At 39.6% G+C, this 115343-nt stretch carries 89 protein-coding genes and 6 pseudogenes (1 of these 95 running past the window's edge); 22 read left to right on the forward strand and 73 right to left on the reverse strand.

The window, feature by feature from the left end; all coding sequences use genetic code 11:
* The first annotated feature begins 189 nt into the window (after window positions 1-189).
* Window positions 190-1281 carry an LLM class flavin-dependent oxidoreductase gene (locus tag ASC84_RS07125; RefSeq protein ID WP_004717504.1) on the forward strand — a complete coding sequence of 364 codons (1092 nt, stop codon included), beginning with the start codon at window positions 190-192 and terminating at the stop codon, window positions 1279-1281.
* Window positions 1282-1408: 127 nt separating this feature from the next.
* On the opposite strand, the gene ASC84_RS07130 is transcribed toward ASC84_RS07125, so the two are convergent.
* The 4 genes from ASC84_RS07130 to ASC84_RS07145 all read right to left on the reverse strand — a co-directional run bounded on the left by ASC84_RS07130 (window position 1409) and on the right by ASC84_RS07145 (window position 9037).
* Window positions 1409-2620 carry a lipase family protein gene (locus ASC84_RS07130; RefSeq protein WP_085942779.1) on the reverse strand — a complete coding sequence of 404 codons (1212 nt, stop codon included), beginning with the start codon at window positions 2618-2620 and terminating at the stop codon, window positions 1409-1411.
* Between the two features lie 105 nt (window positions 2621-2725).
* Complete coding sequence (locus tag ASC84_RS07135) at window positions 2726-5218, reverse strand: TonB-dependent siderophore receptor (protein ID WP_004717507.1); 2493 nt, start codon at window positions 5216-5218, stop codon at window positions 2726-2728.
* Between the two features lie 166 nt (window positions 5219-5384).
* Window positions 5385-7217 carry an ABC transporter ATP-binding protein gene (locus tag ASC84_RS07140; RefSeq protein ID WP_056513020.1) on the reverse strand — a complete coding sequence of 611 codons (1833 nt, stop codon included), beginning with the start codon at window positions 7215-7217 and terminating at the stop codon, window positions 5385-5387.
* Window positions 7214-9037 carry an ABC transporter ATP-binding protein gene (locus ASC84_RS07145; RefSeq protein ID WP_056513023.1) on the reverse strand — a complete coding sequence of 608 codons (1824 nt, stop codon included), beginning with the start codon at window positions 9035-9037 and terminating at the stop codon, window positions 7214-7216. The genes ASC84_RS07140 and ASC84_RS07145 overlap by 4 nt, the downstream gene beginning before the upstream one ends.
* A 286-nt stretch (window positions 9038-9323) precedes the next feature.
* Between ASC84_RS07145 and ASC84_RS07150 the strand changes: the two genes are divergently transcribed.
* Complete coding sequence (locus ASC84_RS07150) at window positions 9324-10379, forward strand: ABC transporter substrate-binding protein (RefSeq protein ID WP_004717513.1); 1056 nt, start codon at window positions 9324-9326, stop codon at window positions 10377-10379.
* Between the two features lie 201 nt (window positions 10380-10580).
* On the opposite strand, the gene ASC84_RS07155 is transcribed toward ASC84_RS07150, so the two are convergent.
* The 15 genes from ASC84_RS07155 to ASC84_RS07225 form a co-directional block, all read right to left on the reverse strand.
* Complete coding sequence (locus tag ASC84_RS07155) at window positions 10581-11849, reverse strand: acyl-CoA dehydrogenase family protein (RefSeq protein ID WP_004823398.1); 1269 nt, start codon at window positions 11847-11849, stop codon at window positions 10581-10583.
* A gap of 26 nt (window positions 11850-11875) precedes the next feature.
* Window positions 11876-13693, reverse strand: a complete 1818-nt coding sequence (locus ASC84_RS07160; protein WP_056513026.1) for an ABC transporter ATP-binding protein — start codon at window positions 13691-13693, stop codon at window positions 11876-11878.
* 2 nt (window positions 13694-13695) lie between these two features.
* The gene (locus ASC84_RS07165; protein WP_004717521.1) at window positions 13696-14544 is read right to left on the reverse strand and encodes an ABC transporter permease; all 849 of its coding nucleotides are present in this window, start codon (window positions 14542-14544) and stop codon (window positions 13696-13698) included.
* Complete coding sequence (locus ASC84_RS07170) at window positions 14541-15692, reverse strand: ABC transporter permease (protein WP_056513030.1); 1152 nt, start codon at window positions 15690-15692, stop codon at window positions 14541-14543. The genes ASC84_RS07165 and ASC84_RS07170 overlap by 4 nt, the downstream gene beginning before the upstream one ends.
* A 2-nt stretch (window positions 15693-15694) precedes the next feature.
* On the reverse strand, window positions 15695-17272 hold the full coding sequence (locus tag ASC84_RS07175) for an ABC transporter substrate-binding protein (RefSeq protein ID WP_056513032.1): 1578 nt from the start codon (window positions 17270-17272) through the stop codon (window positions 15695-15697).
* Between the two features lie 12 nt (window positions 17273-17284).
* Complete coding sequence (locus tag ASC84_RS07180; protein WP_056513035.1) at window positions 17285-18478, reverse strand: LLM class flavin-dependent oxidoreductase; 1194 nt, start codon at window positions 18476-18478, stop codon at window positions 17285-17287.
* 32 nt (window positions 18479-18510) lie between these two features.
* Entirely contained in the window at window positions 18511-19221 is a 711-nt protein-coding gene (locus ASC84_RS07185; RefSeq protein WP_056513038.1) for a class II aldolase/adducin family protein, read from the reverse strand.
* A gap of 15 nt (window positions 19222-19236) precedes the next feature.
* A complete protein-coding gene (locus ASC84_RS07190; protein ID WP_004823403.1) occupies window positions 19237-20295 on the reverse strand; it encodes an ABC transporter substrate-binding protein in 1059 nt (352 codons plus the stop codon).
* Between the two features lie 294 nt (window positions 20296-20589).
* Complete coding sequence (locus ASC84_RS07195; protein ID WP_056513041.1) at window positions 20590-22818, reverse strand: TonB-dependent siderophore receptor; 2229 nt, start codon at window positions 22816-22818, stop codon at window positions 20590-20592.
* A gap of 143 nt (window positions 22819-22961) precedes the next feature.
* Window positions 22962-23936 carry a siderophore ABC transporter substrate-binding protein gene (locus tag ASC84_RS07200; protein ID WP_056513044.1) on the reverse strand — a complete coding sequence of 325 codons (975 nt, stop codon included), beginning with the start codon at window positions 23934-23936 and terminating at the stop codon, window positions 22962-22964.
* 6 nt (window positions 23937-23942) lie between these two features.
* Window positions 23943-24713 carry an ABC transporter ATP-binding protein gene (locus ASC84_RS07205; protein WP_056513049.1) on the reverse strand — a complete coding sequence of 257 codons (771 nt, stop codon included), beginning with the start codon at window positions 24711-24713 and terminating at the stop codon, window positions 23943-23945.
* Complete coding sequence (locus ASC84_RS07210) at window positions 24710-25636, reverse strand: iron chelate uptake ABC transporter family permease subunit (protein WP_056513052.1); 927 nt, start codon at window positions 25634-25636, stop codon at window positions 24710-24712. The genes ASC84_RS07205 and ASC84_RS07210 overlap by 4 nt, the downstream gene beginning before the upstream one ends.
* A 17-nt stretch (window positions 25637-25653) precedes the next feature.
* Window positions 25654-26598, reverse strand: coding sequence for an ABC transporter permease (locus ASC84_RS07215; RefSeq protein ID WP_056513055.1), 945 nt, complete (start codon window positions 26596-26598; stop codon window positions 25654-25656).
* Window positions 26598-28367 carry an ABC transporter ATP-binding protein gene (locus tag ASC84_RS07220; protein WP_056513057.1) on the reverse strand — a complete coding sequence of 590 codons (1770 nt, stop codon included), beginning with the start codon at window positions 28365-28367 and terminating at the stop codon, window positions 26598-26600. Before ASC84_RS07220 ends, ASC84_RS07215 begins: the two co-directional genes overlap by 1 nt.
* Window positions 28361-30166, reverse strand: a complete 1806-nt coding sequence (locus ASC84_RS07225; RefSeq protein ID WP_056513059.1) for an ABC transporter ATP-binding protein — start codon at window positions 30164-30166, stop codon at window positions 28361-28363. Before ASC84_RS07225 ends, ASC84_RS07220 begins: the two co-directional genes overlap by 7 nt.
* A 213-nt stretch (window positions 30167-30379) precedes the next feature.
* Here ASC84_RS07225 and ASC84_RS07230 point away from each other — a divergent pair, with 213 nt between their 5' ends.
* On the forward strand, window positions 30380-31000 hold the full coding sequence (locus ASC84_RS07230) for a TetR/AcrR family transcriptional regulator (RefSeq protein WP_056513063.1): 621 nt from the start codon (window positions 30380-30382) through the stop codon (window positions 30998-31000).
* A gap of 167 nt (window positions 31001-31167) precedes the next feature.
* On the opposite strand, the gene ASC84_RS07235 is transcribed toward ASC84_RS07230, so the two are convergent.
* The 3 genes from ASC84_RS07235 to ASC84_RS07245 form a co-directional block, all read right to left on the reverse strand.
* The gene (locus ASC84_RS07235; protein WP_056513066.1) at window positions 31168-32616 is read right to left on the reverse strand and encodes an NAD-dependent succinate-semialdehyde dehydrogenase; all 1449 of its coding nucleotides are present in this window, start codon (window positions 32614-32616) and stop codon (window positions 31168-31170) included.
* A 16-nt stretch (window positions 32617-32632) separates the two neighbouring features.
* The gene (gabT, locus tag ASC84_RS07240; RefSeq protein ID WP_056513068.1) at window positions 32633-33895 is read right to left on the reverse strand and encodes a 4-aminobutyrate--2-oxoglutarate transaminase; all 1263 of its coding nucleotides are present in this window, start codon (window positions 33893-33895) and stop codon (window positions 32633-32635) included.
* A 278-nt stretch (window positions 33896-34173) separates the two neighbouring features.
* A complete protein-coding gene (locus ASC84_RS07245; RefSeq protein ID WP_227515104.1) occupies window positions 34174-35499 on the reverse strand; it encodes a hypothetical protein in 1326 nt (441 codons plus the stop codon).
* A gap of 304 nt (window positions 35500-35803) precedes the next feature.
* Here ASC84_RS07245 and ASC84_RS07250 point away from each other — a divergent pair, with 304 nt between their 5' ends.
* Both ASC84_RS07250 and ASC84_RS07260 read left to right on the forward strand, forming a co-directional pair.
* Window positions 35804-37309 (forward strand): PLP-dependent aminotransferase family protein, encoded by a 1506-nt coding sequence (locus ASC84_RS07250; protein WP_056513072.1) that lies wholly within the window; start codon window positions 35804-35806, stop codon window positions 37307-37309.
* Between the two features lie 415 nt (window positions 37310-37724).
* Complete coding sequence (locus ASC84_RS07260) at window positions 37725-39182, forward strand: amino acid permease (RefSeq protein ID WP_056513078.1); 1458 nt, start codon at window positions 37725-37727, stop codon at window positions 39180-39182.
* Between the two features lie 118 nt (window positions 39183-39300).
* Here ASC84_RS07260 and ASC84_RS07265 read toward each other — a convergent pair whose 3' ends face one another.
* The 6 genes from ASC84_RS07265 to ASC84_RS07290 are packed head-to-tail and all read right to left on the reverse strand — an operon-like array spanning window position 39301 to window position 46124.
* Window positions 39301-40359 (reverse strand): 2,3-butanediol dehydrogenase, encoded by a 1059-nt coding sequence (locus ASC84_RS07265; protein ID WP_056513081.1) that lies wholly within the window; start codon window positions 40357-40359, stop codon window positions 39301-39303.
* A 22-nt stretch (window positions 40360-40381) separates the two neighbouring features.
* Window positions 40382-41167 (reverse strand): acetoin reductase, encoded by a 786-nt coding sequence (locus tag ASC84_RS07270; protein WP_056513084.1) that lies wholly within the window; start codon window positions 41165-41167, stop codon window positions 40382-40384.
* Between the two features lie 11 nt (window positions 41168-41178).
* Complete coding sequence (gene lpdA, locus ASC84_RS07275) at window positions 41179-42579, reverse strand: dihydrolipoyl dehydrogenase (RefSeq protein WP_056513087.1); 1401 nt, start codon at window positions 42577-42579, stop codon at window positions 41179-41181.
* A 10-nt stretch (window positions 42580-42589) separates the two neighbouring features.
* Entirely contained in the window at window positions 42590-44125 is a 1536-nt protein-coding gene (locus ASC84_RS07280) for a 2-oxo acid dehydrogenase subunit E2 (protein ID WP_056513089.1), read from the reverse strand.
* A 1-nt stretch (window position 44126) separates the two neighbouring features.
* Window positions 44127-45146, reverse strand: a complete 1020-nt coding sequence (locus tag ASC84_RS07285) for an alpha-ketoacid dehydrogenase subunit beta (RefSeq protein WP_004717558.1) — start codon at window positions 45144-45146, stop codon at window positions 44127-44129.
* Between the two features lie 15 nt (window positions 45147-45161).
* Window positions 45162-46124 (reverse strand): thiamine pyrophosphate-dependent dehydrogenase E1 component subunit alpha, encoded by a 963-nt coding sequence (locus ASC84_RS07290; protein WP_034610596.1) that lies wholly within the window; start codon window positions 46122-46124, stop codon window positions 45162-45164.
* Between the two features lie 362 nt (window positions 46125-46486).
* Between ASC84_RS07290 and lipA the strand changes: the two genes are divergently transcribed.
* From lipA to ASC84_RS07310, 4 genes are all read left to right on the forward strand, one after another.
* Entirely contained in the window at window positions 46487-47479 is a 993-nt protein-coding gene (gene lipA, locus ASC84_RS07295) for a lipoyl synthase (protein WP_056513092.1), read from the forward strand.
* A gap of 664 nt (window positions 47480-48143) precedes the next feature.
* Window positions 48144-49241 (forward strand): helix-turn-helix domain-containing protein, encoded by a 1098-nt coding sequence (locus ASC84_RS07300; protein ID WP_004717563.1) that lies wholly within the window; start codon window positions 48144-48146, stop codon window positions 49239-49241.
* Between the two features lie 894 nt (window positions 49242-50135).
* Window positions 50136-51053, forward strand: a complete 918-nt coding sequence (locus tag ASC84_RS07305; protein ID WP_056513095.1) for a siderophore-interacting protein — start codon at window positions 50136-50138, stop codon at window positions 51051-51053.
* Between the two features lie 497 nt (window positions 51054-51550).
* Window positions 51551-53740: a TonB-dependent siderophore receptor gene (locus ASC84_RS07310; RefSeq protein WP_056513097.1), complete on the forward strand. Its 2190-nt coding sequence runs from the start codon at window positions 51551-51553 to the stop codon at window positions 53738-53740.
* 179 nt (window positions 53741-53919) lie between these two features.
* Here ASC84_RS07310 and ASC84_RS07315 read toward each other — a convergent pair whose 3' ends face one another.
* On the reverse strand, window positions 53920-55512 hold the full coding sequence (locus ASC84_RS07315) for a BCCT family transporter (RefSeq protein WP_056513100.1): 1593 nt from the start codon (window positions 55510-55512) through the stop codon (window positions 53920-53922).
* A 263-nt stretch (window positions 55513-55775) separates the two neighbouring features.
* Here ASC84_RS07315 and betI point away from each other — a divergent pair, with 263 nt between their 5' ends.
* From betI to ASC84_RS07345, 6 genes are all read left to right on the forward strand, one after another.
* On the forward strand, window positions 55776-56399 hold the full coding sequence (betI, locus tag ASC84_RS07320) for a transcriptional regulator BetI (protein ID WP_004717575.1): 624 nt from the start codon (window positions 55776-55778) through the stop codon (window positions 56397-56399).
* Window positions 56392-57864: a betaine-aldehyde dehydrogenase gene (betB, locus tag ASC84_RS07325; protein ID WP_056513102.1), complete on the forward strand. Its 1473-nt coding sequence runs from the start codon at window positions 56392-56394 to the stop codon at window positions 57862-57864. Before betI ends, betB begins: the two co-directional genes overlap by 8 nt.
* Before the next feature lie 90 nt (window positions 57865-57954).
* Window positions 57955-59649, forward strand: coding sequence for a choline dehydrogenase (betA, locus tag ASC84_RS07330; protein WP_004717579.1), 1695 nt, complete (start codon window positions 57955-57957; stop codon window positions 59647-59649).
* A 67-nt stretch (window positions 59650-59716) separates the two neighbouring features.
* On the forward strand, window positions 59717-60511 hold the full coding sequence (locus tag ASC84_RS07335; RefSeq protein ID WP_056513105.1) for a TorF family putative porin: 795 nt from the start codon (window positions 59717-59719) through the stop codon (window positions 60509-60511).
* 600 nt (window positions 60512-61111) lie between these two features.
* Window positions 61112-61699 carry a TetR/AcrR family transcriptional regulator gene (locus ASC84_RS07340; RefSeq protein ID WP_056513108.1) on the forward strand — a complete coding sequence of 196 codons (588 nt, stop codon included), beginning with the start codon at window positions 61112-61114 and terminating at the stop codon, window positions 61697-61699.
* A 192-nt stretch (window positions 61700-61891) separates the two neighbouring features.
* Window positions 61892-63100: an MFS transporter gene (locus ASC84_RS07345; RefSeq protein WP_056513111.1), complete on the forward strand. Its 1209-nt coding sequence runs from the start codon at window positions 61892-61894 to the stop codon at window positions 63098-63100.
* A 91-nt stretch (window positions 63101-63191) separates the two neighbouring features.
* Here the strand turns inward: ASC84_RS07345 and ASC84_RS07350 are convergent, their stop codons facing one another.
* The 4 genes from ASC84_RS07350 to ASC84_RS07365 all read right to left on the reverse strand — a co-directional run bounded on the left by ASC84_RS07350 (window position 63192) and on the right by ASC84_RS07365 (window position 67428).
* Entirely contained in the window at window positions 63192-64103 is a 912-nt protein-coding gene (locus tag ASC84_RS07350) for an alpha/beta fold hydrolase (RefSeq protein ID WP_056513114.1), read from the reverse strand.
* Window positions 64100-65035, reverse strand: a complete 936-nt coding sequence (locus ASC84_RS07355) for a metal-dependent hydrolase (RefSeq protein ID WP_056513119.1) — start codon at window positions 65033-65035, stop codon at window positions 64100-64102. Before ASC84_RS07355 ends, ASC84_RS07350 begins: the two co-directional genes overlap by 4 nt.
* A gap of 16 nt (window positions 65036-65051) precedes the next feature.
* A complete protein-coding gene (locus ASC84_RS07360) occupies window positions 65052-65918 on the reverse strand; it encodes a metal-dependent hydrolase (RefSeq protein ID WP_056513122.1) in 867 nt (288 codons plus the stop codon).
* A gap of 361 nt (window positions 65919-66279) precedes the next feature.
* Entirely contained in the window at window positions 66280-67428 is a 1149-nt protein-coding gene (locus ASC84_RS07365; protein WP_056513126.1) for a DUF1624 domain-containing protein, read from the reverse strand.
* Between the two features lie 200 nt (window positions 67429-67628).
* Between ASC84_RS07365 and ASC84_RS07370 the strand changes: the two genes are divergently transcribed.
* Window positions 67629-68003, forward strand: a complete 375-nt coding sequence (locus ASC84_RS07370; RefSeq protein ID WP_167321156.1) for a hypothetical protein — start codon at window positions 67629-67631, stop codon at window positions 68001-68003.
* A gap of 239 nt (window positions 68004-68242) precedes the next feature.
* Here ASC84_RS07370 and ASC84_RS07375 read toward each other — a convergent pair whose 3' ends face one another.
* Both ASC84_RS07375 and ASC84_RS07380 read right to left on the reverse strand, forming a co-directional pair.
* A complete protein-coding gene (locus tag ASC84_RS07375) occupies window positions 68243-70570 on the reverse strand; it encodes a TonB-dependent receptor (protein WP_056513129.1) in 2328 nt (775 codons plus the stop codon).
* A gap of 146 nt (window positions 70571-70716) precedes the next feature.
* Window positions 70717-72195, reverse strand: a complete 1479-nt coding sequence (locus ASC84_RS07380) for a PLP-dependent aminotransferase family protein (RefSeq protein ID WP_056513133.1) — start codon at window positions 72193-72195, stop codon at window positions 70717-70719.
* A 108-nt stretch (window positions 72196-72303) separates the two neighbouring features.
* Here ASC84_RS07380 and ASC84_RS07385 point away from each other — a divergent pair, with 108 nt between their 5' ends.
* On the forward strand, window positions 72304-72759 hold the full coding sequence (locus ASC84_RS07385) for an N-acetyltransferase (protein ID WP_056513136.1): 456 nt from the start codon (window positions 72304-72306) through the stop codon (window positions 72757-72759).
* A gap of 101 nt (window positions 72760-72860) precedes the next feature.
* Here the strand turns inward: ASC84_RS07385 and ASC84_RS07390 are convergent, their stop codons facing one another.
* Window positions 72861-74291, reverse strand: coding sequence for a PLP-dependent aminotransferase family protein (locus ASC84_RS07390; protein WP_056513139.1), 1431 nt, complete (start codon window positions 74289-74291; stop codon window positions 72861-72863).
* 109 nt (window positions 74292-74400) lie between these two features.
* Here ASC84_RS07390 and ASC84_RS07395 point away from each other — a divergent pair, with 109 nt between their 5' ends.
* Together ASC84_RS07395 and ASC84_RS07400 are read left to right on the forward strand one after the other, a co-directional pair.
* A complete protein-coding gene (locus ASC84_RS07395) occupies window positions 74401-75183 on the forward strand; it encodes an aldolase (RefSeq protein WP_056513142.1) in 783 nt (260 codons plus the stop codon).
* Between the two features lie 5 nt (window positions 75184-75188).
* Window positions 75189-76073, forward strand: coding sequence for a dihydrodipicolinate synthase family protein (locus tag ASC84_RS07400; protein WP_056513514.1), 885 nt, complete (start codon window positions 75189-75191; stop codon window positions 76071-76073).
* A gap of 183 nt (window positions 76074-76256) precedes the next feature.
* On the opposite strand, the gene ASC84_RS07405 is transcribed toward ASC84_RS07400, so the two are convergent.
* The 14 genes from ASC84_RS07405 to ASC84_RS07470 all read right to left on the reverse strand — a co-directional run bounded on the left by ASC84_RS07405 (window position 76257) and on the right by ASC84_RS07470 (window position 89690).
* Window positions 76257-77450, reverse strand: coding sequence for a hypothetical protein (locus ASC84_RS07405; protein ID WP_056513145.1), 1194 nt, complete (start codon window positions 77448-77450; stop codon window positions 76257-76259).
* Window positions 77451-77594: 144 nt separating this feature from the next.
* On the reverse strand, window positions 77595-79235 hold the full coding sequence (locus ASC84_RS07410; RefSeq protein ID WP_056513148.1) for a thiamine pyrophosphate-binding protein: 1641 nt from the start codon (window positions 79233-79235) through the stop codon (window positions 77595-77597).
* Window positions 79236-79273: 38 nt separating this feature from the next.
* Window positions 79274-80740: an aldehyde dehydrogenase gene (locus ASC84_RS07415; protein WP_004717613.1), complete on the reverse strand. Its 1467-nt coding sequence runs from the start codon at window positions 80738-80740 to the stop codon at window positions 79274-79276.
* 12 nt (window positions 80741-80752) lie between these two features.
* Window positions 80753-81544 (reverse strand): aspartate dehydrogenase, encoded by a 792-nt coding sequence (locus tag ASC84_RS07420; protein WP_056513150.1) that lies wholly within the window; start codon window positions 81542-81544, stop codon window positions 80753-80755.
* Window positions 81545-81553: 9 nt separating this feature from the next.
* Window positions 81554-82348, reverse strand: a complete 795-nt coding sequence (locus ASC84_RS07425) for an SDR family oxidoreductase (protein WP_056513153.1) — start codon at window positions 82346-82348, stop codon at window positions 81554-81556.
* Between the two features lie 20 nt (window positions 82349-82368).
* Window positions 82369-83181 carry an alpha/beta fold hydrolase gene (locus ASC84_RS07430; protein WP_056513156.1) on the reverse strand — a complete coding sequence of 271 codons (813 nt, stop codon included), beginning with the start codon at window positions 83179-83181 and terminating at the stop codon, window positions 82369-82371.
* Between the two features lie 45 nt (window positions 83182-83226).
* Complete coding sequence (locus ASC84_RS07435) at window positions 83227-83748, reverse strand: cupin domain-containing protein (protein ID WP_004717620.1); 522 nt, start codon at window positions 83746-83748, stop codon at window positions 83227-83229.
* Window positions 83749-83772: 24 nt separating this feature from the next.
* Complete coding sequence (locus ASC84_RS07440) at window positions 83773-84996, reverse strand: MFS transporter (protein ID WP_004717622.1); 1224 nt, start codon at window positions 84994-84996, stop codon at window positions 83773-83775.
* Window positions 84997-85036: 40 nt separating this feature from the next.
* Window positions 85037-86248 (reverse strand): NAD(P)/FAD-dependent oxidoreductase, encoded by a 1212-nt coding sequence (locus ASC84_RS07445; RefSeq protein ID WP_056513159.1) that lies wholly within the window; start codon window positions 86246-86248, stop codon window positions 85037-85039.
* Window positions 86249-86273: 25 nt separating this feature from the next.
* Window positions 86274-87206 carry a VOC family protein gene (locus tag ASC84_RS07450; RefSeq protein WP_004717628.1) on the reverse strand — a complete coding sequence of 311 codons (933 nt, stop codon included), beginning with the start codon at window positions 87204-87206 and terminating at the stop codon, window positions 86274-86276.
* A gap of 11 nt (window positions 87207-87217) precedes the next feature.
* Window positions 87218-87982, reverse strand: coding sequence for an SDR family oxidoreductase (locus ASC84_RS07455; protein WP_056513162.1), 765 nt, complete (start codon window positions 87980-87982; stop codon window positions 87218-87220).
* Window positions 87975-89042 (reverse strand): aromatic ring-hydroxylating dioxygenase subunit alpha, encoded by a 1068-nt coding sequence (locus ASC84_RS07460; protein WP_004717632.1) that lies wholly within the window; start codon window positions 89040-89042, stop codon window positions 87975-87977. Before ASC84_RS07460 ends, ASC84_RS07455 begins: the two co-directional genes overlap by 8 nt.
* Before the next feature lie 17 nt (window positions 89043-89059).
* Complete coding sequence (locus ASC84_RS07465) at window positions 89060-89359, reverse strand: recombinase-like helix-turn-helix domain-containing protein (protein WP_004823462.1); 300 nt, start codon at window positions 89357-89359, stop codon at window positions 89060-89062.
* 25 nt (window positions 89360-89384) lie between these two features.
* Complete coding sequence (locus ASC84_RS07470) at window positions 89385-89690, reverse strand: non-heme iron oxygenase ferredoxin subunit (RefSeq protein ID WP_034615827.1); 306 nt, start codon at window positions 89688-89690, stop codon at window positions 89385-89387.
* A gap of 258 nt (window positions 89691-89948) precedes the next feature.
* Between ASC84_RS07470 and ASC84_RS07475 the strand changes: the two genes are divergently transcribed.
* Window positions 89949-90764, forward strand: a complete 816-nt coding sequence (locus tag ASC84_RS07475) for an IclR family transcriptional regulator (RefSeq protein WP_004717641.1) — start codon at window positions 89949-89951, stop codon at window positions 90762-90764.
* A 240-nt stretch (window positions 90765-91004) separates the two neighbouring features.
* Here the strand turns inward: ASC84_RS07475 and ASC84_RS07480 are convergent, their stop codons facing one another.
* From ASC84_RS07480 to ASC84_RS07495, 4 genes are all read right to left on the reverse strand, one after another.
* Entirely contained in the window at window positions 91005-91742 is a 738-nt protein-coding gene (locus ASC84_RS07480) for a PA1136 family autoinducer-binding transcriptional regulator (protein ID WP_056513164.1), read from the reverse strand.
* A gap of 128 nt (window positions 91743-91870) precedes the next feature.
* Window positions 91871-92740: a glyoxalase III HchA gene (gene hchA, locus ASC84_RS07485; protein WP_056513167.1), complete on the reverse strand. Its 870-nt coding sequence runs from the start codon at window positions 92738-92740 to the stop codon at window positions 91871-91873.
* A gap of 482 nt (window positions 92741-93222) precedes the next feature.
* The gene (locus ASC84_RS07490) at window positions 93223-94083 is read right to left on the reverse strand and encodes a Vmh family MBL fold metallo-hydrolase (protein ID WP_056513169.1); all 861 of its coding nucleotides are present in this window, start codon (window positions 94081-94083) and stop codon (window positions 93223-93225) included.
* 25 nt (window positions 94084-94108) lie between these two features.
* Window positions 94109-94765 carry a DsbA family protein gene (locus tag ASC84_RS07495; protein WP_056513172.1) on the reverse strand — a complete coding sequence of 219 codons (657 nt, stop codon included), beginning with the start codon at window positions 94763-94765 and terminating at the stop codon, window positions 94109-94111.
* A 142-nt stretch (window positions 94766-94907) separates the two neighbouring features.
* On the opposite strand from ASC84_RS07495, the gene ASC84_RS07500 reads away from it, so the two are divergent.
* Window positions 94908-95249: a helix-turn-helix domain-containing protein gene (locus ASC84_RS07500; RefSeq protein WP_004717650.1), complete on the forward strand. Its 342-nt coding sequence runs from the start codon at window positions 94908-94910 to the stop codon at window positions 95247-95249.
* 109 nt (window positions 95250-95358) lie between these two features.
* Here ASC84_RS07500 and ASC84_RS23180 read toward each other — a convergent pair whose 3' ends face one another.
* From ASC84_RS23180 to ASC84_RS07580, 12 genes and pseudogenes are all read right to left on the reverse strand, one after another.
* Window positions 95359-95562: a hypothetical protein gene (locus ASC84_RS23180; protein ID WP_227515105.1), complete on the reverse strand. Its 204-nt coding sequence runs from the start codon at window positions 95560-95562 to the stop codon at window positions 95359-95361.
* A gap of 446 nt (window positions 95563-96008) precedes the next feature.
* Window positions 96009-96353 carry a hypothetical protein gene (locus tag ASC84_RS07510; RefSeq protein ID WP_056513175.1) on the reverse strand — a complete coding sequence of 115 codons (345 nt, stop codon included), beginning with the start codon at window positions 96351-96353 and terminating at the stop codon, window positions 96009-96011.
* A gap of 1644 nt (window positions 96354-97997) precedes the next feature.
* Entirely contained in the window at window positions 97998-98555 is a 558-nt protein-coding gene (locus ASC84_RS07530) for a hypothetical protein (RefSeq protein ID WP_056513188.1), read from the reverse strand.
* Window positions 98552-99744 (reverse strand): annotated as a pseudogene (locus ASC84_RS23185) (RHS repeat domain-containing protein); the annotation flags it as partial. The pseudogene ASC84_RS23185 and the gene ASC84_RS07530, both read right to left, overlap by 4 nt.
* A 145-nt stretch (window positions 99745-99889) precedes the next feature.
* Entirely contained in the window at window positions 99890-100480 is a 591-nt protein-coding gene (locus ASC84_RS07545; protein WP_056513197.1) for a hypothetical protein, read from the reverse strand.
* A gap of 50 nt (window positions 100481-100530) precedes the next feature.
* A complete protein-coding gene (locus ASC84_RS07550; RefSeq protein ID WP_056513199.1) occupies window positions 100531-100848 on the reverse strand; it encodes a hypothetical protein in 318 nt (105 codons plus the stop codon).
* Between the two features lie 449 nt (window positions 100849-101297).
* Window positions 101298-101561 (reverse strand): hypothetical protein, encoded by a 264-nt coding sequence (locus tag ASC84_RS23190; protein WP_227515106.1) that lies wholly within the window; start codon window positions 101559-101561, stop codon window positions 101298-101300.
* 79 nt (window positions 101562-101640) lie between these two features.
* Complete coding sequence (locus ASC84_RS07560) at window positions 101641-102141, reverse strand: hypothetical protein (RefSeq protein WP_056513202.1); 501 nt, start codon at window positions 102139-102141, stop codon at window positions 101641-101643.
* Between the two features lie 393 nt (window positions 102142-102534).
* Window positions 102535-102971 (reverse strand): annotated as a pseudogene (locus ASC84_RS22650) (RHS repeat domain-containing protein); the annotation flags it as partial.
* Between the two features lie 237 nt (window positions 102972-103208).
* Window positions 103209-103553 carry a hypothetical protein gene (locus ASC84_RS07570; protein ID WP_227515107.1) on the reverse strand — a complete coding sequence of 115 codons (345 nt, stop codon included), beginning with the start codon at window positions 103551-103553 and terminating at the stop codon, window positions 103209-103211.
* Window positions 103554-103593: 40 nt separating this feature from the next.
* The gene (locus ASC84_RS07575) at window positions 103594-103830 is read right to left on the reverse strand and encodes a hypothetical protein (protein ID WP_227515108.1); all 237 of its coding nucleotides are present in this window, start codon (window positions 103828-103830) and stop codon (window positions 103594-103596) included.
* A gap of 274 nt (window positions 103831-104104) precedes the next feature.
* Window positions 104105-104503 (reverse strand): hypothetical protein, encoded by a 399-nt coding sequence (locus ASC84_RS07580; protein WP_227515109.1) that lies wholly within the window; start codon window positions 104501-104503, stop codon window positions 104105-104107.
* A gap of 35 nt (window positions 104504-104538) precedes the next feature.
* Between ASC84_RS07580 and ASC84_RS22210 the strand changes: the two are divergent.
* Window positions 104539-104711: pseudogene (locus ASC84_RS22210) on the forward strand (IS5/IS1182 family transposase); the annotation flags it as partial.
* 32 nt (window positions 104712-104743) lie between these two features.
* On the opposite strand, the gene ASC84_RS07585 reads toward ASC84_RS22210, so the two are convergent.
* The 7 genes and pseudogenes from ASC84_RS07585 to ASC84_RS07615 all read right to left on the reverse strand — a co-directional run.
* Window positions 104744-105136 carry a hypothetical protein gene (locus ASC84_RS07585; protein ID WP_056513207.1) on the reverse strand — a complete coding sequence of 131 codons (393 nt, stop codon included), beginning with the start codon at window positions 105134-105136 and terminating at the stop codon, window positions 104744-104746.
* A 404-nt stretch (window positions 105137-105540) separates the two neighbouring features.
* Window positions 105541-106567, reverse strand: a pseudogene (locus tag ASC84_RS07595) (RHS domain-containing protein); the annotation flags it as partial.
* 14 nt (window positions 106568-106581) lie between these two features.
* Window positions 106582-107364, reverse strand: a complete 783-nt coding sequence (locus ASC84_RS07600; RefSeq protein ID WP_056513216.1) for a hypothetical protein — start codon at window positions 107362-107364, stop codon at window positions 106582-106584.
* Complete coding sequence (locus ASC84_RS22220; RefSeq protein ID WP_081409332.1) at window positions 107365-108081, reverse strand: RHS repeat-associated core domain-containing protein; 717 nt, start codon at window positions 108079-108081, stop codon at window positions 107365-107367.
* A gap of 24 nt (window positions 108082-108105) precedes the next feature.
* Window positions 108106-109012, reverse strand: a pseudogene (locus tag ASC84_RS23195) (RHS repeat domain-containing protein); the annotation flags it as partial.
* 1 nt (window position 109013) lies between these two features.
* Window positions 109014-112821, reverse strand: a pseudogene (locus tag ASC84_RS07610) (DUF6531 domain-containing protein); the annotation flags it as partial.
* Window positions 112822-112833: 12 nt separating this feature from the next.
* Window positions 112834-115343 carry the 3' portion of a type VI secretion system Vgr family protein gene (locus tag ASC84_RS07615; protein ID WP_056513220.1) on the reverse strand. 526 nt of this gene lie beyond the right edge of the window, so the window shows 2510 of its 3036 coding nt (coding positions 527-3036); the start codon falls outside the window, past its right edge; it ends in the stop codon at window positions 112834-112836.

Here is a 115343-nt window from a genome sequence, read left to right on the forward strand (position 1 = left end):
TATTTCATACACAGATTATGCTTGAAAATCTTAATTTTTGCAGGATGAATATTGAATAAAAAGATGTATGTTTTTTGATTTATGAAAGAGGTTTAATAATATTTTTGAAAAAATTATATATTTTATCTCCCCTCACTATTTGGCACCTATTTTGCTCTTTTATTTAAAATTTACAGCATAGGTTAAATGATGAGCATAGAGTTTGTGGGTATGGTTTTTCCAAATCAATGGTCTGAAACCAAAGGAACCCGAATTGGTCATAAAATTGATCTCGAATATTTACGTTATCATGCTCGTGCACATGAATATGCAGGTTTTGATAAAGTTTTAATCGCCAATGGACCAAGTAGCCCTGATAGTACCCAAATCGCAGCTTATCTGGCACAACAGACTGAACGACTTGGATTTATGATTGCACATCGCCCTGCGCTGATGACGCCTAATCTGGCTGCACGTTCCTTTGCCACACTGGACCATACCACTGGCGGAGGACGCATTCGTTTACATGCCATTACGGGAATTACCGCTGAACCGCAAGAAGGTGATTATATTGTTGATAAAATTCAACGTTATGAACGCACGGGTGAATATCTAGATATCATCCAAAAGCTTTGGAAAAGTGAGCAACCGATTCACTATGAAGGCAAATACTTTAAACTGGAAAATGCTTTCTGCCCTTTAAAACCGGTCAATGGAACTTCTATTCCGATTTCATTCGGTGGTTCTTCGGATATTGCCTACGATATCGCAGTGCGTCATGCAGATCTTTACTCGCTTTGGGGTGAGCCTTTAGCGGGCGTGAAAGAGCAGATAAATAAACTTAAAAAGGCAGCAGAAGCAGCCAATAAACCCCAGCCGCAGGTCAGTTTATCAGTACGTCTTATTATTGGGCCAACAGAACAACTTGCATGGCAACGAGCACAACAAATTTTAGCTGATATTCAGCAAAATCCAACCTTCCAAAATAATGGCTCACTTTCGGGACATAAAATTAAAGGCGTAGGTTCACAACGGTTACTGGCAGCAGCACAACAAGGTGATCGCCATGACCGAGCCTTATGGATGCCAACTGCAAGCGCAGTTGGGGCCTATGGTGATACCACCGCCCTTGTCGGAACGCCTGATACGATTATTGCCGCATTACTTGATTATGTAGATCTGGGCGTCACCACCTTTTTAAATCGTGGTTATGATCCAATTTACGATACTGTGGACTATGGTCGTTATATTATTCCTGCGGTACGAGCTGAGGCGGCCAAGCGAAACAAACAGATTGCCTAAGTCCTCAAGCTAAATAAAAACCGCTCATTTAATCGGATTGAATGAGCGGTTTTTATTGCTTGCTAATTTAAGGTCTTGTCATAACCATGAGCATCATTATGAGGGATGGTTATTTTCTTCTGATTTTCTATTGTAAATCTGGTTTGCAAATGGACTGAATCTTCTCCCCTGCAATCACCTTTTTGGCAAATGGAACAGAATCTTGTAGGGAAGCATTCACTGTCTCACTATGTCCCAATCCATGATACAAATGCCCTTCAACGACTGTACCTGCCTTACATGCATCCGCCACCAACTTCATTTGATTACGTGCATCTGGTGTACGATCATTTGCCCCAGTGCCAATAAATAATGGATGATTGATTTTTAAGGTCGGGTAATAACCATAATCATTGGATTGTTTTTCCTGTAATTTTTTATAGATCGATGGTGGATTCGCCTTATAGGCTTGCGCAGGTGAAAGTCCTGCTGTTTGAATATCTCCCATAAAACTGGTCAAACAGGCATTTCTTGCTTGTTCCACCAAAGGCACTGCTTCAGCGGTAAAAATATCTTCAGTTTTGATTTCAGGAAATAAGCTTTGCGTCACTAAAAAACTATAAATACCATATGCTAAGGATGGACTGACTTCATAAGGATTTAACTTTAACTGATTCTTTTCAGCTGTTGCCTCTGGGTCCTGATAAATCACCCCTGTGCCAATAGATCCTTTAATATTTAACTCTGGTGCATAGGTTGCTGAATAAGCTGAAGCTGAAACAGCCCCCGCCCCACCTTGAGATTGCCCCACAATAACAAAACGATTTGCTAGAGGTAATTTCGTTTTAAGCGCAGCTCGACCGCTGTCTAAAATACTATAAGCAAGCATTGGATTATTGATCAGCAAGTGCGGGCCAGCCACACCAAGTCCTTCATAGTCAGTTGCTACTACAGCGAATCCTTCTTTTAACCATCGGTTTAAATATTGTACATCTCGATAAGATCGTCCATTCCAAGAAGGTGCGCAGGCATCGGCTAGACCAACCGTACCATGTGCCCATAACACAACAGGCCAACCTTCTTTCGGTGGCGTACCTTTAGGAAGATGTACTGTCCCAGAAACCACAATGGGGGTCTTACTATCCCGTCCACTTGTTGAACTATATAAAATACGAATGGCCGTACTATCATTGTCCAAACGGATATAAGGGTTGCTGATGTCCTCTGTCTTTAAGAGTTTTCCAGCTTGTTCTGGAATCGCAGCTTTCCATGTATAAAATGCTGAAACACGTCCATCCCCATAACGATCTTCAGGCTGAGGGGCTTGCTGGGCATTTGCCATTCCAGCAGACGTTAGTATGCTTGCGACAAAAACGGATTTAACCACATTAGATATAAACGTATTTTGCATTTTCATGATCTTGAAACCTATTTAAAAACTGTTTTAAAAAATTTATTTTTTAATTTAAAAGTCGTAACTTACACGGCCATATAAATACGTTCCAAAGGCACCTTCTGGCGCATTAAAACTGTATTTGACGATGTTCCCTACAGATGAGTCTTTGGCTTTGTCTGGGTAACTGTTAAATAAATTATTTGCGCCCAGATTGAATTTTAGCCCTTTTACCCACGCATCTGCTTTGTAGCCAAAATCCAAATCAGCAATCCATTGCGGATCAAAGGTCTGATCCAATGAAGTATTGGTATTATTTAAAGTAGTCCATTTATCATAACGACGGACTGCGGCATTGATACTCCACGCTTGATTTGACCAAAGTGCCCCCAATGCTAATTTGGTTTTTGGCGCTGTAGATTCAATTAGGCTTTGGGTATTTCGACCAGCAATACTGGAGACTGGAATTCGCTCACCTTTTGCAGTGATTGAGTCTCGGCTGTCAGTGATTTTATTTTTATGATAAGCCAAACCTAAATTCAGCTTTAACTTGCCATATTGTTCAAGATCAAGATCATGTTTTAATGCGAACTCCAAACCACGTGTTTGCGTATCTAATAAATTATTAAAAAACGCCACATTGGCAATATTTGCATACGGCGTATTTGCAAAAGCATTATTAATCACGCTGCCAGTAATATTGTCAGAAAGTAAAATACGATTTCGAATATCGATTTGATAAAGATCTAAAGTTGCAGAGGTATTGATAAATGGTTTGAGTACCAAACCTAAAGAATAATTGGTCGATTTCTCAGGCTTAAGTGAAGTTCCACCAATCAGTAAAGCCGCTTCACTTCCCGCAACTAAAGTCCTTTGCTGTACATCTTGCCAACCTGTCGGAGTTTGCACCGTTTGTACACTATAAGCGGAGTATCCTTGCTGGGCTAATGACGGTGCGCGATAACCTGTATTGACAGATCCACGAAGGGTCAACTGCGGAGATATATCATATTTGGCAAAGAGTTTGCCGTTGGTTGTCGAACCAAAGTCTGAATATTTTTCTGTTCGAATAGCAGCACCAACATTTAAATCTTTTACAATATCGGCTTCGAGATCCAAATAAATGCCGTACACATCTCGACTAATTTTGCGTTGGTCTTGATCTGTAATACCCGCGTATATACCTGGGATACCCGTACCTAAAGCCGTACTTGGATTAAAATAGGGTCCACGGGTATAAGCAATGGGGTCGCCTGCATTTTGTTTATATTGTTCCCAACGGTATAGCGCTCCCGTCGAAACAGTCAATGGACTGGCTAAACCATCAATTGCAAAATCACGACTATAGTCCAGTCCTGTATTGAGTTGGGCAAAAATGTTTTCCCCTAAATCATAATGAGAAGGTGAATCTGCACCATAACTTGGGTTAATGCCATTGCCTTGTTCAGTGCTGACTTTGTTTTGTCCATAAGTGGCATACAGGTCATATTTTCCTGAAGTCTGGTTGCCTTGTTTAACCCCAAACGTGGTCGCAAAATCATCCACACTGACTAAACTCAAAGGTGAGCGTCCATCAGGATAACGTTGCTTAAAATAAATGGATTGATTCAGTACTGTTTTGGTGGTTGGAGGTTCATAAAAATTTTCCCCGATGGTCTTACGATGCCCATAACTACTAAAACCATACAAGGCAATTTCATCAGTTAAAGGTAAATCTAAATTCGCAGTGATATTGATTTGGTCTTTTTGTTCAGGAGAACCAAATTTCCAAGTTCTAAATGGTGTGTTCTGCTCGGTATATTGGGCTTGGGTTGAACCATCATAAAATGTTCGCGTATCTGGTGCAGTATTACTTGCAGCTTCACGCTTTCCTAAATCTACAGCAACAGTTAAAGCACCATCATTGGGTAATTCAAAGCCTTTCCAAAGATTGATTTTATGCTGTTCACCATCCCCTTGTGTATAGCCTCCAGTTTGATAACTCACGCCACCACCATGATCACGTGATTTCAATATAATGTTAACCACGCCCGCGATCGCGTCAGAACCATATTGAGCTGCGGCACCATCTCGTAAAATCTCTATACGTTCAATGGCACTAATCGGGATTAGGCTTAAATCTGTTACCGCAGCACCTCTCCCCCCAGCATACGCTTGTCGAGTGAAGTAAGCCGCTGTATGGCGACGTTTACCATTGATCAAAATTAAGGTTTGATCTGCAGATAAACCTCGCAATGCAATACTCGGCGGCACCGATGCACCGAAACCACCCGCAGGTGATGTTGGTAAACTCACTGACGGCGATAAGCGTGTTAATGCAGCTGCAAGATCACCTGCCCCTGTTTCTTGTAGTTCTTTGGCTGTCACAATGTCTACTGGAGCAGGAGCCTCTAAAGCACTATTGATAGCTCGCCGAGAACCCGTTACAACAACTGATTGCAATGTCACGACATCCTCTTTTTCTGATACAGGCCTTTGTTCATTTGCCAAAGTGATTGAGGCGGTAAGTGTACTGAACGCAAAAACAGAAGAATGAAGAATGAATTGAGAAAAATATGTACGCATATAAGCTTCCTTAACGATCTGCACCGATATAGCAAAGCCAATGCCAAAATTTTTATTATTGAATATCAAAAACTTGTCATTAAAAATAAAAAAATCATTGTTTATATTTAAACAATGATTCGAAAAAATGTTTATAAAACCACAGATTTGCTAGTGGCGCATAAGCTTATACAAGTTGATTGTGTAAATAAGATTGATACAACTGATAGTAAGATTGTTGCTGTTGAATCAGTTGTTCATGAGAACCTTGTTCCACTACAGCCCCATTCTCAATCACCACAATTTTGTCTGCTTCTTGAATGGTACTTAAGCGATGTGCGATCACAATACAGGTTCTATTTTTACATAAGCGTCGAAGGGCATATTGGATTTTCTGTTCCGTATAAATATCAATCGCAGAGGTCGCTTCATCTAAAATTAAAATTTTAGGATCAGCCAAATATGCACGTGCGAGACAAACAAGTTGGCGTTGCCCATGACTTAAATTTTTTCCGAGTGTTCCAACTTCAGTAAAATAACCATGAGGAAGCTGTCCTAGAATATCATCTGCACCAAGTTCTTCAATCGCCTGAATCAGTTGTTGATCTGTAGCTTCGGGTTGAATTAAACGTAAATTGTCTAAAATTGTGCCGCTAAACAAGACATTGTCCTGTAAAACAATACTGACATTTTGTCTTAAACTGTCCAGATGAATATCCTGTATCGGATAACGGTCTAAGAAAATCCCACCCTGCTGAGGCTCATAAAACCGTGTCAGTAACTGAACGATCGTGCTTTTACCATGACCTGTAGGCCCCACGATCGCAACCACCGTTCCAGCGTCGATCTCTAAATCAAAATTTTGTAAAACAGCTTTGGTGGTATAAGCAAAATGTACAGACTGAAAACGAATATGCCCGTTAAGTTGCCCTAATTTCAACGCATGTGGTGCATCTTGAATGCTAGATTGGGTATCTAAAAGTAGAAATATCCGTTGTGCACACGCTGCACCATTGGCATAACGCTCAAATAAATCGGTCAATTCCTGTAAAGGTGCCAAGAATAAAAACACATAAAAAATACTTTCGGCAAACTGTCCAATACTGATGACACCTTCACTATAAGCATAACTTCCAATCACAATAAAAACTGCGGTTGCCACTGTCGAAAGCAATCCAGTAAATGGGGCAAACCAGCTGGTCCGCTTACTTCCATAAATAATAGAATCATTAAAATCTTTTAAGAGCTGCTGATAACGCTGTTGATTGGTTTCACTATAATTCAATTGCTGAATAATTTTGGCGCCATTTACCGTTTCAACCAAATGTGCAGTAAATCGACTGCGTTCTTCGGCAACCCGTCCCCAATGCCGTTGTGATGACTTTTTAAATATTGCAGTCATTGTCAATAAAATCGGCAAAGTTGCAAATAAACACCAGAAAAATGGGGGATAGATATGCCACAAAAGCAAAGATGCTAATCCGCAACGTAAAATCGCAGAAAGTAGTTCAGGTGGTCCTTGTATCAATACTGGTTCTAAAGTATCGACATCACGATCCGCTCGTGAAATAATTCGGCCGGCTTTAGTTCGATCAAAATAACCAATATTTAAAGCTTGAATATGTTGAAATAATGAACGTCTTAGATCATTAATAACGCTTAAGGCCGCTTTTCCAGACAAGTATTTTGATATACCCGCTAATCCAAAACGACACACCCAGCTGAATGCCAGAATAGCAATTGCTATAAAAAGTACTGGCTGATACAACACCAGTTTCCCAGCCACTTGCTGAAATCCAGAATCTAAAATGTACTTGACTGCCCATGGACGTACAAAGATGCTCAGCACTTGTAAGATCTCTACTGAGATCATGGCTAGAATTAAATAACGAATCGGATAAAGCAAAGGAATGAGTTTTTTTAACATTCCGCGATGTAGCGCGGTTTTTGCTAAGTTTTCTTCGATCTGCAGATCAGAGATTTTCGTCAGCGGTCGGAAATTTTTAACCGTGGTATTCATGCTTGAATCTCCTGTTGCGCTTTCTGAAATCCCATCAACTCCCGATAAAATTCGCAATGCTGGAGCAATTCTGTGTGGCTCCCTTGAGCAAGAATTTGTCCCTGATCTAATACGATAATGCGATCTGATAAAGAAATCGTGGTCTGTTTATTTGAATTGATCAGGATGGTTCTTTTGAGCTGATTTTTATTGTCAGCCAAGCCTGATAAACGCTGTAACACCTGTTTTTCTGTAGTGGAATCTAAAGCACTGGTTGAATCATCAAGCGCCAAGATTGGCGAGTTTTTTAAAATTGACCGTGCCAGTGCAATCCGTTGTTTTTGCCCTCCAGATAAGGTGACTCCCTTGTCCCCTATTCGTGTCTCCAGACCAGCATCAAGTCGCTGTAATAGTTCAGATGCTGAAGCCAAATGCAACGCATCTCGCATCTCCTGTTCAGTCGCATCCTGTTTGGCTATTTTTAAGTTATCCGCCAAGGTTCCTGAGAAAAAGAAATTATCTTGCGGAATAATCTGAACCATATGACGTAAGTTAACCAAACTAAGATCTTTAAGATTGAGCCAACCGCGTTGATATGAACCAATCCAGACCTGCCCTGCGGTTGGATCGATAAAACGATTGAGCAAGTTCATCAGTGTGGTTTTACCCGCTCCAGTTTTCCCCACAATGGTGACGATTTCACCTGCTCGGAATTCAACATTACACTGTTTTAAAATATACTTTTCTGTGTTTCGATCCTGAAAACTGACATTTTCCAGTCGAATATTTAAACCTTCATGCCCATCAGCATCCCCTTGTAGTGGCAAAGCATGTGCAGCATCTACAATTGCCGATTTCTCATCTAGCATTTGCCATATTCGAGTTGCCGATGAACGTGCATCTGCAAAAATATGTAAGACCTGTCCAATACTTTCAATACGAAACACCAATAAATTTGCCATAAGTACAGCAGCCACAAATTGCCCAATCTGTAATTGATTTTGTCCAATTAAGTAACCACCAAACCCAATCACCCATAAGTAGGAACAGGCAATAATCATTTGAGGAATCGGTAAGCGTTGTGCACTGGTGCGAATGGTTTGAATGGAATGACGAATAAAGCTATCAACCGCAGCATTAAAACGTTGTAAGAGCTTTTCCTCAAGTTGAAAGGCTTTGACCACTCGAATGCCATTGACGCTTTCAGCCAAAGTATCACTGACTTTTTCATAAGCATAGGCAACTTGATGATCCAGCACCACCAACTGATTGGTCAGTTTAAACAGCACAGCTAGGCCTAGAAAAATAAAAATAAGCGGGACGATCCCCAACCAAGGATGATACCAACACAACAATCCGACTGTTGCGGCGACCACTAGACTGGATTCAAACACTTGTCGCCAAAAATTAATTAAAGCTTCTTTTAATTTATCTGAATCTCGGGTGGTTCTTGATAAAACTTCACCTAATCCGTGTTTCCAGTGCCATGAAACATCTAAATGCTGGACCTGGCTAAAGATTCTTTCTCTTAAAATACTTAACAATTGCTGTCCAATCGTCAAGGCACTTAAACCCGCTAAATATTGAATAATGGCGCGAAGTAAAGCGATACTCGTCAGTAGAATAAACCAAAACCACGGATTTAACGGATCTGTAAAAGCATGCTGAAATAAACTTTCAGGTTGGCTGTGTTTTAGCGTATCAATCGCATGTCCGATTGAATATTGCTGTAGTGCTAAGCCAAAATTGGCAAGGACAAATAATGTTGCCGTCAATACAAAGCGAAATGGCATAAAACGATATAAGGCCAAACTTCGCAGCAGTGGATAATTTTTAAACATAAAAATAAAACAACAACTAAAGATCTATAGCTCACTGCGAGATCTATGCCAAATTTTTCAAAGGCATAAATATTTTAATCCACTGTTTTATATTGTTTTTTTAAAAAACGTGTTTGATGAGATGTTTGATTTAAAACATCCGCACTTGTTATCTGTTGTTATTGCAACAATATTTGATATATCAACATCATAAAAATAGATATTAAAAATATATTTTAAATATCAACAAGTTAAACAATGGCATCAATATTGCTTTAAAGCATTCAAATCACAACAGGATGTCACAATGACAACACTTCAAACGCAACCATTGAATACACTTTGGTATACACGCTGTCCAGTTCCTACAGGGCTCGGAATCTCGATTCAAAAAGGCTGGCTAAAAGAAAAATTTATTGAGCAACAAATTGAAATTAAATCAATTCGTGAATCTAACTCAAAAGAGGTTCGTAACTCACATTTTAACCATACCCTTGCCAATTCAGTTCGGCATGGTGGCAGTATTCCTGCAATTTGGGCATATGCTTCTGGACAAAAAACCAAAGTCATCGGTTTATCTTGGGCAGATGAAGTCCAATTACTGCTGACTCGATATGATTCCCAAATTAAGACGGTTGAGGATCTAAAAGGTAAACGCTTTGGGCTCCCACTGAATCAAGATGCCATCATCGATTTCTCTCGTGCTCAAGCCATTCGCGGTTTAGAAAATGCATTAAAAACAGTAAATCTTAAGGTCAGTGATCTGGAACTGGTGGATTGTCTGCGTGCTGATATATTAGTGGCGCAACAGCAAAATCATACCGAAGAAAATGATGCGAGTTTCTTTAGCAATCGTAATAAACTGAGCGCAAGTGCAGAGATTGTGGCTTTAATCAAAGGGGATGTCGATGCCATCTTTTTAAAAGGCGCACATGCAGCACAAATTGCCCATGATTTTGCCCTGCATACCATTATTGATATTGGTTCACATCCCGACCCTATCCTACGTTCAAATAATGGTACCCCTCGAACACTAACTGTGGATGAAGATTTTCTATCGCAATATCCACAACAAGCTCAATCCATCGTCGATGCGGTTTTACAAGCTGAACAATGGGCGCATGTGCATGCAGATGAAACTCACCGCTATCTGGCTAAAGAATGTAATAGCAGTGAACAATGGGTCCATGCAGCTTATGGCGCAGATGCACATCTCAAGCTGAATACCAATTTTGATGAAACATCGATTATTGCCTTACAAGACCTTAGTGACTTTCTCTATCGCTGGAAGTTTATTCCAGCTCAAATCAATGTTCGTGAATGGCTAGCACAAGACATTGCTATTCATGCACAAGTGGCTTAACAATACGAAAAAATAAAAGGTTGTCGTGATGACAACCTTTTATTTTTCAGCTTCCAAATTTAAGGCATCGCCTATACAAAAGCTTCTGACTATTCTCAACGCACAAAACGCTGCTTCTCACCGAAAAAAATATGCGATTAAGTACTGCCTCAAACAGTTGTGGATGAGGTTTCCGAATAGCATATTTTTGTCGAACTCAAATTATGACTTAAATTTGGTCACATTTTCAGCCTGTTTCTTTAAAAGCACAGAGTTATATTCACCAGGTGGAATATTATTTAAATAATAATTTCCAACATGATATAAACGCCAACGAATCGGATCATGTGTGGTATGTGTACGAGCATTACGCCAGAAACGATCTAAATTCCATTTTGACAAAGTAGAGCTTGCTCCAAGTAAGCCAAAAATTTCACTGGAAATTTTCAAAGATGCATGGTCTGACTGACTCCGTGTGGCAGCCACAGATAAAATCAATTCAGTTTGTAAGGCTTCATCTTCCAGATTAGTTAAATGTTGCTCAAAAATCGCTGCTGAGCGATCTAAAAGTGCTTCTGCTGAACGGACCAAAACTGCAAACTCACCAATTTGCTTAATGATATGCGGTTCCTGTGTCGGGGAGTCGACGCCACTTTCCACCCAAGGACGAGCATTCTGTTGCAAATAATCAATCCCCCCTTCAAGTGCACCTTTGGCAATACCTGTATCCATAGCTGCATGCAAAATCTGAGGCCAAGTTAAACCTGTGCGTAGCACTGTCCCTAAACCACCAGTATTGCGCTTGGCAACATAGCGTTCATCGACAACAACATCTTTAAAATTGACTGTGCCACTGACACTATTGTTTTGCCCCATTGCATCCCAATCATCGAGCAGTTCTACCCCATGCGTATCACGATGAATCAAGATCGAAACAGGTCCATCATCACTGCCTGCAAATAAAGAGATCCACTCGGCCAATAAAGAGCCTGTGGAATAAAATTTACTGCCATTTAAGATTAACTGCCCTTGTGAATTTCTTTCTACACGAGTCTTATGCTGAAATTTATCTTTTCCGCCCACTTCTGCGAGTGCATTGCCTAAACGTTTACCACTCAATACATCACGCAATAATTGATCGCGAATATCATCCTCATAACCCGTTAAAATTCCTCGAAACATGGTGAAATGAATTTGTAGAAGTTGCCCCACACCACCATCTGCAGATGAAATGATCTTTACCACATTGACCAATGTGGTAATACTCGCACCTAAACCACCAAATTGTTGAGGAACAATAATCGCTGTCAGACCTGCTTCTGAAATTAAGCGGGCCTGTTCATAAGGAACACTTTTGTTATATTGAGGATCTTGAGCAAATTCAGTCAGTTGTTTTGCTACTGCCTTGGCAATATCCAATGCTTCTTGTTCACTTTGAATATGTCTTATACTGCCCAATTCTAAAAAATTGTGTTGCTGAATATCGTTCATTTTAACTCCGGAAAATCTCTTGTTTTTTATGCACAGATACGCTGTGCTGTAGTCTTAAATAAGCTGGGTGCATGTGTGAGCAAAGTTTTGGTATACGCATGTTGCGGATGACTCAGTACTTGATCGGTTTCACCGTATTCCACCAGATGGCCATTTTTTAAAACGGCAACTCGATCAGCAATTGCTCTAACTACCCCAAGGTTATGGGTCACAAAAAGTAAAGTTACGCCTTGCTTTTGCAGTTGTTGCAACAGTTTTAAAATAGATGCTTGTACTGACACATCTAAAGCAGAAGTAATTTCGTCGCAAATCAAAACATCAGGCTGACATAACAGCGCTCGTGCAATCGCTACACGTTGCCGTTCTCCGCCAGATAAATCTCTTGGGTAGAGTTCTTGAACCTGTGGAGGAAGCGATACTTGTTGAAGTACTTGAACGACCTTTTGTTGAGTTTCTTGCTGAGATGTAGCAAAAAAGTGCTGAACCACTTTAGTGAGTGTCTGTCCTATGGTATGTGCTGGATTCAAGGCTTTATATGGATTTTGAAAGATATATTGCAGTTTATGTCGTTGTGTTAACTGACGTTTTTGTCCCTGCAAGGACAATACTTCATCTGCTAAAATCACCTGACCTTCTGCATTTTCATTCAGTCCTGCAATCACTCTAGACAGTGTGGTTTTACCTGAACCAGACTCCCCGACTAAGGCCAAACATTCTCCACGCTGTATTTGAAAAGAAACATCGAAAAGTGCTTGTTGCTGGCCATACCAAGCATTGATATGTTCTACTTTAAGCAGTGCCTGTTGATCTGTTTTTAATTCAATCAGATGCGGATCAAGCTCTTGAAAATTGATCACGCCCACTTCATCCCAATGATGACAAGCAACAAAATGTGGATCAAATGCTTGAGATAACAGGGTTAATTTCGGTTGCTGTTGATGACATAATTCGCTAGCGAAAGTACATCTTGCGGCAAAGGCACATCCTGTTGGACGGTCATTCGGTGCGGGTGCATGTCCTTCGATGGGGGATAAATATTTACGAATCGACACATCGGGGATGGCATTGAGTAAACCTTGGGTATAAGGATGTTTTGGCGTTTCAAATAACTGGCTTAATGCAGCATCTTCTGCAATCTGGCCTGAATACAGGACGATTACGCGATCTGCAATATCTTTCACCACAGTCAAATCATGTGATACATAAATTGCTGCGACATTATATTCGCGACATAATTTACGAATAATATTCAGCACTAAAGTTTGGGTTGTAACATCCAATGCTGTTGTCGGTTCATCCAAGACAATTAAGCGAGGCTGTAACAAAAATGCCAATGCTAATAAAATCCGTTGTTGTTGCCCGCCGGAAAGCTGATGAGGATAGCGTTTTAAAAACACATCATCCTGAGGCAATCCCACTTCATCTAAAATTTTAGCAACTCTATGATTTCTTTCACTACTGGATAAGCGTGATTGATGGACTTCTAATAACTCAAGTAGATGCTGTCCAATTGTTAATGCTGGATTTAGTGCCGTTCCCGGATCTTGGGCAACGTGACTGATTTTATAACCTCGAATTTGACGCAAAGCGTGGTCGTCAAGACTGAGGATATCTTGTCCATCCAGCGCAATTGTGCCTTGAATAATTTTGGCACCATGTCGTGCATAGCCCAATAACGCACTCGACAATGTGGTTTTACCTGAACCACTTTCTCCCACCAATCCAAGGACTTCGCCCTCGTTTAAATGAAAAGAAATATTCGAAACCACATGATTGCCTGTGTTGACCAACGCCACCGTTAAGTCTTTTACCTGTAGTACCGTATTCTTTAAAATCTCTGTCATGGTTACTTTTCCTCAATCCGCGCTGCGGCACGCCCTACACCTTCAGCCAACACATTGGTTCCCAGCGCAAACAAAGCAATTAAAATCACTGGTGCAAATACTGCCCACGGTTGAACCAATAACCCAGCACGATTTTCATTAATCATCAGGCCCCAATCGGCTGCAGGAGGTGCGATACCATAACCAAGAAAAGCCAGACCAGATAACATGCCAACAGCCCACGTCAACATCACCCCAAGATGAATTAATAAGGGTGTCAGCATATTAGGTAGGATTTCACGGAATAAAATATAGCTTTTCGAATAACCTAAAATTTTGGCGGCCTCTACATACTCTTGCTCAACCAAATTTAGCGCAACACTTCGTGCAAGACGTACTACCCCAGGAATAAAAGCAATCGAAACAGTGAGCACAATCAGCCATGGCTCACGCCCTAGCATCGAAACGATTAATAACACTAAAATCAGATCAGGAAATGCCATAAAAACATCGGTAAGCCAAGTCACAAACTGGTCAACTTTATCTCGTGCAAAAGCAGCCAATATGCCTAAACTGGAACCAATAATTAAAGCCACCAGACTGGCAGCGAGGGTCATCCAAATAATTGAAGCACCACCCGCTAATACACGAGACCAAACATCATGCCCAATATAGTCATAGCCAAGAAAAGCCTGTGCTTCAGGCGCACCATAGGTCATACCCACTAATGCAGTTGGTTCAAAAGGAACCAGCACTGGGCCAATAAGCGCAAATATCAAAACTAAGCTTGTCACCACAAAACCAAAACGGACTTGTCGCTCAGAAATCAAGGCTTTGAAAAACTTACGTTGATACCAATGAAGTGTACTCATTTCCCCTCTCCTGAATTGATATTCTTCAAGGCATTACGGCGATCGACAGGCTTTACCGTAATCGGTCGACCAGATTTCCATAAACGTAATGCCTGACGTAAACCAGGTGAGCGGGCTTTATGTTTTTTTGCAGTGCGTATTTTCGGTGTGAGTAAAGTGGTCATTAAGTCTGCAATTAAATTGACCACCACCACACAGATGGTCAGCAATAACACAATCGCTTGAATGGTAGGAATATCCCGCATTTCAATTGCTGCATTCAATGCATTGCCAATTCCGGGATAACTAAATACAACCTCGATAATTAAAGCCCCACTGAGTAAAACCCGTATAGTCAATGCCGTGCCTTGTACCACGGGCACTAAAGCATTAGGTAAAACATGCTTCCAGATAATGCGATGCTCTGGAATACCGCGTAATCGTGCTGAAGTGACATAATCAGACTCTAAGGCATCGATCATTGAGCCTCGCACAAGACGCATGAGATAAGGAATAAGCGATAAAGCTAACGTTAAAATGGGTAAAATTAAAAACTCTAACTGGCTAAACGGAGACTGCCCAGGAATCAGCAATGATGCAGCAGGTAATACATGCAAGATCGAAGTTGAAAATAACATCATCAGCCAAATGGCAATGACAAATCCGGGTACTGCTTTAAAAATAATCGAACTAGATACAATGATTCGGTCTAGTTTGCTATCACGACGTAGCGATAACCAAACCCCAAGTAAAACTGAAATCGGTACAGTGATTGCCACCACCAAGCTACTTAAAGCAAGCGTATTACCAAAATAGTTTTGAATAATCTGTAATACAGATACATTAGAATCAATTGAGCGTCCAAAATTACCTTGTAATAATTGAGTCAGCCAATTCCAGTATTGCACCAATATCGGTTGAGTCAGCCCCAATTGTTCACGCAGTATTTGAACCGTAGCTTCTGGTGCTTCTGGTCCTAAAATGACCCGTGCAGGGTCAGATGGAAGCGCTTGAGTCGCGATAAATACAATTAAACTAATCACAAAAATCACTAAAATTCCTGACACGATACGGGTCAAAAACCAAGGTAACCATGCAGGAAATTCAAACGACTTGGCGATAGCTGGATGTTGAATCGAGCTTTCAATTTTGCTGGCTTGAGTCGTCATTATCACTCCCCTTTACGCCAAAACTCATCAGTTCGCCATGCTGCAAAACCGGTTCGATCAGGTGTTACACCACCAATCTGATGAGAATGTGCATCTAAAACATTGTTAAAACCCCAAATCAGTAAGCCACCTTGTTCATGCTGAATTTGCTGTGCCTCATGCACCAGAACTTTGCGTTTTTCCAGATCAGGCTGTTGCAATGCGTGATGCACCAGCTCTGTAAAACGGGCTTGATTAAAACGGGTTTTGTTATTGGCTGCACCGGGTCCATCAATCTGCAATACCGTCAATAAAAATGGACGAGAAACATTTGAACCAGTACTCAATGCCCAATCTTGTTTGACTGCATCTGCAAATGTTGCAGCTTCAACTTGTTTAACGTTTACAATCACGCCAGCTTGCGCTGCATGTTGCGCAAACACCAAGGCGGCATTGCTATCTGGTCCTGTATATAAATCAACTTTTAAGTTTTGATCAAAACCAGCGGCTTTTAATAGTGTTTTAGCTTTGGCTAAATCTTGCTTACGCTGTGGAATTTCATGGTTATAAACAGGATCACTAAATGAATACAGATCGTTGGCAATTCGCCCTTGTCCCGCCAATGCCCGTTTCACTAAATCATCCCGATTGGCAATCAAACGAAATGCTTGTCTGACACGAGGATCATTAAACGGTGCTTTAGTGGTATTCATGTCAAAGGATTGCCAAGCATCTGTTTCAGATGAAACAACATTCAGTCGTTTATTGGCTTGAATCAAAGATAAATGCTCGGCACTAATACCCGATGCAATATCAATTTGCCCTGATTGCAAAGCAGCAAGACGCCCGGTTTGGTCTTTAAAATCTATAATTTCAATGGCATCTGCATAAGGCTGATTATCTTTCCAATAATTTTCAAAACGTACGAAACGGGAACGTTGACCTGGGGTAAAACTTTCCAGTTTAAACGGGCCTGCTCCGACAACATTCTTGATTGGGTCATAATCTGTTGGAACAATACCGCCCCAACTCATCCATGCTTCAGGTAAGGCTACTAAGCCTTTGCCTTGAGCAAATGGAATTTCAACGGTGTAATCATCACGCTTTTTAATCGCATCGCGCTGTAATGAATACAGATAAGCCGCAAAGGGAGACGCCAGTTTAGGATCGGTCAAACGACGTAAAGAGAAAATGACATCATCGGCTGTAATGGTTTTACCATGATGAAACTCAAGCCCTTTCTTTAACCGAATCGTCCATTTAGTGCCATCCTCATTGGGTTCTGCAAATTCAGCAAGCGCCAATTTAGGTTGAATATCTCGCCCCCACTCCCATAATTTGGCATATAACGGCCAACCTCTAAAGGCACTCGACATTCCAATCGGCTTATGGGCATCTAAATTTCCAGCTTGATTACCATTAATCACCCCAATTTTGATCACTCCACCTTTTTGCGGTGTGGCATGCTGGCTTGTATGTGCAGCAGCTTCATTTGCTGCTGAGGAATCGGAACGAGAACACCCGATCAGGCTTGCTGCTGCAATCGTACCTAGACCTAAACCAGTATTTTTAATTAATGCTCTACGCGTAATTTTACTCATAGGATTCTCCTTTTAAACCACAATTTCTTGATTCAAAAGAGAATCTACAGAGGAGCGTTTTTTTAACTTCGGCAACTCAAAACCATGATCGAGCTCAAGTAAAGGAAACAACAAGTCTGCAACACGGTAAACTTCAGTAATTAAAGGAAAACCCGACAAAATAAATGCAGATGTACCGTAGCTTTCATATTCTTGGATACGTTGAGCAATATTTTCAGCACTCCCGACCAATGCGGTCCCTGCAGCGGGATTTAAGATATCAAAACCAAACAGTGATGGCCCTGTCCAAATATTTGGATAAATTTCAAAATCTTTAGCTTGAGGTAATATCCCCTGACGTAAGCGTTCTAAATTTTTTTGAACAATCGGGTTATTACTTTGATAGCTTTCAAAAGTTTCATTGGGTGGAAGCTGACGTTTTACTGCTTCAATCGCATAATTCACATCAATTTTATCGAGTAGAGACTGCGCGTATTGCCACGCTTCTTCTTCGGTTTCACGAACAATAATTTGTAAGCGAGTTCCATACTGCAAAGTTCGCCCAACTTTAGCGGCTTCTTTTGCAACCTTACTGAATTTTTCTCCCAGCAGCGGCGGTGTGTTGGCAAAACTTAAATACACATCCAGCAATTCCACTGAATGTTGTACCCCTTTCGCTGATGTGCCAGCTCCCCACAGCGGTACGCCTTGTTTTTGGGTTGCCCCATGCCATTTTGACATCGGTGAAGCACCCTCTTGACGTGGAGCCACTTGAATAAACTCACCCTGAAAACCAGATTTATCGCCTAAATAATTCTGTTGAAATGTGCTCCAGTATTCTTTACTAAAGTCATAGCGTTCATCATGTGAATAATGAATACCCAAAGCGGCAAGTCCCTGATCATTGCCATTGACCACATTAAACAACAAACGTCCTTGAGAGAATGCGTCAAAAGTTTGTGCATATTTGGCTAAAACTGCGGGTTGAACTTCACCTGGATGCTGTGCAACCAAAAACTTCAGGCGTTCAGTAAAAGGAATTAAACTCGCAGCAACCGCCAGTGTTTCATACTCACTTGTACCCATGAGCGAACCGTAAAACCCCAGACGATCTGCGGTAATTGCAATTTGTTGCAAATGTTCATAATCGGTATCCCAGCGTCCCGACTCCAACCAAGGATAGGGACCATCAGGAGAGGTGAGATACCATAAAAGTTTTACAGCCATAATATTCTCTATATTTGTTTTAAATCATGTTTCTAATGGAGTGGAAGTAATCCCAGTGATTTTGCTTTTTCAGTCAATCCGCTCATTTTCCACTGTTGCTGTAACACCCCTTGCCCATATTCACGACTTCCTCCAACCAGTTCTGCTAACAGTTGAATTTGAGCACCTTCTTCAAGCAATAAAATAAATTCAGCAGTTTCCTGTAGACCTTGACGCCCCCAAACTGTGGCACCGCCATTGGCTTCCAAAATAGCCCGATGCTCAATATCAATCTTGAGTTGATCTAAAATGAAATCGACTTCTGCCTGACGGCGATCGATATAAATCGGTAATTCATTAAATAAATGAAAACGCTGAACAGGCACATATCGAATCGGTAGGGTTCGGTGTGTTTGGGCCCAAGCACCTAAATTCGGTGCATGTACATGAGAGATTGTGGTGACATCTGCATGTTCACGAAACAGTTTGTTATAACGGCCACCAGCACCTTTTCGTCCCAATAAAACTTCACCATCAAGTTTCTCTACCAGTACTTTGCTTTTTTTATCTCGTGACCAAGGACCTGCATAGTTAAAAGTCACCAAGGTATTCTCAGGGGCGCGTTCAACAAAATTGACCGTGCCATTGGCAGTGATTGTGCCCGTCTCACGGAACACCTCAAATGCAAATTCAGCTTTTTCACGGTTGCGTTCAATAAAATCATTGAGTTCAGTGGAAAGTGGCGATTGAATCAGTGTAGTCATGATAAATATCCTGTTTTAACGTTGTTTATTTTGGCGACGCTTTAAAACTTCGAGTAATGGGCGATGATCGACCCATGTATCAAGATCTACGTCTTTTTCAAGGAAGCCATGTAACCAAAGAAAATCTTTTTGTTGTTTTAAAAGCTCAAGGCGTTCTTCACTTAATGAAGGGTGTAAAGATTTATGGAAATTATTACGATACGCTGTAGCCACACTTTCAGCACCCGCAATGGTTTCATCTTGTAGAATAACCAGCACTTCATCTAAATGATCTTCAGCCCAATCTGCGGTATCAAAAAGCTCTTCCAGAAAATCCACGACGACATCAAAGTGATGTTCCAATAAATCTTCATGTACCGTGATAGGACGAGGTGTCCCGTTGTTCACACGTGAAGTCACATCTGCAAATTGATCTAAATCGATACCGACTTTTAAACCACGTTTGGTGGCAGCCTCAACAGCCGATGCCCCTTTGACATACACGGCATCCACCTCACCTGTAATCAAGGCATCAAGGCCTGACCAATAGGCACTGGCATCACGATCTTGTTTCGATTCAGCTCGCTCAGGAACTTCAATAAAATCAACATCACGAAAACTTAAATTTGCAAGTTGTAAAGCCCCTCGAATACCTTGCAATGACATGGCTCTAAAAATACTGCCTGCACGTTTATCGGCATATTCAGGTAAAGCCACTTTGGCATTTTTTAAGTCTTCAGGTTGACGAATTGCTGAATCAGGTCGAACAATAATCACTTGCCATTCATCAATCCAAGTTAATCCAATCAGACGACTTGGGGCACCTTCTGAACGTGCAGCCAAAGCAGGTACATTGCCACCCTCACGGAATAAAGCCGGAAGCTGATGATCAAAATGATGCACAGACAAGCCTTTACGCGCATCTTGCAATACCGCAACATCAATACCATGTCGCTCAAATTTTTCGACTAAGGTGCCGCGCTTTAATGAGATTCCTGTTGCAGTGGGTACTGGACATCGTGTGACCCAAATTTCAGATAAAGTACTTTTTACAAATTCTTTAGAATTTTCTTTTTTATCGACGACAAGTGACATAGGTATTCCTTAAGATACTTCCAATTTCATATCACTTGTATTGAGCAGCTTTTATGCCAATATTTATTTTTATAATTTTCAATATCTTATGCAAAATATAATTTTAATAAATGTTTAGATTTCATCACTTGTTTTAGATTTAGTGTTGTTTTATCAACAGCGCTTTAAGCAAGCCTGCCTTGAGACAACACCCCCATCCGCTTTATTTTTGATTAAACAGATTTATATGATTTAAAGCGCCTCATTGAATCAACATACAGCACCATATAAAAATATAGTGCTGTATCGCTTAAATTAAAAATCGATAGAAGCCGACAGCATATAAGTTCGAGGCGCACCTAAGGCTAAACTGGACAATTGTGGCATGCCCCAATAGGCCTTATTGGTCACGTTATTGATACTCGCAGCTAAGCTCAGTGGAAAACTTGAAACATTGGTCTTATATCTCGCCCCAACATCAAACAGTGTTCGTCCAGAAGCATGTAGTGTATTTTCCTGATTGATATATTGCTTTGAAACTGCTGTGGCATTTCCAGTCAAGGTTAAACCCTGCAACATCGAAATATCCCACTCCATGCCTAATTTCGCCTGTTGCTTGGCAACCCCAGTCGCAGTATTGCCTTGATTTTTACCACCTGCAGTTTTGGTTAATTCAGGATCAATATAGGCAACACCACCGATTACACGAAGATTCGCAATAGGTGCTCCAAAGAAGCTCCATTCAATTCCTCTATTGCGCTGCTCGCCATCAGCAGTAAAAATATTGCTGACGGGATCGGTATAGCTACTTGGTTTTTCAATTTCAAACAGACTCAAAGTGTTTGAGAATTTCCCTAAATCCATTTTAATCCCAAGCTCTTTTTGCTTTGTTCTAAAAGGCGCAAAAACTTCACCCGCATTTGCCGCAGTATACGGTGCGGTTGAGCCTTGGCTTAAGCCTTCTATATAGTTTGCATATAAGGAAATATGCGCTGTGGCTTTAAACAATATCGCAGCCCCAGGTGTGGTGGCACTTTCATCATAACGTGATGTTCGACTGCCTGTAACAATATTAAAAGCTTCACTCAGCACATTCTGTTGTCGTACACCCAAGGTCAATTGGACTTGATCTTGAGCAAAAGATAAGGTGTCCGCAATCCCATAACTGTTTAAACGAGATGCTGTTTTAGAAATATGTGGCGCATTAAAGCGAACTGGATTTCCCCAAACTGGATGATAAAGATTGGTGATCCATTCAGCCCCAGCCACGTTTCTTACCCCATAGTCATTTTGATCATGTTGGTAATACGTTGCATTGACAACCCATTGGTGACCAATAGATCCTGTATCAAATTTTCCTTTTATGCCCAGATCAGCTGATTTCTTTTCAAGATCAAAAGCCAACTGACCAATCTTGGTTTCGAGCCTGCCTTGACTGTCGAGCACGGTCGCTGACATGGCACCATTATATTTATAATCGGTTTTACTTTGTCCATAAGTGGCATATGCCATAACTCGATCACTCAAGTCATATTCGCCACGAAGCATAGCGCCCTTATCTTTGGTTTCAACAAAAGACCAGTCTGGATTTAATAGTGTGTCTGGTTTTGGTGGTTTAGGAATCGCAACCCCTGAGAGTAAATTAATCCCACGGTTCACACCATCTACTCGATCCTCAGCTGTATAGAGATCTGCTGAAATACGTGCACTTTCACCACGCCAATCCAGACCTAAAGAAACTAAGGCTGTTTTTTTATCTTGGTCTTTAATTGCCCCTGTTCCATCACGATATACTGTATTTAAACGTACACCAAAATCTTTATTTTGACCGAAACGTCTGCCGATATCGAGATGTCCACCAAACTGTGAATCAGACATATAGGTCGCGCTAAAACGCTGCAGTGGATCATCGCCTGCACGCTTGCTGACTAAATTGACCATGCCCCCCACCGATCCTGCTGGCGGCATACCATTGAGTAATGCTGTAGGTCCTTTGAGTACCTCAATTCGTTCAAACATTTCAGGAGAGGTTCGATAAAAAGGTGTGATGCCAAACATGCCGTTCATTGACATATCACTTGTACTCGAAGCAAAGCCACGAATATAGTAGTTTTCACTCCATCCGCCACTGGCACCATTGGTAAATACAGATGGGTCGGTTTTAGCAATGACATCGGTAATATCTTTTGCCTGTTGATTTTCAATATATTGGTCTGTATAGCCAATGCTATTAAATGGCGTTTCTAAAAAGCCTTTTTCACCTAAAAAACCCAACTTATTCTGCGAAGAAATCTGCCCCGCTAAAACACTGTTTTTTTCATTCACAGCTTGTACATGGATGGTGGGTAAATTTTGCAATGCCTCGTGATCTGATGATGGCAGATCAGGTGTTTGCGCATGAATTGTTGAGATCGGAATCACCAAAGTTAATCCGAAACCCAACAACAGTTGAGCAGAAATCAAGTTTTTCAGTTTAAATTGCGGGCTTAAATCTCGGCACTGTGGTTTCAAAGCGTGCTGAAAAAGTGGATGACCATATTTCATATACAAATTTCCTTTCATTTTTTAAGCACAAGTTTCCCTATCACACTTTTTTTATTGAAAAGTATGCTGTAGTCACTTGTTCACGGTATGGGTGTTTTGGCTAGAGTTTATCTGGCTATAAATTTATCGTGTAAAGACCTAATTCATAGCTGATACCCCTTGATGACATCATCAATTAAAATATGCATGGAGGTTGGGCTTGCCGCAGTGATGTACCAAGCATCTGCATCAACAAAAACCACTTTGCCATTTTTCCATGCTTTGGTTTGGCGTAATAAAGGATTACTCATCCGCTCAGCATCAATCGTCGGACGATGTTCCATGACGGCTGTACGATCGACGATATACAAAATATCGGGATCAGCCTGTTTGATAAATTCACTAGAAATCGGTTGACCATGCAAACTTGTATCTACCACTGTACTGGCTGGTTTTACCCCGAATGCATTAAATACAAAGCCATAACGTGACTGAACCCCAAAGTTGCTAAAGGCACCATTGTTATGTAAGACCACCAAAGCTTTTTCAGGACGATTTGCAGTTATTTTTCGTACTTCTGCTACTTTGGCATCCAATGCATCTACTTTTTGCGTCGCCAATTGCTGTTGATTAAAGATCTGGCCTAAAGTGATCAAATGCGCTTTAATCGCCTCAATGTGATGCTGCTGACTGTTATTGAAATTGATGTCATAGTGCACAGTTGGAGCAATTTTACTCAACGCTTGATACTGATTTGCTTGCAGTGGCGTCATTAAGATGATGTCTGGTTTGAGTGTGTAAATCCGTTCCATATTGGGTTGAACAATCGCACCTAGATCTTGAACCTTTTGATCATCTTTATACTTTTGCAAAAAATGCGGTACATAATCTTTGGGCATACCCGCAATAGGAATACTCAGTTGATCAAGAAAATCAGCTTCATTCATATCCAATACCGCAGCACGTTGAGGATGATAGGCAATGCTGGTGGTTCCTAGTTCATGTTTAACCATGATCGGGGTTGCTAATTTTTGAGCCCCTTGGTTCGCATCAGCAGCAGGTTTTTTGTCACATCCCGATAAGCTGATTGCGGCTATCATGCTCAGTGCCAGAGTCCAGCCGTTATTTTTCCATTTCATGTGTATTCAAGCTCCTGTTGAGTTGAAGTAGTTGCACATACAGCCTTGTTCACTGTAGGTAATTTCAAAATCAAGTTCATACAAATCATCTAATTGTTGCGCAGTAATCACCTGTTTGACTGGGCCACTAAAACGTAGTTTGCCGTTCTTCAAGGCAACAATATGGTCAGAATAATTCGCTGCAAAATTGATGTCATGAATCACCAGAATCACGGTACGCCCCTGTTCATCACATAAACGACGTAATGCATGCATGATCTGAACAGCATGTTTCATATCAAGGTTATTTAAAGGCTCGTCCAATAAAAGCACCTCAGTCTGCTGAGCAATGGTCATCGCCAGAAAAGCCATCTGCCGTTGGCCTCCACTCAATTCATCGATATAGGCTTTACGTAATGCTTCTAAATTTAGAAATTGAATCGCCTCATCAATCACCTGATGATCGTTTGCGGTCAAAGCACCACCGCTATAAGGGAACCGCCCAAAAGACACCAGTTCTTCTACGCTCATGCGTAAGTTAAAGCTTGGAGACTGTCGTAAGGTTGCAACATATTTGGCATATTCAGCCGTTCGGATCTGGGTAATATCTTTCTGCTGAAATAAAATTTGACCTTGATCAGGGCTCGATAAATTCGCCAGCATCATCAATAAAGTTGATTTACCCGCCCCATTTGGACCAATGAGTGAAGTCACCTGCTTTTCAGGAAATTCAATATTGACATCTGAAAGCACACTTTTCCCCCCATAGGATTTATGGATATTACGCACCCTAATCATGAAACACCTCTGGCACGAACTGTCAGTACAAGAAAGTACACACCACATACCAAATTGACTAAAATACTGACTGTCGTTTTATAATTAAAAACATGCTCAACTAAAATCTGAGCGAGAATAAATATGGCAATCGCCACAACACAGCCGATGGCTAAGGTAAATTTATGTTGATGTGTTCCGGCGAGTGCATAAGCAATATTGGCAATAAACACCCCCATAAATGCGGTAGGGCCAATCAAGCTGGTTGAAATTGCAACCAAGACGGCAATCAAGGCAAGATAAAATTTGACGTATTGATGATGATCAATCCCCAATGAAATTGCCTGTTCACGACCGAGCACCATCACATCCAAAACAGCATATTTTTTTCTCAGTAACCCAAGAACCATAACAACCGTCACCACTGCATAAATTAATGTTTCAGGTTGAGAACGATTAAATGAGGCATAGCTGAGTCCTTGAAATACTGCAAACTCACCGGGGCTTATTTTGAGCTGGATAAACTGAGTGACGGTACTAATCACCATAGTGAGTACTAAGCCAAATAACAGTAGTTGAAAGACATCATTGCGCACTCGGGTCAGCAACCAACGGTGCATTGCCCACGAATAAAACAGCATCAGCAAGATTGAAACAAAGAAATTTCCATTTAAACCCAGCCATGACAATCCAGAAGTGCCAAGAAAAAACAGCAACATGACCTGCCATAACAAATAGACGGCTTCATAGCCCATGATGGATGGGGTTAAAATACGATTGCCGACGATGGTCTGAAAGATAATCGAAGAAAATGCAATACATATTCCGCCAAGCACGATGCTGGCGAGCCGAACCAGCCGTTGCGGAATGACATAAGCAAAATCAAATCCTGCATATAGAAAGACAAACAATACCGCCAGCACCATTACGCCGAATACCAGCATCGATAGCTTCAACTTTGTCACGATCGAAGCCCCCTCAGAATCAACATCAGGAATAAAACCCCACCGACACCACCTGCAGTTAAACCAATCGGCACTTCAAAGGGATAAAGTACAGAACGTCCGATAAGGTCACAGACCAGCAGTAAAGAAGCACCTGCCAAAGCCACAATAGGTAAGGTTTTTGCCAAGTTTTCGCCATACATCAAGGCAACCAGATTGGGAACCACCAATCCTACAAAAGGAATAGCGCCAACGGTAATCACCGTTGCTGCAACAGTGATTGCAACCAGCAACAAGCCAATTGCAGCCATCCTTGCATAGCCTAGCCCCAGACTTGAGGCCATTTCCTCGCCCATCCCCAGTACCGTAAAGCGATGAGCAAAAATATAGCTCAGTACCACGATGGGCAAAATGATATAAATCATTTCATAGTGGCCTTGAATGACTCTTGAAAAGTCCCCCATCAGCCAGCCTTGCATGCTCTGCAAAATATTATTGCGATAAGCATAGAACTCTGCCAATGCACTCAATATGCCGCCATACATCAAACCAATCACAGGCACTAAAACGGTATTCCTAAATTGGATACGGCGAATGATGGCGATATAAATCAGACTGGCAAGGAAACAAAAAAGCATCGCAAACAGCATTTTACTGAGTACACTTGCGGCTGGAATAAGGGTTAATGACACTAAAATTCCAAGCTTGGCGGCATCCAAACTCCCAGTTGTACCCGGTTCAACAAAACGATTTCGGACAATATGCTGTAAGATCACACCACACACTGACAAGCCCACACCCGTTAATACAATCGTGATCAAACGTGGAATCCGACTTGCACTAAGGGTGAGCCATGCATCACTGGATGCAGAAAATAAGTCTAACCATGCGATTTGCTGAGCACCGAGTAGTAAGGATGCGATGCACAACATACCAAACAGTAACAATAAAACGACAGGCATTAGGCATGCTCTCCGACCTGTACATTTTTGCCTAGTCGCCATCCTTTAACCGCCTGCCCCTGCGCTAAATAACGGGCATAATGTCCATGCAACAAGCGTAATTGTGCGGGTGTTCCCTGCTCAATCACTCGGCCTTTTTCTAATACCGCAATGTGATCTGCAGCGGCAATTGTCGAGAGTTGATGTGCGATCACCAATATTGTTTTTTGCCCCCGTAAGCGATTCAGCAATTCACAAATAATCGCCTGATTTTCTGCATCTAAAGCGGCAGTTGCTTCATCCACCAAAAGAATAGGTGCGTCTTTAATCAACGCGCGTGCAATGGTAATCCGTTGTCGTTCACCGCCTGATAATCGTACACCACCTTCTCCCACCATACTTTCAAGACCATCAGGAAGACGCGCCAGCATTTCTGTGATGCCCGCTTGCTGGACTGCCTGCATCACCTGATCATCGGTTGCATTGGCTTTACCCATACGAATATTCTGAGCAATCGAGCCCGAAAACAAATAGTTGTCTTGGAAGATTTGACTGATCTGTGTAGTCAGTTGTTCATAACGTAATTGCTTGACATCCACCCCACCTAACAGCACTTGCCCTTGATTGACATCAAAAAAACGAGCAACGAGCTTGGCTAAAGTGGTTTTTCCAGAACCAGAAGCACCAATCAGCGCCATCATACTGCCTGAGGGGATATATAAATCCACACCCTTTAAGACATCAGGCTCATCCTCTGCATAACGGAATTGAACATTTTTAAATTCAATCGATGCATCATTGGGGCTTTTAGAAATCTCAACTTGTACTAATGCTTTGGCGTTAAAAATCTGTTGTATGGCTTCAAGTTGACTGCCTGCACTACGCAATACTTCGCTATAGCTTGCAACCTCAAGCAAGGTGTCAATAAATCGACAAACGAGGAGCAGTGAAACGGTAATGTTGACAATGTCTGCCAATAAGAGCTGATTTGTGCTGTGGATGTTTAGCCAAAACACCGTAACAATCAAAAATACCGCAAACACAATTTGAATGGCCCAGCTATTCAATACCGCAGATAAGGACGACATTAAAATAAGCTTTAAACCGAAATGTCGTTGCTGGTCTACGGCTTGATGAATAAATCGGGTGCTACGACCTTCACCATTAAAAGCACGTAAAACGGATTGAGCTTGCGCAAACTCCACCATACGTTGGCTTGTTTCAGCAAAACTCTGTTGGTATCGCTCATCTGTAAAACGAGCAATTTTACTGGTCAATCGAAAGACCAGCACAATCAACGGAAGCGCAACCAATGCAATCAAGCCGAACACACCATGTATACATAACAATGCGATGACAATGACCAAAGGCGTGATCACACTGCTAATCACAGGGGTAAAAACGTGTGCTGGTAATTGCGCAACCGACATCATGCCTTGAGTGACAAGATGATTGAATTGAGTGGTATTTTGTTGGGTAAACCAACCGACTGGTAGACTTGCGGCATGATGCCCCAAACGCAGACGGGCATTTTCTAAAACAGCAATACCAACAGCAATTCCCATTTGCTCCACTACGCGGCGAAGACACCAACACAGGATGATTGCAAAAAATAATAAGATCAGCCAAAGCGCCATTTGATCAAGATTAGCAAGCATCAATTGAGACAAAATCAACGCCAACATGATCAGGCTCAGGCCACAAAACACAGCATATACAACTGCCATCGCCAGATAACGGTGAAGAATAGTGACATCATCACCCAGCAATTGAGAAAAGGTTTTTAGCATGATGCTTCTTCCATTTGCGTGTGAACATGCTTTTCGGTATAGGACCATAATTGATGATATAAACCTTGCTGAGCGAACAACGCCTCATGGGTACCCTGTTCAACAATTTGTCCTTGATCAAGGACAAGAATTTGGTCAGCATTCATAATGGTATCTAAACGATGTGCAATAACTAAAAGGGTTCGACCTTGGGCAAATTTTGAAAGTGCATCCTGAATTGCAATTTCATTTTCAATATCAGCAGCAACTGTGGCCTCGTCCAGCACCAATATCGGTGGGTCCAGTAAAATTGCTCTGGCAATACTGATCCTTTGTCGTTCACCCCCTGACAACTGAGCATCTTTCCCCACAATAGATTGATAGCCTTGTGGAAACGCCATAATGCGATCATGAATATTTGCAGCCTTTGCTGCGTGTTCTATTTCTTGTTGGCTAGCATTTGGACGTCCGAGTGCAATATTGTCACGTACACTGGCATGAATGAGACGGGTATCCTGCAAAACAAATCCTATCTGTTGATAAAGTGTGGTGGTTTGAATATCGCGTAGATCTACGCCACCAAGCGTGATCGTTCCTGCAACAGGATCAAAAAAGCGTAGCAACAGCTGAGCAATGGTTGACTTCCCTGCACCCGATGGACCGACAATTGCGGTGATGGTTCCATACTTAAGTGAAAAATTAAGATCAGATAGCACTTGATGCTGCGCTGTATAGCCATAGCTGACTTGATGAAAATCAATACTGCTGTCTTTAATCTGTAATTGTGGATTCCCTTTGGCCATCGGCAATACTGGTGTATCCAATAATGCCAAAATTCGCTGTGCGGCAGCCTGACTGGCCTGTAGATCATGTAATAAGGTATGTAACAATAAAACGGGAGCACAGATGGTTGGTGTAATCAACATAAAAGGCAGTAAATTTATGGGTTTAAGCCAACCCAAAGAAATCAATAGTGTTCCACTCAGCAGTACAACACCTAATATGGTGATCGGTGAAATCATCGCATGGGCATGTGCCATAGATTTAACTAAGGGACGAGTAAATATTCGAAAAGCATTTGCAAATGAATGAACGGCCTGCTGATAGCCCTGTGAAGCCTGACCACTTTTGCCAAAGGTTTTGACGACGGGTATCGCATGGATAAATTCAACAGCGGCACTATTGATCTGCCCCAGCTGATTGGCAAATTGCTGAATATTATTTCCACTAGCACGCATGGCTTTGCGTAAAAATATGACAAAGCCTAAAAATGGCAATAATGCTAAAATTGCCATGCGCCAGTCCATCATCAATAGAAAAATTACAGCAACACTAATTGTGCCGAATGCACGTCCAACAGCGGGATAAAAATGTGCAGTTAAACTATGCAGTAGACCAATGTCATCCTGCATGATTTGTTTAACTTCTCCCGAACTTCTGCCTGTAAACCATCCCAGAGGAACTTGGGTCAGATGCTGGGTTATCTTGCTTTGCAATTGCCCAGTAATTTCATGATCCGCCAAATGCGCGATTAACTCACTGACGGTCAACAAAAGCATGCCGAGCAACAAACACCCAATACTGAGTAACATCATCCATAGGATTTTATCGTCACCCTGTTGTGATCCACCGAGTGTAGTTACTTCGGTAAATATAGTACTGATCACCCATGTAATCGCGATCAAAGGCACCAAGGTGAGCATTGAACCAACCGCTGCCGTGACCGAAGCCAAAATTAATTTGAGTCGAATTGGATGCAATATAAAATTCAATGGATTTGAATACTGAGCCTGAACTTTTTTTACATGACTTGCACACATAACAGTAAAAATCCTGTGTCTGATCGTTCACATCCATCCGCTTTTGGTCAGTTGATTCTGACTAAAACTCCGCTAGACATGCCATCAAACAATAATGAGAATTAATATCAATAGATTTAGTTGCATTGTAGTAAACTAATTAAGCAAAGTAAACGATTTGACCCTCATCCATTCACATGGCAACATTAAAAAATTAATTTTTACGGAATAAATATGTCTTCTCTGAGCAAACCGTCTTCTCGCGGTCGCCCACGTACCATCACCCATGAACGCATCATGAATGCTGGGATTGAGATCGGTTTATTGAACCTTACATTTGTTGGTGTTGCGGCTGCACTTGGGGTCAGTCATATGGCGTTATACAAACATATTGCCAGTTTAGAAGACCTCAAATATTTGATTGCAGAAGAAATTTTTATTCGTTGGGAAATACCGCAGCCTTTAGAAAAAAATCCGATTCCATTAAAACAATATCTGTTTGAATTTATGCATTCAATTCGAGAACTGGTGAAGTCCAACCCCGGCTTTACCCCCTATTTAATTCGTCGCATGGCATCTACACCTTCGATGATTACCAAAATTGAAAAACATCATCATCAAGTTGCGGCGGCTTATTCTCTTTCTGAAAAGCAGGCGGGTTGGTTAAATGCAACCATTGCATTTCACTGTATCGCGGTTGCAGATACGATTTATTCTGTGGCGGGTAAAGAACCGATTAAAGACACCCAACGTGCCGCTGAAGAAGCAGAAATGGAGGCAGAATTTATCCAGAGTATGGAAGCATTAATCATTGGGGCATTAACCATGATCAATGAAAGAGATGATTTAAAATAACCAGATATAAAACTTTATTGAATCAGGCTGTCTTTAACAGCTGATTCGCTAAGCTCATTGCAGAATAGCTAAGCTACAAATTAAATTTTTCCTAAATTAAAAAAATCAGTCTTGAATGGGCAAGACTGATTTTTAAAAAAGTATAAAGCATGATGAAAAGAACGTATTTATGCAGATAAATCCACACATAGATATTTCATTTCGAGATATTCATCAATACCAAATTTAGAACCTTCACGTCCTAGACCTGATTGTTTAATTCCACCAAATGGCGCAACTTCATTTGAAATAGCACCAGTATTAATACCAACCATGCCATATTCTAAGGCTTCACCTACACGCCATTGACGTGCTGAACTCTGTGTAAACACATAAGTCGCCAGTCCAAACTCAGTATCATTTGCCATTGCTACGGCTTGTTCTTCATTGCTGAAACGGAATAATGCAGCCAAAGGACCGAAGGTTTCTTGTTTTGCAACGTGCATGTCTTGAGTCACCTCAGTTAACACCGTCGGCTCAAAGAAAGTTCCCCCTAAACTTGAACGTTTTCCACCAATTTTAATCTGTGCCCCTTTGCTGATTGCATCTGCAATATGTGATTGCACTTTAGCAACAGCATCTTCATCAATTAAAGGGCCTTGAGTTGAGCCTTCTTGACGACCATCACCAACTTTTAAGTTCGCCACAGCAGCCGTCAATTTTTCAGCCAATGCATCGTAAATACCATCTTGTACATAGATACGATTCGCGCAAACACAGGTCTGACCACTATTACGGAATTTGCTCAGCATAATGCCTTGTACGGCTTGTGCCAGATTGGCATCATCAAAAACCAATACTGGTGCGTTGCCACCAAGCTCCAGTGATAATTTTTTGATTGTTGGCGCACACTGTTGCATTAAAATACTGCCCACTTGAGTTGAACCCGTAAAACTCAGCTTTTTAACAGTATCACTTTCACACAGTGTTTTACCGACTTCAATTGCATCACCACTGATATGAAGCAATACATCTTGTGGCAAACCCGCTTGCACTGCCAAGACTTCTAAGGCATATGCCGTTAATGGCGTTTGCTCCGCAGGCTTAACCAGCATCGAACAACCCGCAGCAATCGCAGGCGCAGCTTTACGGGTAATCATCGCCGCTGGGAAATTCCATGGCGTAATCGCAGCTGTTACCCCAATCGCTTGCTTAATAATCAGCAAACGCTGATTTGGCTGTGTTGGGGTAAGCACCTCACCATCAATACGACGCGCCTGTTCGGCAAACCAGCGAATAAATGATGCCGCATAAGTAATTTCACCACGTGCTTCCAACAAAGGCTTACCTTGCTCTGCGGTCAAGATTTGTGCGAGTTGCTCCTGATTTTGCAAAATCAAGTTGTACCACGCCCACAACACATCCGCACGCTGCAAGGCTGTTTTTGCTTTCCACATCCTTTGTGCAGCTTGTGAACGGCTAATTGCTTGTTCGACCGCTTGACGATCAGATACTTTCACCCATGCTAATGGCGCATGAGTTGCAGCATCACTCACTTCGATGTAGCCACCATTTAACGGTTGTTCAAAGTGAATATCTGCATGTTGTAATAAATATTTCAAATGATCTTGAAGCATTTCAATCCCCCATTTCTTATGCTGCAACCAGCGTTGCAAACCCTTGTTTTAAAATAGCGAGACCATCTTTGAATTGCGCTGTTGGAATCGTTAATGGGTATAAGAAACGAATGACATTACCATTGCGGCCACAGGTTAAAATCAGTAAGCCATTTTCCATTGCATGCGTCTGTATTGCTTTTGCTTGTTCAGCTGTTTCTAGTTCAATTGCAACCATTGAACCCAAAGCGCGAATATCGGTAACAATGCTGGTGGTGGACTTAATTGTATTTAATACTGAAACCAACTCAGCACCCAATACATTGGCGCGATCACATAGACCTTCACTTTCAATAACATCAATAACTGCATGTGCTGCAGCAACCGCGATTGGATTGCCCGCATAAGTACCACCTAACCCGCCAGGATTCGGTGCATCCATCACATCAGCACGACCAACTACACCTGAGATAGGGAAACCACCACCTAAGCTTTTTGCCATAGTGATGAGGTCGGCTTTAGCTTCATAGTAATTCATAGCAAATAATTTTCCTGTCCGCGCAAAACCAGACTGAACCTCATCTGCGATCAGCAAAATACCATGCAAGTCACATAGTGCACGTAAACGCGTTAAGAATTCCGCTGGGGCCACATTGAAGCCACCTTCCCCTTGCACAGGTTCAAGTACAATTGCAGCCACATCATGTGCAGCAATATCTTCAGCAAAAATATCTTCGATGCTTTGAATTGCGTCATCTATCGTAATGCCTTTCGACGCTACTGGATAACGCGCATGGAAAACGCCTCCAGGCATCACACCGAAATCACGTTTATAAGGTGCTGTTTTACCAGTCATTGCCATGGTCATAAATGAGCGACCGTGGAATCCATTTCCAAAAGTTACAATACCGTGGCGACGTGTATATGAACGAGCAATTTTTACTGCATTTTCTACAGCTTCTGCGCCCGTAGAAAAGAATGAAGTTTTTGCAGGACCATCTATCGGGGCGCGTTGATTAATACGCTCGGCAAGCGATACATAACTTTCGTAAGGTACAACTTGATATGCTGTATGGGTAAATTTTGTTAATTGTTCAGTAACAGCAGCAATAATTTTAGGATGACGATGACCTGTGTTGAGTACCGCAATTCCACCAGCAAAATCGATAAATTGATTGCCTTCAAGATCCCAAATTGTCGCATTTTCTGCTTTCTCCGCATACCATTGACACATGACACCAACTCCTCGAGCTGTTGCCTGCTGTTTACGCGTATTCAAAGCAGAGTGTTTACTGTCCATTTTATATCCTCAATCTTGATTCATACATGATAAAATTTCAGCATCCATATCACCCAATTGATGATATGCAAATGACATGTTGATTTGTCTTATTGTGCGCTTTTATGGGTATGAAACGAGAGCCACTTTAATTAAGTGAGAGAGAGCCAATGTATACACTTGCTCTATTTTTTATAAAATTAAAATTCAATAAATACTGATAAATCTTAGCTTTAAAATTAGCTGATAAACAATGGCACCTTTTAAAAGGGTGCCATTTTTTAAGTTATGCGAAAAAACTAAAAACTATAAATAAACAGTAAATTAAGGAGTTTGCTCTGCCCCGATGCATCTCCCTTTGCTAGAGAATTGGCGTCACCACCAATAAATACATCATTTTTCCCCACGATATATTCTGCTGCTAACGAAAATTGCTTTATGTCCATATGTGCACCAAGGATTTGTCGGGTTGATGTGGCAAAACCTGACTTATTTTTATCAAACACGGTATAGCTATAATAAGGGGTAATATCATAATCTCTATAAAAATCATTGATATGATAATCAATATTCGCTACATAGTAGTTGCTTTTGTTCGCAACAAAATATTTAGATTCAAATGAACCAACCGTTGTATAGTCTGTAGCGTTTAATGACTTGGTATCACTACGATTCTGCCCAGCGGTCAAGGTTAAATTCGCCTTTTGGTAATTTAAGCGACCAAAAACATTCCATGCATGACGATGACCCGTTTGCCCATTGCTATTATTTTCCAAATCCGAATACCAATACGATCCCCCTACATTCAATTGAACAGGATAATCATCGAACTGAATTTTCTGATTAATCCGTGCAAGCCACATATTTTTTTCTTCGATATTCTCTGTCGATGTATCTTCAGGCTCAACATAATTGGCTGCATAACGTGCTGAATCTCCACCACTCCCTGCAAAACTTCCGCCATCACGAGCAAAATAAGCCAAGTCCAAAACAGTATTGGTGCTGAGTTGCTGCTGCCAATTGATTCCTAGATTATGCACATCTTCTAAACCAGCATTGTCCATTAAACTCCCGTACCAACTACTGGTCCAGAAACGACCTATACCAAAGGGCATATCCTGCAATCCAAGCCTAATCCTGCTCGTATCACTTAACTTATAACCAAGATTGGCATTGACCAAAGTTGAAAAATCACACAAGGTATCATTTTGATAGCAACGATATTCCACGCCGCCAAACAAGGTCTTGGCATCATATTTTAAGTCGAGTTTCGCAGCATTAAACTTTAATTTATGGTCACTGTCCGAATAATCTTTATCTTGGTAATTCGCACGTACCCACCCTGATACCGTCAGTTTTCCCAATGCCGTATCAGCATTTCCCCAAGAAAGATCCTCTGCATAAATAGCTGTAGATATTGTCATTAAGCTGAGTAGCGTAACCAACAAAATCAATTTTACTGGAATATCAGGCCTTAGACTCCACTTCTGGCAGTTCAGCATGCCTCTCTTTTTGCTAAATTGATCTTCGCTAAGTGCATCAAAATATGCAGATGGCTGAAGATCATTATTCCAAGTAATTGCCCCTTGTTGCTTATGTGTAAGATCGCTCACTATCCTGTTCATTATATAATCCTATTTTTGTATGTAGACGCATTTCCTCGCGACTGCAAAAAACTAAAACTGATGTAGCCTTGTTGATATTTACGATTCCCTAAGTTTTAGCAGCACAATCTGATCTAAAAAATAAGCTTGATTTTTTTGCTTGGGCTTTTAGTCAGATCTGTGTATATTTTTTTCTGCCATTTACTGGTTGGTGTTTTTAGCCAGAGATGAAGTAAAATTTTACAATCATGGTCTGACTAGATCATTTTGCACGTGTTGACATTGTGCCCACGAGAGCCATTTTCAATTTGTAGGAGAGAGCCAATTGCGTAGCTTGCTTGGAGATTATTTACTACAACGATTGCAGCAAGATATCGATGGAACCTTGCAGTTACGGCTATTTCGCTGCTTACGCAATGCCATAATTGATGGTGTATTGGCACCTAAAACTCGTTTACCAGCATCGCGTGACTTGGCAAAAGAAATTAAAGTTTCTCGCAATACCGTGTTAAGCGCGTATGAACAATTACAAGCACAAGGTTATGTAAATGCCCGTACTGGGCAAGGGACTTGGGTCGCAGACGAATTACCTGAATCTTTTTTAGTCAAAGCAGAAAATCCCCATCAGCCCATTCAAGAAAAAAAATCTCAGCAAAGTTACAGCTTATCTCAACGTGGTTCTTACTTAATCGGTTATTCTGCTGCATCACCCTACCAATGGGGGGCATTTGTACCAGGCGAACCTGATGTAACTGAATTTCCGCATCATATTTTTAGCCGAATTCAGACCCGTTTAAGCCGTGAACCAGAAATTAATCAATTAATTTATAGCAATGCTGGTGGCAGTTTGGAGCTACGTCAGGAACTCGCGGAATACCTCAAAATTGCGCGTTCAGTTCAATGCGATGCAGACCAAATCATCATTACTGAAGGTACCCACCAAGCTATTGATTTAGTTTCGCGAACCTTGACTGATATCGGTGATGAAGTTTGGATCGAAGACCCGGCTTATTGGGGAGCCCGCAATATTCTACGCATTAATGGGGTTAATTTACGTTCATTGCCAGTTGACCAAGATGGGATTATTCCAGACCTTAATCCTCAATGCCCACCTAAGCTGATCTTCGTTACGCCTTCTCACCAGTATCCATTGGGTTCACATCTAAGTCTTGAACGTAGAAAACAGCTGATCGCGTTTGCACGTCAACACCAAAGCTGGATTGTCGAAGATGATTATGACAGTGAGTTCAGATTTTCAGGACAACCCTATCCCTCTTTACAAGGCTTAGAACCAGATTCACCCGTCATCTACATGGGAACATTCAGTAAAACCATTTATCCAGCGCTACGTATTGGTTATTTGGTCGTACCCAAAAAACTGTTTTCACCATTACGCATTGTCTCAGCAGAACTCTATCGAGGAGGACATTTAATCGATCAAAAAGTATTGGCTGAGTTTATTCGTGAGGGGCATTATGGCGCACATATTCGACGTATGCGTTTACTTTATAGCAAACGCCATGCATTTTTAATTGATTTAATTTACCGCCATTTAGGGCAAGATTTCCTACACGAATACAATACAGCAGCAGGTTTACACCTAATTTTAAAATTACCAAGTCACAGTGATGATGTTTTGATTGCCTCGAACGCGCTTGATCAAGGGGTAAAAGTCAGAGCACTGTCACAATACTATACAAAACAATATTCTACTCAACAGAAAGGTCTATTACTCGGTTTCGCCTGTGTTAATGAACAAGCTATTTTTGTCGCTTTCGGTATTTTGCTGAAATGCTTACGTGATGCTGGTATTCCGACACTCAATTATTAAAAAATCAGAGATCCATTAAAATTCCATTTTGAAGTTTAACTTCATTTTTACCCGCGTTAAAACATCAACAAAACCATAGAATATTGTTCATTTTATTGAACAACTTGATTTTTCTGTACATATTTTTTCCTCGCCTTTTTCACATTTTTAAAATAATTGGCTCCTTTGAATAGATAAAAAGTGGCTCTCGTCACCTGATAACAAAAAAGCCAAATTAATCGAATACATAAAAAGTATGTAAACAGTTTAGTCGCCAAAGGGTAATCCTTCCCCTGTTTACAAAACATGCGATTGAGCAAAGTTAACCTCATCTTCATTCAGTGCTTAATCACTTAGCTACATTTCAAAGGATAGATCATTAAAAAATAGCATAGCGCTCAATTGTAATTATATGCTTGATATTAAGGGAAATAATATGACTGGAAATCAATCTACTTCCAAGCTAGATTCGTCACAAGGCTTAAAAAATGGACTTAAATCTCGCCACCTCACCATGATTTCGATTGCCGGTGTAATTGGCGGTGCATTATTTGTTGGTTCGGGAAATGTGATCTACGATGCAGGACCAGCTGCAATCCTTGCCTACACTTTCGGCGGATTATTGGTTCTACTGATCATGCGTATGCTGGGTGAAATGGCAGTACTGAATCCTGACAGTGGCTCATTTTCAACTTATGCAGACCGTGCCATTGGTCGTTGGGCCGGATTTTCGATTGGCTGGCTGTATTGGTCCTTTTGGACTTTACTAATGGGATGGGAAGCCTTTGTTGCAGGCAAAATTCTCAATAACTGGTTTCCATTTATTCCCATTTGGGGCTATATGCTCCTTGTTATTGTAAGTTTAGTTTGGATTAATTTACGTGATGTTAAAAACTATGGCGAATTTGAGTTTTGGTTTGCCTTAATCAAAGTCATTGCCATTATTCTATTCTTGGTGATCGGAAGTTTAGCCATCTTACATATATGGCCTTGGGGTGATGCCACTATGGTCGGTGGTGTTACATATTTAACAGCTGAAGGGTTTATGCCGAATGGCTTTTCTTCAGTCATTACTGCCTTGCTCGGTGTAATGTTTGCCTATATGGGCGCAGAAATTGTGACTGTTGCAGCCGCTGAAACCAAAAATCCAGCCAAAGAAATCCGCAAAGCATCCAACTCAATCGTATGGCGGATCATTTTATTTTATGTCGGCTCAATGTTGATTACTGTTTGCTTAATTCCACATAACAACCCTTTATTAAAAGATCCAACTTGGGGGACTTACAGTGTAACCCTAACAGCACTGGGTATTCCTGAAGCACGCCATATTGTCAATTTTGTGGTGTTGACCTCAGTATGTAGTTGCTTTAACTCGGCGCTTTACACCTGCTCTCGCATGGTATATTCGCTTTCTAAACGAGGAGATGCACCGAAGAGCTTTGCATTGACCAATCGTAATAACAGCCCATGGATTGGTGTCATTTTTTCAAGTCTGTTTTCATTCGTTGCCGTTTATTTTACCGCGACTGAAAGTATGAATATTTATGATGTACTCATGCTGACAACAGGTACAGTATCTCTCTATGTGTATCTTGCAATTGCTTTTTCACAATTAAAGTTGCGTAAAAAACTCGAAGCCGAAGGTGAAAATATTCCATTTAAAATGTGGTTATTCCCTTGGCTGACCTATCTGGTGATTGTCTTTATTATTGGTGCATTAATTACAATGGTTATTGAAGGAACTTATTTTAAAGAAGTTGCATACACCAGTGTACTGGCCTTACTTATCGTAGGCCTTGGGATTTGCGCACAAAAGTTTAATTGGGGCGTTCATCAATCCTTAAATAATAAGGCTTCACAAAACAACGTTAAGCTCAGTGACAATAACTCTTAATACAACAGCAGAGATCAGCTTAAATCGATCTGTGAACAACATTCATATTTGTTCACAGATCATTTTCATTGTGTGCTTGCTGACTCAATATTGGCATTGAATAAAGGCGCATTCGATACTAAGGATGCACAATAATCTTGACCGCAGATTCGTTGTTATGAATCAAGGTTTCAAAGCCTTGCGAAACCAAATCATCTAAAGCAATTCTTTGGGTAATAAAGGGTTCTAAATTAATTTTACCTTGCTCAACCAAGCGAATGGTTTCTTGATGGTCATTGACATAGGCAATCGTGCCGCGAATATCCAGCTCTTTCATCACCACACTATGCACATTAATCGTTGCAGGATGACTCCAGATTGAGACTATCACCACCACACCGGTCGGTTTCATGGCTGCCACCAGTGTATCCATGACCTTATTGACACTACTGCATTCAAAAGCCACATCTACCCCACGGTCTTGGGTGATTTTCATTACTTCAGCCACAACATCCACTTGAGATGGATCTAGCACATAGTCGGCAACACCTGCTTCTAAGGCTTTTTCTTTACGTTTTGCACTGAGCTCGGTAATGATGACTGTTAAGCCTTTGGCCTTTAAAATTGCAGACAATAACAATCCAATCGGACCCGCTCCACCGACCAAGGCAATATCGCCAGACTGAGCCCCGCTTCTCACAAAAGCATGATGTCCGACAGATAAAGGTTCAATCAATGCGGCTTGATCCAAGGGAATTTGGTCAGAAATGGGATGTACCCAACGGCGTTGTACCGCAATTTTTTCAGATAGCCCACCACCGCGACCACCTAGACCAATAAAATTCATATTTTTTGACAAGTGATAATTGTCATGTGGTCCAGTCGGAACATCATCTGCAATGATATAAGGCTCAACCACAACATGCTGCCCCACCTGAATATCATCCACGCCATCCCCGACAGCGTACACCACACCTGAAAACTCATGCCCCATGGTCACGGGTGCAGCTTCACCTGAAATCGGGTGCGGATGACCACACGGAGGAATAAAAATTGGACCATCGATAAATTCATGTAAATCTGTGCCACAAATACCACACCATGCGACTTGGATTCCAACGGTTCCTGGTTGTACCTGTGGTTCTGGAATATCCTCAATACGGATATCCCCTTTATCATAAAAACGAGCTGCTTTCATTGATGCATTCCTCATTCCAGTATTAACGATAAACCATTCCGCCATCGGTCAAAATTGACTGTCCAGTAATATAGTCAGCATCCTCACTGGCTAGAAAAGCAACCAATGCGGCAACATCATTTGGGGTTTCGGCACGTCCTAAAGCAATTCCATCCACATATTTCTGATAAGTTTCACCAACGGGTGTACCAGTGATATCAGCAAAACGTTGATCTATCTCCACCCACATATCTGTACCGACTACACCGGGACAGTAACTATTTACCGTGATACCAGCACTGGCATATTCTTTTGCTGCAGTTTGAGTTAAGGCACGAACGGCAAATTTAGTGGCTGAATAGACACCAAGCAAGGCAAAACCTTCATGCCCAGCAATCGAACATGCATTGATGATTTTGCCAGAATGCTGGCGCTGTTTAAATTTATCGGCAGCGGCCTGAATTCCCCACAGCACACCACCTACATTGATATTCATAATCCGATTAAATTCATCTGGACTCACCTCCGCCAAGGCTTGGACTTGGGCAATCCCTGCATTAATAATAATGATATCAAAGCCATTTAATGTCGATTCTGCATGATCAATCGCACTGCTGATTTGTACAGGATCAGCAACATCTGCAATAAATGTGGTGGCTTTTACCCCAAATGCTTGAATCTCTTGCTGAACAGCAGTTAACTTTTCTTGGTGAAGATCAACCAAGGCAATATGTACGCCCTCTTGTGCCAAGCGTAAAGCAATACCGCGTCCTATGCCCTGTGCGGCACCTGTAATTAATGCGACTTTATTGTTTAGACCTCTAGGCATGTTGCGACTCCTTAAATATGGATTGCACGTTGCATTGCCGATAAAACCGACTCATGCATCGCCTCAGATAACGTAGGATGTGGGAAAATAACCTGTGCTAGGCTTTCATCAGTGGCTTCTAAATATTTAGCGATGGCAAAGCCCTGAATATGTTCAGTGACCTCATGACCCACCATGTGTGCCCCCAACAATTCCCCTGTTTCTTGATTAAAAATAGTTTTTACAAATCCTGTGGTCTCGCCTAAAGCCAAAGCTTTACCATTGGCTTGTAAAGGGAATTTACCTACATTGATTGTAAAACCTGCTGCTTTGGCTTTTTGCTCGCTTAGCCCAATACTTGCCACCTGCGGATGGGTAAAAATACACCCTGGAATTTGGCTACGATCTAAAGCATGTACATGCGTCAGCCCAGCAATTTTCTCCACACATAAAATTGCTTCATGACTGGCTTTATGTGCCAAGCATGGCGCACCTGCGACATCACCAATGGCATACACTCCAACCACATTGGTCTTACACCACGGATCAACTTTGATAAAACCATGCTCAAACTCAATACCCAATGTTTCTAAACCCAGATTTTGAGTATTGGGTTGCACACCGATTGCGGAAAGGACTTTTTCAACAGTGATGGTTTGTACACCTGTTGCAGTTTCAACATGACAATGTACTTGGCCCTTGGCGATTTCGATGTTTTGTACAGCGGCTTCAGTCAAAACCGTCATGCCATGCTGTTCAAATTGCTTTTGCACATATTTGGCAACTTCAATGTCTTCACTGGGTAGGATCTGTTTGGCAATATCAACCAAGGTGACTTGACAGCCTAAGTCCTGATATAAACTGGCAAACTCACTGCCAATGGCCCCTGAACCAATCACCAGAAGTGATTTCGGCAATTGTTCTGGGACTAAAGCCTCTTTATAACTCCAGACATGCTGTCCATCGACAGGAACATGCGCTAAATTGGCGGCTCTAGCACCCGTTGCCACAATAATATGCGGTGCAGAAATCTGTTGTTTTTGCCCCTTTGCATCAGTCAGTTCTAAGCGTTCTTTCGCGATAAATTGAGCGCTTGCATTAAAAACAGTAACTTGATTCTTTTTCAGTAATTGCCCAATCCCTTGTACCAACTGTTCAGACACCTGACGGCTATGACGTACCAGTTGTTGGATATCAAAATCAATCGCCTCCAAAGAAAAACCAAACTGTTGTGAATGTTTAAATTGCTGTGCAAGTGCCGCGCCACTCAATAAAGCTTTGGTTGGAATACAGCCCCAATTTAGGCAGATACCACCCAAATGCTGTTCTTCAACAATCGCTGTTTTTAAGCCCAGTTGGGCTGCGCGAATCGCAGCCACATAGCCCCCTGGACCAGCGCCTATCACAATAAGATCAAATTGTGTGTCTGACATGCTCATGCTCCTACACCAAAATCAATGCAGGATTTTCAACAAACTGCTTAAATTCTGCCAAGAACTGTGCGCCTAACGCACCATCAATCACCCGATGATCACAAGACAAGGTCGCGGTAACCATCTGTCGAATCACGATGTTCTCATTTTCAACAATTGCCCGTTTTTCTGCTGCACCTAGAGCTAAAATCGCACCTTGGGGTGGGTTAATAATCGCGTCAAACTGTTGAACGCCGAGCATACCTAAATTCGAAATACTAAAACTGCCGCCCTGAAATTCATCAGGCGCCAATTTGCCGGTTTTGGCACGTGTTGCAAGATCACGCATATCATTGGAAATTTGTGCCAAAGACTTGGTATTAGCAGCTTTAATGATTGGAGTGATAAGGCCATTCTCAATCGCTACAGCAACAGAGATATCCGCCTGATCAAACTGCAAAATCTGCTGATTCTCTTCATCAAACTGAACATTGACCTGCGGCACTTTGATCAATGCAGCTGCTGCCGCTTTAATCAGCATGTCATTGATTGACAATTTCACTTGCGGCACAGTGGCATTAATTTGCTGACGTAATCCCTGAATGGCATCTACATTTAAATTTACGGTTAAACGGAAGTGTGGTGCATTACGTTTTGCTGCCTGTAAGCGTGAAGCAATGGCTTTACGCATACCATTCATCGCAATGGTGGTCACTTTCGCCGCTTCAGTCAGCTTTACATCAGCGCTATTTTGAGTAGGTGCAGGGTTTTCACGCTGATAAACTGCTTCAACATCTTCCTTACAAATACGCCCTCTGGAACCTGACGCACGGCAGTCATGTAAATTTATGCCCCATTGTTTGGCTAAACGACGTGCAACTGGTGTTGCCAACACTTGGCTATCATCTGCTTTAGATTTCGCCACTTTACCACTCGGTTGCTGTCGAATATCGGGCCATGATCCACCCGCAGCTTGAACTGCGGTTTGAATGTCTTGCACACTGATACGACCTTCACGCCCTGAGCCTGAAACCAGCGCCAAATTCACTTCATACTTTTCAGCCAATTTCAAGGCATGCGGTGTTGCAAAAACATCCTCAACATGTTGGTAACCTTGTAATGCCGCAGGAATTACATAGCCATTTTGGGCAACAGCTTTTGATACCTGCTCAGTACGATTCTGTTTAGGCACAGCTTGTGTCTTGGTTTCAGGCTGAGTTGCCGTCTGCTTTTCATTAACCACTTCGACAGTTTTGCTTTCATTGACAATAGGTGCACCAGCCAAAGATTGAGCAAAGGCATCAATTTCAGCATCAGAAACTTGCGCATCTGCACAAATTGCAATGATCCCGCCAACCACTAAAGTATCGCCATTATTGGCAGTGATTTTACGCAAGGTACTATCAAACGGTGCTTCAAGGACATTGACGATTTTTGTGGTTTCAATTTCACAAATTTCTTGTCCTTTACTAAACTGCTCACCTTCTTGAATCAACCATTGGGCAATGGTGCCCTCTTCCATCGACAAACCCCATTTTGGGATTTCTAAAGTTTTAATTTCGCTCATCCTAAGCCTCCAACGTTTTACGTACAGCCTGTTCGATACGTTCTACACTTGGTAGCCATTGTTTTTCTAATACGGGTGAAAATGGCACAGGTGAATGCGGTGGTGTCACCAGTTCAATGGGTGCTTTGAGATAATGAAAGCCTTTTTGTGCAATCAATGCAGCCACATCATGCCCAAAACCACAACGGGCAGCAGACTCATCAACAATCACCACACGCCCTGTTGACGCAACAGACTCTAAAATGCCTTCTTCATCCAGTGGAGAAATCGTTCTTGGATCGACAACTTCTACAGAAATCCCCTCCTTGGCAAGCTTATCCGCGACTTCATTGGCACGATGCACCATTAAACTTAGCGCAATAATCGTGACATCGGTTCCTTCACGGGTGTAATTTGCTACACCAAAAGGGATGGTATATGGTTCATCAGGAACTTCACCTTTGATGTCATAAAGCAATTTATGTTCACAAAAAACCACGGGATCATCATCACGGATGGCTTGGATCAATAAGCCTTTTACATCATACGCACTAGATGGCACCACGACTTTTAAACCGGGTACAGCAGCAAACACGTTATACGGGGATTGTGAATGTTGTGCGGCAGCAGAAAAGCCTGCGCCGATCATGCCTCGAACCACCAAAGGCGCTTTAGCTTTTCCACCAAACATATAACGAAATTTGGCCGCTTGGTTATACAACATGTCATGACATACGCCATAGAAGTCCATAAACATCAGGTCAGCCACAGGTCGTAAACCTGTTGCAGCAGCCCCTGCTGCCATTCCAATAATTGCAGATTCAGTAATCGGGGTATCAATCACACGCTCTGAACCAAACTCTGTCCATAGCCCTTTGGTGACACCAAGTACGCCGCCAAAGCCTTCGAGTTTATTGTCATCCGTATTTTTACCGCCATGCCCGCCACGGACATCTTCACCGACAACAATCACGCTTGGGTCACGGCGCATTTCTGATTCAATCGCTTCTTTAATCGCGTTTCGATAACTTTTATTTGGCATTGCTTTACTATTCCTTTAGTAAGAGACATAAACGTCGGTAAGAAGTTGAGAAAGTTCTGGATAATTGGCAGCACGTGCTTTTGCGACAGCAGCATCGACATTGGCTTTTGATTCAACATCAATTGCATCCAGTGTGGCTTCAGCAATCTTGCCTTTGACTTTTTCACGGAAAATTTTCAACGGATCTTTATGCTCTTTGACATAATCGAGCTCTTCTTTTGAACGAATCAGTCCTGGGTCACCTTCAAAGTGTCCATAAAAACGATTGGTAATGGTTTCAATCACACTTGGGCCTTCGCCACGACGTGCACGTTCAATAGCTTTTTGGGCGACCTCATACACAGCAAAGAAATCTGTCCCATCTACTTTTTCAGCAGGCATACCAAAAGCCGCAGCACGACCTGCAATGTCTTTGCTTCCGACTGCATAATCATGCGCAGTACCTTCACCAAAACCATTATTTTCAAAAACAAAAATCACTGGGAGTTTTAAAACCACAGCCATATTCATCGCTTCAAAGGTCAAACCTTGGTTAGAACCACCATCCCCAGTAAATGACAGACCAATTCCACCCGTCTTTAAGGTTTTTGCGGTTAACGCAGCACCAATTGCCAAAGGCGGCCCACCACCAACTATACCGTTGGCTCCCAACATACCTTTGTCTAAATCAGCAATATGCATTGAACCGCCTTTGCCACGGCACAAACCATCGTCTTTACCAAAAATTTCCAACATCATGCCGTGAATATCACATCCTTTGGCAATGCAGTGACCGTGACCACGATGGGTTGAGGTAATAAAATCTTTGTCGGTCAAATTTTCACAAATTCCAACGGCTACCGCTTCTTCACCACTGTAAAGATGGATAAATCCGGGAATATCACCTGTATTATTTTCATCGTGAAGTCGATCCTCAAACTCACGAATATCTCGCATCCGTCTGTATGCTGCTAGCAATTGCTCTTCCGTTAATTGCATATACTTATTCCTTCATGCTCACAGTTAAAAGTAAAAACCATATATTTAAAAACAAATACTGGCATTTAAAACCCGTATATTTATATAAAATTATTTCATTCAAAATTAATATTAGACTAAAAAAATATTTCTTTATAAAACACAATAAAAATATTAAAAACAGCACTTTATAAAGCAAAAAATATTTGTAAATTTTTATAATTTTCAAAAACTTAAAAAACCAAACCTTTAACCAACCTTTATTTTATAATATTAATATTTTGCACTCTTTTATTATATTGATAAATATTTTAAATATATTTGACATCATAGATAAAAATGTCATTTTATATTAAATTATTTTATTTAATGGACTATTTAAAATGGATTTAAAAGTTTCAGTCACCACGGGACAAAAACTACGTGGTGCAGATAAATTGGCACGTATTCCAGTAAAAATTATCAGTACAGAACAGATCCCACAAAAGCCTGAATGGATTCGCGCCAAGATCAGCCAGCCTGAAGAAGTGCAACGTATTAAAAATTTATTACGTCAGCAAAAACTACATACCGTATGTGAAGAAGCCGCGTGCCCCAATTTGCCACAATGCTTTGGTGGTGGAACAGCGACCTTTATGATTATGGGAGATATTTGTACCCGTCGATGCCCATTTTGTGATGTGGCCCATGGACGTCCAAATATTTTAGATGCTGATGAACCGAAACATTTAGCAGAAACCGTTAAAAATCTAAATTTAAACTATGTGGTGATTACCTCAGTAGACCGTGATGATCTTATTGACGGTGGAGCACAACACTTTGCTGCATGTATTCGAGAAATCCGTAAAAGTAGCCCAGATACGCTAATTGAGATTTTAGTCCCTGATTTTCGGGGCAGATTAGAAGTTGCCCTCAACATTCTGAGCGAAACCCCGCCAGATGTATTTAATCATAATATTGAAACGGTCCCTCGTTTGTACCGTGCAATGCGTCCAGGTTCAGATTATCAACATTCCTTGGAACTGTTAAAACGGTTTAAGCATTTACGTCCAGACATCGCAACGAAATGTGGCTTGATGGTGGGATTGGGTGAAGTCGAAGCAGAAGTTATTGTGTTGCTGAATGACCTCAGTGACTATCAGGTGGACTATGTCACCATTGGTCAATACTTACAGCCGTCTAAATCTCATGCCCCAATACATCGTTTTGTTTCATTGAAAGAGTTTGAACATTATCAAGCACATGGTGAGTTATTAGGGTTTAAAAATATATGGAGTGCGCCAATGGTTCGTTCCAGCTATTTTGCTGATCGTCAATACAAGGGCGAGCCTGTACCCAAGCCGTTTACACGTGAAAACATTGTCACAGAAATTTAGGATGATTCAGTGTTAAAGTGAATATGGACGCCTAAACATTAAACAATGAGTACTAAAAAGAATACGCTGTCTTTTTATTGGTAACTTTATTTAACATTTGTGAGCAGAAAACTCATTTCAAAGCGAAACATTAACTTCTAAAGTGAGACAAATGAGGGTCTGTTAACAATTCGTCTATGTTTGCGACTAGGTGTGTTTTTTAGGCGATACTAGGCGAGAAATACGAAATTTAGTCATTCTAAATGAGTAGTTCGTAACGACGTAGCGGCAAAAAACACGCTAGTCCCGAAGGGTTGTGGCTAAAATTATCTCAGCCTNGAAATACGAAATTTAGTCATTCTAAATGAGTAGTTCGTAACGACGTAGCGGCAAAAAACACGCTAGTCCCGAAGGGTTGTGGCTAAAATTATCTCAGCCTTCGTTATGAAACTTGAAAATAGTCTCGCTATTCTCTTCGTTTCCTGCCTTGCCTGCTCAATTTTAACCTACAACGCAAGCCATTTATGAAATGTCAACAGACCCTAATAAAGATGATTATTTTCGGAACACTATTTGTTTGAATATAGCTTAAAATCTGGTGTGATCATCAACTAAAATCACCAGACACAACGACAAAGAATACAAGGTATTAATGGCATAACCATTCATCATAAAGGAATATGATATGAAGCTATTGAATCAATTACAGCCACAAGCGCTTCGTTTACAGACCACACATTTTGTCAATATCGAATCCGTCACTGCTGCGCCACTTCTCGCTTTACCTACCGAACTAGAACCGTCACTGTTTCGTCGTTCTCTTCAACATAATTATGCGGATTTACTAAAAATTGCAGATGATTCTGAAATGGCAATTGGAATCACAGATCATCATGGCACATTACTTTGGACATGGAGCAGCCGTGCTATGCTCTCCTCTGCTGAGCAAGTGCATTTTGTCGAAGGTGGACATTGGTCAACACAGGCTGTCGGTACAAATGCGATTGGTTTGGCTTTAAATAATCATCTCTCTAGCTGTGTTTATTCACATGAAAATCAGATGAACAGTGTACAGGATTGGGTTTGTTATGCCGCGCCGATTGTTGACCCTGTATCTGGACAATTTCATGGTGTGATTAATTTATCGACCAAGTACAAAAAGCATACTTCACTGGGTGTATTGGCTGTAGAGCGCTGCGCAGAGTTGGTTCAACGTGCGATTCAATTTGAACAAAAAAACATGCTTTACCTCAAAGTTTTTGGTACACCTAAAGTTCAATTTAACCAACAGCTTTTAACTTTGACCCATCGACAAATTGAAATTCTATGCATTCTTGTGTTACACCCAGAGGGTATTAACCTAGATGAACTGCACTATGCGTTATACGGTGATCGGGACATTAGTGAAAAAACCTTAAAAGCAGAAATGTCACAATTACGCACCTTGCTCCCTAACTGTATTTTATCGCGCCCTTATAAGTTAGTTTGTGAGATTCAAACCGACTTTACCAGAGCTGAGCAATCCCTCAATGCAGGTTTTCTCGCCAGTACATTTTCACTCTACAAAGGAAGTTTTTTGGCCAAATCAGAAAGCCCTTTCTTGACCACATGGCGTGATTGTTTCGATGCGCGTTTAAGTCATCTGATTTATCAAATTCAGGATATTGACCCACTTTTAAAAATTATTAGTCGTCTTCCTGAACGTAATGATGCAATACAACGGGTATTGGAATTATTGCCTGAACAAAGTCAGCATCGCGCGTATTTTTTAAAATTACTTTAGGCTCAATGAACTTAGATATTTTATTGCACAACTTGTAGTACAGTGCCGTTTTGCTCCGATGTTTAAGGCTATAAAGCTGAGTAAAGTAGAATACATCTCCTCAAGCGAGCTATGTTTTTGCTTGAAGTTGTTTTGCTTAAAATTGCTTTGTATAAAAAATGATAAATGAATCGATCTAAGACTAATTTTTAAGGCCAACGACAGAAAATGCACGGTAAATATAGTCAACCTGTCAAAAAAAATCAGACACAATAATATAATTTCTCTTAATTAATATTTTTAATTAAATCAATTACATGATGAAATAATATTGTTTAATTATATAAAAGCTTACACTGCCACATCTTACATTCAAACTTTAACTACCTTTGCGTAGGCGATGCCTAACTTTTCAGAGATGAAAAGTGACAAAAATCTTCTATTGGGCGAGGGGTACGTCCTGTACCCCCGCCCAACGGCGACATCCATGTCGCCTCACGGTAGGATCACCAGCTATGATTCAAAAGTATAAAAATGAATTGATAACCAACAATTTTTAAAAGTTAATACAAAAACATAAGCTTCATTTATGCTCAATGACTTGATGCAAATCACTTGTATGAAATAATTAGGTGATTTGACTATATAGAAAATTATAAGATTAAAATTAATATATTTTTCACGCAATTAAAATAAACCATTAGCCTGATCAATATTACAACGCCTCACAATCTTACCTCTCTCCGCAATAAATCAATTGCTAAAATTAAAATACAAGTAATTTAAACATAAACGCCCTTTAAATGATAATGATTATATTTTACATTTAACACCATGCAGATCTTCTCGATCCGCTCAGCACTGAAAGTAAGGCAATTGTGGTTTATTGCTTAATAAATATAGGTAGACTTAATAATGAATAGCCAACAACAAACGACATCAGATCAAAAAACAACTTTAGATCAAAAAATAGTACCAGACAAAAAAACAGTATCAGACCCAAAAGCGATACTGAAACAAGATGATCATATGCGGAATCTGGAAGTCATTGAGATGACGATAACGGCGATATCTCATCCTTTTCCTTCAATTGTACGTATCCGGGGCGAAATCAATACAACACAGCCAGACTTATGGACAACACCCAACCTTGCCATTCGTTTAGAAGTGCATCAACAAGCAGACAGCTTACCCATATCACGTGTATATACCGTGCGTTGCTTTGATCCAAGCACCCGCCAAATTGAAATTGACTTTGTTCTACATGCTGACCCAAGTCCAGCAATGCTTTGGCTAGATTCAGCAAAAATTGGCACTAAAATTCAACTTACTGGTCCAAGACCGCACTTCATCCCCAATTTTACCCCAACCAAACGCGTGGTGATGTTTGCTGACGAAACCGCCATTCCTGCCGTCTATTCAATTTTACAGCATTGGCAAACGGGGATTCAGGGAGAGATTTATATTGAAAGTTGTGAAGCCAATATTATTGATGATTTGCCAAAACATCATGGAGTAAATATGCATTTACTCCATCGGGAAAAACCACAGCAAGCGGGTAAATTGGGTATACTACTTAAAATTGCCGAGCAGTTTAAAGATCGTGAAGATATAAGCGTTTGGGCAGCCTGTGAACGTAATGAAGCAAGAGCGATACGTAAGCTGTTTACCCAACATAGTCATTTGAGTAAAGATGATATTCGTGTGGCGGGCTATTGGAATGTCGGCATGTCCAGCTCAACATTAGATCTGAGCCGAGTCGCATATTATCAAAAACATCTAGAACAAGGTAAAACGTTAGAAACATTTGATGATCTAGATATGCCTGTTTAACTGAAACCATTGCCCGATTTAAATCACCCCCATCTCAGTTTTCTTAAGACGATTATTTCGGGGGAGTATTTGGAATGGAAATCAATTCTTGAGGTTGATGCTCTGGCTTTATTATGGTCTAACTCAATGATGATTGAACACAATTGACAGCAGCCGACTCGGATCTCGCGATCCGAGTCTTTTTTATTATTCATTGCTCAGCCTGTGTTGCATAGCTATACATCATGGTCTGCTTAAAGATCCAAAGAGAATCCACTACAGCATTTTTTTCATGATGACTAATTATACTACCGCGAAAACATGGTGATTTAATTGCTGAAAATAAGATTACCAAGGTTGTTTTTCTCTAGCCAAGTGCAAAACTTAAAACCAATCTACCCGCCTTAACAGATGAGCCAATGTTATCTCAAAATGACAGGGATAAATTTGTTTGATCCTTTTTTAAATCTCAAACGACATTATAAGCGTACTCCTCACATCTTATAAGGCCGCTTTCGATGTCATCAACAAGAATGCAAATGACAGACAAAAAATACCTGTCAAAAATGATTCAAATGATCATGTTAGGTCTCACTTCTGTAGCTGCTACTACCCTTTTGCATGCTGCTGAAGAGACGACTCAAAATAATGCTGAACCTCTCGCATTGCCAACACTCAAGTTTACAGCAAACCAATTGGGTGAAATTACAGAAAACAGTGGTGTCTATACTCCGGGTTCAATTGCCACAGCAACGCGTTTGGTTTTAAAACCCAAAGAAACCCCTCAAACGATTAGTGTGATTACTCGCCAAGAAATGGATGATTTTAATCTCAACTCTATCGATGATGTTATGCGGCATACCCCGGGTGTTAGTGTAGTGACCTATGACAGTGAACGGACAGAATATTACTCCCGTGGTTTTGCAATACAAAACTTTCAGTACGATGGGATCCCGATGAATCGGGATTCGGCCTACTCAGCAGGAAATACCCTGAGTGATATGGCGATTTATGATCGTATCGAAGTTTTAAAAGGAGCAACGGGGCTTTTAACTGGGGTGGGTGATCCTGGTGCAACCATTAATCTCATTCGTAAAAAACCAACCAAAGATTTCCAAGGAAATGTTTCTCTTGGTCTAGGCACATGGAATAACTACCGCGGCCAAATTGATTTAAGTGGTCCACTTAACGAAACGGGCAGTATTCGTGCGCGTGGAGTTGCTGCATATCAAGACAAAGAATCTCAATTAGATCGCTATGAACGCAAAACCCCTGTGTTCTATGGCATATTAGAAGCAGATTTAACTGAGAATACCCTACTGACTGTAGGCGCAGATTATCAAGACAATAAACCTAAGGGATCAACATGGGGCGGTATCCCGATTTATAATACAGCGGGCCAATTCAATAAAATGCCGCGTGGCTTTAACAATGGTGCAAATTGGAGTAATTGGGAGCAATATACCCGAACCATTTTCTCAACCTTAGAGCATAAATTTGATAATGATTGGGTCGCAAAAATCCAGTTAAATCATCAAATCAATGGCTATGATGCACAATTAGGCGCAGCGGCTGGTGGTCATCCAAATCCATCGACTGGCACTGGTGTTTCAATGTGGGCTGGAAACTATAAAGGCGAAACCAAAAGTGATGCTGCAGACATCTATGCAACAGGTCCATTTCAACTTTTTGGCCGTGAACACGAGCTGGTTGTCGGTGCAAGCATTTCTGAAAGCACTTGGAAAAATAATGGTTATGGTACACCAACTGATTATAAAACCAGTGTAGATCAATATTATCAATGGAACGGGAATGTTGCAGAGCCTGATTGGCAAAGAGGTAATCATTGGTCAAACAATGAAACCACCAAGCAGAATGGATTTTATCTCACTTCCCGTTTGAATTTACATGATGATTTAAAAGTCATTTTGGGTGGACGTATTGCAAACTATAAGTCAGAAGAGACGAAAGAGTCAGGTATCTTTATACCTTATGTCGGTGCGGTTTATGATTTAAATGACCAATACTCAGTTTATGCAAGCTACAGCACCATATTTAAACCTCAATCTGCACAAAATCCAAACGGTAAAACACTTGATCCGCTTGAGGGAGAAAACTACGAAGCTGGAATCAAAGGTGAATTTTTTGATGGTCGCTTAAATGCTAGCTTGGCATATTATCAACTCAAACAAGACAATTTTGCGAAAGAGATTCCAAACGTCCTTACACCATCTGGTGGTGTCGCATCTGAAGCGCTACAAGGTGTCAAAACCAAAGGGGCTGAACTCGAAGTTACTGGTGAAATTCGCCCGGGTTGGAATTTACATGCTGGCTTTAATCATAAAATATCTAAACAAGATGGGATAAAGCAGAGCACTTTGACCCCTGAAAATGAATTTAGCCTTTATACCAGTTATAAGCTCAATCAATGGGTGGATGGTTTAACTATTGGTGGTGGTGCACGTTGGCAAGATAAGACTTGGGGCGATGTCACCAATCCACTGTATAAAGATCCTGTTAAACATGTGGTGTCTGATTATTGGCTATTTGATGCAATGGCAAACTATGAAGTCAATGATCAACTATCTGTTTCTTTTAATGTAAACAATCTTTTAGATGAAAAATATTATACGATTTTTAGCTGGTATAGCACGTATACATGGGGCGAAGGCCGTAACTATAATTTAGGACTTAAATATAAGTTTTAATCCGGTTTAACTGACTTCCTCTAGGCAATAAGCAAACTCCATACTGCCTAGAGGAATTTCTTCTATTTAACAGGCGCAATCAACTTTTGCTATTGCGCCAAAATCACTGATCTCATTTCATCCTGCACTAGCATCAACCTAATTGTGTATTAAATCCTCATGTTGATCTGTGGATCTTATTATTTGACGAGTTCAGAAGAATCAGTCGTTTTGTTGATGGCTTGTGGTGGTTGCGGGCTGGCTAAGTCCTGATTAATTGCTTTGGTTAAACCAAACATATACAGCAAAATAATCACCGAGAATGGTAAACCACATAGCACCACGGCACTTTGCATCGAATGAAAACTACCTGCTAACAGTAAACCAATACTGACAATCGTAATCACCACAGACCAGAAAATTCGCAACCAAATCGGTGAATCACTTTCATTGCTTCCGCCTTTTGTAGACAGATTTGCAATCATCAGCGTACCAGAACCCACTGGGGTCAAGAACAGTACAAAACAAATCACCACAACAATCCCAGCCACATAAGGATTAAAAGGTAAATATTCGAGCAACTTAAACAAAGACAAAGCTGGATCGGTAAGAACCATATCGCCCAAAACTTTTTGTTTTTGAGTCAAAATTAAATCAATTGCAGTATTTCCGAAAATGGAAATCCAAGCTAAAGTAAAGCCTAAAGGGATCAGACACACACCCAAGACCACTTCACGAATGGTGCGCCCTTTTGAAATACGCGCAATAAACATCCCAACGAAAGGTGCCCAAGCAATCCACCAAGCCCAATAAAACACCGTCCAAGAACCAAGCCAGCCTTTTGCTTGTGGATTGTATAAATACACATCAAAGCTTTTCGCAACAAAATGGTTGAGATAGTCACCCACGTTCTGTACCAAACCATTCAGTAAATGATTAGTTGGCCCTGTTAAGAACACAAATAACAATAACGCATAGAGTAAACGTAAGTTAATCCGTGAAAGCCAAGCCAGTCCTTTTTCAATCCCCACCACCGTGGTGATGGTCGCAACAGACATCATCACCAATACCACTGCGATCAGAGTTACATTGTTGTCTGGAATGGCTGGGACTAAATAACTGATGCCCGAAACCAACACCAGTGCACCAATACCTAGATTGGTGACCAAAGAAATCACCGTGGCTAAAATCCCAAAGCCATCCACAAAGTCGCCGATCAAACCATAGATCCGATCGCCAAAAATTGGATAAAGCGCAGAACGTAAAGCCAGAGGTAAATCTAAGCGAAAGGCAAAATAGCCCAAGGTGACACCCAATAAGGCATAGAGCACCCAGCCATGTATACCCCAATGTAAAAAGCTATACATCATGGCATCTCTGGCAGCTTGGATTGTGCCGCCCTCGCCTTCAGGTGGTCTTAAGAAATGATCGACAGGTTCAGCAACACCATAATACAGTAAGGCAATACCGATACCTGCTGAAAACAGCATAGACACCCAAGCCAAGTAACCAAACTCAGGTTTATCACCATCTTTTCCAAGTGGAAGTTGTCCAGCACGTGAAAAAGCCAACCATCCGACAAAACCCAGACATGCCACAATCACCAGCATGTAATACCAACCAAAGAGTTGATTGGCCTGCTCTTGCACATAGGTTAGCCAAAACTGACTTCTTTCTGGAAATAAAACAAACAATAGGCCAAAAATACCGATACTGATTGCAGAACTTCCAAACACAAATAAATTTAATCGAATCCGTTCGGATGAATATCCATTATGACTTTTTGACACCATGCTATTGCTCCTTGCAATCGGTGTATTTTCTTAAAAAATAATAGGATATGTACTATTTTTACTGAACATCCTGATGGATCAGAATGTTGATGTATACACTGACATTTCTTATTACTCATCAAAAAATTATTGATTTTTGTAGATTATACTTTTTATTGATTGAACGTTCAATCAATAAAAAGTATTATAAAAAAATGCTAAGATGTTCTACATTGAGTAATGTTAAATAAAAAGTGCCTTTTCAGCACTTTAAGTGGATATACATGACAAAACGTAGAGTCAAACCAGAGCATGTGCGACGTGAAGAAATTATTAACGCCGCATTTGATGTGATTTATGAAGTGGGCTTATCCAATATGACCATTGCACAAATCGCAAAGAAAGCCGAGCTATCCACAGGTATTGTGAGTCACTATTTTGGTGATAAACAGGGATTAATAAATACCTGCATGCAAGAAATGCTAAATGTTTTACGTCGCAAAACCGACCAAAATAAAACTGAAGCAGACGAGCATCCAGAAAGCCAACTTAAAGCGATTATTGACTCTAACTTTGATATTAGTCAGGTCAATAAACAAGCCATGCGCATCTGGTTAGACTTTTGGTCTGCAAGCATGCACCTACCCGAACTTGGGCGCTTGCAACAAATTAATGATCAACGCCTGTATTCAAACTTGAAGTTTCACTTTCTCAAGTTATTGGATAAAGAACAGGCAAGCATTGCCGCTCGTGGTTTAGCGGCATTGATTGACGGATTATGGTTACGTGGCAGTTTAAGCAGTCATGATGAATTTGACAGCCAGCTGGCACGTTCCATTGCTTACGATTATGTAAAAACGCAATTGCAATTTGCGAAAAAACCTTTGCAGGAGAGACAGAATGAGTGATTCACAAGTTCATCAATTGTACATCCATGGTCGCTATGTAGCAGCGACCAGTGGTAAGACCTTTACCAGTATTAACCCTGCCAACGGTGAAGTGATCGCAACCCTTCAACAAGCATCACAACAAGACATTGAAGCGGCTGTTCAAAGCGCACAACAAGGTCAAAAAATTTGGGCCGCAATGACAGCGATGGAGCGTTCTCGTATTTTACGTCGCGCTGTCGACATTTTACGTGAGCGTAATGATGAACTCGCTCGCTTAGAAACCCTCGATACAGGTAAAGCCTATAGCGAAACATCGACCGTTGATATTGTCACAGGTGCCGATGTACTCGAATATTACGCAGGTCTCGCGACTGCAATTCAGGGAGAGCAAGTTCCGCTTCGTGAATCAAGCTTTTTCTATACCCGTCGTGAACCACTTGGTGTTGTCGCGGGAATCGGTGCTTGGAACTATCCAATTCAAATCGCATTATGGAAATCTGCCCCTGCGCTAGCTGCTGGGAATGCCATGATCTTTAAACCAAGTGAAACCACACCGCTGAGCGTATTCAAACTTGCTGAAATCTATACTGAAGCTGGACTACCAGATGGCGTATTTAACGTGGTACAAGGTGCAGGCCGTGAGATTGGACAATGGTTAACTGAACATCCAATTATTGAAAAAATTTCTTTCACTGGTGGTGTTGAAACAGGCAAGAAAGTTATGGCAAGTGCCGCAGGTTCTACACTCAAAGAAGTGACCATGGAACTCGGCGGTAAATCCCCTTTAATTATTTGTGATGATGCTGACCTCAATCGTGCAGCAGACATTGCGGTGATGGCAAACTTCTTTAGTTCAGGTCAAGTATGTACCAATGGTACACGTGTCTTTGTTCCCAAAGCACTGTTAGCAGATTTTGAAGCCGCTATTGTAGAACGGGTAAAACGGATCCGTATCGGCGATCCAATGGCTGAGCAAACCAACTTTGGTCCACTCACCAGCTTCCCGCATATGGAAAAAGTTTTGTCTTTCATTGAGTCAGGCAAACAACAAGGTGCCAAACTGCTGATTGGCGGTGGCCGAGCGACAGAAGTTGAATTGGCGCAAGGTGCTTATGTGTTACCGACAGTTTTCAGTGACTGCCAAGATGATATGCGCATTGTTGAAGAAGAAATCTTTGGCCCTGTCATGAGCATTCTCAGTTATGAAACTGAAGAAGAAGTCATTCGTCGTGCCAATGACACCACTTTTGGTTTAGCAGCAGGTGTTGTGACACAAGACATTACCAAAGCACATCGCATTATTCATCAAATCGAAGCAGGTATTTGCTGGATCAACACATGGGGCGAATCCCCTGCTGAAATGCCAGTGGGTGGCTATAAGCAATCAGGTGTTGGCCGTGAAAATGGTTTAACCACACTTGGGCATTACACCCGTATCAAATCAGTTCAAGTTGAGTTAGGTGAGTATCAAAGCATTTTTTAATGCACTCAGGCTTTCTCCGTATATCAATCCTATGTGCCATGTCATCACCTGATTGCATTGGCACTTTTAAAAAATACAAAAAGGATAATTATGACTACTCAAGCATATGACTACATTATCATCGGCGCAGGATCTGCCGGAAATGTGCTCGCAACACGTTTAACTGAAGACAAAGACGTTACTGTTTTACTCTTAGAAGCAGGTGGCCCAGACTACCGTTTAGATTTCCGTACTCAAATGCCAGCAGCGTTGGCCTACCCACTACAAGGACGCCGTTACAACTGGGCATATCTCACTGATCCTGAACCACATATGAATAATCGCCGTATGGAATGCGGCCGTGGTAAAGGTTTAGGTGGTTCCTCATTGATTAACGGGATGTGTTATATCCGTGGTAATGCAATGGACTTAGATAACTGGTCGACGCTCAAAGGGCTAGAAGACTGGAGCTATGCAGACTGCTTACCATATTATAAAAAAGCTGAAACCCGTGATATTGGTGGCAATGACTACCATGGCGCCAATGGCCCTGTATCTGTGGCAACCCCTAAAAATGGCAACAATGTCTTGTTCCATGCCATGGTTGAAGCAGGTGTACAAGCAGGCTATCCACGTACAGATGACTTAAATGGTTATCAACAAGAAGGTTTCGGTCCAATGGATCGTACTGTGACGCCAAAAGGCCGTCGCTCTAGTACCGCACGTGGTTATTTAGACATGGCAAAAGGTCGTCCTAATTTAACGATCGTGACCCATGCCACCACCAATAAAATTTTATTTAATCAAAAGCAAGCGATTGGTGTGGAATATATCATCGGTGCGGATAAAACCAATCTCACACAAGCACGTGCAAACCGTGAGGTCTTGCTTTGTGCGGGTGCTATCGCATCACCACAAATTTTACAACGTTCGGGTGTTGGTGAAAGTAGCTTCCTTAAATCAATGGATATTGATGTTGTACATGATTTACCGGGTGTCGGTGAAAACTTACAAGACCATTTGGAAATGTACTTACAATACAAATGTAAGCAACCTGTTTCACTCTACCCCGCTTTAAAATGGTTTAACCAGCCTGCAATTGGCGCTGAATGGTTATTTAATGGGACTGGTATTGGCGCAAGCAACCAGTTTGAAGCAGGCGGATTTATCCGCAGCTCGGATGAATTTGACTGGCCGAATATTCAATATCACTTCTTACCCGTTGCGATTAACTATAACGGCAGTAATGCCGTGAAAGAACATGGCTTCCAAGCGCATGTTGGTTCTATGCGCTCACCAGCTCGTGGTCGAATTAAGCTGAAATCTAAAGATCCTTTTGAGCATCCAAGTATTCTGTTCAACTATATGTCGACTGAGCAAGACTGGCGTGAGTTCCGTGACGCCATTCGTATCACCCGTGAAATCATGCAACAGCCTGCATTAGATGCATATCGTGGCGATGAAATCAGTCCTGGAAAACAGGTGCAAACTGATGCTGAACTGGATGATTTCGTGCGCAACCATGCTGAAACTGCTTACCATCCTTCATGTAGTTGCAAGATGGGTGAAGACGAAATGGCAGTGGTTGACGGTCAAGGTCGTGTACACGGTCTACAAGGCTTGCGCGTTGTTGATGCTTCGATTATGCCGCTGATCATTACTGGAAATTTAAATGCCACAACGATTATGATCGCTGAAAAAATCGCAGATCAAATCCGTGGCAAAAAATTACCACGTTCTGAAGCGGGTTATTACAAAGCTGGCACAGCACCTGTGCGCAAAGCGCCTTTACGTCCGATTGTGTAAAAGTATTCATATTTTAGCGACACCTCAGTTTTGACTGAGTGTGTCGCATCTTTCAAGGACGAATAAAATGAGAAAAAAATTATTATTGACCATCCCTTTGAGTTTATTTTTTCAAACCCTACATGCCAATGAATCAGGTACAGAAACGCCGTCTCCGTATAGTGCAAATTTGACAGTAGCCAGCCAATATATCTCACGTGGTTTCCAACAGACCTGGGGCAACCCTGCTGTACAAGGCGGATTTGATTATGCTCATCCCAATGGTTTTTATGTAGGAACTTGGGCTTCTACTGTGAGTGATGACTTCATCCGTGATGCCAATGTTGAATGGGACGTCTATACTGGTTATAGCCGTAGTTTCGGTCAGTTAAATCTGGGTACTAAAGTCGCTTATTACTACTATCCTGGGGCAAAAACCACTGCTGAAACAGGTCATACCCGTTTTGATTATGGTGAAATTATTCCAGAAATCAGCTATGGTCCGCTGAGTGTTAAATATGCAATCACTTATACCCAAGATTATTTTGGCAATAATTCTGATACTTTAGCTATTGGTTCCAATAAGCACTCTCGTGGTTCAGGCTATTTAGATGTAAATTGGCTACAACCCATCGCTCAAGGCTGGTCGCTGAATATGCATTATGGCAATCAACGTATAAAAAACTTTTCTGCCGCAAGCTTTCAAGATGCCAGTGTTGCCATTAACAAAGCGCTGCCTTATGGCTTTTCTTCCAGTTTAAGTTATAGCAAAGCATGGGACAAAGACGGATATTATCAAAAATACAGCAATGGCAATCCCAATGCCAAAGTTTCAAATCCAATTGATTCCACCCTCACTTTTTCACTCACTAAAAAGTTTTAAGCTAAAGTTTAAATATTCAGTAACCTGTTATAAATCAACCAAAAACCATGCCCTTCATGAGCGTGGTTTTTTAATGTCTATAGTCACCCCCCTAATTATTCATACAAGTGATTTCTATCAAGTCATTGATCAGAAATGAACTTATGTTTTTGTATGTGCTTTTAGAAACTGTTGGTTATCAATTCATTTTTTTTACTTTTGAATTATAGATGGTGATTCTACCGTGAGGCGACATGGATGTCGCCGTTGGGCGGGGGTACAGGACGTACCCCTCGCCCAATAGAAGATTTTTGTCACTTTTCATCTCTGAAAAGTGAGGCATCGCCTACGCAAAGCTATTTAAACTTTGAATGTAAGGTGTGGCATTGCAAGCTTTTTATAATTAAATAATTTATTTTCTCATGCAATTGATTTAATTAAAAATATTCATTAAAAGAAATTATATTCTTGTGTCTGAGCTTTTTTGACAGGTTGACTTATATCTTGGCTTAATTCAATAAAGCAAACTCAAATCTCCCCATACTGTTGAATTATCATTAGACACCCATTGATTGTTTGTATAAAGTATTAGGAACGATTGTTCCAATATAAATTAATATTATGCGTACTAAAGAGTTTGATCCTGAAGAAGTTGAAAATGCGGTTATGCAAGTTTTTTGGCGTAAAGGATTTGCAGCGACATCAATTCAAGATTTAGTTGAGGAAACTGGACTCTCACGCAGCAGTTTATATAGTTCCTTTAAAAATAAAGAGCAGCTATACCAACAAGCCTTATCTCGCTATCAACGCCTGATCAGTAAATCAAATATTGATTTGTTATCCAGTGATGGATCAGTCAAAAGTATCATGCAACAATTATTATCTCGTATCATTGAAGATGAATTAAATGATCCGCAACATCGGGGTTGCCTGATGGCCAATGCCTGTTTGGAGTTAGCAGGACACGATCAAAAGACTGCAGAATCTGTCACGTACAACTTTGAACGATTACAGCACGCACTGGAACAGCTCATGATCAGAGGAAAGCAATCTGGTGAAACCACCCTACATAGTTCTCCGCAAGCCTTAGCACTTTTTTTCGTGAATACCATTCAAGGCATTCGCGTTTTAAGCAAAGGCTGTAGCGCAGAAAATCGTCAGCAATATCTAGAGAATGTTGCTGAAGTCGCACTGAATACCTTGTATTAATTTTTAGTTTCCCCCTTAGCAGACTGGCTAATTTGCAATGCTGAGGGTTTTATTTACCCCAAAATGGAACGATCATTCCAATATAAATGACAACATGGAGTCTACAATGAATATTGATCTTCAAAATTTTGTGATGCCTATATTCCTTAAACGAGATGACCTTTCTGTTAATCATACACAGAGGTATAGCGCATGAATCAGTTCAACAACAGATCAGAGCAGAACCGATCTGCGCCCAGCTTACCGATATGGAAATTATTGGCATTTACGGTTGCAGGTTTTATTACCATTATGACGGAAATCATACCTGCGGGCTTATTGGCATTGATCAGTCATGACTTAGAGGTGTCTGAAGCTTTAGCAGGGCAAATGATTTCAGTTTATGCCCTAGGATCGGTCATTGCGGCGATCCCTGTGGTTGCTGCAACACGGAGTTGGTCAAGAAAACCTTTATTGTTATTGGCAATCACAGGCTTGTTTGTCTTCAATAGTCTAACAGCGCTATCTTCCAGCTATATTGTCATCCTGATTTCACGATTTATTGCGGGAATGTCAGCTGGAATTATCTGGGGTATCTTGGCGGGTTATGCTCGAAGTCTAGTTCCTGCCCATCTACAAGGCAGAGCGATGGCGATCGTTGGGGTCGGTCAACCCATTGCATTATGTATGGGTGTGCCTTTAGCTATTGGATTGGGCAATCTGTTTGGCTGGCGTGGGGTTTTCTGGGTGATTTCAGGACTTGCTTTAATCCTGATCATCTGGATAAAAATAAGCCTCCCTCATTTGGCTGGACAACCCGCGAGCAAACAACAATCTATTCTCAACGTCTTGGTACACCCCGGTATAGGCGCAATTTTGGCGGTTATTTTTGTTTGGATTTTGGCACATAACATACTTTATACCTTTATTTCGCCTTATTTGTCTGCTGTACAGCTGAGTGAGCATATTGATCTTATTCTTCTTATTTTTGGTCTTTCTTCAATATTCGGCATTTGGATTACAGGGATTTGGATCGATAGATCATTACGCAAATTAACCCTGATCAGTTTAACAGGCTTTGCCATCGCTGCTCTTTTCATGGGCTTGAGCGGTCATCACATCTGGCTTGTGATGCTAGGTATCGTACTTTGGGGAATGACTTTTGGCGGTGCACCAACTCTACTACAAACTGCGCTGGCAGATGTCGCAGATGAAAATGTGGATATTGCCCAATCAATGCTGGTGACGGTGTTTAATCTTGCTGTTGCAGGGGGCGGTATTTTAGGTGGCATCCTACTGCAAAATGTAGGAATAGACTCATTTTTTGTTTGTATCATCGCATTATCATTATTGGGGTTATCTATTGTATTTTTTGCGCATGAAAATGGTTTTAAATCAGGACATCGTTTGGGCAGCAAATAAATTTAAAGCTGTCATTTAACACCATGCTTCGATGACAACATCTATTGGATCAAACAGCGCCATCATCGTTGTGGGCTATTTGATCCGTCTCTTAAACGATAGCTATGGCTTTATTGACTAAAAACAGTTGCACAAATTGCTGAATCTTATCCGCCACTGCCTGTGGTTGACTTAAAATCCCCCAATGCCCTGCCGAAACTTCGCTATAGCGAATATCATCCCCCCACTCTTCCATCCCACGGCTTAAAGCAAGCGGTACAAATGGATCTTGATCCATCAATAACATTTGCACAGGAATGGTTGTGGTTCGACCTGTCGGCTTGAATAATGCTTTGGTTAAATTTTGACGATATAGACCTAAACCACTGATGGCATTGCGAAGTTGGGTCGGGCTCTTTTCAACTGAGGTTTTTTCTAAATACCCCACCAGTTTTGGCCATACTTTGCCAAGACCTAAACGCCAAGTCAGTTCAGGAAGTACAGGGATTTGTAACATTGCCATATAACTTGATGCTGACATTCGCTTAATCACGTTGAAATAGCCTTGTAAGTTACCTTGGGCCAACTGGCGATGAAACCACCACCCTACATGATCTGTACTTGGCGCCAATGCAGTATAAGACGCAATTTGAGACTTTAATCGGTCAGCCAATACCGCTTCCCAACCTTGTAAAGCGCCCCAATCATGTCCAACCAAATGGACCGATTGATGTGGGCTCACTGCTTTAATCACTTGGGATAAATCTTCGATCAAATGTTCAAAAGCATAATCTGCTGTTGTTTTTGGAATATCAGATAATCCTGTACCACGTACATCATAAGCAACCACATTAAAATGAGGGGCTAAATATTGTGCCACCGCGTGCCAGACTTCAGCAGAATCTGGATAACCATGTATCAATACAATAGTATCTTGATCAACATCTAAGCTGCCCCAATGGTAAGCAGCCAAACAGATATTTCCTGAATGAACATATAGCTTGGTCTTATCAAAATGCTTCATGAAACCACCCGCGGAACAGTTTCAGTTTTTTGCTGATATGCAAGTACCCCTGCTGACTGTGCCAAGTAGGCTTGGGCAAGTTCAGTTGAAGCTTCGTAATAGGGATGATAGTTGGGCTTAAAAAACCGTAAACTGGTCTTAAAAAACCACACTGGTCCTGGTATATAGCCATTTAAATCAGAACGATGCCAAGCTTTCCAAAAAGCGGGTTGCCATAAGCTTTTTTGGTTTTGTGGAATAGCAGGATCATCTTGAGCCAGTTGTACAGTACCAGCCGCCATGAGATAGGTAAAAATAGGAGCGGTCACAGCCATCACCGCAACACGTAATAAATAACTCCCTGAAATATGCTGATAAACATCATAAGCAACCGTACGATGCTCAACTTCCTCAGCACTATGCCAAGTAAACAAGTCACTTACCACAGGATCTCCACCACGTGCCTGCCAATCAGAACGGGTTAATACATATTGACCAATTGCTGCAGTAAAATGTTCAGCCGCGGCCACTAACCCAACTCGCGCATTTAACCAAGGTCGCTGCCAGACTTTAGGTAAGTTAAAACCCAAAGGTTTGTCCGCGAGTAACCGATCAAATAAGCCAACAACTCGTTTATATTGGTTCTCCACATCCACCCCATAACGTAGCAAATATTCTTCGATTGAATCCTTGTGCGCTTGTGAATGAATGGCTTCTTGTCGAATGAAAATTTTGGCATCTTGCTTAAGTTTTTCATCATGAATAAAAGGTAAAGCTTTATTGAACATTCGACAGAAAAAATACTCTCCTCGAACCAAGGTAAAACTAAAATGATTGACACCATGACTTGCCAATGGGTCTTGTGGTATCCAGTGTAAAGGCGAGTGCTCCCATTCAAATTTAACCTGTCGAGGAATCATTGCCCAACTTGCTTTTGATGCTTCAGATCGCATAATTCTTTCCTCAGAGTTATGATGGTAAATGATGAGGCGTTTCAGATAGACCTATTTTTACTTTGGTTTTTGCCACGATTTCAGACTCATCCGTATCATTGGGATGGAAATTAAAACGGTAGTAATCTATAAATTTAGGAATAAAAACTTTATATTTTTCCACACCATGCTGAGCAAATTTGCGCCATGATTTTAGATTTAATAATTGGCGATCGCGTTTTAACAGCACAACTTGATAAACACTCGACAATGCAGTAATCAAAACCAGACTAAACGTGAAAATCGCAACGCGAGGAATATAAGCAGCTAAGCCCTTTCCATATAAGTATTCATACATGTCATAAGCCACAGCCTTATGTTCGGTTTCTTCAACACTGTGCCATAACCATAAATTACGAATGCTTTCATCCGTCATCAATTCATTGACATCTTTCATCATCTCCACCACCAACACTGCGGTGTAATGTTCCAGACCCACAGTCACCAAGAGATTCCACTTTTTAGGAAAAGTACGTTCAATTGCTTTTAATATGATCCCTGTGACTTTTTCTAAAGATTCCGGATCTAAACCATATTGTTGTGCACTGACATGAAAAGCATGATGTTCTTTAGAGTGCATGGCTTCTTGTCCAATAAAGGCTCCAATATCACGGTCTAATTGTGGATTATTTTTAATTTTTTTACGTAAGGCTCGCACTGAACGGACAAAGTACGATTCACCTTCTGGAAAAAGTGTTGATAGACCTGTGAAGTAATGAGTAAAGGTAGGTTCGTCATTACACCAATACTTGGGCATATCCTGAAACTCATAATCCATACGACGTACTGGAAATGATGCAGGTGTTTTTTGCTTTGATTTTTCTTTCACCGCTGATATAGACATGGTTCACCTCAAGAATTTATTTCAAAATAACAAGTTCCAAAAAGGAACTAATAAAATTAAAATAATGATCCATGCAGATCTTGTCAATCAAGTGAATATGCTTTGGCTCAAGGTTGTCCTTAAATGATAGTATCATTCCTATAAAGACATCTCGATAAAGACAGGCTATAAATAAAAGGTGAAAAATAAATTAAAATATTGAAGATGAAATAGCTTTAATACAGTCCAAGTCGTCTTTAGGCTGTTCAGCACTAGGTTAAGCATTCAAAAATATTAAAAAAATAGTGATATCCATCATTACTGGACATCACTATTTTAGCTGCTAGATATGCTTTTAAATAAAAACAATACTTAACTTATCTTATAAGTATTTAAGAATAGCGATATGTTTGTTTTTATGTTTGTAATCAGAAAATTTAACCATTAAAGGATATAAAATTATGCTGAGAATAATCGCAATCCACCACAATGTAGACACCGAATCGACACCAAAATAATCTCCATGATTTTTCCCCAAAAAGGCAACCACGAGCAAATATAGAGCCTTTAAAACATATAAGTGAACAATATAAAAAAACATTGGTACAGAACCAAATATGATCAAGGGTTTGATCCAAGGTTTTGTTTCGATTTTTTGCAGACAGACCAAAAGAACCAGTCCAACACCAACGTTCCATAAAATGAAAAATAAAGATGGTGGATATTTGGTTAGATTCATAAAACTCATGAATGTTTCAGTCCATGTCGGCATGACCGTCCAAGCATGATCTCCATATACATTGATCACTCTTAAAAGCAAAAATAAAGCGATACTGGAAAAACCAAAAATGAGTAATTTTGTATTTTTAGATTGGTTTTGTTGAGATGAAGCAAAAACACTTGAACCAATACAATATCCTAAAGTAATCACACCAATCCAAGGTAAAACAGGATAAGAGGTTCGAATACGAATCAGATTGCCAAACTCAATCCAGCCCCGTTCATGCAAAATGAACCATAAATTCTGTATGAAAGGTACATTTTCAAAAGACACTTGATCAAGCACATTGTGCCCAAAAATAATCACGATGCTGATTATCCATAATAATTTTTGTGGCAATCCAATTAAAGCTGCCAACGCCAGCATACTTAAACCAATCGCCCAAATCACTTGTAGATAAATCACATCAGGTGGGAACTTGCCAGTCCATGCAAAATTGATCACCACCAACTCAAGAAAGATCAGAAATAACCCGCGTTTAATCAAAAACTCACGTGTCATCGCTAGACTATTATTTTTAGCTTGGTAGAGATAGGCGGATAAGCCTGTCAAAACAATAAATACTGGAGCGCATAAATGGGCCAATATTCGGCTAAAGAAAAGTGACGTTTCTGTGCCTGGAATCAGCATTGGATCTGGAACTTGATGATGGAGGTAAAAAGTTTCTCTGACATGATCAACCATCATAATCAAAATCACCAAGCCTCGTAATGCATCAATCGCTTGTAAGCGTTGCGAAGGAATAGACATAGAAAAAACAATAAATTAAACGTTATGATATAATATAACAATTAATTTCATTATTTTAAAACCATCTTATTAAAAAACATTATTTTGTACCGTTATTTCACAGCAACACTTAAAAAATTTACCAATTATCACATAGACTTTTTGCAAAATTTAATTGATAATGATTATCAATTTCATTATCTAAAAAATTGGTGAACACTTTGGAACAGCCTACTTTAGCGACTGAAGCGATTCGAGCATTTTTTACCTTACAATGCTGCTGGTTAAACAGTGAAGAAATTTATCTTGAACAAGGTTGTCTGCATTGTGGTTCGGCAGCAACTTATTTAATTTATTTTACCCATGCCCCTATTCAAAAATTAATGCTTGATTTTATTCAAAAATATAACTGCCATAACAGCAAAAAATCAGACTTACTCGATTTATTAGACTTTGAACAGAATTATAATGATTTTTTACAAGTGCTTGAAAGTGCAGTAAACAGTTATGCTCGACAATATCAAAACCAAGCTTGTCATTTGGCATTTGAAAGTGTTGAATCTATTTTTGAACGTGAAGCAGCCATCGCATGTTAAAAAATTGATGCGGCAATAAATCAAACTGTAATGATTAAATCGAATAGACTATTTTTAACAGCTATTTTTTAAATTAATTTTAGGGTCTGTTGACATCAATTTTTCATTCTCAATCTATCAAAATAAAAGGGGCAACACGTTGCTTGAAGTCTTCTCGACAACAGCAACTTATTGACCCCGATAATAAATCTTAAGTTAAGACCCAACATATAAAAACTTAACCAACAAAAGTTAAGCGATTAAATTTTCATACTTATACCCAGTTGTACCCCACGCCCAGGAAGTGGAGCAATGTATTTTAATGGCGAGTTCTGTGGTCGTGCATCTTCATTTAACAAATTAGATCCATTGAGGAAAACATCAAAATTGGCATTTTGTAATTTGAAGTGTTTCTGAATTTGTAGATCCAGCAAGTTATAAGATGGCAATGGAATTTCTTTAGACACATTTTTGCCTAAATACTGAGCTTGATCATAGTAAATATTGGATAAGCGTGCTGACCAATCATTTTTATTCCATTCAAGGTTTAGCCCATAACGGTTCGTTGGCATGTTGGGTAAGTAATTTCCATCATTTGCCAAACTGGTTTTGTTTGGATTAAGGTTTTTATTTTTCACCAAGTCAGCAAAAGCAGAGATCAAAAGATTGCCATACTGATTGAGTTCAAACTTTTGTTTTAAATCAATTTCAAATCCAGTAATTTCAGCATCTGTCTGGGTCCAATATTTAAGTGGCAAGCGATTACGCATTTGTGCCCCTGAATGGGTCAAATACAAATACTTGTCATATTTCATCTTATATACAGTCGCTTCAAAATTAAAATTTTTATAATTGAACAGACCTGTTAACTCAAGATTTTTGGATTTTTCTTCTTTGAGTTTTTGGTTACCTTCTTCTTGTAACATAATTGAATAATGTGGATGGCTGGCATAAAGTTCATTAATTTCAGGCGCTCTATCTGACACTGAATAACGCAACTTTAAACCCAACAGGTCATTATATTTTAGGTATGAACCAAAACTATAGCTTTCAAGATTAAATTTTGTATCGGTGAGTTTTGTATTCGGTGAGTTTCTGGATGGTACAAAATCACTTTTTTGAATTTTATGTTCAACCTTTTCGTTACGATAACCAGCATCGAGTTCTAGCCAATCAAAGTCTAATTTTTCCTTGATAAACATAGCTTGTGTTTGCGTATTGATATTCGGTAAATAACGTAAATTTCCATGCCCTACCACTTTACGATCAATCTGATTAAAGCCAATAAAACCATTCCAAAATTCAACAGGTCTATGCTTCAGTAATAATTCAGCCTGTTGGGTATCAAATTTATAGTTATTGGCCATTTTTGATCCTAAATATTCCCCTGATGTATTGACACTCTTACTCACATCAAATTGTATTTGTTTCAATAACAACGGGCTAAAATTAAACTCGCTGTCTAAGGCATATCTTCGCTGATCTGTTTTCACCCCGACTGGTATGCTGTCACTGGTAGATTGAAAAGATTTATTTTCAAGAGAAAATCCAGGTACCCCATATTCACTTTTTTTTGAATCAGCACTGAGCCCAATACGTCCATTGTTGAGAAAATAAGTACTTCCAATCGCAAAGTGCTGATTGTCTAAATAGCTATTGCCCAGCTTGTTTTTATAGTTGGGTGTGACATCTTTATTAATTTTATTTTCAGTATATTGCTGTGTATTGGGCACATATTTAGGGTTTATCGGATTGGTATAGGTTTTTCCACGCATCTCAGTGGTTGGTTGATCCGTATAGAAGGAAAATGAACCATCTGCCCAATCGGGGTTTTCTGTCATAAACTGGTTAATATAAGGCTGAGATGCAGTGTTATAATTTTTTTGAATGCGTGCTTCTTTTTGGCAAGCATCTGCCAATGCTGTATTTACCCCACCCGTCGCTGGAAATACGCCACTATTACATACACTCGCTTTACCCTCTCCCGGAATTTTATAAGCTGACATATCTTGGCTAGAAAACAATAAATTGGTAGAAAAGTTGCTTTGGTTATTGAGATTGAGTTTAAAACCTTTGGCATCAAAATCATTCCAGCCCTTTTTCGCTACAAGCTCTAATTGAGAACTTTTATTCGGCATCGCTGTATCGATTAGACCAGAATCAATATTCACACTTCCGCCAATGGCATTACCACCATAACGCACACTGTCTGAAGATTTATTGACAGTTACAGATTGAGTGAATAAAGGATCAAAAGGGATATTAATATTGCCGCTGATACTATTCATTCCATAAATAGACTGACCATTTTCCAAAATCTGCACCCGGTTTCCACTTAAACTGCGAATCACAGGCGCACCTGAATTGGGACCAAAAGCGCTACTTTGTACTCCTGAAAGATGCTTTAAAGCATCACCTAAAGTTTTATTGTCTGCATTTCTATTTTCTACAACGATACTTTGATTGATAAATGGATCATTTTCAGCATTGACTCGAATCACAGGAAGTACAGTCAGCTGTTTATTTTCAATCGCATATGCAGGAAAGACCGGTAAAGAAATAGCGATTGCTAAAGTATGGTGACGCATCATGAATTCCGGATTGTAATTTATTGTTATGTTATAACATTACATAAACAGATGTACAACAATTATCATCAATGCTTATACAGCTAGACCAGCTAGCGCTTTATATAGGAAATGAAGAAATATAGAAGATGAAACAGGAAGCCGTATTAGGTCTGCTTGATCTGTTGCGCCAGCTTCTGAATATTCATGCTAATCTCATCTGGAGTATGCGCTGCATAGCCAAACAATACTGCTGCTTTTTCATAAGGCTGTTGACAGTAGCGAGATAAAGGCTGAACAGCCAGATTAATAGCAAGACACTGATCAATAAAGCTTTGCTCAGTCCATGGGGCTTTTAGCCAACAAATCACATGAATCCCTGAGTCGGTTGGCTGAACAGTCAATACATCTGCAAGAAACTGTTGAATCGCAGCAATTAATGCCTGTTGACGTTCTTGGCAAGCTTTACGCACTTTACGTACATGGCGTGCATAATGTCCTTCTTTGATAAACAAAGCCAAAGCCGCTTGTTCTAAATAAGCACTCCGCGTATCGGTATAATATTTTGCCAGACTCAATGTTTCTATCAGCGATTCTGGAACCACCATAAATCCAAGTCGAAACTCAGGAAACATCATTTTAGAAAAAGTACCCGAATAGATCACTCTTTGCTGTTGGTCTAAGCCCTGTAAGGCTTGAATTGGGTGCGTTCCATATCTAAACTCACTGTTATAATCATCTTCAAAAATCCATTTTTGCTGACTCGCTGCCCATTCCAATAGGGCCAATCGTCGACTTAAACTGAGTGTTCCACCTAAAGGGAACTGATGAGATGGTGCGGTATAGATGAATTTACTTTTGGAATAATGCTGAATAATCTCAGCAATTTTCATCCCTTCGTGATCACTTGATACAGGATGAACTTGAATGCCAAAACTCCGAAAAATATTTAAAGCGGCATCATAGCCAGGCTCATCTAAACAGATCTGATCCAAAGGTTGTAATAATGCATAAGCTGCAAGGTGAATCGCTTGTTGGGTACCATTTACAATCAAAATTTGTTGTACATCGCATTTTAGCCCCCGCGTAGAACGAACATAATCACAAATAGCCTGACGTAAAGGCAAATAGCCACGACAATCATGAAACTGACCCAATTGCTGATGAGACTGACGCCAAGCACGGCCCAATAATTTTCCCCAAAGCGAATGTGGAAATAAATCGGTACAGCCAACACCAACATGAAATATTTTTTCACCCTGCCCAGATACATTTTGTTTCTGCCAAGCAGGTAATAAACTTGCGATATGCGGATTAATATTTAGCTTATGACAGACGTCAAATGCAGATTCTGTCGCTATCTCTTGTATAGAAATTAATTGGTCAGGAATCAGCTCTGCGACATAAGTACCAGAACTTGGCTTAGTCACAACATAGCCTTCATCCAGTAAACGATCCATTGCAGCCAAGACTGAATTTCTAGAAATCGACATCATTTCCGCCAAGACACGACTAGAGGGCAGTTTGGTTCCAGAAGCCAGTCGACCATCTAAAATTGCATCACGTAAAACACTATATAAACCCTCTTTAATCACCCCTTTAGGCAAGATCAAATGGGGGAAATAAGCCGATGCTGCTGTCGCCATAAGTAAAACTGGTACTATTAAAAATACTTAAAGTGTATCTTATTTCAATACCACAATCACACTTAAACTCATTTCTCCTCTTTCTTTCCCGACGACTGGAGAATACCTGTGGAAAATTTAGTGGTTCAAATTGTGCCTGTTGCGCAACAAGACTATAAACAATGGGTGGAGTATTGGCTGGCTTATCAAGACTTTTACAAAGTTGCTTTATCCAACACTGTTACGCAAACCACTTGGCAACGTTTTTTTGATGATCAAGAACCGATATATTGTGCTGTTGCTAAACAAGCTGAGCATGTTCTCGGCTTTGTACATTACGTGATCCATCGCTCGACATGGGCCGAGACCAACTTTTGCTATCTAGAAGACTTATATGTTTCTCCACAGGCAAGAGGTCAACATGTAGGCAAGCGCCTGATTGAATATGTACAACAGCAAGCGATTGTTCAACCCTGCGCGCGCTTGTATTGGCATACTCAACAAAGCAATCAAACTGCGCAAAAACTCTATGACTGGATCGCTGAAAAACCAGGGGTCATTGAATATCGTATGGCTTTAAATTAATCCATAAAAAACCAGAAACACAATGCTTCTGGTTTTTGCTTAAACCCTTCTAAAGTCAGTTCAACAAGATTCAAAATACTTTCTAAGTTTCTTGAGCATCATCAGCTCACAAAAACCTGATACAACTTTTCAACAGTTTGACGGATTTCCAATTCGGTCAGGGCTGCAAAACCAAAACGAATATAGAAACTGTGATCGGAATGATGCCATTCCGAACCAAAATCATATTCAGAATCAATATGTAATTGTTTTAAAATCGTTAAAAACTGCTGTTGAAAAGGCAATTTAAACTTTACCCACAACGCCATGCCGCCTGCAGGTGGCGCTATTTCAACCCACTCCTTAAAAGTTTGCTGAAAAGCCCTCACAGCAAAATCTCTACGTTGCTGATAAATCTTACGCATTTTACGGATATGCCGCTTAATTTCACCCTGCTGCATCAGTTCAGCCATTGCCAATTCAGTAATCGCATTGCCCTGTTTATCGATCAGCAAAATGTCTTGTTTCATCGCCTGAATAATTTGCACATTGGTCACCACATAACCAATTCTTAAACTGGGCGCAAACACTTTAGACAAAGAGCCGATATGAATCACTTTGTCTGCTGCTGGTAAGCTAATTAACGGCGGAATGGGGCGGCTGTCATAATGAAACTCATGGTCATAATCATCTTCAATAATATAAAAATCAAAGGCTTTAGACAGCTCTAACAGCTTTAATCTTCGATCCATAGACATCGTCACTGTCGTTGGATATTGATGATGAGGTGTGGTGTAAACCGCAGCAACAGCATGGCTGGACAAAATTTCAGTTAAATGATTGGTATCTAGACCATGCTTATCCAAACGCACGCGAATAATTTGATAACGATTAGACAGAAATGTTTCCACTGCAGGTGGGTAAGCCCATTGCTCTACCACAATAATATGACGCTGAGACTGATGTTGAGCCAGAACCCGCGCAGCTAGAAAAATCCCCATTTGACTGCCTCGAACCACACAAATGTTTTCCATAGAAGTCTGTATAAAACGCTCCATAGACAACATCTTTAATAAGGCTTGACGAAGTTCTAAACTGCCCTGTGGATCTCCGTATCCCATGGTTTGATGACGTGTTACTTGAATCAATGCATGCCGATAAGCCCGAGAAAACAATTCATACGGGATTAACCGATTATCTGGCACACCATCATTTTTGATCAGCACCTGAGTTGGCAAAACGGGTGTGGAATTAGGTTGATCAAGTGTAGGCGATGACTGCGCTTTTAAGTCAGGTAAATTCTCAGAGACAAAGGTGCCTTGCCTAGCTTTTGAAACCAGCCAACCCTGTGCCTCCAAATCTTCATATACCGATTGTACGGTTTTTCGGTTAATCCCGAGTTCATCCGCCAGTGTACGTGAACCTGGCAAGCGTGTTGCCTGAGTAATTCTGCCAGATAAAATCTCTTGAATAATCTGATTTGCCAACTTTAAAAAAAGGGTCTTTTCTTCACGATCTTCTAAATGTAGCCGAATTTTCCAAGGCTGACGCATAACTCTCTGGCCCATATAAGTTTTATAAACTGGATATTTTAATCCATCCACAGAATTTTTATTCTGTACTTAGGCGATGTGAAAATCAACTCAGCGAGAGGTTTTATTTATGCAAACGGCACAACTAGATAAACAGCAATTGATGCAAAATGCACAGCAAAACATGCAGCAATTTATTCAAGATTCAAGCTACACAGATCGGCAAAAGTTGGCATTAACCTGCCGTATTTTATTTGACCACGGCCATGATGCTGGCTTAGCGGGACAAATCACTTGTCGTACCACGCAAGGCAATAGCTTTATCACCCAGCGTTTTGGTCTCGGCTTTGATGAAATTACCGCGCAAAACTTATTGGAAGTTGATGAAGATCTAAAGCCACTTGATCAACAAGGCATGGCAAATCCTGCAAATCGCTTTCATACATGGATTTATAAACAACATCCTGAAGTGAATTGCATTATCCATACCCATCCAACACATATTGCAGCGTTGTCGATGCTCCGTGTGCCCTTAGCGATCGCACAAATGGATACCTGCGCTTTATATGAAGACTGTTCTTTTGTGGAAGAGTGGCCGGGAGTCCCCGTCGGCAATGAAGAAGGTATTTTTATTTCAGAAGCCTTAGGTAAAAACCGCGCTGTACTGCTGTCACATCATGGTCAGTTGGTGGCAGGTAAAACCATTGAAGAGGCTTGCAACTTAGCCATTTTAATTGAACGCGCTGCCCGCCTTCAGCTTTTGGCAATGGCTGCTGGACAAATTCAACCTATCCCACATGAACTGGCAAAAGAAGCTCATGACTGGGTCTCTACCAACAAGCGTAATAATGTCAATTTTGCCTACTATGCGCGTAAAGCTTTAAAAAATCATGCGGACTGTATCGAGGAGTAATGAAAATGAAATTAGAAGGCATTATTGCATACCCAATCACACCATTTCACCCAGACACACAAGCTGTCGATGTTGATGCGCTGACCATCACATTAAATGCTCTGCTAGAACAACAATGTAATGCGATTGTGCCATTGGGCAGTGCTGGTGAAAGTGCTTATTTATCTTGGCGAGAATGGCAACAAGTCGCACAAAAAAGTATCGAAGTCGTTAATCAACGTGTCCCGGTCATGTTAGGAATTTCTGAACTCACAACGGCGATGGCGATTCAAAAAGCCCAAAAAGCCGAGGAGCTTGGCGCTGATCTAATTATGGTGATCCCAGTGTCTTACTGGAAACTCAATGATCAAGAAATTTATGATTATTATCAGCAAATTGCTGCATCGACCAAACTGCCGATCATGGTCTATAACAACCCTGCAACCAGCGGTGTAGATATGTCACCAGAATTGATCGTGAAAATGTTTCAAGAAATTGAGAATATTTGCATGGTTAAAGACAGTACTGGCGATATTCAGCGCATGCATAAATTTCATGAATTATCTCAAGGACAGTTGCCCTTTTATAATGGCTGTAATCCTTTGGCGCTTGAAGCATTTTGTGCAGGGGCAAGTGGTTGGTGTACTGTGGCGCCAAATCTACTCGGTCAGCTACCAAGTCAGTTATATCAGGCAGTCAAAGATGGTGATTTAGACCACGCCAAAGCCTTGTTTTATCGTCAATTGCCTTTGTTGCGCTTTATTGTACAAGGCGGCCTACCGAAAACAGTCAAAGCAGGTTTAAATGAATTAGGTTTTTCTGTAGGTGAACCAAGAAAGCCATTACAACATGCCACCCCACTGGAAGTTCAGCAATTGAAGTCGTTGATGGCCTTAGCAAAACAAGCGTAAACGATCGTCGTATGCGCTTGTGAAGTTATAAAATTGATCCGCTGCTTTGACAGATACTCATTTGACAAATACTCAAATAATAAGTAAATGTCATCCAGCGGAGTTTAAATCTAAGTGCAACAAAGCGGTTATTGCCACAGCAAATATCGGCATAACAAACAAATCAATTCCCAAATCAGCTTTCTAAAAACTAAATCCAAGGTTTAAATTGATACGATACAACCATTGGTCACTATAGGGTGAAACGGTCGAGCTAAAACCGGTTGAATTCATTGCACCACCAATAATATTGGCATTTTTCCCCCAAGTATAATCGGCCCACACCATAAAGGGTGACGCAATAAACATCATCCCAGTGGTATTCATTTGAGAATCCGACCAATCATCACGTTTCTTATCCATATAACTATAATCATTGTAGAATCGGATCGCTTTGAGTTTGCCCATATTTTGCATGGGTAAGGTATAGGCAAGATTTAAACTGGCAACTGTCGCTTCAGAGGCAATAAAATAAGCAGGGGTAAATCCATTATTCCCCATTAAAGTCATATCATTATTGACCCCGTCCGGGTTCTTTGCATCATATTGATAATGAATCACAGAGCTTTGTAAATTAAAGCGTTTGTAATTGTTATCGCTATGCACACCCACTGCGTAATATTGGCCATTTTTATCGGTGGTTTTATTATGCAATTGCGCAATTGCCCCCGATACCCCGACTTCCTGCTTACCCACCTTGGTGTCTAACTTGCGCACAATCCGCGTATTGAATTGATGGCGCTTTTCATTTTGATAGGCTTTTTGACTTGGAAATGCATTGTCGGCAAGATCATCATAAGTGGCACTTTCGGGCGAATAGCGCAGATTGGTTGCCAGCATTTCAGGGTAATAGCCCAGTTTTACATCCCAGTCCTGATTATGAAAATTCCAGTTCAAACCTGGCGCAATGTTATTGCCATAGCCCAAAAAGAATGGGATATGGTAAGTCCAACCATTTTGCGGATAAGGATAAATCGCAAAAGGTTTATATACAAAGCCGGCTTCTAAACTATTCTGTTGATCTAAATTATAGCCCACGTAGGCTTTTTCGATCGAGCGTTTCTCTTGGTCTTGAAACAAGTAGCTTGCATTAAAATAGGCATCGTCAAATTTACCTTTGACATCGACTCTAAAAATATCAAAATAGAGTTTGCCAAAGCCATCATTAGGTCCTTCCCAATTTTCATAGCGTTGGTTTAATCGCACCACGCCACCCAATTTTATAGAGTCCGTCTCATCTTCACTTTTCCATTCTAATGCTGAGCTTTGCGCCAAAACACTGGATGTGGTACCCAAATACAATGCTGCAAGTAGCATCGCGATAGCTGTCTTTTTCATAATTGCTTCCTTCCCTTGTGTTCCAACGATCCTGTTGGACTTTTGTTTTACCTATAAAACATAGTTTTTATTGTATTTTGAGCAAAAAAAATTGCTGGTGAATTTACTGAACATCCGATGCCAACATCGAATGTTCAACTGGGTTTAATAGAGTTTTTTCTGCGGCGGTCCTGCAAAGTTCAGTGGTCCAATCGAATTCATATCCAATTCGATCACACTTGGCCCTTGAAAATCGACTGCTTGTTGAATCACGCTTTTAAACTCATCTGCACTGCCCACTTTCCAGCTTTTCACTCCCATTGCTTCCCCTAAGACTTTATAATCTGGGGTATGCAATTCGTTGAAATATTGACGCCCACCAAAGTAATTCTTTTGAATACCACGCATTACGCCATAACCGCCATCGTTCATGATCATCAGCACCATGTTGGTATTTTCTTGTGCCATGGTGGCAATCTCACCGATACCGAGCATCAAACCACCATCGCCCACGAGACCAATCACTTTTTTATCTGGATTGGCAATAGAAGCGCCAATTGCCGTGGCTAAACCAAGACCAATTGCCCCAGCAAGTGAGTGAATATTTTGATTCGGTGCTTGTACTGGAAATAGTCGGCTGCCCCAAGTACTGCCTGACATGGTAATGTCACGTACAAAGATACCGTCTTGTGGCAGTGCCGCACGTAAGTGATCACAGATCAGTGCATATTGATCCAGCTGAGTACGCAGTGCCTCAATAGCGGACTGTTTTGCTGCAACAACCGCTGCATCATAATCTGCATCAACTTTTGAGATACCGCTTAGCCCTGTGAGCACACGTTGTAATACATCTTTGGCATCAGCACAAATGAAGTTACGAACTTTATAATTACGTTGCTGCGCCACTGGATTGGCATCAATCTGAATCAGATTATCAGGGAACTGTACCGAATAGGTTTTGGTTTCATTGCTGCGTAAACGCGAGCCCACCACCACCAATAAGTCAGCCTGTTTTAACAGTTGCTCAACCCCTGCTGAGTTATGGAATGCACCTAAACTGCGTGGATGCTCATCTGCTAACACACCACGGGCATGGGTCGAAGAAACAACAGGAATCCCAAGATCTGCAATGGCTTTCACTTCATCAACACTATTTAACGTGCCGCCACCAATCCAGAAGATGGGGCGTTTGGCTTTTTTAACTTCTTCAACAATTAAATCAATTTCAACTTGCTCAGCCTGCGGTAATTCAAGCGCTTTGACAGGGCCTAAATTCAATGGCAAGTCAATTTCTGCAGCTTGCACATCAATCGGGAGCTCAACGCTTACAGGCCCCATCGGTACTGTGGTTGCAACACGAATTGCTTCACGAATTACACCCACTGCATTGTCTGGGCTGGTAATACGAAATGCAGCTTTGCTTGAAGCACGTAAGAAGGTCAGTTGATCTTTGGTTTCATGGATAAAGCTAGCATCACGATCAAGATATTCACGTTCAACTTGCCCAGTTAAATGCAACACAGGACTCCCAGCATTCATCGCTTCAATCAATGAGCCTACTGCATTGCCTGCACCTGCACCGGTACTGGTCAAAGCAACCCCTAAACCTTTAAAGCGTGAGTGACCATCTGCCATCGTGACTGCACCTGCTTCGCCACGCGCTGCCACAAAACGAATTTTTTCACGACGCCCTACGGCATCTGCAATTGGTAGGTTATGAATTGAAATCACCCCATAGATACTTTCCACTTGGTGTGCTTCTAAAACACGCGCGATTGCTTCGCCTACATTTACACGTTCTGTCATTGTTTATTCCTCGAAAACTTTTTCATTCCATGAATTTATTATTCACACCAAGGATTTGGCTGTTCGCTTAATCCCATATAAATACTTTTTTGCTGCATATAAGACAAAATACCTAAACGCCCTTTTTCACGCCCGATACCACTTTCTTTAAAGCCACCAAACGGTGCCGAAATAGAGAATTTTTTATAGGTATTAATCCAGACTGTACCGACTTCCAAAGCACGTGCAATTTGCCAAGCTTTACGGTAGTTTTCAGTCCAGATTCCTGCTGCAAGCCCAAAACAACTGTCGTTGGCTTGGGTGATTAAATCAGCTTCATCGTGATACTTCATCACCACCAAGACCGGACCAAAAATCTCTTCTTGACAGGTTTGTGCAGTATTATTTAAGCCCGTGATGATGGTCGGTAAGTAATAACTTCCTTTCGCCAAATCACCATCCGTCAGCGCTTGACCACCCACTACAACTTGACCACCTTCTTGCTTGGCCAATTGCACATAGGCATCGACAGAAGCCAAATGCTTTGGATTAATTAAAGAGCCCAAATGTACACCCGCTGTTTCTGGATGTCCCACTCGTAAAGCTTTGGTAATTTCAACCAAACGCTTAAGGAACTGATCGTAAATACTGTGATGCACGAAGAGTCGTGAACCTGCAATACAGGCTTGTCCTGCGGAACTAAAGATCCCATAAGCCACACCTTTAGCAGCCAATTCAATATCTGCATCAGGCATAACAATCGTAGGGGATTTTCCACCAAGCTCTAATGAGGTGGTAATCAATTTATCTGCGGCAAGATGAGCCAAATGACGCCCTGTAGTGGTTCCGCCAGTAAATGAAATTTTGCGGACCAAAGGATGCTTTACGATGGCATCACCAATTACAGAACCACGCCCCACTAAAACACTGAGTAAGCCTTTTGGCAGTCCTGCTTGTTCAAAGATTTTGGCGAGTTCCAAGGCAATTAAAGACGTTGCCTCTGCCGGTTTAAGGATCACCGCATTTCCAGCAGCAATCGCAGGGGCAAGTTTTTGAACTTCACTGGCAATCGGTGAATTCCACGGTGTAATCGCGGCCACCACACCGACAGGTTCATGCACACTCATGGTCATAAAGTCAGCCGCACGTTGTGTGGTGAGTTCATCATTCAGCGTTTCACATGCTGCGGCAACATAGCGTGCTGTCGCGGCTGCACTCATCACTAAACCACGTGTTTCAGCCAGTGGCTTACCATTATCACGGGTTTGTAATTTTGCAAGCTCATCTACACGCGCTTCAATAATCTCTGCCACTTTATACAAAATACGCGCTCGTTCATGTGGCATGCTATTGCGCCAACCTGCTTGTCGCCATGCCAAATCTGCTTTTTCAATTGCTTCATTGACATCATCTAAACTCGCTGTAGAAATTTCAGCATTTACAGATTGATCTGCTGGAAACAGACTTTGAATCGTATTGCCTTTACCTAATCGCCATTCACCTGCGATATAAATTTCCTTTACCATGATCAAATCCTTTTAAATCTGAATTGCTTCAACGCTATTGCGACATGCACGAATCACGCTAAGCGCAGCCAAAGTTGAGGTTTTGGGATTACTTGCCAAAGGCACACCCACCAATTCAATGGTCATTTCACCAAACACGCCTTCTGCCACAATAGTGTGCTTGTTTTTATTAGTTTTTGGATCAACCGTAAGCTCAACCATGGTTTCATCCATGCCTAAACCTGCAAGTGCTATGGTTGCTGCAACATTGGCATTGGCTGGAAACTTCAGTGCTGCTTCTCTGGCTGTACCACGAAAAAAAACCATAGCTTCACTGACCTGATCGAGATCAACCAATTGTTCAGCATAACTGCCACGCCAACTCTTCGGGCTTTTACAGCCTTTATAGGTGACCTTTTCCAAACCACCTTCTTTTGCCGCAGAGATGCCATCGATCCCCGCAATCGCACCCGCTAAAAGATGTAGATGGGCATCGTGTTGTTCCGCTGTCTGTTTCAGTTGATTAAAAAAATCGCTATCGGCTAAGGTTCCCACTGAAATCAGACCAATGGTCCAACCTTTCTCTAACACCTTTTGGGCATGTTCTTTTACCGCCGCTTGGCCTGCCACTTCAATCACATAATCAGGCGTGCCAAAGCATTGATCAATCGAACTAATTACCTGTACCTGAGCGGATACTTGTGCCTGTACTTTTTCAACACTGCGTGCAGGCACCACAATCCATTTAAGCTGTAAATCTTGTGGCATATGTGCGTACACTTCTGCTGCCATTGCACCGAAACCAATCATCATCAACTGTTTCATGGGCACACCTTATAAATGTTTGTTAAATCCACCAGAGACATCCAAGGCTGCACCCGTGGTATAGGATGCCAATGGTGAAGCCAAGAACACCAAAGCGCGTGCAGGTTCTTCCGGTTTACCTAAACGTTGCATTGGAATACCGCGGTTTTTTGCAATATTGCCTGTCCACTGTTCCCATGACGCTTGGCTATCTGAACGTGTTTCAAAACGGCGTTTCCACTGTGCTGACTCCACCATGCCCAATAAAATTGAATTCACCCGAATCCCATATTGGCTAAATTCATGCGCTAATGAATGAGTTAAATTCAGCAAAGCGGCGCGTGCCGATGAAGTCGCGATCATGTGTGGTTCAGGTTGTAAGGCCAGTAAGGAATTGACATTGGTGATTGATCCACACGCCGAATGTTTTAAATCATCTAAAAATGCACGAACAGGATGCAAGACACTGAAATACTTCAATTCAATTTCTTTCATCCAATCTTCATCTTGGGTGTCTTCAAAATTGGATACACGCCCTTGACCTGCGTTATTGATCAACATGTCGACATTGCCTAAATTTTGATTGACCTGTTGTGCAAAGTGTTTTACATCTTGTTTGTCTAAAACATTGCAGGCTTGAGTAAAAATATGGGCTTGCGGATACTTTTCCAAAATATAATTTTTTGATTCTGCTAGACGCTGTTCATCCCGACCACACCATGCCACTTTGGCACCTTCTGCAACTAAAATTTCGACAGCAGCCAAACCAATGCCTGACGAGCCACCTGTTACTACTGCTACTTTTCCTTCAACTTGGAAGCTCATATTTTTCTCTCGTTTGAGTCTTAACGTGCCGATAAAATAATGTCGTTAAACTGTTGTGGTTGATCGACATAACTCAGATGACCTGCATCTGTAATCAGATGACATCGGCTCAATTGCATTTCTGCGGCAAGGTCTTGAATACCTTGTGCAGGTGTAATTTGGTCCTGATCGCCTGCAATCACGACGCAAGGAACACGAATATCTGTTAAATAATTTCTAATTTCGTCATAGGCCAACAAATACGATGCATGGGTAAAACCGTCTAAGGTCAAATCCTGCATCACCGCTGTGACCAAAGCCAAAGCTTGAGCATCTTGTTTATAAATTAAATGCGGTCCACGACTTGCTGCCATGCCTGCATGACCTAAGCTTTTCAACAGCATTGGTCGTTTTTGATAAACCTGTGATTTGCTTTCCTCATCTGAACGTTGATAACCTTGTGCCACATTGGCAATCAGCAAAGTCTGTACACGTTCAGGATAAAGATGAGCAAAAGCACTGGCCTGTAAAGCCCCAAGGGAATGACCAACCAGAATGGCTTGCGAAATTGCCAAAGCATCGATTAAACCCAACAAACGTTGTGCATAATCTTCTGCATTCGGTTGCGCTGTATTTAAACCTTCCGATAAGCCATAACCCGGTGCATCCCAAGCAATCACACGAAAAGACTGACTCAGTACATCGAGCTGATTGATCCATGAAGCAGAACCCGAACTAATCCCATGTAGCAAAATCAACGGCTGGCCTTGACCCGCCTCACGATAGGCGTGTACTTGACCATCTACTACAATGGTTTTGACTGGATATTTGGCTAATCGATCAAGCAATGTCATGGCTGGATTCCTTTTTTGCTGTAAAGCTGGGCTTTGTCGATTCAATCAACGTTTGATTTGCGACAATGGATGTTCTGGTGGATAGTTCGGAATAGTCGGTTTACCCGCACCTAACATCACACACATCAAGGCATCTTCCTGACCCGGATTAAACAAGCCACGGTAAATTCCAGGTGGAATTGAAATCAGATCACGCTCTTTAAGTTTGGTTTGAAATTTCTCACCGTTATGTTCGATAAACAGGTCAATCTCACCACGCAACATAAAAAACACTTCCTCAACATCATGATGAATATGCAAAGGCCCTTCGCACTGCGGAGGTAAAACCATGGTTGAAAAAGTGAAGTTTTCTGCTGGAACAGTGTTGCCATCATTGACTACACCTGTTGCACCCGTGCCCATATAACGCATTTGGGCACGGCGATATTTGGGGTCATAGTCCGCTTGGAACTTCAAGGCATCAAAATCATATTTACGTGTTTCAAAACGTGCGATACGGGTATTTAACCAATCTTGTAAGCTTGTACCTTCAGGCTGTGACCATGATTCGAATTGTTGAGTAGTCATGTTTTAACTCCTAGATATCTTGAATTAATAACGTTTTAGTAAAGGAACTAAGAAGAACGATCCAATCACAGCAACTGCTGCTAAGAAGGTAATTCCTAAATTAAAACTGTGGGTTTGCATCACGATGTAACCGATCAGAACGGGTGCAATTGCACTGGCAAAATTACCCAGTCCATTAAAAATCCCACCCGCTGTCGCGCCCACATCAGCAGTGGTCACACGAGCAAGTAGTGCAAATATTGCTGCGACACCAAAGCCCCAAGCCATTGCGCTGAGAGACATTGCAACAATCACTAAAATTGGATCTGTCATAATGACCATGACATACATAAAGATGCCGGCCACCAATAAGCCACTAAAAACTTGAATGGCACGACGACCTAACTTGTCAGAAAGAAATGCACCAATTACTTCACCAATCAACATGGCGATAAATGGGAAACTTGAATAAATACCAAACTCTTTAAGGTTAAAGCCCTTATCTTGAATCAGGTAGGATGGAACCCAACTGTTTAATCCCCACAGATAAGTCATCAGTGCAATATTAAAAATACACACCAACCAAAATGAACCGTTCTGTAATAGCACTTTGGTGTTATGGATATGCCCTTTAAAATTGACACGTTTACTGGTCGATTCCAGCTCAATGGTTTTCTTGAGTTGTAAATTACGTAAGCCAAACACAATCGCAATCAGTGCAATTACAGTTAAACCAGCCATCACAAAGAAGGTGGTATGCCAATCATGGTTTGCGAGAACAGCCGCTGTAATTGGAAAACCCAAGAAGGCACCGATCGGCGTACCCAACAAAAACATGGTGGAAGCACGTGCTTGCTGACGATCTGTATAGGTTTGTTTCACGATGGTATAAGCCAAGGCAAATAATGGGCCTTCAGCTAATCCAAGCAGAACGCGGAGAATCAACATCCCTGTATAGTTGGTGGTAAAACCCATACAGAACATGAGTATCCCCCAAGATAAGACGCTCCAAAACAGCATTTTTTTAGGGCTAAAAATATCGCCTAAGAAGCTTAAAAACACAGAGGAAAAACCATAAGCCAATAAAAAGCTGGTCATTAACCATCCAAGCTTTGCTTTGTCTTGGGCAATCCCCATCGCGCCCTGAAAGTGCGGATCCGCAAATAAGACTGCGATACTAATTTTGTCGAAAAATGCCAGAACGACACAGATCATCAGGACAAAAGCAGGAACCCAATGCTTCAATCCACTTTTCTCTTCATTACTCATATTTCATTCCTTCGATTGAGTCATGAACCGGATTTAATGTTTACGGTTTTAATTTCATTACATTAAATTCAGGGTCTGCTAATAATTTGGGGTCTAACACGGTATTGGATTGCATCCAGCGCTTTGCCAGTTTGACCAGTTTTGAGTCATTGATCGCAATCATGTTGATCAAACAGTTTTGCTCATCCAGATAAAGATAACTGCACTGATCTGCTGCGTTTTGACGTAGCACAATCTGCTTGGTTTTTTCAGGTTGGTAAGTCCCTAAAATCTGAATATTGTAGTGATACTGGTCTGACCATAACCAAGAAATATCCAGATATTCCGTATCCATACCTAACATTGACTTTGCCGTGGCAATGGCTTGATTTTGCGCATTGGCCCAAGACTGAATGCAATAGCCCAAACTTGGATGTATCGCCACATCACCTGCGGCATAAATGTCTTGGTCTGAAGTTTGACCAAAACCATTGACAACAATGCCATCCTTAACGTCTAAACCCGCACTCACACCCAGCTCTTTGGCAATATCTGCACCCGCACCCACCACCACACAATCAAACAGTTCACTGGCATTTGGATGATTCACCACTTCAACTTGATGTTGACCTGCTTCAATCAAATGCACATTTTTACTATTTAAATGGATCTGAGTACCTTGTTGTTGATGCATATTTTGCAAAAATTCAGATACATCCGGACTAACACTACGTGCACAAAGTCGATCACCGTATTCAAAAACATGCACTTGTTTGCCTTGTTTCCGTGCCGTTGCTGCAATTTCTAAGCCGATCCAACCACCACCAATTACTGCTAACTTTTGCGTATGTTGTAAGATTTCGGCTAAACGTTCACAGTCTTGTACATTACGTAAAGTCACCACATTGGGAATAAACTGCCATGTATTCACTGGCACACGTGCTCGGCTTCCTGTTGCAATCAATAATTTGTCATAAGGCAAAACTTGACCGCTTTCTAAAACCACATGTTTTTGTTGGCGATCCACTTGTGTTGCCACAGCGGGTTTGTGCCACTCAATGTTAAAATCTTGCATCTGTTCAGCAGAGAACAGATGCAAACTGTCATAACTGGCTTCTTTGGAGAGGACTTGTTTTGACAGGGGTGGGCGTTCGTAAAATACCCGTTCCTCATTAGATACCACATGAATTTCACCTAGAAATCCATGTTGACGGAGTGTGCTTACTGCCCAACCCGCAGCTTGTCCTGCGCCAACAATGACAATTCTTTGCATAGCTTAATCTCCCTGTTCCAACTGCTTATACAGGTTTGACTTGGCGACGAGTATGGTCATCTAAACCACCTTCAACCGCCCACTCAGTAAAGAGTTCTAAACAATGTTCTTCAACACGTGGTTGCCATTCTTCCGTCAAATAATCATCATTGGTGTAGTATTCAAATGCACCACCCAAAGGTGAGTTGACATACCAGAAGTAAGCCGAAGAAATTGGATGACGACCCGGACCAATAAAAGTAGACCATTCAGAACGGTTCATGTTTAAGCCACCGCCAATCACTTCATGAATATCACGCACCACAAAGGCCACATGATTGAGTCCAGCAGGTTTATTGGGTACCGAAAGCAAAAACAAATCATGGTGATAGCCTTTGCCACGACAACGTAAAAAAGCACCACGATTACGATAAGCATCCGATAAGAAGAAACCGAGCTTTTCGATATAGAACGATTCTGTTTTTTCTAAATCTGGGGTAAAGAACACCACATGTCCAATCGCAACAGGTTGCCCTTTTTCATACACTGGACTGGCTGCATTGACACGAGTGATACTGCCGTATTGATTAATCCCTTCTGTTTTTAACGCAGGTAGCTCTTGGGTAAAGCTGGCTTGAAAGCGAATGGTCATCCCATTTGGGTCTAAGCATTGCAGCATGTCAGCCGTGGCTTGATAACCATCTACATCTTTCAGGCGAGTCGCTAAATCAGCCAAATCCTGTGCTGCATCATCCAAGCCCCAAGTCACTTCACGTAAAGTTGAGCCTGACTCGATGGCCTGTGGTAGACGCGGATCATCACAATCAAATAAATAAATTTTACTGCCGTTCTGGGTTTGATAAAGATCCGTACCCTCAATATCTGATTGGCTTGGCTTTAAACCAAAATCTGCCAAAAATTTATTTGAAGCAGCCCGATCCTCAACGCCAAACTTTAAAATCTCAATCCCTGTAATCATGAAACAATTCCTTAATTAAAGACAAAACCACCATTTACGGGAATATTCTGTCCAGTCACAAATGAGGACAAATCCGAAAGTAAATAAAGTGCTGTTCCGTTCAGATCCTGTGGTAACTGCTGACGTTGAATCGCACGACCATTTACATATAAATCATGACGATCTTGCGGTACATATTCTGTTGCTTCAACCAGCGTCAATCCTGGAGAAAGCGTATTGATACAAATATTAAATGGCCCTAACTCTCTTGCCATCGAACGGGTCATTGCCAGCAAAGCACCTTTACTTGCAACATAAGCCATCAAGTTAGGTGCGCCCCATAAAGCCGTATCCGATGCCACATTAATTACCTTGCCTGCATCGGACTGCTTGAGATATGGCACACATGCTTTGGTGACCAACCACGTCCCTTTGACATTGATGTTCATGACCCGGTCCCATAGCTCGGCGTCATAATCCATCAAGCTTTTACCACCCACATTGGTCGCAAGTGCAGCGCAATTCACCAAACCATCTATTCCAGCTAAATGTTCAGCTGCTTGCTGAACAGCCTGTTGAATCGAATCAGCATCAGCCAAGTCAATTGTGACCGCAGTCACCTGTAAACCCTGTGCCTGCAATACTGCTGCTTCTTGTTGCACAAGATCTGTCAAGATATCCGCCATGACCACTTGAGCACCTGCTTCGGCAATGGCCTGTGCAAAGTCTCGTCCCAAGCCTCTTGCTGCGCCTGTAACAAAGACTTTCTTGCCCTGCAACAATGCGACATTAACCATGAACTTGTTCCTGCATTTCAATACGGTTTGAGCTATTCAAGCTCGCAATTTTCTTTAACTGCTTTTCCGCTTCTTTTTTCATTAAACGGCGTAAGCGCGATAAACCGACATCATGTTGATAGAGGAATTCATGTTGACGTGCGTTTGGCGCAAGATTTTCTAAAATAATTCGATCTTGTTCCAAGACATCCCAATGCAGTTTTTCTAAATGATTGCGGTAAAGAAAACGCCAAACATTACGTTGCCAACCACTGACTTTACGACAACGCCAGAAGAAAACACGGGTATTTTGAGCATCAATCGGTGTGGCATAACCCACAATCCAAAACTCACCGCCTGGACCAAAATCTTTACGATAAGGAATCGAAAGACGCAACCAACTTGCACCAGTATTGGCATATTCAACCCAGTCAAAATTGACCCCTGTTTGCCCTTCTTTTTCAAAGACAAAACCATTTTCAGTTGAGCGGTGTTTCATTTCTGCAGTACGCTCACCGTCCGCCATTGAGTGCGAGGTACAATGCAAATAGGTGCCATGCATTGGATCCATTACATTATCAATCGCATATTGATGATTGACCTTCCAATCTGCTTGGCATAGAAATGAACTCCACTCCCCACTCGCCAATTGCTCAGGAAAATCAAGTGGTTTAGCGACTTCATTTGGATCAATGCCAAACCACAGGAAAATTGCACCATGTTGCTCAATCACTGGGTAGCTTTTCACACAGGTTGTGCCTTTCATTGGGCATTCATGTACTGCGGGTACATCTTCAACCTTGCCATCATGGCGAACTTCAACGCCGTGATACCAACATGCCACGCGATTACCTAAGTTCCAACCTAAAGAAAGACGCGCACCACGGTGCGGACAACGATCTTCTAAAGCATGCACCTGACCTTGGTCATCACGCCAAACCACGATATTTTCACCTAAACGGGTAATACCCACAGGATTGGCTGCGACTTCCCAACTTGCCAGTACCGGATGCCATTGATCACGTAAACCTAAATCTAAATACTCCTCAACACTCGGAGTCACTGTTACTGCTGCATTCATCACTGTTCTTCCTTGAATCAATAACCTAAACGTTGCATTTCTTCAGAAAATGTTTCAGAAGTCCAAAGTTCACCAGACTCGCAACGAAAACCTTGTTGATTTAAAGATTGAACCAAATCAGTAAGTTCTGTTACGCCTGAAGAAAAGGCTTGAATTAAATGTTGAACAAAATCCTGCTCATAGACTGTTGGCACTTTATAGCGTGTTTGCCAAACCAGAAGTTCTGGCTGTCCCGGTATTTGAATATTGTTGATCCCTGCTTCGGTCGCTGGCGTGGCATGAATCCAGTTCGCTAGCTTCTCATTAAATGTTTTCATGAGATTCCATCCTTATAAATAAGACTTATAGTTGAATTTGAACGTCCTGCCCTTCAACACGTACGGGATAAGTACACAAATCACGACATCCCGGTCCACTCTTTAGCTCACCTGTTTGAATATCAAAAATTGCCTCATGTAATGGGCATTCCACGGTTTGATCTTCAATAAAACCTTCTGTTAGTAACGCAAAGGCATGTGGGCAAACATTCTCGATCGCAAAATAATTGTCATCGATAAAAAAAACACCAATTTTCTTACCCTCGACTTCTATGGCTTTCGGCTCGTCTTCGGTAATGTCATCTTGCTGACAAACTGAGATCCAACTCATTTTTGCATCCTTATTTGTTTTATATATAAAACTTAATTTAGCATTTAAAACATAATGAATAGCATAAGCTTTGATCATTTTGCTTGTCAAATACTATATTTTTATGTTTTTCAATGAATTAATAAAAAGTTATATTTTTAGATGTTTCTTAATCAAAAAAATGTTTTATATATAAACATTGAGATTAGAAAAATTGATGATTACTATAGTGGTATTCCATGTGCAGGAATTCCAAAATAAACATAGGGCAACTTGGCAATGAACTTAATAAATGATGCTCTCTTGGAGCAAAATGCTGAACCCAATAATGATGAACGTTATTTAGTACCGGGTTTGGTGCGTGGCTTAGCCATTTTAAAATTATTTGATCAACAGCATCAGGAAATGACCATTTCTGAAATCGCAGAAAAATTAGATGTAAACCGTTCGAGTGCTTTTCGTTTAATCCACACCTTAGAGTTTTGTGGTTATTTAAGAAAAATGTCGCAAAAGACTTATGCGCTGAACAGCAACGTGATGGAACTTGGTTTTAACAGCTTATCCAAATCATCGCTGACTGATCTGGCTAGCCCCATCATGCGTGAATTACGCGATAAAATTAAAATTGCTGTGCATCTTTCGATTTTAGAAGGCACTGATATTGTCTTTATCAGCAATGCCCAATCTATTGGTTCATTTACCAGTAATGTGCATATTGGTACACGTTGGCATGCCCATGCCACCGTAATTGGACAATTAATTTTATCTCGCCTTTCCGAGGCTGAAGTGGTTAAGCGTTATGAACATTTTACCGATTGGAAAGTCTATTCTGATCGTACACCACGTGATTTGGCGAGTTTATTAGAACGTTTAAACTATGTCCGCAGTCAGGATTTCATGATCAGTTGGGGGCACTTTAATACCGATATGGCTGCCAGTGCTGCACCTATTTATAGTCAGGCAACTCAAGAAATCGCTGCCGTATTATCTGTAAGCTGCCCATTGAGCACCTATACAGAAGATTTATTTAGAGGTGAAATTTCTCAAAATGTGGTTGAGTATGCTGATAAAATTTCAAAATTTATTTATTTTTAAGCATCGATAAATCTAATTACTTCAATTTAGGCATAGTGAAGACTAACCAAATTTTCTACACATACACGCCAAATAAGAAGTCCTTCTGGTTTTTTATTTGGTGATCATTATTATTTTATTTCTTTTCTTCTTTTTTTGAGGGGGGGCTTAAAATCTCAATGCTCACGCTATGCTTCTTAAAAGAATCGCTGCGCTTTTGGCTAAACCTGAATGTTTAAAAGTCGCAAACATTGGGCTGCTTTATAATTCAATTTCTCTACTGATGATGGCAGAAGCAATTGCTTGAGCAGTAGATTTTACTCCTAAGCGCTTTCTTATACTGCGTAAATGATTTTCAACAGTTCTCTCTGAAATTTTTAAAATGTCGGCAATCTCAAAATGCTTTTGACCCACTGCTGCCCATTTTAAAACTTCTTTTTCACGTTTGGTCAGTATTTTTTTATGCGCAATTCTATGCTTTTGTTTATGTAAAAATTCACCAAAAGCAATATTACAAACCATCTGTACTGTGAGTTTAAAATCAGCACCCATATCCGAAATTTCACCCGCAAATGAAATTGCCCCTTCTAAACCTGTTCGACCAAATACGGGCACTTGTATTCCATTGACCTCACCAAGATGCAGAGGGCTTTTGATAATCCGATAGGTTTCTTTTGCAGTTTTTTTATGCGAGCTCTTTGCCCAAAAAAAGGCTTCATCGTATTCAAAAATATGCTTGGTGATTGGGCAGCGGCGTAAATAAACTTCACGCTCTTCGATATTGCTGCGATCAACCCAGTTACCATGCACAAAGAAAACCTCATCAATCCATTCATGTTGGTTTTGAGGTGAAACACTACATACAATAATCCGATCAAAATTTAGCTGAGCGGCAAATCCCACCAGAATTTTAAATAGACTTTCGAGGTCATGCGCTTGTCTCAATTGGTGAACGGTCTGAAACAATAAATCGGCCAGTTGATTGCTTGCAAGTCTCATAAAGCCGTCTTCTCACTAAACTGAACACTTAAAACTAAAATATTGGAGATCAGTAGCAGATCGCCTCAAGATCTCCAATATTGAGATAAAAAATTGCGTCTAAATAGAAACAACGTCTTGATTGATGCTTATACCAATTCAGGATCAGCCAATAAGGTTTCAGCGGCTAACTTACCTAAATTATGCGATGCCAAAGGACTATCTCCAGTCAGAAGTTTTCGGTCTTTATGGACCTGCCCTGTAATACCTTTATTTAGGATTTTAACGCCTAATTTATCGAGATTTTCACCCACCAACCATTGTAATGGCCCAGGCATATAACCAATTTCAATATTTGCGCCTTTATCTAAAAAGTCAGGAAATACACAAATTTCATAATCTTTAAATATATAGTTTTCTGGTTTTTCATCGACGGCTGCGGCAAGTAAAGCTGCGGGTCCATGACACAGTGTAATCACATATTTATCGTTTTTTATCGCCCATTCTAAAACTTTTTTTACACTTTTACTTTCAGGAATTTTCGCGAGTACACCATGACCACCGGGAATGAAAACCCCTGCATATGGCGAGTTTCCAGCAATGATCTCGTCCAAAATATCATCAAGCTTTAACGGGTTTTTAAGTTTTTCAGCATACTTTGCATAAGTATCTAAAACCACTTTATCTTCATTCGGCATCGCCCACATTTCCAACTTGGCAGGATTGCCTGAGAGCGTTGCAATATCAAACTCAAAGCCTGCATTGTCTAAATGAAATACCGGAAGTAACATTTCAACTGGATGATTTCCTGTAGAAAAGAATTTACCGTTTTGCATCAGGATATAGCGCTCATCCGTTGCAATCATCAGAATTTTTTTGTCGCCACGATATGGGTTGTGATAAGTCGTACCGTCATAATCTGTTTTCGATGCGGTGTACTGGCTTAAAGAATAAGGGGATGGAAAAAATGCATTATCTTCAGCAGTATCTGGTGTAGGTATTTTACTTAGTTCAGTCATTTTTTACTCCAAGCGTTCTTATAGAGGATATATTTAGAGGATATATTCAACATGCACAGTATATTCTGCCCTAAAAAGATTTTTGAATGAGGGAAAACCCCTATTTCTACAATTTTAAAACATAAGCTGAATTCAATTTTTATCAGGCTATCGCTGCCAATAAACCCTGCTTTTATTAACAGCAAGTATATGATTTTTAATTAATTATATTTTAAGAAAGTTTTATGTTTTCTACGATCAATACTCACCTTCGATACAGAAATACAACGTGGAGATGAAATTGAATACTGTAAGAGATTTTTTAAATGTCGATTGTGTATTGGCTTTGAAACTCAAAATTCCGCTTAGAAAAAATCAATGGCTTTGAAGATGAAACTTAACCGTGATCTTAGATTAAGTTTCACCTGATTAGATCAACCCATTATCCTCGTTCACCAACAATGACGAAGTTCATGAATTTAAAACAACAGGTCATCGTTAAATTATTTCCATTCCATCTCACCCGTCAACACTTTAGAGCTTAACTCCAAAGAACTTTCTTCGGCCAAGTTTGGGTATTTTTCTTTTAAAGCAGCAATCACTGATGCTGAATCTTTATGGTCTTTTAAAACTTGATCAACATCCACAAGGTATTGATAAGTAAAGTCGATTGCTTGAGTTCCTGTTGGAATATCACCAATATAATGTCCAGGAATCACTGCACGTGGATTTAAACGATTCATTTGTTTTAGCGTTTTTCGCCATTCGTTACGTTCTTTTTCAGTTTGTGCATCTGCTGTCCACAGATGAATTCCTGAAGATAACCCTACACCACCTAGAATTGTACGATTGCTTGGAACCCATAGATAAGATGCATATTTACCCGGTGATTTGATCTCAATTTTTTCACCTTCTAGCACAATTGTTTTATCTTCACTAGCACTTGGTACAATCACTTGAGATGGCGCACCATTTTTTAAGATAGGTCCCCAATAAGCAAACTTGCCTTCTTTGGTTGCTTCAATATGTTTAACAACTTCAGGGGTTGCAATTACTTTTGCATCTGGAAACGCTTGTACCAGCGGCTCTAAACCAAAATAAAAATCTGGATCACCCGCAGTAATCACAATATATTTAAGGTTTTTACCGCTGTCTTGAATGATTTTAACCAAGTTCTTTGCATCGTTAACACTGAATTGCGCATCGACCAGCACTGCATCTTTTTCACCCGAAATAAGTGTAGATGTAACTGGAAAAATGCCTTGTGATTGTGGGTTATAAACTTTATAGCTTAACTCTGCTGCAAATGCAGAAGCACTCAACATCACTGAACTTGCAAGAAGTGTTTTTAAGAATAATTTCATATTGTTGGCTCTCTTTAGAATTAAATTAAGATTTAAGTAGTTGTTGATCTAGAAAACGTACAAAATCCTCTGATTTATTATAAAAACCATGAAGCGGTATTTTGCCCATTTCACCATGTTGATTTTCATACACCAATGTTGGAAAACCTTGTCCTCGAACATGGGATAATAATTGGCGTGCATACTGAACATATTCATCTTGTTGATCTTGATCGATCGCATCTAAATATTTTGACCATTGGTCATTATTCAGTCCTAACTCGACAGCAAGTTGAGCCAGTACACTATATTGTGTGACATTTAGACCTTTTTGATAGTAGCCCTGTTGTATTAAATTTAATAACGATATCATCGCGCTATGCCCTAACCCCTGCTGAATACTCAGTAAAGCATGAGTTGCAGGGATAGAGTTCATAATCAGTGTGCTGTCTTTAAGCAAACCATTTTTATATTCATCACCAAAATCAACACCTGTGAGTTGATGAATTTGTTCATCATAGTGAATGATCTGTGTTCGCATTGCTGCTGTCATTTGTGGTTGATGATCTTCACTATAAAGTCCACCAAAATGTAGACGTTGTAGATTTGGAAATTTTTCTTCGACTGCATTAATTAAAGGCAATGCACCATAACTCCAGCCGCAGATCGGGTCGATAATCCAGTGTAGAATTGGAGAAGCCATAAATTAACTCTCATCTATAAATATATGATTCAAAATATGTGAAAAGCCACACAGTTTTGCTGATATTTGTTATAGTAAATAATAAACTTACTTTTTGTAAGTACTTACTAAAAAGTAAGTGTTTTTTAGTCGTGGAAAGTTTATGAATACTGATGAATCTTGTTTAGCCGCAAATGTGTTGTCAAAGAATTGCCCCTCTCGGGTTAAACTTATGCATTTAACCAATCGTTGGGGCGTTTTGGTAATGTTCTGTTTAAGACGAGGAACACACCGTTTTAGTGAGTTAAGACGTAGAATTGATGGCATCAGTGAAAAAATGTTGACTCAAACTTTACGTGATTTGGAAAATGATGGTTTTGTGATTCGTAAAGAATATCCAATTATTCCGCCACATGTAGAATATTCTTTATCTGAAAATAAAGGGGTTGAAGTCGCTGAAAAAATTTATGATTTGGTTCAATGGATTGAACAGAATGAAAATTAACTTAGAATTGTTATAAGTTTTCTGTTTAAGGTTCTTTTTAACTTTTCTTAAGTTTGATATTATCGATAAACATAAGGGACTGAGTGATATCTATTTCAACTTATATTATTTAGGTTCTTAATACTTTATTGCCTAAATTAAATTCATTCACCATCACTTCCAAATCATAACTAATTTTTAAGATTTTATTATCGATATATTTATTTAAATCTAAAGATGTAAAAGGTGAGAAAATATTCATTAACTTAATTAAATCAATAATTCCTTTCGCTTCAAATTCGACAATATCTAAATTTATATTATTTTCATTCATGTTAACAAGATTTACTGTGACTTCATATTCGAACCCTATATACATATCAATTTCATTTTTTGGATAAATATAAATATCTAAAATTAATTTGTATTTTTTGAATTTAATTTGATCTCATACAATGCATAAAAAATATTTTTATAAAAGTAGGCATCTGTAACATCAAACTTTTCATCTTCTTCTAAGGAGTTTAGCCATTTCAAATCTACGTTATATAGATAATTTTTTACAATCATCCAATTTCTTTTTACCTTGAAAGACATTAAAAAACTCTCATTCAAACAATCTTTAAAACTCTTATTTAATTTATCCTTTTCTAATAAGAATCATTATATAATCTTTCTAAGATTATTTAATGATCTCGCCAATCCTAAACAAGATAATTGATTTTTCAAATAATTACACGATAATGATCACTAATTTTAAAATGTGTACCAACAAGGTCACTATTCTTCAAAAACTTCAAATGAATATAAACTCAAATTATTAATTTTCTCCAATTGCTTTTTCATAAATTCGTATTTACTTTGTTTTTCTTTATTTTTTCCATTAAAAAATCCAAATTTCAAAATAGTTACAATTTCACTATCAGTTATTTGATAATTATTATCAGGCAACTTATTATTTAATAATTTAAACTGATCACAGAACAATCCCTCATATAAGTAGTATTCACCTAAGTAATCACTACTATGTTTAATAAAATAAATATCAAATTTATTTTGAAAAATTTCTTCTAAATCAAACATCTTAAGTTTTGAAGTATATGTTAAAAAAAAGCTTTTTTTCATTTTACACCTTATACAAAAAAGTAAAAATCATTACTTACTAAGCCTTTATTTGAATATTTCATATGTTATTATTTCAAAAATGAGATCCTATTTAAACTTCAAAGATTTTTCTTATATAATTCTATTAAACCAATTTTCCTATCCATTTCAATATTTTCATCTTTATTAAATTTTTTTTCAAAAACAAAATAATTAATAGCACCGTTAAAAAAAGAATTTAAAAAATCAATCAAATCAAATTTTTTCTTTAAATAAACTATATTTTCTGATGTAATTTTAAGACTAATAATATTTTTTTTAATTTTTACCAAAACAAAACGTATATCCTGCGAAGGAAAGCCAATATCATAAACTCCTTTTTCAAAAAACTCATTAAATCCATCAGCAATAAATCCCCAAAACCAATTAATATCATCTACAATTTCTGATCCAAAAATTTCCTTCCCATAATAAAAAATTATGATTTTTCCTTGCACANTCATTAAATCCATCAGCAATAAATCCCCAAAACCAATTAATATCATCTACAATTTCTGATCCAAAAATTTCCTTCCCATAATAAAAAATTATGATTTTTCCTTGAACATAGTCCCAATCAAGACTCTTTACTTGATGAGATAAAGTAAAATCATTGATATCTACATAATTTTCATTAATTTTAATGAGTGACTTAAATTCAATCATACTGCCTCTTAATAAAATTGCCCTMTTCGCCCACGATTCGACCCAGAAAAAATGCTAAACCTTGGAAAGATACAAAGATTAGCTCGNCATAGTCCCAATCAAGACTCTTTAYTTGATGAGATAAAGTAAAATCATTGATATCTACATAATTTTCATTAATTTTAATGAGTGACTTAAATTCAATCATACTGCCTCTTAATAAAATTGCCCTATTCGCCCACGATTCAACCCAACTACTCAACAATTTGTTTTAGGCAGTTGGAACATTTTTGCATTTGCCCCTGCCTCTGCTAATTTTTCACGATTAGCTTGTAGTACAGCTTTAATTTCTGTTTCAATTTGCGTTATTGACAAACTCGGACACAAGAAAGACTGTGTATTTTAATTGAACCATCCCAATATTCTGGATGATGTCGTTTTAAAATATGAGTCATTGCAGCTTTGTCTAAAATATATGTATTGCTTCCAAACTGATACCTTTTTGTTTGGAAATTCTCTAAAGCATTAACTACATTCGAATGCGGGCATGTTTTTTAGGAGTGCCTTCTTCTGGCTTTGCTGATCCTTACTTTTGCTTACCACTTTTTTGAAGACCAAGTGGATCTACCCAACTAATTGAACTTATATTCTATCAAGCAAAAATTCTCTTTCACCCTGAACTAGAAGATTCAATTTATCAGCATTTTTATCAATTACCCGTGACTTTTAATACTTAGCCCTAAATTAAGAATTTAATTTTATAAATCTGTGGTTGTTAGCTTAAACTTACCTAACAGTTCTTTAGAAATAAATGACGGTGTCAACATTAGGTATTCCGTTTAAAAGAGTTATAATTTTTTCGTTATCATGAGTATTTATTCCGTAGCATTATCTTTTATATTAATACCATTTTTATTAGTATTAATAAGTTATTTAAATTACAAAGCCCATTAATTCCTCTCACTACTTTCACAATTTAATTTAATACATAGAAGTATTTTCCGTTTGAAATTCTTCTATTTTTTTAAAATTTAAATTGTTTTTTTCATTTAATTCTCTAGATTTACCAGATAGCAATTCAATACAGAATATTCTTAATAAATTTTTAACATGATTATTTTTCGATTGCTTAAACTCGTCAAATATAATTTCAAAAACTCGATTACAATTATCAGAGTCAAGTAAATACTCCCCCCACCAAGCAAATGGATAACTAGCCTTTGATGAGAATAATTCTTTAATCAAGAAAAATACAGCATCTAACATATCAGTATATTTAATAAAATACCCATTGGACTCATTTTGATATTGATCAGCCTTTAAACACGAGGTTAAATAATCAATAATTACAACATCAGGCGACTCAACCTCTTCATTATTATAGTGATTATTAATATAATTCCGTTCTGAGTTGAAGTTTAATAAGTCTTTTTTATTAAAACCTATTACATATTTTGGATGCACCCAAAATTCAAATTTCTCATCTTCATTTAGTTTTTTAATTTCCATTAACTCTATATTATGATTAAAATATTTCATATTCGCTTTCCAGTTGGTTGTACTTTAACAGGCATTGCCAAAGCTCCTTCTAACTTTCTAATATATGGATCAGCATACATATGTAATTTTGCTTTATCTTTCACACATAGACTGAATGCATTGTCTACACTTTTCATAGTCTTTTTAAAACTAGTAAGTAATCCTTTTCCTTTTTCAACGTGATCTCCAGCACCTGGCCCAACTAATATTCCTGTAGCTTTTGTATAACCAATCGAACCACTAACTCCACCTGCTATTTTCAATTTAGCATTTGGTCTATTAGTATAGTCATGAATAGCGATAAGATGTTTAATCTCCTTTAATTTTTCATTATAAATTTTCTGACTTTTTTCACATTGAGTCATTAACCCAAGTGGATCAATCCAACCAGTTGAACTCGATGCATATTGATAAGAATTATTTCCTCCCAATAATCCAATCGGATCCTTACTTACGAATCTCCCCACATAAGGTGAATAGTAACGATAACGGTTGTAATGGAGCCCAGTTTCTTCATCAAAATACTGACCTTGGAAACGAATGTTGTTGCTGATGATTTCAGAGTTTTCAAAGAAACTGGATTTAGCTTTTTCAGTTTTACACTCACCCCAAGCTTTATATTCAGCTTTCCAAATGATCGAACCTGTATGGTCGCTCATTTCTTATGGTGTACCCAAATGGTCACAGTGGTAGAACCATACATCATCAAAGCCTTTGCTTTGCTTGGTAGTTTTCCATAGTGGGTCACGATGTACACTATACGGCTTGTCTGACCAATCAGGTGTTTGATGTAATTCTATAGGGCTTTGATAGACGGCTTGCAGCATCGGCACAAAACTATCTTTTTCGTAGATATAGTGTTTAGTGGCTTGTTCTGTTGACTCATAAGCCAATGTGTCACCATCCCATCCATAGATGATGTTGCGCTCATCACCTGTATGGTGGTGCTTACTACGTTTTTGTATTCTTCGTCCTAAACCAATTGTCCGTATGCATCATATTGGTATTGTTGGTCTAGGTATTCTTTGACCACGTTATTGACTAGACGATTGTAGCCATAGCCTTTTTCTTCTGCTGTTTGTTGATGGCTTAGCTCATGATTTTGGGCTTTGTCATCATTGTAACGATCTATGATGTTACTGGCAGGGTCAAAGTTAAAGGTTTCTTTACCTAATTTACTGGTGGCTTCAAATATACATCAAATGCCCGCTAATCGCTTAAACTGAATATCTGTAAGCTTTTGAATATAAATATATTTCATTTTTAAATTATGCATCAATACTCAAACAATTTTGATTTATAAAAAAGACCTCAGATTGATTAATATTCAAAATTTAAAAAATTTCCTCTAAAGTAGGCAAAATATTTTTTAACTCATTAATTTCACAAATAATATTATCCTGTAATAAAAAAGAGTCTTCTTTATCTTTGAACTCATATATATTTTTTTTCAACATATCAATTATTAATGCTATAGAGTTAGTATAATAAAATTCTCGTCCCAATTTTTTTTCCTTGTTCCTAGTCTCGATTCTAGAAGCTATTTCACTTCCATTGATTACCCGATTAAAACGCTTTTCTTCCATTACTTTATTATCATTAAGATCTTTCATTAAAATAGAAAGAATTTCTTTTCTTAAGTTAACATCTTCATTTACAATATATTTAATTTGATATAAATAACAAAGACTTGCCCATTGGATTGAGTTTCTACGATTAAAATCGCAAAACTCTATACTATCTAAAAATTCTCTGATCACAGAATAATTATCAAACTCTTGAACAAATAAGTTATAAACCAATCTAACGAGTTCTAAAGTTTTATCACTTTCTCTTATATCAAAATTATTTTCCAATGATTTAAAATATTCCTTTTGATAATCATACTTTAACAACTCATTTAAAATTTCTAACTTTATAGTCATTGAATCACCCAAGCTAATAAATTAAATTCATTCAAAATACTATAAGTTTATTATTCATATATTCGATCACTAATAACTCTACCAATATCATGTTTCAGACTTCCTATATTTTTAGATTCGACAGAGATAATTGGGTTTTCCCAATCATTATCTTTAATTAATTCCGTTCTAAATACTCCATTTTCATCCAAATCAGGATACCACCCTACATCTAAAATAATTTTTTGATTTTTAAAATTAATTTGCAATAAATCTTGAGATAAATCAAAAACTGTATCTTCTGTTACTTCAAAATTATCATTTATCCAAGAAATCGAGTCATGATCTACAATTCCTGTTTTAATGTCTATTTCCCACCAAATACTCATTTTAACCTCTTATTATTATTTAATAATTTAAAATGATCACAGAACAATCCCTCATATGAGTGGTATTCACCTAAGTAATCACTACTATGTTTAATAAAAGAAATATCAAATTTATTTTCAAAAATTTCAAATACCTTAAGTTTTGAAGTATATATTAAAAAAATCATTTTACACCTTACTTTCAGTTTTTTAAATCCTTGTTAAACGCATCAAACCCCCTAATATATTGTCAACACATCTATAACCAATCTCTTTTCATTCTATACTTTTAATTGATTTACAGATTCTAATGCTTCTAACAGCTTAGCTTCAATAATACTATCTGATATATTAATTATTTTAAGCAAAGTAAGCCCCCAATCTAAACAATCTCCAATATCATCAGAAGGAGGTCTAGTCCATAAAGGTAAAATTAAAAACTTTAATTCTGGTTTAATATTAACATCATATTAAATATTTTCTTCTTTCATATACTTTATTATATTCACTCTCCTAGAAATTATTTCATCTTCAGTAATACTACTTTGTTTATCAAACCAAAAAGATTTAGCCTTATTAACCGAGTCTAAAATATAATCAGAACTTATATTATCACTATCTAACAAAGGGATAATTTTATAACAAAAAGTTATGCACACTAAATATGACTTATCTAGCCGCATAGCTTGCATCTGATCTAATAAATCAATAATTTTTTGATTATTTTCAATCATTACTATGAATCCAATTTTTTATCAACATTTCAAAAACAAAAACTAGTTTCATCTTTATAATTTCAACTCATACCATTTATTAACTTTTCAAATCATCTTCATCTAGCTGGTTTACTGCATATAATAAAAATCTTTCTAAATTTTTAAACATATGATAGTTAGAATCAAAATATATCCAAATTTTCGGTTCTATTTCTCCATCCACCCACTCCAGATATGTTTCATTTGTATCATAAGGATCAAATCCAAAAATAGAAACTTTTGATAAACCTACTGAAGCAGGGGGCACATGTTCCCAATTTTCTAATCTTAAATTGATATTTTCCATCAATTCAGGATTATCAGCAAAATTATTAATTTCACTTAATGAAAGCCAATTTTGCAACAAAAATGCATCATTCCAAGTACTTGCATATTCAAATCGTTCTTTTAACATTGGACTTAGTAATTTTTTATTACCATCTAGTGTCAAAATAAAATCTACTATTTTTTCAGGTTGAACTATTTCCTGATCGTTATCAGAATCAGTTAAATTTATTTGTTTTAATTCTTCCAACAATTCTTTTATTTTATTTCCCATCATTTATCTCCACATTTAACTAGATCATCCACAAGAACAACGTTGTTATAATTTATAGCCTTCTGGCAAGCTACCGATAATACCACCTACATATGAGTTTGTAGATTTTAATTGAGCCATCCAGTCTAATGGAGTTGCAGGACCACCTGCACCAGCATCTGGTACATGACCTGCAACTCGTCCGGGACCGCATTCACATCTTTTACTTTTTTTCCATCTTGCTGACTCACGTTCTTCCTCTACTGTTAATTTTCTCCGTGTCATAGTTCCTCCTTGTTCTTTAATTTGATGATTCCACCTATTAGTGAATTTATTCAACTCTTTGGATTCTTCAGAGTTTGGCGTAAATTTATCTTTTATGCAGAGTTTAGAACCAACAGTTTTATAAGCTACTGGAGCCAAACCAAGAGGATCGATGATTTGTACGGGATTTTGAACATAAAGATATATATTATTACCGCCAAGCAACCCTATCGGATCTTTACTTACAAACCTCCCTACATAAGGCGAGTAATAACGATAACGGTTATAATGTAGTCCTGTTTCTTGATCCTTGCGCTTCAGACAGAGCAATGCTCTGTCTTTGCTCATGCATCTTGGAAACGAATATTATTTGAAATAATTTCTGAATTTTCAAAGAAATTTGATTTAGCCTTCTCAGTCTTACACTCACCCCACGCCTTATACTCCGCCTTCCAAATGACAGCACCAGACTGATCACTCATTTCTTGTGGTGTACCTAAGTGGTCACAGTGGTAGAACCATACATCATCGAAGCCTTTGCTTTGCTTGGTGGTTTTCGATAGCAAATTTTGGCGTACGTTATATGAATCATTAAAATAAAAATAAGCTCAATGAAGCTATCATTGAGCTTTGTATAATTTGAAATAACTTATCTGATTTTAAATTTTATTGATTAGAAAAAACTACAATTTTCCCTTCAGGTAGATGACCATCCCATCCACACGGAAAACCACCATTTAAATATATTTCTAAAATTTCTTTCCAGATTGTAGGAAAATAGTCATTTGCATAACATTGAAATATTATACCTATATCTATATACATTACATTAACTCTACTATCAGACAAGCTTCACCCGTTATCCATTTTTCTTTAGCTCCGTTAAAGTCTTGATTTTCAAATCCAAAATAATTTTTTTGTTTTAATTTATATTTAATCCGATCGTTCCATTCAAAGCTTTCTAGAAAAATATCGGGGGGATCAGTCACAGTTTCCCATTCATCAAAATCATCAAAACTATCATTAGTCGTATAATCTATCCCTACATTAGCATCAAAAATAATCTTGTAATCTTTTTCAGTACTAAACTTAGTATTATAAAAATTACCTTTTTCCAAAAAAGATATAAATTCAGCTGCACTTTCTACTACTTGATCCCAAGTCTTCATTTATGTTCCTTTCACATGGTCTCTTATCATATTAGTGCCTTCATTCCTCTTCAAAAATATCAAATGAATGTAAATTTATATTATTCAAACTCGCTAATTGTTTTTTCATAAATTCATACTTACTTTGTTCTTCTTTATTTTTTCCATTAAAAAAACCCAATTTCAAAATAGTTTCTATTCCACCGTCATTTATTTGCAAATCACCATCAGGTAACTTATTTTTCAATATTTTAAAATTATCACAAAATAATCCCTCATAAGAGTAATAACTTCCCAAATAATCGCTGCTATGTTCAATAAAAGAAATATCAAATTTTTTTCAAAAATTTCAGCCAAATCAAATACTTTAAGTTTTGAAGCATACGTTAAAAAAAACTTTTTTTCATATTACACCTTGTACACAGAAGTAAAAATCATTACTTTCTAAACCTTCATTTGAATATTTCATATGTTATTATTTCAGAAATAAGATCCTATTTAAACTTCAAAGATTTCTCTTATATAATTCTATTAAACCAATTTTTCTATCCATTTCAACATTTTCATCTTTATTAAATTTTTTTCAAAAACAAAATAATTAATAGCACCATTAAAAAATCAATCAAATCAAATTCTTTCTTTAAATAAACCATATTTTCTGATGTAATTTCAAGACTAATAATATTTTTTTTAATTTTTACCAAAACAAAACGTATATCCTGCGAAGGAAAGCCAATATCATAAACTCCTTTTTCAAAAAAATCATTAAATCCATCAGCAATAAATCCCCAAAACCAATTAATATCATCTACAATTTCTGATCCAAAAATTTCCTTCCCATAATAAAAAATTATGATTTTTCCTTGCACATCATAGTCCCAATCAAGACTCTTTATTTGATGAGATAAAGTAAAATCATTGATATCTACATAATTTTCATTAATTTTAATGAGTGACTTAAATTCAATCATACTGCCTCTTAATAAAATTGCCCTCTTCGCCCACGATTCGACCCAGAAAAAATGTAAAGCCTTGGAAAGATACAAAAGTTCATTCGCGAAAGCGAAATGAACTACTTTGGACGGTTAAACGTTTCGGCAGGACACTATGAAAAAATGGTCAGGCTATTATCATCGAAGTTTGGTTAAAACCAAGATCATGATTATTAAGCACTATTAATCCTTAGGCTATAATTATATTAACAATTTAGACTAGCTTTCAAAAAAAAGATAGTTTTCTCTGAATCCATATTTAAACTTAATATATTTCAAAGCAGCCACATAACTAAATTGGCTTAATTTAAAAATGAGCTCAATTAAATCAGGCATATCAAAATTTTTATTAACAATATATATTTCTGCTTTATTTAAGCTATATATTTCCAAAAAAATACCAGTATCAGTATTCTTAATATTAAAGCATGGTGAATCAGCCAAGTCTTCTTGTTGAACAATAATAACTTCTTTATCCATTAAATTTTCACTATTCAAAAATGGATTCAGTTTAACACCATCTTCTTTGTTGAAATCTTCACCAGCTAAAATATAATAAAATTTATTAGACTCTGTTTGATATTTAAACTTTTTCCAAGGCTTATTTTTCATTAGTATTTTTTTCCATTAACGATTAAACCCTTCTTATATAACAAATGCACATTCTCTACTCCTCCTAGCTTATTCCAAGCATTCAAATGAGATGGTATTTCGGTTTTACCATTTTTATCATTAAATGAATGACCTGGTGAATCATCTCGCCAACCAGAGCAAGGATTATCTCCTCCACTATTCTTTCCGATTACACCATTACTATTACTCCATGTTCTCGGTCCACCTCGATAGTCTTGCCTACGTGTCGTTTTCGGTGCACTTGATAAGTTACCAGCAATTTCTGATGCTGCTTGCTTCGCTGCTTTATGTGACGGCATCTCATAATAATCAGATGTGATATGTTTTCCACCATATTTTTTTACAATCGCATCAACATTAACTTTTTTATTCAATTTGCATGCTGACAACCCTAAGGGATCCATCCAATCTATTGGATTTTGAGTATATTGATAATTATTATTCCCTCCCAACAACCCAATCGGATCTTTACTTACAAACCGCCCCACATAAGGTGAATAATACCGATAACGCTTTTTCAGACTTACCACTTCGAGCATAGCTCTCGTCTTGCGCTCGTGCAAAGCGTTGCTTTGCTGACACGAGCTCACCCCATGCCTTATATTGCGCCTTCCAAATGATTGCACCTGTATGGTCACTCATTTCCTGTGGTGTACCTAAGTGGTCACAGTGGTAGAACCATACATCATCAAAGCCTTTGCTTTTCTTGGTGGTTTTCCATATAGGATCACGATAAATACTATAAGGTTTATCTGTCCAATCAAGTGTTTGGTGTAGTTCTATTGAGCTTTGATAAACCGCCTGTAACATTGGTACAAAGCTGTCCTTTTCGTATATATAATGTTTGGTGTAATCTTCAGTAGATTCAAAAGCAACTGTATCTCCATCCCATCCATAAAACACATTCTGTTCAGCACCTGTATGATGGTGCTTACTACGTTTCTGAATACGACGACCTAGCGCATCGTAACAATACTCAGCTGTATATTCAGCATTACGGCTTTTCATCAAACGACCAAATACATCCCACTCAAGATTTAAACCACCTTGCGTTAATTTTTGTCGAACCAATTGTCCGTATGCATCATATTGGTATTGTTGGTCGAGGTATTCTTTGACCACGTTATTGACTAGACGATTGTAGCCATAGCCTTTTTCTTCTGCTGTTTGTTCATGGCTTAGCTCATGATTTTGCGCTTTGTCATCATTGTAGCGATCTATGATGTTACTGGCAGGGTCAAAGTTAAAGGTTTCTTTACCCAGTTTACTGCCTGCTTCGAGTAAACGACCCACTGGATCGTATTTGTAGGCAATGTTGCCACGACGAGAATCTTTGATGGCAGTCAATTCACCTGTTTTGTCGTATTGATACAGTCGTTGTACCAATTGACTGGTTTGCTGTATAGCATTGTAAAAATACAAACTTATTTAAAATTTAACATTCCATTAGTGACACATAATTCACCTTCTGGATATTCACCTTTCCATCCACAAGGCATATAATTAATTCGATATGCATCTAACATCCTATCAATTAATTTATTTTTAAAGCCAATGTAAGTAGCCATTAATATTAAGTAAATATCACTTTCTAAATCATCTAAAAAGTAATAAAAAATTTTATCTTCACTACTCAGTTTTTCTTCTAAAATTTCATTTAATTGGTCTACATTATCCTCTAATGATTCTAGACTTATGGATTTGGAAAATACAGAAGCATAAACCTCTTTTTGTATTGAGCTTCTAAGGTCATTCCAACTCACAAAAGGTACCTCAATATTTTGGTCATGTGCAGTTTTTTTAGCAAATTGAAAATCAATTTCTAATAAATCTCTATGAGGTTTTTGCTCCAAATTTTTATTAATGAAATCAATCTTGAAAAAGTTATAAATTTCTTCAAACTTTTCTGTAGGTACTATCTCTATTTTACGACTTACTACCTCATTATTTTTCATATATTTAACTGAATTTAATTTATCTACTGAAATAAAATTTTGCTCTTCAGCAAATCTAATTAAAGGATCAATTCTATCCCAAATTAGTTTTTCTTTCTTCAGTTCAATATCAAATAATAATATTTCCAGTGCAGCTTTCCTTTGTGAAAAGTCACTACTTTCATATATTATTTTTTTTAATATTTCAGAAGATTCCACGCTTTTATTAAACTTAATTAATTTTTTAGCATATTCAATTTTACTTAAACTCAATTAATATCTCCTTGATGACTTGATATATCTATCCCAATCACCTGTTTTAAGTCCAGTAGGTTTACCACACTTAGTTTTGTAAAGTGATAATTTTTTATGTCTTAAAGCAGTATCTAAATTTCGTTGGAGGTCTTGAACAGCTCGTTTTCTATCACCTTCGTTAACATATTTTTTCTCAATATGATCCAATTCTTTTTTAACAGCTCTTGTATATATTGCATGCCCACCCAAATGTTCACTTATATATACATTTGAAATTTCAGGAAGCATGATACCATTAGATGCACTATTCATTTTAAAATCAATATCTTTTAGTAATTGATGTTCTTCAAGTGACTCTGGAATTAAATGATGTGCCTGTTTTCCAGGCCAACTACATTGCCCAGTTACATTTTGACCCAACATTTGGGAATTTTTTTGCTTTTTCAAACCCGTCGGATCAATCCAACCTGTTGGATTGGAAGCATATTCATAAACATTATTCCCTCCCAACAACCCAATTGGATCTTTACTTACAAACCGTCCCACATAGGACGAGTAATAACGATACCGGTTATAGTGTAAACCCGTCTCTAAATCGAAATACTGCCCTTGAAAACGAATATTATTTGAAATAATTTCTGAGTTTTCGAAGAAGTCAGATTTCACTTTTTCAGACTTACCACTTCGAGCATAGCTCTCGTCTTGCGCTCGTGCAAAGCGTTGCTTTGCTGACACGAGCTCACCCCATGCCTTATATTACAACCCAATCGGATCTTTACTTACAAACCGCCCCACATAAGGTGAATAATACCGATAACGGTTATAATGCAACCCTGTCTCTTGATCAAAATATTGACCTTGAAAACGGATATTATTTGAAATAATTTCTGAGTTTTCAAAGAAGTYAGATTTCACTTTTTCAGACTTACCACTTCGAGCATAGCTCTCGTCTTGCGCTCGTGCAAAGCGTTGCTTTGCTGACACGAGCTCACCCCATGCCTTATATTGCGCCGTCCAAATGATTGCACCTGTATGGTCACTCATTTCTTGCGGTGTACCTAAATGGTCACAGTGGTAGAACCATACATCATCGAAACCTTTGCTTTGCTTGGTAGTTTTCCATAGTGGGTCACGATGTACACTATACGGCTTGTCTGACCAATCAGGTGTTTGATGTAGTTCTATAGGGCTTTGATAGACGGCTTGCAGCATCGGCACAAAACTATCTTTTTCGTAGATATAGTGTTTAGTGGCTTGTTCTGTTGACTCATAAGCCAATTCTATAGGGCTTTGATAGACGGCTTGCAGCATCGGCACAAAACTATCTTTTTCGTAGATATAGTGTTTAGTGGCTTGTTCTGTTGACTCATAAGCCAATGTGTCACCATCCCATCCATAGATGATGTTGYGCTCATCACCTGTATGGTGGTGCTTACTACGTTTTTGTATTCTTCGTCCTAAAGCGTCATAGCGATATTCTGCTGTGTATTGGCTGTTRCGGCTTTTGATCATTCGACCATAAACATCCCACTCAAGATTTAAATCACCTTGCGTTGATTTTTGTCGAACCAATTGTCCGTATGCATCATATTGGTATTGTTGGTCTAGGTATTCTTTGACCACGTTATTGACTAGACGATTGTAGCCATAGCCTTTTTCTTCTGCTNCCAATTGTCCGTATGCATCATATTGGTATTGTTGGTCTAGGTATTCTTTGACCACGTTATTGACTAGACGATTGTAGCCATAGCCTTTTTCTTCTGCTCGTTGTACATAGTTTTGATCTTGATGTTGGGCTTTGTCATCATTGTAGCGATCTATGATGTTACTGGCAGGGTCAAATTTAAAGGTTTCTTTACCCAATTTACTGCTTGCTTCAAGTAAGCGTCCTACAGGATCGTATTTGTAGGCAATGTTGCCACGACGAGAATCTTTGATGGCAGTCAATTCACCTGTTTTGTCGTATTGATACAGTCGTTGTACCAATTGACTAGTTTGCTGTAAGGCATTGTTCTGTTTTGCTTGATTTTGCGCTGAGTATTGGTTTTGGTAGCCATTGTCATGTTCATTCAGCATGATTTGGCTGTGTAAGCGTCCAGCAAGGTCAAACTGTTGTTCTTGGCTGATGCCATTGGCATAGTGACGTACAATTTCACGGTGTAGGTCATCTCGTTCAAAACTGACAAGGTCTTGTCCATTGACAATCAGGCTTTGTACATGCCCTGTACCATAAGTTAGCCAATCAATGTTTTGTCCATCAGGACGTATGGTTTTGATTCGATCATTGATTTCATCATAACTATGCTTCCATACCGCTGTCTTATGCGTCTTATAATCCTGTTGATGTTCTTTGATTACATTGCCAGCGGCATCATAGAACCATTGTAGATTGCTCTCCTGATTTCTGGCATTCAAGATTCTTCCCATATAATCGTAGGCAAATTCTTCAGTCTGTTTGGCTTCAAGTTCTAAGCCGTAGTGACCATAGCCTGCGGTACGTTGTTCCAAACGCCCCATACTGTCAAAGATGAATTGTTGAATTCGATCTTTCGGGGCAGCACGGTCTTTGAGGTCTTGCCCATGTGCTGAAGCAACTTCGATACTGGTCGCAAGCTGTCCAGTGCCTTCATCGTAGTGGTAAATGGTTTCTTTATCATCAAAGTCAATTTCTTTGATTAAGCGTCCACCAAGATCGTAGAAGAATTGGTAACTTGCACCGTTCTCATTGATCAATCGGGTCAAACGTCCAAGGCGATCCCACTTGTATTTCAGTTTATGGTTCAGTGCATCGGTACGTGACAGGATTAAACCTGCTTCGTCGTATTCATAGCGTGTTTGATGTTGTTTTGGATCAATATGAACCAGTAAGCGTCCTTCAGCATCATGAACAAAGTGTTCTACTGCGCCATCAGCATGTTGGATTTTTTCCAGTTGACCAAAGGCATTTAAAGGTAAGCCTTTGATGATTGGTTCTCTTTTTTCAGTGGTCAGCTCAGTATAGAAATATTTAACTTTTTGTTTTAGAGCATTTTCAATATTTTTAACACGGCCACGTTCATCGTATTGCCATTTTGTTTCTTTGCCTGAACAATCGGTATAGCTAAGTAAGTTACCTTGATCATCATATTTCAGGGCTTTAGAGCCACCTTTGGCATCGGTGATTGAAGTCACTAAACCCATACCATTGTAAGCATAAGCAGTTTCATGTTTCAGTGGATCAATCTCTTTAATCAGATTACCTGAACCATCGTATTGTTTAAACCAACGACCTTGTTCTGCATCGATCATCCCAATCAGATTATCTTTGTCATCATATTCAAAATAACTGGTTGCACCATTGTCTTGGGTATTGGTTAAGACATTACCACGCTCATCGTAAGTATAAGAGGTTTTTGAGCCATCTTTAGCGATATGCAAAGTGATGTTTTTGGCATTGTCTCTAAAGAACCATTCCTGAAAATTATCGGGATAGACAATACGGTAGGTATAACCATCGATATCGTAAAAATGTTCAGTGGTATTACCTTCAACATCCATCACATAGGTTTTACGAATGTTTTGATCCCACTCAATTTTTGCAGCACGACTGGCATTGTCTGCCCATTCTTCAATGGCTTTAGATGTCGGTAAAATACCATCCCATTTCAGATTCATACCACGTTGGGTCAAATCAGTATATCGAGTGATAAGGTGGTGCTTATATTGGTAAAGGTAGGATGCAGCAAATTCATTGGTGGCTTTGATTAAGTCACCGCGCTCATCATAATCGTAGCTGGCTAATACACGATCTAACTGACCTTTTTTAACTACCCAAATATCAGAAACTAAGCCTTGTGGAGTGAGCTGTAGAGCGAGATGTGCCAGTTCACGGTCGTCCTGTTTGAATAGAATGTCCGAAAGAATAGATTTCTTCTCTGCATTGACATGGTCATAGCGTAGTGCAACTTTAAATCCATGTTTACGTTCTATATAAGATAGGCGATAGTCTTCACCATATTTTTCATAGAATCGCTTTTCATCATCACCATAAGCGATGAGATGTAATTGATCTGACAGTACCGTATAAGTGTGCTGTTCGACTGGATCATAAATACTTTGACCTTTCTTTAACTCAGGCAGATCAATTGGTCGTCCATCCAAACCGATATATTCCAAGCCTTTTTGGTAGTCTTTTTGCTCTTTGTTTTTAGGATCGTATTTGAATTTACGTGAAATTTTAGTGGTGAAAGGTGTAATCCAACGTGCGCCAAAAATGGAGTCATCCATCTGATACAAATTTGATGCATAGGTACGAGTGATACTGTCTTGTATCATACCACCAATTTGAGCATCAAAATGGGAAAAGAACTCCGTTCCCATGGCAAAAGTGATTGCACCACTTGTAGCTCCCATACAGTTTTTACATTGGTTGGCATTTTTTTCTGCTTCTGCTTGTTTTGTGGTTTTATCTACTTTACCAGAAGGATTTGTATTATTTACTTTTGTCGTTTCAGTTGCTTTAGTTTGTGCTTTTTTCAGACGATGTTTTGCTGCAATCATTCCCATGATGCTAAATAACCAACCAATCGTCCATAAAGAATTTGGATCACCTAAGCTGTTAATTTTTCCTTGTGCACTTTGCCCCATACTCCTTATCTGTTGACCTAATGCTAAAACTTTATTTCTTGTTTCATCAGATATGGTCAAATTCGCTAAATTAACATAGCCTTTACCTGATGCAGTCGCTAAATTTCCAACACTATACTTAACATTATCAACGAATCTTGTCCCATTAAATTCAAATGCCCCTTGAACAGCCCCCCAAGCCTGTTGGCCAGCACGTTTAACGTTTGGTAGTCCATCCAATGACCCACTGAGTAATTTTTTTAAACCATCATCAATGGTGTTTGCCAATAAAACGATCCAGTTACCAATTTCTTTTAATAACTGAGCTAATACTTTTTGCCCTTGTTTAGCAAAACTTTCAAGCGTCCCCGCAACTTCCTCTGCAATAATGGTGGTTAAAAACATGGCTACACTGTCTTTAAATCCATTTTTTAATGCTTGTTGTGCTTCCTTGGAGGTTACTGCTAATGTTTCTTTGCCAAGCTGCTTAGCTTTCGCTTTGATGGCTTTTTCAGATTCTTGCTTAACGTAAAAGAGAGCTGGTCGAGCTGCTCCACGAACCGCCACACTAAACGGTCCAACTGGAACCAACCCGATAACATCAATCCCCAAATTTAACCAATCAAAAAGTTCAGCTTTCTCAAAACCACCTTTGTTAATCATATCCATGATATCAATAATAATATCGCCAACCGCAAAAGCACTCCCCAATACAGGAACACTTCGACATATAAACTCTAGTCGATCAACTGTAACAACATCATTGGTATGTTTTCTGAACCATTCATCTACTGCTTTCTTTTTAGTTTCTAAATCTTTTGGACTAAACGTCTTTAAAGGTGCAACAACTTCAGAGGTGTTTTGTGTCATGTTCTTCTCTAATTATAAAAATGTTTCAAATGGTGATTGAATTTTTGTTATTGCAGAACTAGTTGAACTAGATTGAGTCAACATTCTTAAGGGATTACTTTGTTGATTCGATGCTACAAAACCTGTGTTACCACCAAACGGTTGACTTAAATTTGCAATCTCACTTGATCCTGTCACTTGTTGCATCACCATTGGTAATAAAGCTTTCGCACCTTGGTCTTTCAACTTTTTAACAGATTCAATTTTTTGTTGTGCTGATTTAACATTGCTTGCAAGCTGGCTCAATTGCTTAAAGCCATCTTTCAAGGTGTCTGTTAAACCTTTGCTACCAGAAGCAATACCAATGCTTCCATCTAATTCATTTTGGCTTGGCCACTCTACTTTATGTTTAAAATCACTGGTCTCATCCCATGGATCACGAGGATCAGGCTCAAATAAAACTTTGACTGAACCAGTCGCTAAACCTGAAACACGCGCAAAACCTTTATCATCCAACTTCCCATTGACAACTTTGCCCAAAGTGTCTGTAACTGTATAACCAGCCCCTTTAACAAATTCACCATGCGAATAGTCATGGAGTAACTCCAAAATACCTGAAGCACGTTTTGGTGGTGGTGGTAGGTTAGATTTAGCACTAACACTTGCGCCAGGTTTAAACACATGCTGCCCAGCATTCACCTCAAACTTCCCACCTGTTTTTGGGAAGATTCCTGAATTATTCAGTGCAATTTGCGATGAACCACCTGTAATCACAACCTCTTTAGGACTACTAATCACAACTTTGTCATCAGTAGATGAAATGTTAATACCCAGCTTGGCAAATACATCTAAAGCATCGGACTGTGCTTGAATTTCAACTTTACTCTGCGCTGCAATAGCTTTAATGCCACCTTGTGCAGCAAATAAACTGAGTTTGTTTTGCGCGTGTGCAATCAAATTCTTTTGCGTACTCAAGTTGATGCTATCGCCTGCAATTTGATTGATCTGCGAATCTGCGGAGATATGAATATCTTCAGGGGTACTTAAGGCAATCCCATCTTGTGAGCTTAATAAAAGCAAGGCTTTATTGAATTTAGCAATTTTTTGCTCAAGCTGTTCTGTAAATTCTTTGAGTTGTTCAATTGATTCAATTTCATCCGTCTTTTGATTCTTGGCAATATCACTTAAAGCTTTACTGTTGGTCTGGCTACCTTCAAGTTGCTTTTTGGCAAGCTCTGAATCAAGGTGATCACCTTTGGCTTGGTCTTGTTTATAGGTTGAAAGCAGTAAACCTTGCCCTGCACGTACTGCTCCCCATTGGTCTGTTCTCAGCTCAAAGCCTTCACCACGATCATCACTTTCCGCTTTGTCTTTAGGATGACTCAGTTTGCCCAAGTTGAGTTGGCTGGCGGCATGACTACTCTGTAACTGGCTACTGATTTGGCCAGTAGTATCGTCAAATCTCAGTTGATTGTAACCACTGCCTTGATACTCTCGACTTTTGATTCCTGCCAGTTTCTTGGTGTCAGGCAGTTTGCCTTTGTCATCAAACTTACTTGGATGACGTTGTGCTTCATGGATACGCCCAACCACAAATGGACGGTCAATGTTACCATCAAAGAAATCAATCACAACAATCTCACCGATTCTCGGTAAGAATCGCGCACCATAGCCTTCACCTGCCCATGGGGTCAGGACATCGACCCACGCTGAATCTGTGTCATTGTCATTGGAACCCGCACCGCCATCATGGGTGTTGTCTTCATTACGGCTAAACAGGTGTTGTAATGGGTTATAGGCTGGAACCGTGCTGATGTTACGACGTTGAATGGTTAAATTACTGGCTTGACGTTCATCACTCGTGTTGCTGGTGATTTGACTTGTTTGCCAATTGCTTTGTTGGACTAAAGCGGTGACTTGATCGGTGAGATCTTTAGGTAAGTTATTTTGGTTATAAAAGCTTTTAGCCGTGATTAAAAATTCTTTGTCTGCACCTGAGTGTTGATCTATCTCAGGGTGTTCATTCAGTTCAAACCAATAACCAACATGTGCATCGCGTACTGTTGACGTTGCTGTAAATTGTTTGGCTTGTGAATCGTAGTAGTTACTGAGGTTTTGGTTAAATTTTTCAATCTGACTGTTGCCAGATGGCGTTGCGCCATCTTCGCCATTAAGGTCTTGAATCCAAGCAGGGCTAAAGTGCCATGCTTGTTCTAAAGCTAGACTGGCATTGTCATAATTTTCACTATGGCTGTGCTTACTTTGGACACTGCCAGCGCCTTCATCGATATCCAATACATCAGCTTGCCAACGCTGGATATGCACTGAAGTCGGTTGAATGGAACGCTGACCAATAAAATTGGTAATTGAATCAGTTTTTTCTACGGCGCTGCTTCTATGAAAGCGAATATTGCGGCGCTCTAAGGCACTAAATTGCGAATTGTCATCAATTAAACGGAGCTTTTGTGCTTGAATTTGTTCTGTTGAGCTCGACACTTTAAGTTGTGCTTCATCGATCAGCCAGTTAATCCCTTCACTTCTCA

Source organism: Acinetobacter sp. Root1280, assembly GCF_001425285.1.
Classification (GTDB): Bacteria; Pseudomonadota; Gammaproteobacteria; order Pseudomonadales; family Moraxellaceae; genus Acinetobacter; species Acinetobacter guillouiae.

Bases quoted from the DNA above. Each gene is read 5' to 3' on its own strand.
- ASC84_RS07490 (WP_056513169.1), bottom strand. From the start codon at position 94,083: ATGAAATTATTCTTAAAAACACTTCTTGCAAGTTCAGTGATGTTGAGT.
- ASC84_RS07455 (WP_056513162.1), bottom strand. From the start codon at position 87,982: ATGGTTAATGTCGCATTGTTGCAGGGCAAGAAAGTCTTTGTTACAGGC.
- ASC84_RS07560 (WP_056513202.1), bottom strand. From the start codon at position 102,141: ATGGGAAATAAAATAAAAGAATTGTTGGAAGAATTAAAACAAATAAAT.
- ASC84_RS07235 (WP_056513066.1), bottom strand. From the start codon at position 32,616: ATGCTTCAAGATCATTTGAAATATTTATTACAACATGCAGATATTCAC.
- ASC84_RS07315 (WP_056513100.1), bottom strand. From the start codon at position 55,512: ATGGTGTCAAAAAGTCATAATGGATATTCATCCGAACGGATTCGATTA.
- ASC84_RS07480 (WP_056513164.1), bottom strand. From the start codon at position 91,742: ATGAGACTTGCAAGCAATCAACTGGCCGATTTATTGTTTCAGACCGTT.
- ASC84_RS23180 (WP_227515105.1), bottom strand. From the start codon at position 95,562: ATGAATGAAAATAATATAAATTTAGATATTGTCGAATTTGAAGCGAAA.
- ASC84_RS07400 (WP_056513514.1), top strand. From the start codon at position 75,189: ATGAAATTAGAAGGCATTATTGCATACCCAATCACACCATTTCACCCA.
- ASC84_RS07150 (WP_004717513.1), top strand. From the start codon at position 9,324: ATGACAACACTTCAAACGCAACCATTGAATACACTTTGGTATACACGC.
- ASC84_RS07200 (WP_056513044.1), bottom strand. From the start codon at position 23,936: ATGAAATGGAAAAATAACGGCTGGACTCTGGCACTGAGCATGATAGCC.
- ASC84_RS07445 (WP_056513159.1), bottom strand. From the start codon at position 86,248: ATGCAAAGAATTGTCATTGTTGGCGCAGGACAAGCTGCGGGTTGGGCA.
- ASC84_RS07500 (WP_004717650.1), top strand. From the start codon at position 94,908: ATGAATACTGATGAATCTTGTTTAGCCGCAAATGTGTTGTCAAAGAAT.
- gabT (WP_056513068.1), bottom strand. From the start codon at position 33,895: ATGGACAGTAAACACTCTGCTTTGAATACGCGTAAACAGCAGGCAACA.
- betI (WP_004717575.1), top strand. From the start codon at position 55,776: ATGACAAAACGTAGAGTCAAACCAGAGCATGTGCGACGTGAAGAAATT.
- ASC84_RS07570 (WP_227515107.1), bottom strand. From the start codon at position 103,553: ATGAAGACTTGGGATCAAGTAGTAGAAAGTGCAGCTGAATTTATATCT.
- ASC84_RS07190 (WP_004823403.1), bottom strand. From the start codon at position 20,295: ATGTCACTTGTCGTCGATAAAAAAGAAAATTCTAAAGAATTTGTAAAA.
- ASC84_RS07405 (WP_056513145.1), bottom strand. From the start codon at position 77,450: ATGAAAAAGACAGCTATCGCGATGCTACTTGCAGCATTGTATTTGGGT.
- ASC84_RS07125 (WP_004717504.1), top strand. From the start codon at position 190: ATGAGCATAGAGTTTGTGGGTATGGTTTTTCCAAATCAATGGTCTGAA.
- ASC84_RS07140 (WP_056513020.1), bottom strand. From the start codon at position 7,217: ATGAATACCACGGTTAAAAATTTCCGACCGCTGACGAAAATCTCTGAT.
- ASC84_RS07215 (WP_056513055.1), bottom strand. From the start codon at position 26,598: ATGCCTGTCGTTTTATTGTTACTGTTTGGTATGTTGTGCATCGCATCC.
- ASC84_RS07210 (WP_056513052.1), bottom strand. From the start codon at position 25,636: ATGCTGGTATTCGGCGTAATGGTGCTGGCGGTATTGTTTGTCTTTCTA.
- ASC84_RS07310 (WP_056513097.1), top strand. From the start codon at position 51,551: ATGTCATCAACAAGAATGCAAATGACAGACAAAAAATACCTGTCAAAA.
- ASC84_RS07375 (WP_056513129.1), bottom strand. From the start codon at position 70,570: ATGCGTCACCATACTTTAGCAATCGCTATTTCTTTACCGGTCTTTCCT.
- ASC84_RS07580 (WP_227515109.1), bottom strand. From the start codon at position 104,503: ATGATTGAATTTAAGTCACTCATTAAAATTAATGAAAATTATGTAGAT.
- ASC84_RS07290 (WP_034610596.1), bottom strand. From the start codon at position 46,124: ATGCAATTAACGGAAGAGCAATTGCTAGCAGCATACAGACGGATGCGA.
- ASC84_RS07170 (WP_056513030.1), bottom strand. From the start codon at position 15,692: ATGACGACTCAAGCCAGCAAAATTGAAAGCTCGATTCAACATCCAGCT.
- ASC84_RS07285 (WP_004717558.1), bottom strand. From the start codon at position 45,146: ATGCCAAATAAAAGTTATCGAAACGCGATTAAAGAAGCGATTGAATCA.
- lpdA (WP_056513087.1), bottom strand. From the start codon at position 42,579: ATGTCAGACACACAATTTGATCTTATTGTGATAGGCGCTGGTCCAGGG.
- ASC84_RS07410 (WP_056513148.1), bottom strand. From the start codon at position 79,235: ATGACAGAACGTGTAAATGTAGGCGAAGCAATCGCGCGTGTTTTAGAA.
- ASC84_RS07430 (WP_056513156.1), bottom strand. From the start codon at position 83,181: ATGACATTGCTTGATCGATTAGCCAAATATCCAGTCAAAACCATTGTA.
- ASC84_RS07395 (WP_056513142.1), top strand. From the start codon at position 74,401: ATGCAAACGGCACAACTAGATAAACAGCAATTGATGCAAAATGCACAG.
- ASC84_RS07510 (WP_056513175.1), bottom strand. From the start codon at position 96,353: ATGAAAAAAAGCTTTTTTTTAACATATACTTCAAAACTTAAGATGTTT.
- ASC84_RS07550 (WP_056513199.1), bottom strand. From the start codon at position 100,848: ATGAGTATTTGGTGGGAAATAGACATTAAAACAGGAATTGTAGATCAT.
- ASC84_RS07260 (WP_056513078.1), top strand. From the start codon at position 37,725: ATGACTGGAAATCAATCTACTTCCAAGCTAGATTCGTCACAAGGCTTA.
- ASC84_RS07160 (WP_056513026.1), bottom strand. From the start codon at position 13,693: ATGACAGAGATTTTAAAGAATACGGTACTACAGGTAAAAGACTTAACG.
- ASC84_RS07475 (WP_004717641.1), top strand. From the start codon at position 89,949: ATGAACTTAATAAATGATGCTCTCTTGGAGCAAAATGCTGAACCCAAT.
- hchA (WP_056513167.1), bottom strand. From the start codon at position 92,740: ATGACTGAACTAAGTAAAATACCTACACCAGATACTGCTGAAGATAAT.
- ASC84_RS07495 (WP_056513172.1), bottom strand. From the start codon at position 94,765: ATGGCTTCTCCAATTCTACACTGGATTATCGACCCGATCTGCGGCTGG.
- ASC84_RS07425 (WP_056513153.1), bottom strand. From the start codon at position 82,348: ATGAGCTTCCAAGTTGAAGGAAAAGTAGCAGTAGTAACAGGTGGCTCG.
- betB (WP_056513102.1), top strand. From the start codon at position 56,392: ATGAGTGATTCACAAGTTCATCAATTGTACATCCATGGTCGCTATGTA.
- ASC84_RS07345 (WP_056513111.1), top strand. From the start codon at position 61,892: ATGAATCAGTTCAACAACAGATCAGAGCAGAACCGATCTGCGCCCAGC.
- ASC84_RS07280 (WP_056513089.1), bottom strand. From the start codon at position 44,125: ATGAGCGAAATTAAAACTTTAGAAATCCCAAAATGGGGTTTGTCGATG.
- ASC84_RS07435 (WP_004717620.1), bottom strand. From the start codon at position 83,748: ATGACTACTCAACAATTCGAATCATGGTCACAGCCTGAAGGTACAAGC.
- ASC84_RS07360 (WP_056513122.1), bottom strand. From the start codon at position 65,918: ATGTCTATATCAGCGGTGAAAGAAAAATCAAAGCAAAAAACACCTGCA.
- ASC84_RS07335 (WP_056513105.1), top strand. From the start codon at position 59,717: ATGAGAAAAAAATTATTATTGACCATCCCTTTGAGTTTATTTTTTCAA.
- ASC84_RS07220 (WP_056513057.1), bottom strand. From the start codon at position 28,367: ATGCTAAAAACCTTTTCTCAATTGCTGGGTGATGATGTCACTATTCTT.
- ASC84_RS07205 (WP_056513049.1), bottom strand. From the start codon at position 24,713: ATGATTAGGGTGCGTAATATCCATAAATCCTATGGGGGGAAAAGTGTG.
- ASC84_RS07530 (WP_056513188.1), bottom strand. From the start codon at position 98,555: ATGAAATATTTTAATCATAATATAGAGTTAATGGAAATTAAAAAACTA.
- ASC84_RS07440 (WP_004717622.1), bottom strand. From the start codon at position 84,996: ATGAGTAATGAAGAGAAAAGTGGATTGAAGCATTGGGTTCCTGCTTTT.
- ASC84_RS07185 (WP_056513038.1), bottom strand. From the start codon at position 19,221: ATGACTACACTGATTCAATCGCCACTTTCCACTGAACTCAATGATTTT.
- ASC84_RS07415 (WP_004717613.1), bottom strand. From the start codon at position 80,740: ATGGTAAAGGAAATTTATATCGCAGGTGAATGGCGATTAGGTAAAGGC.
- lipA (WP_056513092.1), top strand. From the start codon at position 46,487: ATGGATTTAAAAGTTTCAGTCACCACGGGACAAAAACTACGTGGTGCA.
- ASC84_RS07135 (WP_004717507.1), bottom strand. From the start codon at position 5,218: ATGCGTACATATTTTTCTCAATTCATTCTTCATTCTTCTGTTTTTGCG.
- ASC84_RS07300 (WP_004717563.1), top strand. From the start codon at position 48,144: ATGAAGCTATTGAATCAATTACAGCCACAAGCGCTTCGTTTACAGACC.
- ASC84_RS07355 (WP_056513119.1), bottom strand. From the start codon at position 65,035: ATGCGATCTGAAGCATCAAAAGCAAGTTGGGCAATGATTCCTCGACAG.
- ASC84_RS07350 (WP_056513114.1), bottom strand. From the start codon at position 64,103: ATGAAGCATTTTGATAAGACCAAGCTATATGTTCATTCAGGAAATATC.
- ASC84_RS07225 (WP_056513059.1), bottom strand. From the start codon at position 30,166: ATGTGTGCAAGTCATGTAAAAAAAGTTCAGGCTCAGTATTCAAATCCA.
- ASC84_RS07180 (WP_056513035.1), bottom strand. From the start codon at position 18,478: ATGGCTGTAAAACTTTTATGGTATCTCACCTCTCCTGATGGTCCCTAT.
- ASC84_RS07270 (WP_056513084.1), bottom strand. From the start codon at position 41,167: ATGCCTAGAGGTCTAAACAATAAAGTCGCATTAATTACAGGTGCCGCA.
- ASC84_RS07380 (WP_056513133.1), bottom strand. From the start codon at position 72,195: ATGGCGACAGCAGCATCGGCTTATTTCCCCCATTTGATCTTGCCTAAA.
- ASC84_RS07460 (WP_004717632.1), bottom strand. From the start codon at position 89,042: ATGAATGCAGCAGTAACAGTGACTCCGAGTGTTGAGGAGTATTTAGAT.
- ASC84_RS07175 (WP_056513032.1), bottom strand. From the start codon at position 17,272: ATGAGTAAAATTACGCGTAGAGCATTAATTAAAAATACTGGTTTAGGT.
- ASC84_RS07545 (WP_056513197.1), bottom strand. From the start codon at position 100,480: ATGACTATAAAGTTAGAAATTTTAAATGAGTTGTTAAAGTATGATTAT.
- betA (WP_004717579.1), top strand. From the start codon at position 57,955: ATGACTACTCAAGCATATGACTACATTATCATCGGCGCAGGATCTGCC.
- ASC84_RS07265 (WP_056513081.1), bottom strand. From the start codon at position 40,359: ATGAAAGCAGCTCGTTTTTATGATAAAGGGGATATCCGTATTGAGGAT.
- ASC84_RS07365 (WP_056513126.1), bottom strand. From the start codon at position 67,428: ATGTCTATTCCTTCGCAACGCTTACAAGCGATTGATGCATTACGAGGC.
- ASC84_RS07420 (WP_056513150.1), bottom strand. From the start codon at position 81,544: ATGAAACAGTTGATGATGATTGGTTTCGGTGCAATGGCAGCAGAAGTG.
- ASC84_RS07585 (WP_056513207.1), bottom strand. From the start codon at position 105,136: ATGAAAAATAAGCCTTGGAAAAAGTTTAAATATCAAACAGAGTCTAAT.
- ASC84_RS07230 (WP_056513063.1), top strand. From the start codon at position 30,380: ATGTCTTCTCTGAGCAAACCGTCTTCTCGCGGTCGCCCACGTACCATC.
- ASC84_RS07155 (WP_004823398.1), bottom strand. From the start codon at position 11,849: ATGAACGATATTCAGCAACACAATTTTTTAGAATTGGGCAGTATAAGA.
- ASC84_RS07470 (WP_034615827.1), bottom strand. From the start codon at position 89,690: ATGAGTTGGATCTCAGTTTGTCAGCAAGATGACATTACCGAAGACGAG.
- ASC84_RS07390 (WP_056513139.1), bottom strand. From the start codon at position 74,291: ATGCGTCAGCCTTGGAAAATTCGGCTACATTTAGAAGATCGTGAAGAA.
- ASC84_RS23190 (WP_227515106.1), bottom strand. From the start codon at position 101,561: ATGATTGAAAATAATCAAAAAATTATTGATTTATTAGATCAGATGCAA.
- ASC84_RS07145 (WP_056513023.1), bottom strand. From the start codon at position 9,037: ATGTTTAAAAATTATCCACTGCTGCGAAGTTTGGCCTTATATCGTTTT.
- ASC84_RS07450 (WP_004717628.1), bottom strand. From the start codon at position 87,206: ATGATTACAGGGATTGAGATTTTAAAGTTTGGCGTTGAGGATCGGGCT.
- ASC84_RS07165 (WP_004717521.1), bottom strand. From the start codon at position 14,544: ATGAGTACACTTCATTGGTATCAACGTAAGTTTTTCAAAGCCTTGATT.
- ASC84_RS07465 (WP_004823462.1), bottom strand. From the start codon at position 89,359: ATGAAAACATTTAATGAGAAGCTAGCGAACTGGATTCATGCCACGCCA.
- ASC84_RS07195 (WP_056513041.1), bottom strand. From the start codon at position 22,818: ATGAAATATGGTCATCCACTTTTTCAGCACGCTTTGAAACCACAGTGC.
- ASC84_RS07305 (WP_056513095.1), top strand. From the start codon at position 50,136: ATGAATAGCCAACAACAAACGACATCAGATCAAAAAACAACTTTAGAT.
- ASC84_RS07340 (WP_056513108.1), top strand. From the start codon at position 61,112: ATGCGTACTAAAGAGTTTGATCCTGAAGAAGTTGAAAATGCGGTTATG.
- ASC84_RS07245 (WP_227515104.1), bottom strand. From the start codon at position 35,499: ATGAACAGGATAGTGAGCGATCTTACACATAAGCAACAAGGGGCAATT.